This is a genomic window from Alcanivorax sediminis (assembly GCF_009601165.1).
In the GTDB taxonomy this organism is placed as follows: Bacteria; Pseudomonadota; Gammaproteobacteria; order Pseudomonadales; family Alcanivoracaceae; genus Alcanivorax; species Alcanivorax sediminis.
The window spans coordinates 173,015-288,357 of the sequence record NZ_WIRE01000002.1 but is presented as its reverse complement, the minus strand read 5'-3'; the positions used below and the strand labels follow the sequence as shown (position 1 = coordinate 288,357).

The 115,343-nt window shown below is 56.8% G+C and carries 99 protein-coding genes and 3 tRNA genes (2 of these 102 running past the window's edge); 29 read left to right on the top strand and 73 right to left on the bottom strand.

What is annotated here, in order from left to right:
- The 13 genes from GFN93_RS15625 to GFN93_RS15565 all read right to left on the bottom strand — a co-directional run.
- A protein-coding gene (locus GFN93_RS15625; RefSeq protein WP_153502242.1) for a patatin-like phospholipase family protein crosses the window boundary here: on the bottom strand, positions 1–972 show its 5' portion. It extends 282 nt beyond the left edge of the window; only the first 972 of its 1,254 coding nucleotides appear in the window; the start codon lies at positions 970–972; the stop codon falls past the left edge of the window.
- A gap of 11 nt (positions 973–983) precedes the next feature.
- On the bottom strand, positions 984–4,133 hold the full coding sequence (locus GFN93_RS15620; RefSeq protein ID WP_153502241.1) for a hypothetical protein: 3,150 nt from the start codon (positions 4,131–4,133) through the stop codon (positions 984–986).
- Positions 4,134–4,489: 356 nt separating this feature from the next.
- On the bottom strand, positions 4,490–4,891 hold the full coding sequence (locus GFN93_RS15615; protein WP_153502240.1) for a hypothetical protein: 402 nt from the start codon (positions 4,889–4,891) through the stop codon (positions 4,490–4,492).
- Positions 4,892–4,971: 80 nt separating this feature from the next.
- Positions 4,972–5,565, bottom strand: coding sequence for a glutathione S-transferase family protein (locus GFN93_RS15610; RefSeq protein WP_153502239.1), 594 nt, complete (start codon positions 5,563–5,565; stop codon positions 4,972–4,974).
- A 28-nt stretch (positions 5,566–5,593) separates the two neighbouring features.
- On the bottom strand, positions 5,594–5,902 hold the full coding sequence (locus GFN93_RS15605) for a putative quinol monooxygenase (RefSeq protein WP_153502238.1): 309 nt from the start codon (positions 5,900–5,902) through the stop codon (positions 5,594–5,596).
- A gap of 70 nt (positions 5,903–5,972) precedes the next feature.
- A complete protein-coding gene (locus tag GFN93_RS15600) occupies positions 5,973–6,257 on the bottom strand; it encodes a hypothetical protein (RefSeq protein WP_153502237.1) in 285 nt (94 codons plus the stop codon).
- Between the two features lie 26 nt (positions 6,258–6,283).
- Positions 6,284–6,709, bottom strand: a complete 426-nt coding sequence (locus GFN93_RS15595) for a hypothetical protein (RefSeq protein ID WP_153502236.1) — start codon at positions 6,707–6,709, stop codon at positions 6,284–6,286.
- Positions 6,710–6,809: 100 nt separating this feature from the next.
- Positions 6,810–7,340: a DUF4240 domain-containing protein gene (locus GFN93_RS15590; RefSeq protein WP_153502235.1), complete on the bottom strand. Its 531-nt coding sequence runs from the start codon at positions 7,338–7,340 to the stop codon at positions 6,810–6,812.
- A 68-nt stretch (positions 7,341–7,408) separates the two neighbouring features.
- Complete coding sequence (locus tag GFN93_RS15585; RefSeq protein ID WP_153502234.1) at positions 7,409–7,849, bottom strand: hypothetical protein; 441 nt, start codon at positions 7,847–7,849, stop codon at positions 7,409–7,411.
- A 125-nt stretch (positions 7,850–7,974) separates the two neighbouring features.
- The gene (locus tag GFN93_RS15580) at positions 7,975–8,286 is read right to left on the bottom strand and encodes a hypothetical protein (protein ID WP_153500839.1); all 312 of its coding nucleotides are present in this window, start codon (positions 8,284–8,286) and stop codon (positions 7,975–7,977) included.
- 79 nt (positions 8,287–8,365) lie between these two features.
- Complete coding sequence (locus GFN93_RS15575; protein WP_153502233.1) at positions 8,366–8,911, bottom strand: hypothetical protein; 546 nt, start codon at positions 8,909–8,911, stop codon at positions 8,366–8,368.
- Positions 8,912–8,957: 46 nt separating this feature from the next.
- Positions 8,958–9,266, bottom strand: a complete 309-nt coding sequence (locus tag GFN93_RS15570) for a DUF6980 family protein (protein WP_153502232.1) — start codon at positions 9,264–9,266, stop codon at positions 8,958–8,960.
- Between the two features lie 605 nt (positions 9,267–9,871).
- Positions 9,872–10,882 (bottom strand): DUF5924 family protein, encoded by a 1,011-nt coding sequence (locus GFN93_RS15565; protein ID WP_153502231.1) that lies wholly within the window; start codon positions 10,880–10,882, stop codon positions 9,872–9,874.
- 471 nt (positions 10,883–11,353) lie between these two features.
- On the opposite strand from GFN93_RS15565, the gene GFN93_RS15560 reads away from it, so the two are divergent.
- Complete coding sequence (locus GFN93_RS15560; RefSeq protein ID WP_153502230.1) at positions 11,354–12,793, top strand: site-specific integrase; 1,440 nt, start codon at positions 11,354–11,356, stop codon at positions 12,791–12,793.
- 363 nt (positions 12,794–13,156) lie between these two features.
- Positions 13,157–14,113: a hypothetical protein gene (locus GFN93_RS15555; protein ID WP_153502229.1), complete on the top strand. Its 957-nt coding sequence runs from the start codon at positions 13,157–13,159 to the stop codon at positions 14,111–14,113.
- A 915-nt stretch (positions 14,114–15,028) separates the two neighbouring features.
- On the opposite strand, the gene GFN93_RS15550 is transcribed toward GFN93_RS15555, so the two are convergent.
- From GFN93_RS15550 to GFN93_RS15490, 13 genes are all read right to left on the bottom strand, one after another.
- Complete coding sequence (locus tag GFN93_RS15550; protein WP_153502228.1) at positions 15,029–16,324, bottom strand: hypothetical protein; 1,296 nt, start codon at positions 16,322–16,324, stop codon at positions 15,029–15,031.
- A gap of 341 nt (positions 16,325–16,665) precedes the next feature.
- Positions 16,666–16,755: transfer RNA gene (locus GFN93_RS15545), tRNA-Ser, on the bottom strand.
- A 106-nt stretch (positions 16,756–16,861) separates the two neighbouring features.
- A complete protein-coding gene (gene csrA, locus GFN93_RS15540; protein ID WP_011589077.1) occupies positions 16,862–17,050 on the bottom strand; it encodes a carbon storage regulator CsrA in 189 nt (62 codons plus the stop codon).
- Between the two features lie 273 nt (positions 17,051–17,323).
- Positions 17,324–18,550: an aspartate kinase gene (locus GFN93_RS15535; protein WP_153502227.1), complete on the bottom strand. Its 1,227-nt coding sequence runs from the start codon at positions 18,548–18,550 to the stop codon at positions 17,324–17,326.
- 106 nt (positions 18,551–18,656) lie between these two features.
- Complete coding sequence (alaS, locus tag GFN93_RS15530; protein WP_153502226.1) at positions 18,657–21,254, bottom strand: alanine--tRNA ligase; 2,598 nt, start codon at positions 21,252–21,254, stop codon at positions 18,657–18,659.
- 234 nt (positions 21,255–21,488) lie between these two features.
- Positions 21,489–22,256, bottom strand: a complete 768-nt coding sequence (locus tag GFN93_RS15525; RefSeq protein ID WP_153502225.1) for a sulfite exporter TauE/SafE family protein — start codon at positions 22,254–22,256, stop codon at positions 21,489–21,491.
- Positions 22,257–22,407: 151 nt separating this feature from the next.
- Positions 22,408–23,457, bottom strand: coding sequence for a quinolinate synthase NadA (gene nadA, locus GFN93_RS15520; protein WP_194285832.1), 1,050 nt, complete (start codon positions 23,455–23,457; stop codon positions 22,408–22,410).
- 249 nt (positions 23,458–23,706) lie between these two features.
- Complete coding sequence (locus GFN93_RS15515) at positions 23,707–24,969, bottom strand: SAM-dependent methyltransferase (protein ID WP_153502224.1); 1,263 nt, start codon at positions 24,967–24,969, stop codon at positions 23,707–23,709.
- Positions 24,969–25,748 (bottom strand): DUF1365 domain-containing protein, encoded by a 780-nt coding sequence (locus GFN93_RS15510; RefSeq protein ID WP_153502223.1) that lies wholly within the window; start codon positions 25,746–25,748, stop codon positions 24,969–24,971. Before GFN93_RS15510 ends, GFN93_RS15515 begins: the two co-directional genes overlap by 1 nt.
- Entirely contained in the window at positions 25,745–27,001 is a 1,257-nt protein-coding gene (locus tag GFN93_RS15505) for an NAD(P)/FAD-dependent oxidoreductase (protein ID WP_153502222.1), read from the bottom strand. The genes GFN93_RS15510 and GFN93_RS15505 overlap by 4 nt, the downstream gene beginning before the upstream one ends.
- Positions 26,998–28,440, bottom strand: coding sequence for a cryptochrome/photolyase family protein (locus tag GFN93_RS15500; protein WP_328594776.1), 1,443 nt, complete (start codon positions 28,438–28,440; stop codon positions 26,998–27,000). The genes GFN93_RS15505 and GFN93_RS15500 overlap by 4 nt, the downstream gene beginning before the upstream one ends.
- Positions 28,437–29,315, bottom strand: a complete 879-nt coding sequence (locus tag GFN93_RS15495) for a MerR family transcriptional regulator (RefSeq protein WP_328594775.1) — start codon at positions 29,313–29,315, stop codon at positions 28,437–28,439. The genes GFN93_RS15500 and GFN93_RS15495 overlap by 4 nt, the downstream gene beginning before the upstream one ends.
- A complete protein-coding gene (locus tag GFN93_RS15490) occupies positions 29,312–30,265 on the bottom strand; it encodes a YbgA family protein (RefSeq protein ID WP_153502221.1) in 954 nt (317 codons plus the stop codon). The genes GFN93_RS15495 and GFN93_RS15490 overlap by 4 nt, the downstream gene beginning before the upstream one ends.
- A 189-nt stretch (positions 30,266–30,454) precedes the next feature.
- On the opposite strand from GFN93_RS15490, the gene GFN93_RS17400 reads away from it, so the two are divergent.
- The 3 genes from GFN93_RS17400 (at position 30,455) to GFN93_RS15480 (ending at position 31,272) form a co-directional block, all read left to right on the top strand.
- Positions 30,455–30,625 carry a DUF2493 domain-containing protein gene (locus GFN93_RS17400; protein WP_235902084.1) on the top strand — a complete coding sequence of 57 codons (171 nt, stop codon included), beginning with the start codon at positions 30,455–30,457 and terminating at the stop codon, positions 30,623–30,625.
- On the top strand, positions 30,583–30,846 hold the full coding sequence (locus GFN93_RS17395) for a hypothetical protein (protein WP_407921809.1): 264 nt from the start codon (positions 30,583–30,585) through the stop codon (positions 30,844–30,846). Before GFN93_RS17400 ends, GFN93_RS17395 begins: the two co-directional genes overlap by 43 nt.
- Before the next feature lie 126 nt (positions 30,847–30,972).
- Positions 30,973–31,272 (top strand): hypothetical protein, encoded by a 300-nt coding sequence (locus GFN93_RS15480; protein WP_153502220.1) that lies wholly within the window; start codon positions 30,973–30,975, stop codon positions 31,270–31,272.
- Between the two features lie 51 nt (positions 31,273–31,323).
- Here the strand turns inward: GFN93_RS15480 and GFN93_RS15475 are convergent.
- From GFN93_RS15475 to GFN93_RS15465, 3 genes are all read right to left on the bottom strand, one after another.
- Positions 31,324–31,399, bottom strand: a tRNA-Lys gene (locus GFN93_RS15475).
- Between the two features lie 154 nt (positions 31,400–31,553).
- Positions 31,554–33,362 (bottom strand): hypothetical protein, encoded by a 1,809-nt coding sequence (locus GFN93_RS15470; RefSeq protein ID WP_153502219.1) that lies wholly within the window; start codon positions 33,360–33,362, stop codon positions 31,554–31,556.
- Between the two features lie 393 nt (positions 33,363–33,755).
- Positions 33,756–36,038, bottom strand: coding sequence for a hypothetical protein (locus GFN93_RS15465; RefSeq protein WP_153502218.1), 2,283 nt, complete (start codon positions 36,036–36,038; stop codon positions 33,756–33,758).
- A gap of 864 nt (positions 36,039–36,902) precedes the next feature.
- On the opposite strand from GFN93_RS15465, the gene GFN93_RS15460 reads away from it, so the two are divergent.
- Positions 36,903–37,562, top strand: a complete 660-nt coding sequence (locus GFN93_RS15460; RefSeq protein ID WP_194285831.1) for a response regulator transcription factor — start codon at positions 36,903–36,905, stop codon at positions 37,560–37,562.
- An 82-nt stretch (positions 37,563–37,644) separates the two neighbouring features.
- On the opposite strand, the gene GFN93_RS15455 is transcribed toward GFN93_RS15460, so the two are convergent.
- From GFN93_RS15455 to aspS, 15 genes are all read right to left on the bottom strand, one after another.
- Positions 37,645–37,720 (bottom strand) — tRNA-Lys (locus GFN93_RS15455).
- Positions 37,721–37,793: 73 nt separating this feature from the next.
- Entirely contained in the window at positions 37,794–38,462 is a 669-nt protein-coding gene (gene queC, locus GFN93_RS15450) for a 7-cyano-7-deazaguanine synthase QueC (protein WP_153502216.1), read from the bottom strand.
- Between the two features lie 23 nt (positions 38,463–38,485).
- Positions 38,486–39,127 carry a 7-carboxy-7-deazaguanine synthase QueE gene (gene queE, locus GFN93_RS15445; protein ID WP_328594771.1) on the bottom strand — a complete coding sequence of 214 codons (642 nt, stop codon included), beginning with the start codon at positions 39,125–39,127 and terminating at the stop codon, positions 38,486–38,488.
- A 101-nt stretch (positions 39,128–39,228) separates the two neighbouring features.
- On the bottom strand, positions 39,229–39,990 hold the full coding sequence (ybgF, locus tag GFN93_RS15440) for a tol-pal system protein YbgF (RefSeq protein ID WP_235902082.1): 762 nt from the start codon (positions 39,988–39,990) through the stop codon (positions 39,229–39,231).
- Positions 39,991–40,005: 15 nt separating this feature from the next.
- Complete coding sequence (gene pal, locus GFN93_RS15435; RefSeq protein WP_153502214.1) at positions 40,006–40,575, bottom strand: peptidoglycan-associated lipoprotein Pal; 570 nt, start codon at positions 40,573–40,575, stop codon at positions 40,006–40,008.
- Between the two features lie 81 nt (positions 40,576–40,656).
- A complete protein-coding gene (gene tolB / locus GFN93_RS15430) occupies positions 40,657–41,907 on the bottom strand; it encodes a Tol-Pal system beta propeller repeat protein TolB (RefSeq protein WP_153502295.1) in 1,251 nt (416 codons plus the stop codon).
- Positions 41,908–41,930: 23 nt separating this feature from the next.
- A complete protein-coding gene (locus tag GFN93_RS15425) occupies positions 41,931–42,716 on the bottom strand; it encodes an energy transducer TonB (protein ID WP_153502213.1) in 786 nt (261 codons plus the stop codon).
- On the bottom strand, positions 42,709–43,146 hold the full coding sequence (gene tolR, locus GFN93_RS15420) for a protein TolR (protein WP_153502212.1): 438 nt from the start codon (positions 43,144–43,146) through the stop codon (positions 42,709–42,711). The genes GFN93_RS15425 and tolR overlap by 8 nt, the downstream gene beginning before the upstream one ends.
- A gap of 3 nt (positions 43,147–43,149) precedes the next feature.
- Complete coding sequence (gene tolQ / locus GFN93_RS15415) at positions 43,150–43,836, bottom strand: protein TolQ (protein WP_153502211.1); 687 nt, start codon at positions 43,834–43,836, stop codon at positions 43,150–43,152.
- Positions 43,829–44,272 carry a tol-pal system-associated acyl-CoA thioesterase gene (gene ybgC / locus GFN93_RS15410; RefSeq protein WP_153502210.1) on the bottom strand — a complete coding sequence of 148 codons (444 nt, stop codon included), beginning with the start codon at positions 44,270–44,272 and terminating at the stop codon, positions 43,829–43,831. The genes tolQ and ybgC overlap by 8 nt, the downstream gene beginning before the upstream one ends.
- Entirely contained in the window at positions 44,265–45,293 is a 1,029-nt protein-coding gene (gene ruvB / locus GFN93_RS15405; protein WP_153502209.1) for a Holliday junction branch migration DNA helicase RuvB, read from the bottom strand. Before ruvB ends, ybgC begins: the two co-directional genes overlap by 8 nt.
- A 145-nt stretch (positions 45,294–45,438) precedes the next feature.
- A complete protein-coding gene (ruvA, locus tag GFN93_RS15400) occupies positions 45,439–46,038 on the bottom strand; it encodes a Holliday junction branch migration protein RuvA (RefSeq protein WP_153502208.1) in 600 nt (199 codons plus the stop codon).
- A 36-nt stretch (positions 46,039–46,074) separates the two neighbouring features.
- Positions 46,075–46,593, bottom strand: coding sequence for a crossover junction endodeoxyribonuclease RuvC (gene ruvC, locus GFN93_RS15395; RefSeq protein ID WP_153502207.1), 519 nt, complete (start codon positions 46,591–46,593; stop codon positions 46,075–46,077).
- A gap of 350 nt (positions 46,594–46,943) precedes the next feature.
- Positions 46,944–47,681, bottom strand: a complete 738-nt coding sequence (locus GFN93_RS15390; protein ID WP_153502206.1) for a YebC/PmpR family DNA-binding transcriptional regulator — start codon at positions 47,679–47,681, stop codon at positions 46,944–46,946.
- Positions 47,682–47,770: 89 nt separating this feature from the next.
- A complete protein-coding gene (aspS, locus tag GFN93_RS15385; RefSeq protein WP_153502205.1) occupies positions 47,771–49,534 on the bottom strand; it encodes an aspartate--tRNA ligase in 1,764 nt (587 codons plus the stop codon).
- A gap of 365 nt (positions 49,535–49,899) precedes the next feature.
- Here aspS and GFN93_RS15380 point away from each other — a divergent pair, with 365 nt between their 5' ends.
- The 8 genes from GFN93_RS15380 to GFN93_RS15345 all read left to right on the top strand — a co-directional run bounded on the left by GFN93_RS15380 (position 49,900) and on the right by GFN93_RS15345 (position 60,098).
- Positions 49,900–50,277 (top strand): HU family DNA-binding protein, encoded by a 378-nt coding sequence (locus GFN93_RS15380; RefSeq protein ID WP_153502204.1) that lies wholly within the window; start codon positions 49,900–49,902, stop codon positions 50,275–50,277.
- A 170-nt stretch (positions 50,278–50,447) separates the two neighbouring features.
- Positions 50,448–50,747: a PA4642 family protein gene (locus GFN93_RS15375; protein ID WP_153502203.1), complete on the top strand. Its 300-nt coding sequence runs from the start codon at positions 50,448–50,450 to the stop codon at positions 50,745–50,747.
- 251 nt (positions 50,748–50,998) lie between these two features.
- On the top strand, positions 50,999–52,219 hold the full coding sequence (locus GFN93_RS15370) for a hypothetical protein (RefSeq protein WP_153502202.1): 1,221 nt from the start codon (positions 50,999–51,001) through the stop codon (positions 52,217–52,219).
- 2 nt (positions 52,220–52,221) lie between these two features.
- On the top strand, positions 52,222–52,839 hold the full coding sequence (locus GFN93_RS15365) for a class I SAM-dependent methyltransferase (protein ID WP_153502201.1): 618 nt from the start codon (positions 52,222–52,224) through the stop codon (positions 52,837–52,839).
- A 226-nt stretch (positions 52,840–53,065) separates the two neighbouring features.
- A complete protein-coding gene (locus GFN93_RS15360; protein ID WP_153502200.1) occupies positions 53,066–54,277 on the top strand; it encodes an ActS/PrrB/RegB family redox-sensitive histidine kinase in 1,212 nt (403 codons plus the stop codon).
- Positions 54,270–54,836, top strand: coding sequence for a response regulator transcription factor (locus GFN93_RS15355; protein WP_153502199.1), 567 nt, complete (start codon positions 54,270–54,272; stop codon positions 54,834–54,836). Before GFN93_RS15360 ends, GFN93_RS15355 begins: the two co-directional genes overlap by 8 nt.
- Positions 54,837–54,873: 37 nt before the next feature.
- Positions 54,874–56,631: an autotransporter assembly complex protein TamA gene (locus GFN93_RS15350; RefSeq protein WP_153502198.1), complete on the top strand. Its 1,758-nt coding sequence runs from the start codon at positions 54,874–54,876 to the stop codon at positions 56,629–56,631.
- A complete protein-coding gene (locus GFN93_RS15345; protein WP_153502197.1) occupies positions 56,595–60,098 on the top strand; it encodes a translocation/assembly module TamB domain-containing protein in 3,504 nt (1,167 codons plus the stop codon). Before GFN93_RS15350 ends, GFN93_RS15345 begins: the two co-directional genes overlap by 37 nt.
- A 180-nt stretch (positions 60,099–60,278) precedes the next feature.
- Here GFN93_RS15345 and GFN93_RS15340 read toward each other — a convergent pair whose 3' ends face one another.
- Positions 60,279–60,689: a PaaI family thioesterase gene (locus tag GFN93_RS15340; RefSeq protein WP_153502196.1), complete on the bottom strand. Its 411-nt coding sequence runs from the start codon at positions 60,687–60,689 to the stop codon at positions 60,279–60,281.
- A 141-nt stretch (positions 60,690–60,830) separates the two neighbouring features.
- Between GFN93_RS15340 and GFN93_RS15335 the strand changes: the two genes are divergently transcribed.
- Entirely contained in the window at positions 60,831–62,549 is a 1,719-nt protein-coding gene (locus GFN93_RS15335; protein ID WP_153502195.1) for a proline--tRNA ligase, read from the top strand.
- A gap of 148 nt (positions 62,550–62,697) precedes the next feature.
- Here the strand turns inward: GFN93_RS15335 and GFN93_RS15330 are convergent, their stop codons facing one another.
- Positions 62,698–63,729 (bottom strand): DUF4062 domain-containing protein, encoded by a 1,032-nt coding sequence (locus tag GFN93_RS15330; RefSeq protein ID WP_328594768.1) that lies wholly within the window; start codon positions 63,727–63,729, stop codon positions 62,698–62,700.
- Between the two features lie 291 nt (positions 63,730–64,020).
- On the opposite strand from GFN93_RS15330, the gene GFN93_RS15325 reads away from it, so the two are divergent.
- Positions 64,021–64,767 (top strand): ParA family protein, encoded by a 747-nt coding sequence (locus GFN93_RS15325; protein ID WP_153502194.1) that lies wholly within the window; start codon positions 64,021–64,023, stop codon positions 64,765–64,767.
- Positions 64,768–64,930: 163 nt separating this feature from the next.
- On the opposite strand, the gene GFN93_RS15320 is transcribed toward GFN93_RS15325, so the two are convergent.
- The 3 genes from GFN93_RS15320 to chrA form a co-directional block, all read right to left on the bottom strand.
- On the bottom strand, positions 64,931–66,625 hold the full coding sequence (locus GFN93_RS15320) for an acyl-CoA dehydrogenase family protein (protein ID WP_153502193.1): 1,695 nt from the start codon (positions 66,623–66,625) through the stop codon (positions 64,931–64,933).
- Positions 66,626–66,646: 21 nt separating this feature from the next.
- On the bottom strand, positions 66,647–67,315 hold the full coding sequence (locus GFN93_RS15315) for a TetR/AcrR family transcriptional regulator (RefSeq protein WP_153502192.1): 669 nt from the start codon (positions 67,313–67,315) through the stop codon (positions 66,647–66,649).
- A 364-nt stretch (positions 67,316–67,679) separates the two neighbouring features.
- Entirely contained in the window at positions 67,680–68,825 is a 1,146-nt protein-coding gene (chrA, locus tag GFN93_RS15310) for a chromate efflux transporter (protein ID WP_153502191.1), read from the bottom strand.
- Positions 68,826–68,921: 96 nt separating this feature from the next.
- On the opposite strand from chrA, the gene recQ reads away from it, so the two are divergent.
- The 3 genes from recQ to GFN93_RS15300 all read left to right on the top strand — a co-directional run bounded on the left by recQ (position 68,922) and on the right by GFN93_RS15300 (position 73,107).
- Positions 68,922–71,057 carry a DNA helicase RecQ gene (gene recQ / locus GFN93_RS15305; RefSeq protein ID WP_153502190.1) on the top strand — a complete coding sequence of 712 codons (2,136 nt, stop codon included), beginning with the start codon at positions 68,922–68,924 and terminating at the stop codon, positions 71,055–71,057.
- A gap of 427 nt (positions 71,058–71,484) precedes the next feature.
- Positions 71,485–71,619, top strand: a complete 135-nt coding sequence (locus GFN93_RS17495) for a hypothetical protein (RefSeq protein ID WP_268885578.1) — start codon at positions 71,485–71,487, stop codon at positions 71,617–71,619.
- A 90-nt stretch (positions 71,620–71,709) separates the two neighbouring features.
- Complete coding sequence (locus tag GFN93_RS15300; protein WP_153502189.1) at positions 71,710–73,107, top strand: DEAD/DEAH box helicase; 1,398 nt, start codon at positions 71,710–71,712, stop codon at positions 73,105–73,107.
- A 71-nt stretch (positions 73,108–73,178) separates the two neighbouring features.
- Here GFN93_RS15300 and GFN93_RS15295 read toward each other — a convergent pair whose 3' ends face one another.
- From GFN93_RS15295 to GFN93_RS15285, 3 genes are all read right to left on the bottom strand, one after another.
- A complete protein-coding gene (locus GFN93_RS15295) occupies positions 73,179–73,853 on the bottom strand; it encodes a hypothetical protein (protein ID WP_153502188.1) in 675 nt (224 codons plus the stop codon).
- A gap of 147 nt (positions 73,854–74,000) precedes the next feature.
- Positions 74,001–74,498, bottom strand: coding sequence for an activator protein (locus GFN93_RS15290; RefSeq protein ID WP_235902081.1), 498 nt, complete (start codon positions 74,496–74,498; stop codon positions 74,001–74,003).
- A gap of 151 nt (positions 74,499–74,649) precedes the next feature.
- Entirely contained in the window at positions 74,650–75,555 is a 906-nt protein-coding gene (locus GFN93_RS15285) for an aspartyl/asparaginyl beta-hydroxylase domain-containing protein (RefSeq protein WP_153502187.1), read from the bottom strand.
- A gap of 374 nt (positions 75,556–75,929) precedes the next feature.
- Here GFN93_RS15285 and GFN93_RS15280 point away from each other — a divergent pair, with 374 nt between their 5' ends.
- From GFN93_RS15280 to GFN93_RS15270, 3 genes are all read left to right on the top strand, one after another.
- Entirely contained in the window at positions 75,930–79,982 is a 4,053-nt protein-coding gene (locus GFN93_RS15280; protein WP_194285830.1) for a hypothetical protein, read from the top strand.
- Between the two features lie 115 nt (positions 79,983–80,097).
- Positions 80,098–81,837 (top strand): mechanosensitive ion channel family protein, encoded by a 1,740-nt coding sequence (locus GFN93_RS15275; RefSeq protein ID WP_194285829.1) that lies wholly within the window; start codon positions 80,098–80,100, stop codon positions 81,835–81,837.
- Complete coding sequence (locus GFN93_RS15270) at positions 81,834–83,162, top strand: LssY C-terminal domain-containing protein (RefSeq protein ID WP_153502184.1); 1,329 nt, start codon at positions 81,834–81,836, stop codon at positions 83,160–83,162. The genes GFN93_RS15275 and GFN93_RS15270 overlap by 4 nt, the downstream gene beginning before the upstream one ends.
- Before the next feature lie 159 nt (positions 83,163–83,321).
- Here the strand turns inward: GFN93_RS15270 and sat are convergent, their stop codons facing one another.
- The 7 genes from sat to GFN93_RS15235 form a co-directional block, all read right to left on the bottom strand.
- Positions 83,322–84,527: a sulfate adenylyltransferase gene (gene sat / locus GFN93_RS15265; RefSeq protein ID WP_153502183.1), complete on the bottom strand. Its 1,206-nt coding sequence runs from the start codon at positions 84,525–84,527 to the stop codon at positions 83,322–83,324.
- 215 nt (positions 84,528–84,742) lie between these two features.
- On the bottom strand, positions 84,743–85,801 hold the full coding sequence (locus GFN93_RS15260; RefSeq protein WP_153502182.1) for a succinylglutamate desuccinylase/aspartoacylase family protein: 1,059 nt from the start codon (positions 85,799–85,801) through the stop codon (positions 84,743–84,745).
- 101 nt (positions 85,802–85,902) lie between these two features.
- On the bottom strand, positions 85,903–86,811 hold the full coding sequence (rimK, locus tag GFN93_RS15255) for a 30S ribosomal protein S6--L-glutamate ligase (RefSeq protein WP_153502181.1): 909 nt from the start codon (positions 86,809–86,811) through the stop codon (positions 85,903–85,905).
- A 62-nt stretch (positions 86,812–86,873) separates the two neighbouring features.
- Entirely contained in the window at positions 86,874–87,308 is a 435-nt protein-coding gene (locus tag GFN93_RS15250; RefSeq protein WP_153502180.1) for an ATP-dependent zinc protease family protein, read from the bottom strand.
- The gene (gloA, locus tag GFN93_RS15245; RefSeq protein WP_153502179.1) at positions 87,308–87,691 is read right to left on the bottom strand and encodes a lactoylglutathione lyase; all 384 of its coding nucleotides are present in this window, start codon (positions 87,689–87,691) and stop codon (positions 87,308–87,310) included. The genes GFN93_RS15250 and gloA overlap by 1 nt, the downstream gene beginning before the upstream one ends.
- 168 nt (positions 87,692–87,859) lie before the next feature.
- Positions 87,860–89,257: a YncE family protein gene (locus GFN93_RS15240; RefSeq protein ID WP_153502178.1), complete on the bottom strand. Its 1,398-nt coding sequence runs from the start codon at positions 89,255–89,257 to the stop codon at positions 87,860–87,862.
- A gap of 220 nt (positions 89,258–89,477) precedes the next feature.
- Positions 89,478–90,701: an argininosuccinate synthase gene (locus tag GFN93_RS15235; protein ID WP_153502177.1), complete on the bottom strand. Its 1,224-nt coding sequence runs from the start codon at positions 90,699–90,701 to the stop codon at positions 89,478–89,480.
- A 184-nt stretch (positions 90,702–90,885) separates the two neighbouring features.
- Between GFN93_RS15235 and rnt the strand changes: the two genes are divergently transcribed.
- Positions 90,886–91,554 (top strand): ribonuclease T, encoded by a 669-nt coding sequence (gene rnt / locus GFN93_RS15230; protein WP_153502176.1) that lies wholly within the window; start codon positions 90,886–90,888, stop codon positions 91,552–91,554.
- Positions 91,555–91,686: 132 nt separating this feature from the next.
- Here rnt and GFN93_RS15225 read toward each other — a convergent pair whose 3' ends face one another.
- The 6 genes from GFN93_RS15225 to GFN93_RS15200 all read right to left on the bottom strand — a co-directional run bounded on the left by GFN93_RS15225 (position 91,687) and on the right by GFN93_RS15200 (position 97,007).
- Positions 91,687–92,289, bottom strand: a complete 603-nt coding sequence (locus GFN93_RS15225) for a peroxiredoxin (RefSeq protein ID WP_035231342.1) — start codon at positions 92,287–92,289, stop codon at positions 91,687–91,689.
- A 134-nt stretch (positions 92,290–92,423) separates the two neighbouring features.
- The gene (locus GFN93_RS15220) at positions 92,424–93,149 is read right to left on the bottom strand and encodes a PepSY domain-containing protein (RefSeq protein ID WP_194285828.1); all 726 of its coding nucleotides are present in this window, start codon (positions 93,147–93,149) and stop codon (positions 92,424–92,426) included.
- A gap of 22 nt (positions 93,150–93,171) precedes the next feature.
- A complete protein-coding gene (locus GFN93_RS15215) occupies positions 93,172–93,693 on the bottom strand; it encodes an FMN-binding protein (protein WP_235902095.1) in 522 nt (173 codons plus the stop codon).
- A 9-nt stretch (positions 93,694–93,702) separates the two neighbouring features.
- Positions 93,703–94,854: a porin gene (locus tag GFN93_RS15210; RefSeq protein ID WP_153502173.1), complete on the bottom strand. Its 1,152-nt coding sequence runs from the start codon at positions 94,852–94,854 to the stop codon at positions 93,703–93,705.
- 194 nt (positions 94,855–95,048) lie between these two features.
- Complete coding sequence (grxD, locus tag GFN93_RS15205) at positions 95,049–95,384, bottom strand: Grx4 family monothiol glutaredoxin (protein WP_153502172.1); 336 nt, start codon at positions 95,382–95,384, stop codon at positions 95,049–95,051.
- Between the two features lie 69 nt (positions 95,385–95,453).
- Positions 95,454–97,007 (bottom strand): hydantoinase B/oxoprolinase family protein, encoded by a 1,554-nt coding sequence (locus GFN93_RS15200; RefSeq protein ID WP_153502171.1) that lies wholly within the window; start codon positions 97,005–97,007, stop codon positions 95,454–95,456.
- A 235-nt stretch (positions 97,008–97,242) separates the two neighbouring features.
- Here GFN93_RS15200 and GFN93_RS15195 point away from each other — a divergent pair, with 235 nt between their 5' ends.
- From GFN93_RS15195 to GFN93_RS15185, 3 genes are all read left to right on the top strand, one after another.
- Positions 97,243–98,424: an aspartate aminotransferase family protein gene (locus tag GFN93_RS15195; protein WP_153502170.1), complete on the top strand. Its 1,182-nt coding sequence runs from the start codon at positions 97,243–97,245 to the stop codon at positions 98,422–98,424.
- A complete protein-coding gene (gene argF, locus GFN93_RS15190) occupies positions 98,421–99,329 on the top strand; it encodes an ornithine carbamoyltransferase (RefSeq protein ID WP_153502169.1) in 909 nt (302 codons plus the stop codon). Before GFN93_RS15195 ends, argF begins: the two co-directional genes overlap by 4 nt.
- 77 nt (positions 99,330–99,406) lie before the next feature.
- A complete protein-coding gene (locus tag GFN93_RS15185) occupies positions 99,407–100,462 on the top strand; it encodes an ABC transporter ATP-binding protein (protein WP_153502168.1) in 1,056 nt (351 codons plus the stop codon).
- A gap of 134 nt (positions 100,463–100,596) precedes the next feature.
- On the opposite strand, the gene GFN93_RS15180 is transcribed toward GFN93_RS15185, so the two are convergent.
- From GFN93_RS15180 to GFN93_RS15160, 5 genes are all read right to left on the bottom strand, one after another.
- A complete protein-coding gene (locus tag GFN93_RS15180; RefSeq protein WP_153502167.1) occupies positions 100,597–101,700 on the bottom strand; it encodes a GGDEF domain-containing protein in 1,104 nt (367 codons plus the stop codon).
- Positions 101,690–102,799, bottom strand: coding sequence for a GGDEF domain-containing protein (locus tag GFN93_RS15175; protein WP_153502166.1), 1,110 nt, complete (start codon positions 102,797–102,799; stop codon positions 101,690–101,692). The genes GFN93_RS15180 and GFN93_RS15175 overlap by 11 nt, the downstream gene beginning before the upstream one ends.
- 203 nt (positions 102,800–103,002) lie before the next feature.
- Positions 103,003–104,481, bottom strand: a complete 1,479-nt coding sequence (gene glpK / locus GFN93_RS15170) for a glycerol kinase GlpK (RefSeq protein ID WP_153502165.1) — start codon at positions 104,479–104,481, stop codon at positions 103,003–103,005.
- Positions 104,482–104,793: 312 nt separating this feature from the next.
- Complete coding sequence (locus GFN93_RS15165) at positions 104,794–106,410, bottom strand: ATP-binding protein (RefSeq protein WP_153502164.1); 1,617 nt, start codon at positions 106,408–106,410, stop codon at positions 104,794–104,796.
- A 31-nt stretch (positions 106,411–106,441) separates the two neighbouring features.
- Positions 106,442–107,164 (bottom strand): response regulator, encoded by a 723-nt coding sequence (locus tag GFN93_RS15160; RefSeq protein ID WP_035231354.1) that lies wholly within the window; start codon positions 107,162–107,164, stop codon positions 106,442–106,444.
- A gap of 631 nt (positions 107,165–107,795) precedes the next feature.
- On the opposite strand from GFN93_RS15160, the gene GFN93_RS15155 reads away from it, so the two are divergent.
- Together GFN93_RS15155 and GFN93_RS15150 are read left to right on the top strand one after the other, a co-directional pair.
- Positions 107,796–110,678 carry a ribonucleoside-diphosphate reductase subunit alpha gene (locus GFN93_RS15155; protein WP_153502163.1) on the top strand — a complete coding sequence of 961 codons (2,883 nt, stop codon included), beginning with the start codon at positions 107,796–107,798 and terminating at the stop codon, positions 110,676–110,678.
- Positions 110,679–110,801: 123 nt separating this feature from the next.
- Complete coding sequence (locus tag GFN93_RS15150) at positions 110,802–112,094, top strand: ribonucleotide-diphosphate reductase subunit beta (protein WP_153502162.1); 1,293 nt, start codon at positions 110,802–110,804, stop codon at positions 112,092–112,094.
- 236 nt (positions 112,095–112,330) lie between these two features.
- Here the strand turns inward: GFN93_RS15150 and GFN93_RS15145 are convergent, their stop codons facing one another.
- Complete coding sequence (locus GFN93_RS15145; RefSeq protein WP_153502161.1) at positions 112,331–113,047, bottom strand: hypothetical protein; 717 nt, start codon at positions 113,045–113,047, stop codon at positions 112,331–112,333.
- A gap of 24 nt (positions 113,048–113,071) precedes the next feature.
- A complete protein-coding gene (locus tag GFN93_RS15140; protein ID WP_153502160.1) occupies positions 113,072–113,746 on the bottom strand; it encodes a hypothetical protein in 675 nt (224 codons plus the stop codon).
- 664 nt (positions 113,747–114,410) lie between these two features.
- On the opposite strand from GFN93_RS15140, the gene GFN93_RS15135 reads away from it, so the two are divergent.
- Positions 114,411–114,893: a spore coat protein U domain-containing protein gene (locus tag GFN93_RS15135; protein WP_153502159.1), complete on the top strand. Its 483-nt coding sequence runs from the start codon at positions 114,411–114,413 to the stop codon at positions 114,891–114,893.
- A 268-nt stretch (positions 114,894–115,161) separates the two neighbouring features.
- Here GFN93_RS15135 and GFN93_RS15130 read toward each other — a convergent pair whose 3' ends face one another.
- Positions 115,162–115,343: the 3' end of an ELWxxDGT repeat protein gene (locus tag GFN93_RS15130; protein WP_235902080.1), read on the bottom strand. 1,237 nt of this gene lie beyond the right edge of the window; 182 of the gene's 1,419 nt are visible here — the last part of the coding sequence; its start codon lies off the right edge, out of view — the gene reads right to left on this strand; its stop codon occupies positions 115,162–115,164.

The following is a 115,343-nucleotide window of genomic DNA, read 5'->3' as shown; positions in this document are numbered from 1 at the left end:
CATGTTGGGGTTCAGGGGCCGCAACGCCGGGTACCGGGAAGACACCTGTGGCGACAGGTGATCGAACGCATGCAGTGGAAAATTATTGAGGATGCCACCGTCTACCCACAGGCCGTGATAGTCATCCGCATTCTGGTTGTACTGCCCGGTGGGAACATTGGCCTCTACCTTCACCGGCTTGAAGATGAGCGGCAGGTTCATGGAAATGCCCACCGCCTCGGCCACAGGAAAATCCGGCGTGTGACGTTTCGAGAACACCGCAGGACGATGGCGGGTGATATTGGCACCGGTAATGACCAGATCTACACCGGTGAGCTGGAAAAACTGGCGGAAGTTTAACGCACCGGCTCCAGAGACAATCACCCCTCCCGTGCTCTGAAGAATACGCTGGGACAGGTACCCCGCCACCGCTCCACTGAGGAAACGTCGTGGTGCAAAGCCTGGAAACAGGCCGCGGTCAAACACCAGATTATAGAGGTATCCCTGAGGATGCTGAGCGAGCTGGCGCACCATCGGATCGCTGGTAGGGCCAAAAGCGCCGCTACTCACCAGGGCACCAAACATTCCCGCCAGTTGCGACCACCCAGAAATGCTTTGCTGCCGGGCAGTGAGAAAGCTCGCCACCGATGCGCCTGCAGGCGCATCGGTTTTCATCTGTGGCTGATTTCGGCTGTCGATGGTGCGATAGAACCCTGGATTCGGGCCGTCAAAAAATCCTGTAAATGTGGACGCATTGCTGAGGATGCGTTGCAGCTCATTGGAATCGAGCCCCATCGCCAACATCAGGGCCGTAATAGCACCTGCCGAAGCACCACTGATACCCTTGATCTGGTTCTGACCCGGACGGTTGATGTCGATGGGGAGTACCCCCATGCTCTCCAGCGCACGGATGGCACCGAGGTAAGTCACCCCTTTGCCACCGCCACCTTCCAGCGCCAGGTACTCCACATCCTGTGGTCTGGAAATCTGCATGCCAGCCCCCGTTAGCCGTCAACCGGTAGCCAGTTTCCTTCCTCATCCTTTTCCCAGGCTGGCAAGCTGCCATCATCACGCAGACGCACCAGGCTTGTGGGAAACCGCACCTCCCAGGGCTCGCCTTCCGGAATCTCTTCCCCGGGGCGTCCCAAACGCTCGGCAATCTCCTCGGCAATGGGCAGATAAAGATCACTGGTCACCGCTGGCAGGGGCCCACCCATCCAGGGCTCACCAAAGTTCATGAAATGGTCCACCGCTCCTTCGAAGCCAGGACGCAACGGCACCACCACCCGGCAATAGCCCGCCTTCATGAACTGATTGAACAGCGGGTCCGCATCTTCCATGGCAATGCGATCACTCCACTGGGATTTACGACCCCAGAAGTAGGGGTAGGTCAGCCAGGTCATCTGCTCCCATTCAAATGCCTGCTCGAAAAAGCGTACATACGGGCCTTCCGCTTCGTTCTCCCACAAATTGACCTGGGGCATGCCATTGCTGCCCGCCTCAATCGCATTGAAAAGCTCGTAGTGCTGTTCTGTCATGATGCTGATGCAGGCTTTCTTCAGTTCATCCACCATGATTTCCTGATTCAACGCCGGGCTTTTACCTTCAATCACAATGCCCGCTTCAGCTTTCAGCGCTGCCAGCTTCTCTTCATATTCGGCAAGTCGAGCCAGGTAGGCGGTGGTGAGTTTTGCATGGGTTTCATGGCGCCACTTGGCCATGGCCCGGTCGGTACGCTGGCATTTCACCTCAATCGCAATCGCCAGATCAGAGTGATCAAAACTGTTGATGGCGATAGGGATCGCCAGCACCTCGTTATCCAGAGAGGTGTGCCAAACCCGAATACCCGCATTGGAAATACGGTTGCCACGCTGCCCTACCACAACATCCACATCGGCATTCTCAGACCAGGTATTGCCCACCACGCCTACCGTGGCGTAAATGGCACGGTAGCCTTCATCAATCTGAATCTGGCTGGAATGGTTGTAGTCAGTCTTGTCGTCGCCGCCACCAGCATTGTAGTCATGCGACTTGGTGATATACGGCTCCGGCGGGGGCGTCACGTCGGTGGCATGGTAGGCGGCCACCCAGGAGTGATAGTTGAACTCCGTGAGCTGATCCGGCCGGATGTTGAAAGGCATGGGCTTGACCAGCTCCGTCGCACTGACATGAGCACGACGCAGGGCCTCAAGCAAGAATGCGCCCGGCTCCGGCACCATGAAATCAAACATGGTACGCAGGCCATAGTTGAACATCTGCGCTTCATATACCTTCTCTATCCACTGGTAGATGCCCCGGACATGCCCATCGCCACCCGTGTTGTCGAGTGTATGCTTATTGGTTTCTTCCACTTCCGTGGTGATCTTGCGCGACTCGCGCTCAAGCACCCGTTCGGCAATTTTCTTTGAACTACGCTGCGTGACTTCCTTGGAAAAAGTGGATGCCGATTTGGTCACTTCCGTTTTGGAACGAGAGTAAGAGCCTTCCACACTGGCAGAAAACTCCACTGCTGGGCCGTACTTGGCCGTGATGCTCATCCCGGCTTTGAGCTTGGCATCCTCCTGGATTGTTTCACTACTTTCCCGGGCCATTTCAAAACGGTCCGTGGATTCCAGCTCGCGCTCTTCGCTGGTCGTGGTTTCCACTTCACGGAATGTCAGCTCTTCGGTTTGGTTGCGACGGCGGTGGGTACGCTCCTTCCCCTCCCCCTGCAGCACATTCTCGATATGCGCAATATCCCTGGCTTCATAACGCTTGAGGAACTGCTTGACCACAAGCAGATCCGCCACCCCCACCGGCTTCACATCACCGTGGCTACGCGGTACCCGAACGTCCAGTGGGAGCAGCTCGGGCAACGGAAACAAGATCCCGGGAGAGTAGCCCATACTGGTCATGACCCAGGGGGTCGCAATCGGAGAGTTAATCAGCACCATGGTGTTGCCAATGCGCTTGAAGGTACGGTGCACACCAGGATCCGCCAGCTGTTCCAGCTGTTGCCCCACCGCGGCCGCTTCCACACGCAACTGGCTGACCACTTCATCCACCGGCTGGGCCATGACGTCCAGGTTGCGCCCCTTGAGCGCTTCCTGAGTGCTTTTGCTGAGTTTTCGTCCGGCCTCCGGGGTCATCAGAAAAGACCGACTCTCCGGCTTGGTCGGCTCAAAGGCTGTTCGCCCCGCAAAGGTTGTGCGCGCCATCATTGGCGCCTTGTCCGCCATCACCAACGGGGTGGAGAAATCGATCTGAGCCACTCGGGCAAGCATCTCTGCGTTATCCGTACCCGCAACGGCACGACTCAGGTTCGGACTGACCCGGGAAGACGACGAGGCGATCGCGCTTTGCAGCGGCGACAGATATGGCGAGTACCCCTTGTCAAAGGCGGCCTTGAGAATACTTTGTGGCTGAAGCGCCTTGGGGGGCTGCAGTGCTTTGCTGGCCTTCACCGGAGACTGAACCAGTTTCTGTCCATCAATCCGTGTCAGTTCATCAATCGCGCCCAGTATGCCCTTGAAACGGGCCATGCCCTCGTCAAACGCCTTGCGGGTTTCATCCGGATCGGCGTCTTTCTTTTTCCGTGGCGAGCGCAGAATCGAGCCAAGCGAAAGCCCCTCGGGCATCAACAGGCTACGCTGGCGGTAGGTGCGAAGTCGCTCCGGCAGATCAACCTGATGCGCATCCTCTGCCAGCACCTCGAACAACATCATGTCGCGCAACGCCTGGGCAATATGATGCAGAGGACGGCGGTGCTCCTCAGGAAGAAACTTGATGGCAAGAATAGAATCCCGAAGCGCACTCAGTTCCTTCTGAAACTGTGCCATGGCGACCAGTTCCGCAGGAGACTTGCCAAACGCTTCCTGTACCGCTGCAACCAGATCATCGGGATCAAGCGACGACTCATCCTGCAAGGCATCAAACGCGGCCCCCACGCTACGCAACTGGGAGGCAAAAAGCAGATTCTCACGAGTCCCGATGAAGGCCTTGCTGGCAACAAATTTTCGGGCTTGTGCCTTGATCTTTTCCCGTGGGTCGTCGGAGTTAGCCGCCTCGCGCAGCTTCTCCTGAAAGCTGGTTTCGGCGGCCAGCGAAATAGGAGTGATGTCCTCTCTGGGCTCCACGGGTGGACGAATATGAATAAAATTAAAAAGCGTTTCCATGGCGATCCCTCGCTCTCTTCAAAGGTGTTGATGTGCGATCCGTGCACAATGAAGCCACCCTAGTAGAGGGCATAGCCATAAACTGAGAAAGCAATCACAAATAGAACACTATACGAAATGGCTTACACGCCACGCCTTTGACGGCACAACCCTTTATCCGTACCGCGGCAGTACTCCAGCCGGCCTGTATGGCCCTGGCCGCACTCATCGCCAGTTATGGAATCGGACGGACTATTGGGGCCAAGTGACGGAGGGATTGCTGACAATCAGCAGCCGTGTTCGCCCCGGTGGATGGGGTCTGCAGTCGCGCAGCCAGGCACCACCGTTTTTCTGCCGTCGTTGAGTCAGGAACGGTTTTAGTGTGGATGAGCGCCGCTACGGTGCCCCACCAAAAGCGGCATCAAGGCGAACAGCAAGAGCGACACCAGATAAGCCGGCCCGGATACCGGGTCACGACCCGCAACGTAATCCACCACCGGCTGGCCCATCGCCACGGTCAAGGTCAGCTCGGCCAGCACCATTATCGTCAAGGCGATAAAGCCTGCTCCGACACGTTGCCCCGCTGTCACCAGCACAAAACGCTCCACCAGCCAGCGGGCTGCGAGAAAACTCGCCAGCAGCATGAAAGGCAACTCCAGCAGCTCCGCCCACCGCTCACCCAGCCGGGGAACCAGAAAGGGTATGCGGATCAGGGCAAGGGCAAAGCCCACCGCAAAAACCAGAAAAAAGTAGGTGAGCGCCGCAATCAGTGTATGCATGGTGGCTCCTGTTGGCTGGCGAGCTACAAACAAGGATAAACAGGTATCATCAACAGATCCCTGCTCGGCACACAAGGGGATCACATTTCAGTGAAACCCGGTTGCGATGCCACTCGTCCCAACCAGGCCTGGATGCCAGGGTAAGTAGTCAGGTCAAAGCCCCCCTCGTGCGCCACGTGGGTATAAGCGTACAGAGCGAGGTCCGCCGTCGTAATGACGTCTCCCACTAGATAATCCGCGCCATGCAGCTGTCGCTCCATCACTTGCAAGGCCTTATGCCCGCCTTCCTGTTTGGCCGCATACTCATCAGCACGGCCCGGCGGCAGTCCCAGATATTTGTTGATAAAGCGGGCTACCGCAATAAAAGGCTCATGGCTGTACTGCTCAAAGAATTGCCACTGCTGGATTCTGGCCTGGGTCAGTGCGTCTGCGGGATAAAGCGCAGACCCTGCGGCCAGGTAGTTAATGATGGCATTGGATTCAGCCAGGTAACCGTCATCACCGAGATCCAACAGGGGGATCTTGCCGTTGGCGTTCCGGGACAAAAAATCCGGGGAGCGAGTCTCACCAGCCAGGATATCCACCTCTACCCATTCATACTCCCGTTCCAGCAAGTGGCAAACCAGCTTCACCTTGTAGCAATTCCCGGATTGGCTATCACCATAGATTCTCATGCAATGTCCTTTGCGAAAAAACGGGGAACTAGACCGGCCGAGCGCCCGCTATGTCATAGGCGGTAAACTGCCGCTCCAGCAACCCAAGCTCTTTTGCGGCCGCGCGCCAGGGCACAATATGCGGCGCCACCAGATGCGCATCCAGTGACGCATGATCCGGCCACAGCTCGGAAAAGCGAATCAACCCGGGCTCGGCCAGATCCTCAGCCACATCATAGGCAAGACAACCATCGTTGGCGCGGGTGGCCCGAACGAATTCCGCCAGAAAGGGGCGGACAGCAGGGATGGATGCCGGCGGGAAACGGAGAAATCCGAAAACAGCGACTTTTTCTTCCATGAATTGGGTCTCAGTGGTGTTGCTAATCTTATAGTCGTGGCCAGAGTCAGAAGATGGGCGCAATCGCTTGTTATATCGCCACCAAAAATTGAGCAGCAACAATCATTAATATAAATAACCCACCGCCAACCAGGAACAGCTTGAGGTCATCATTGCCAAGGCCAAAATAGGCGAATGGCCCGCTCCGTTTGGCCTCCTTTACCTCAGGATCCTTTCGCTCTACAAACCCACGGTAAGCAGCCATACCAACGGCCATTACAAGTACCACCGGGATCACTACCTTCTGCCATGGCTCAAACCCTGACCACAGCACGGAAAGAGCCTCAAATGCAGAAAACTCTACCTGCCTGCCCATGACCACCATTCCCTAAGATATAACGCCTAGCACAGCCGCCGAAGGTCGCCCTGCTGCTTTTTGTTAGGTTTTGCTCCCCAGAATACAATTCCACCGATGAGCCCCATACCCCCAAAGATAAGCAGCATAAGAACCACCTCATCTGCTTTATTTCGCCCCCAGGCCTCAACCGTAAACATCACACTCATTGGTATCGCACCAACAATGAAGCTTCCTACATAGACCGATAAACGATTTAGCCTTCCCAGGGCTTTCAAGATCATGTAGCCGGGCAAACCAAGCATGGCTGCATGCAAAGCCGAATATACAAAGACCACGATAAAAACCTTTCCCGTTCTTATCGCTATGTATTCATCTAATTCGTACCGCAGAAACTGATCTATCAAATATGGCACCGCCACCACTAACGTCGGCGCCAGAGCAGACAATACGAAAGCGATGATTAATCTCATAAAAACCTAACGCCCGGCTTACCGAGGAATTTTATTGGCGACTTTTTTGGAACAAAAAAGGTGACACTAGAATTTGTCCGGTGGAGCCGCTTGTTAACTCTTAATTTAGTGTCCTGACATTCTCTTCATCCCAGAATTGATCATATAGCTCCGGGAATTCTTGTTTTAGCTCGTTTTCCGAAGGCCAATCTTCTTCGATCAACGGGTCTTTTGGATAGACATATTCTTCTTCTAAATCCTCAATGTCTCCATCCCATGCTTCATCGCACACATACAACAAAGCCTCGCCTGTTACTTCTTCAACTGGATCTTGAACCTGTATATAACTTGCAATTTTGTCAGGGCTTTCAAGGGTTTCGTAAAACCGTTGCTTTCCGTTGAGAATTACCCAGTTTCGAAAATCTTCAAATGCGTCATCTGATATATAGCTGAGTATGATAAAGCTAGCTTTAAGCATCGGCCAAGTATAGGCCTTAGACAGCATCTCTCTGTGTATGTTGGCAAAGGACACCAGTTCTTCCTTTGACTTTCCCGAAAGCTGTTCGGTTATTCGTTCGCACTGCTCATCTGGAGAACATTTATCTGGAGAACCTGAAGACTCAACCAGCTTCCAAAATTCCTCTTCGTTCACGATATTCCCTCAGTGAGTTAACGCCCAGCACAGCCGCCGAAGGTCGGCCTGCTGCTTATTGTTACGTTTTACACAGATACGGCATGGATATTGAGCCGTGTCTTTGTGCGCAATTGAATGATGCTTCCTTTGCCCTCAAAATCAGTTCGTATTTCGAGGCCATCATGCTTTGGCAGTTTCATCCAAACGCTCTCGCTAGGCATCAGCTCAAAATTATCTAGCTCTGCGCATGTGATGGAGCTTTCCTCATACTCGCAACCAGCCGCAGACGAGAACAAGACCAACTTAGCAATACCTTCCGACGTGTTCCTAACTCGGACGGAGCGATCCCGCTCGATATCGTAAGAAAGCCTTCCTCTGGAAAATTGCGGCCAGATTGGCACAACGACACCAATCATTAATGATTTGCTCTTGAAGGGGCGCGAGCAAACCTCCAAGCCTTCAGTTTCATAGCAATCCAGTTGCTCGAAATCATAGTGCTTATATCCAGCGGGATCGGAAACAGCCATGTACTCATCCTTGGCTAGAACAGTACACCCGCACAACATGACAACCACCAAAAGCACCCAGATTCTCATGATCTAATCAACGTAACGCCCGCCTCAGCCACCGAAGGTCGGCCTGGAGGTACTTGTTAAGTGCCTGACAGACTCCAAAAGCCAAGCACACGGTAATCATTACTTCCCAACGCTTTAAGCCTCAAACCTATACCACCTGAAGCTCCGCACTCTACGAGTGAATGATGGGTGGCCTCTCCATCACCGATGGGGTATTCAGCATCGCCAATAACCACTTCAACTGAGCAGTTATCAGGCAGTGAATCAATCTTGGCTTGCAGACTGGGCCCAACATGTTCGATAACAGCGGCTTCCCCAGCCAACAAGCTTCTCACTGCACTCTCAATATCAGGCTCAGCAAATACAGAAGCTGAAGCAATGAGAAGCATAGTTATTGGTATCAGCCTCATAGCACTTAACGCTTAGCTCAGCCGGCGCGAAGCGGTCGGCTGCAGATTCTTGTTAAATCTATGCCTTTCCAGCAGAAACAATGGCGACTTCATTATGAAAAAAATCGGAAAGGCAATCATATTTCTCCAGGATAGCACCCTCTTCTGTCTGCACTTCAATTGCGTCAGCACGTATGAAGTACCCAGCATTATCAGAGGCTGTATAGCTTCGACCACCGAAATGAAAGAGATGTCTTCCTGACTTGTAAGGATTTCGCCAAAATTGATTCGCGGCCACAATATCAAGTGGCTGAAGGCCCGGATAAACAAGTGTGCCGAAAATGTCGAGGTCATAAATACTTAGACCGGCAAAGCTTGAGTAAATCTCTCTATACATAGAGGGAACTTCAAAATCAAAGCGGCCTAGGTGTGACGCCAACTCATCTTCAGATCTTCCGTCCCAGATAGTCATGGCGGAGTACATTGGGGCAACAGCTTTGTCATTTCCAAGCTTGAAATAATCCTTGCCAGTTTCAATTTCTCCCACACTCAACAAAGACCGCGCCACCTCAACAACGGATGTAGCGAAATCTGGCAACTCATTTAGTCGTGACTCGATATTCATAACGATTTAACGCCGCTGACACGCGCTTGTCGCGTGCTCAGCCTTGTTAAGTGTCCCTGTACCATGCGTCGCTTTTGAAAGCATCGGGTATCTCCTGCAGAGCTGGATCATCAAAACCCAGCCTCTCTAACTCATCAAACCACTGATCCCGCTTGGACTCAGGAAGTTTTCTTCCGCACCAGGGGCAGAATACTATTTCAATCGAAGAAGTCCCGCCGTCATGGATGATCAGGCCGTACTCATCAAACCTCGGAACATATGAGACCAAAACGTCCGGGCAATCGTAAGCGCTCTCATGGACATCGCAATCCATGCGCATTGAACGATCCATGTCGGCACAGCAATGCTTTGTCATATTTTCACTTAACAGCGTATTAAGACGAACCAATCGACTTAACTCAATTCGACATAATTATTTTCGCCACAACGCGGTTGTGTTTGGTTTTCACTTCAAAGACAACTCGTTACGTTGAAAATAAGAACGTATCCCAACTGACAAATCGCGAACGTTCGACATAATACCCGCACGATCGTGCTTACTCGCAATTTCATGCCATCCAGAAATTGACTCTATATCAACCGGTTAGCTTTTTCTGTAAGCCATATCCTACAAAGATTATGGGCCCGTCTGTTGAGCAGGGTCGATGGATATCATTCTGCCATTGCGCTTCGCGCCGTTTACTTCGCTCGGCCTGCGTACGTTACTGGGCTATGGGCACTGCTATAGAGAGGGTGTTTTTCCGGGCACTACGAGGGTGTATTGAAGCGGGGTAGCGAGTGCCTGTAATCGAGTTACGGCCATCCAGACCCTCGACTTGAAGGTGAGGGTTCCTGGTTTCCTGGTCTGGTCAGGCTCGCGTGCCATTCGCCGACCCCTTCGGGCCACAGTCAGTGCGTTAGCTCCGTTGCACTTCGGTTCCGACAGGGGGCTTCGTGGCAAGTTTGCGCTGGCGCCCGGCTTCAGACGCCTGGCGTAATATAAAACCGCATCACGCCGATGATCTGATTGTCTTCCGTGCGTACTTCCACGCGCCAGCTGCCTTCTGAGGGCAGCGGGATATGTTTCTTGTGGGACCAGGTCCGGAAACCGGAATCACGGCCGCCGTAGACCTTGAGCGGGATGCGATCCACCAGCTCGCCATTCTGGAACCAGTAATGGTAAACCTGCTGCCCCAGTCCCAGCGGGGCCTTGATCGCCGTGTAGGCATAGAGGCCTTCCTTCACTTCTGTGCTGGTGAAGACCTCACCGGTGACCAGTGGCCGCCGCTCAGTACGGCTGAACGACAGCGCCATGGCCCGATCCTGCAGGGACAAGGTCAGTGGCGGCACCAGCGGGGCCAGCCAGCGGGGGGACAGCGCGATCATGACTGACACCGCCACCAAGCCTGCCCAGCGAAACCATTTTCGTGGCCCGCCAAAGCGCCAGAAGCTGGGCAAGGCAAACAGGGCGGTTAGCCAACCCGCCCAGGTCAGCGCCGTGTCGGTTTCCCAATGGAAGATCAGCGGCAGCAACACCAGCAGAGCCACGAACAAGGCCCAGGCATGAAAGCCGAAATACAGGGCACGGTGACGGGCCAGCCAGAAGTAAATCGGATCAATGATGCTCATCAGAGCGGCGCTGATGACCAGGGTGGTGAAGAGAATGTATTCCGCGCCCCCGGACCATTGCAGCAGCACGAAAGGCAAACTGAAGAAGAAGGCTTCCTGATGCACGGCCTGCAGCATCAACTTGAGCAGACCCTGCGACATCCCTTCCATGGCCGTGCCGGCAAACCGCTGCTGCCACAACCCTTCTGTCAGCAACAGCAACCAGCTGAGTACCAGGAAGCCCGTGAGTACGGCCGCCAGCCACGATTGGCGCTCCACCAGAAAATAACTGCCCAGCCCCAACGCAAAACTGACTACCGCCCACAGGTGGCGGATGCGGTAAAGTCGGTCGGCTATCGCTTGCAGCGTCTGAGACAAAGCCATTCTCCGGTTTAAGGTAACGATTTGATGGCGATTGCCAATGCAGGTTCCAACGCTGGCCGGAATTTTAGGGAGATTTACAAACAGCGGCGACCACCGCCTGCGCTATCACCACCGCTCTTGGCGGGGGCGGACGAGTATGAACAACCCTCCCGCTCTTCCCGGCTTTCCTGTCGCCACCCTCACCAACTCTCGCAACCTTGCTGCCAGGCTTTCGCCTGCTTCGCCCAGGCAAGCTGGGCTGCTACAAAAAGCTGTGGAGAGATTTTGCGGGCGGCAGAAACAAAAACGCCCCGCAGTGCGGGGCGTTTTCAAAATATGGCGGAGAGGGCGGGACTCTCTATTTTAAGGGGTTAAGTTATTGTTTTTCTTTATTTTCAAGGAGTTAAAGGCAGGTTTGCTACAAATTCTTGCTACAAAATGAGTCTCTCCGCTGCTACAATTTTGCTAAATCAGGCTAAAAATTGAACAGCTATGGCAAGCGATAACCTCATCCTCCGGGGCGGTAGTTGGTATGTCCGTCTCTCCGTCCCTGCTGACGTTCGCCCGGTGTTAAACCGGAGGGAATACACTGCAAGTCTCAAGACTGGATCGAAGCAAGAAGCCCAACGGCTGAAATTGCCGTTTTTAAGCGCATGGCGGGACGCAATAGCTGAGGCAAGGGGTTTGACGCCTGACTTGGGAGAAAGTCAGCGAGAGGGGGCATATTTGGCCTCTCAGGCTATTGAGACGTACTTAAATGAATCGGTGCGGCTGTCAGCCCTTGGAAAGACGAAAGAAGCGAATGAGGCCAGTTTTGAGCTGGTGAAGGAGCTGGATTCATTCGGGCTGGACTATGAAGCAGTTTTGCCATTGGTGCAGAAATATCAGGGCAAAGCGATGGATATTGCAAACTGGGTACAGTTCCAAAAGGAATTGACTGAGTTACTGCAAGGGGAAGTTGTTACAGCCATCAACCCTGTAAATCAAAAGGAAGTTGGCCAGATTCTCAAAGACCCAAGCCATTACAGGGCAAAGTCTCCAATCACGATTACCCGGCTGGATTCTTTTGAAGAGTACCAACGTAAACGGGGGATAGTAGGCAAAACAGTAGATATGCAGTTAAGCAGACTCAAAAAGCTCAAAGTTTGGCTAGAAGAAAACCATCGAGACCTTAGCCACGAAAGCATTGAGGCATACCTAGACACGCTGGATTGCGCCAACAAAACCAAGAAACAGCATTTGTTTGCCGGGAATAGCTTCTGGAAGTGGGCGATTAAGAAAGACAAGACGTTCAAGCAACATCACCAAGAGCAAGCTAACCCGTTCGAGAATCACGACTTTGAAGAAATCAGGGGCGTTCGCAAGAAAGAGCGAAAAGCCTTTACTGTTGCTGATATTCAGAAACTTCACCAATCTGCCCAAGCCTTGCCGCGCCGCCAGGCGCTGGCGGATCTGATTGCTCTGGGGGCCTACACCGGGGCAAGGATTGAAGAGCTTTGCCAGTTGAAAGTCTCTGACTTGATCAATGATGACGGGGTTGATTGTCTGTATATAAGAGACGGGAAAACCAGCAATGCAGAAAGGATTGTTCCAGTACATCGTGTTTTAAAGCCTTTGATAAAGCGTCTGACGAAAGAGGCAGATGGTGATTTCCTTCTGCCAGCGTCCGGTAAAAACAAGTACGGCAAGCGATCTGATTCCCTAAGCAAACAGTTTGGAAGACTGAAAAAATCTCTGGGATATGGGGAAGAACACGTTTTTCACAGTCTGCGAAAATCTTTCATCACCTTACTGCAAAATAACGACATACCCGGCCTAACGATTGCTTCAATCGTAGGGCATGAGACCGGCACCATTACGTTTGACGTTTATTCGGCTGGGCCTAATGCCAAACAAAAGCTCAAAGCAATATCGACTCTAAAAATATTTTGAATCTCTACTAAAGCACTGCATTAGATGGCGTGCAATTTTCTTCTAAAGCAGAACATTAGAGAAAATTTGCAAGCAGTAGCAAATGAGCCATACTCAATTTGTGCAAGCAGTAGCAATTAGTCCACAAGTGGATAATTGCGCTTGCCGTCTCGCTTCGCTTGACATTTATTTAAGCCACACAAAACACGACCACTGCTTTAATTGATTTTGATTTTTTCTTTTCCGGGGATTCCAGAAGGGGCGAAGCCTCTTTGGCTCACTGCATAACAAGAGCGGAGCGGGTTATGCTTTAGTGAGTTAAATCTGGCTCTTGCGATCCAGTTGAAAAATGATAATTTTATTATCATAAAGAACTGGATAAGCATGAGTCAGAATAAAAAGAACTTCGTCGCAGTAAGAACACAATACTACAAGAGCGGTGCAGCACAGAAAGTGCTGGCACACGGCTACCGAAAGCACAGCAACTCACCCAACGTAGTAGAGAAATACACTCCTTATAACTTTGGAATGCGTTACCAGTCGCTAGACGACTGTATGGCGCAATACAAAGCCGTTTCAGGAAGAAAACCACAGGACAAGATGAATGTGCTTTTTGAGCACGTTGTCGTTTTCTCAGAAGATCAATTCAAAGAGAGAAAGCCCGGAAAGAAAGAGTTTGACGAATGTATGCAGCGCTATATTAAAGCGATACACGCAGATTTCGGCTTCCAGCCTTTAGGCTATGAGCTTCACCTCGATGAAGGTCATACAGACGAGAAAACGGGCGAATTCAAGCGAAATATACATGCTCACGTGCACTTCTTTAATTATGACTTTAAGAAGAAAAAAGCGCCTCTTAGAGACTTAATGAAGAAGGGGAAGGACGAAAACGGCAAGACTCTGCCGCTCAACCATAACTTTGTGAAAATGCAAGATATGGCCGCAGAGGCATTCAAACCCCTTGGTTTTCGTAGAGGTATCAGTAAAGGAGAGAGAAATAGAAAGCACTTAGATAAAGACACGTTTATTGTCAGCAAGAAGCTCAGCGAAATAATCAACAGATACGATAAAGTCAGGCGTTTGGTTCACAATCTTGATAAAGACATAACAGCAAAGAAACTCAATCTGAAAGAGCAAGAAGAAAGATTGTCTGAATATCAAGATTTAGAAGAATTGCACAACACAAAGATCCAGCCAATGCTTTTGGCTTTTGAAAAATTGGAAGAGGCATTCAAGGCAGGACAAGACTATGAAGAACAACTCAACAGTTTCAAGAAACTTCAGTCAGAGATAACAGAAAAAGATCTCAAGTCCGCAGGAAGAATAATAAAAAAACTCTAATCTTATTTAAAGCAGAAGGAAAACAACTCAATCACTGAGAAAGTGGCCGTCTCGACTTTTATTAAAACACTGCTCTGTGCGAGCAGTAGCAAAATGTGGTAAACCACTAATTTACAGTTAGAATATCACTTCGCTCTATTCTGATGTGGTAAAAAATGTGGCAAACAATAGTTGATATTTAAGAAGAAATAATTTGACAAAACAAAAAAATATGAAACTATTTTTTAATAGGAATAAAAAAGAGCCGCATTGAGCGACTCTTGGTATGGTGAGAAACGGTCTGCGGCAGGACTGACACCATACAGAAAAGATTATCACTCATTTTTTGTATTTCAAGTCCTGCCAAAACAAACCACTCAAAAAAATAATTTTTTCTCACTACACCCAAGAAACTTTTGGATTTTAACAGATGTTTTGGGGGTTTCTTATAGTTGTTTTATTCTCAGCAGTTACAAGGGGTTTTGTCGTAGCTGTGCATGGATAAGTTGGCTTAGATCTGGGTGTGGGAACCCAGAGAGCACATTGGAACGAGTATATTCAGATAGCGCTGCATACTAACGTCAATCACTGCAAAGAGGCTGTAGACAATCCGACAAGACAGTTTGCTGAACTGTTCAAGTGTCTGCCTGCGTATGCAAGGATGGGTTTAACCAGCCCATGAGGTCTTCCCGCCGTTGACCCATAGCTCGTCAAAATAGTGATGGAGTTATGGAAAGTTCTGCCCGCAAGGGCAGAAATGGTTACCCCCGCGAGCAAAGCGAGACGTTTAAACATTAGGGGTTATGGTCTTAACTCTAAACAACGTCTTACTGAACTAAGAGAAAGAGAGAAAAGAGAACATACACTATAATTTTGTCGAAATTTGGCAAAAAAAAAGCCCCTCAGGGGAGAGGGGCCAATAGGGGTAAGAGCTATTTAGTTCATTGCGTTAAGAATAGAGTCTGCAAGAGCTTCATTTTCAGTCATGAGCGAATACTGCTCTCCAAAACCAGCCTCTTCGGTAACGGCGATATACAACAGCGACAAATCACCACCAGAGACGAGTAGCAGGTATGCTTCATCGCCTACATTTCCGCCACGCAATACACCAAGCATTGGGTCTTCTACACTGCTAACTTCCTCATCATTAAAGAAGTCAGCTGCATCGACATTATTTTCCCATGTCGTATCGTAGTCGCCCGGTGCCGTTTGACCATTTTCACGGAAACCAATAGGTTCTTTCACAACACCAGATCCCTCATCATTGACGATCAGCAGATTCCAATCATCACCCGCCTCGGCAGAGAGATTGCCGAGATCATGCAAATCAGTTGGGCGGTTATCCATGTAAATCAAGGTTGTGGCTGATTCGGCAAAAACCAATACATCCCACTTTTCGCCATTTTCTTCGCCAACGCCCTCATAGACCAAGGTAAAGGTATCAGGGTTGTTTTCGAACTTCAGGCTTTTAGCTGTTGCGGTATACCCTTCCGTGGTGTTTTCTTCTGAAACATCAACAGGGTTATACCAACCACCCTCTTGGGCGTTTGTGAAGCTAATTGTCCCGTCATCATTAAAAGTGACGTTCCGAATACCGGGATCTTCACCAACCACATACAAGCGCCAAACCCCAGTGCCTGACAGAAGCAAATCCTCCATCTGACTATCAAGGTGCGCTTTCGCCTCAGCTTCTGTTACCAGTGCGTTATCAACTGCACCAGCAGTGTTCGGGTCGCTGACAAAATCTCCAACCGGTTGATCGAAATCAACATTAGCTGCCTTCTCAGCAGTCTCTTCCGTCTCATCAGGAATCTGGATGCCATTGCTGGCATCACCATCACTATCCAAGGATTGCAGAAGGATGGCGATATTCAGGCCAAGATCATCACTATCGGAGGTTGATACTTTATCAAAATCATTGATAGTAACTTTACCAGTGGCTGGCACAGGGGGTAGATCAACGCCCCGGACAGAGAAAGTCACCGTATCGCCACTTTCAAAATCGAAGAAACCGTTTTCATCCGTGAAACCGGTGGTTCCAGACGGAGAAGCTGTGTAAGCGATATTGGCCACAGCAGAATCCACGAACTGCCCTGAACGGGCCTCTCCACTTCCTCCCTCACCGCCATCGTTATTGCTTCCTCCACCAGAGGAGCTTCCGCCTCCTCCTCCGCAAGCATATAGAGCAGCCGTTCCACAAATCAGAGCTAAAGCTTTCAACTTAGTATTCATTTCAGTCCCTTAGTATTAGCAAAACCACAATCCCGCCACCTTCCGTGAACAGGCTCACACATTCTGCCGGGGCAGAGTCACATATTCAAATTGGATATACCGGGATTCTGAAACGTCATGGACGGATTAGAGATGCACAGGAAAGGCCTTTAAAGGCATGACAGGGGAGGTAAAGCGGAGACAACAAAAAGGGCACTACAGGCCATTCAGGAGGCTTTTCGGAGTTTTACCCCCCATCCTAGCCTATCAATCCTGCCATCACCGTTTTGCTACAAAACTTTGCTACAAATCTCAAATGAAAAAGCCCCGTAACTCATTGAATTACGGGGCTTTTCTTTATATGGCGGAGAGGGCGGGATTCGAACCCGCGATACGGTAACCCGTATGGTTCCTTAGCAGGGAACTGGTTTCAGCCACTCACCCACCTCTCCGGAATGCGGTACTGCTCAAGTCAGGAAAGTGAACGCTCTTGATTGGCGCTGTTTCCAAACTCGCCGCGCATGATAACGACTTTGCGGAGAAAATACAGCCCAAAAATCAGGCAGACTCACCGTCTGATGATTTTTCGTGCTGAATTCGCTGATAAATTTCTTCTCGATGCACTGCAACCTCTTTCGGCGCGTTCACACCGATGCGAACCTGGTTGCCTTTTACACCCAGAACGGTAACGGTGACTTCATCACCGACCATCAGGGTCTCTCCAACTCGACGCGTAAGAATAAGCATGATGATCCCTCCTGGGGTCCTTGTTGTCCGTGAGCGCAATCCGTACCCGGGGCTAACGGGCTCCGTCATTGACGGTTCCTTGGTCGGGACCACTTGCCCACCCCTTGCACGAGGGCGGCAGTATGCCTGAATGAGGTTCTGAAGTCTTGTCGGTGAAAGAGGCAAAACCTACCGGTCGTCGCCCCAATTCTACCGTGGAACCCCTGAAAAGCCTCCTTTTTACCAGACTGCAATGTCTTGTATACAGGTTGCTCCAGGAGTTCCCGTGAAGGATCAGCCGGCCGGCTGATCCAGTTCGAACGCGGAGTGCAGTGCACGCACCGCCAGCTCCAGATACTTCTCGGCGATCACCACAGAGACCTTGATCTCAGAGGTAGAGATCATCTCGATGTTCACCCCTTCCTTGGCCAGGGTTTCAAACATCTTGGCGGCCACACCAGCGTGGGAGCGCATGCCAACACCCACCAGGGACACCTTGGCAATCTTGTCGTCACCGATGATTTCCGGGTTACCCAGATCGTCGGAGGCGTTGCGCAGGGCTTCCTGGGCACGGGTGAAGTCGTTGCGATGTACGGTGAAGGTAAAGTCGGCGGCGCCGTCCTTGCCCACGTTCTGTACGATCATGTCGACTTCGATGTTTTCAGCACTTACCGGACCGAGGATTTTGTAGGCAATGCCCGGAGTATCCGGGGCGCCACGCACGATAATCTTGGCTTCATCACGGGTAAAGGCAATTCCGGAGATTACCGGCTTTTCCATATCAACCTCGTCGTCGACGGTAATAAGTGTTCCAGGACCATCCTGGAAGCTGGACAAAACACGCAGCGGCACATTGTATTTGCCGGCGAATTCCACGGAGCGGATCTGCAGGACCTTGGAGCCCTGGCTGGCCATTTCGAGCATTTCCTCAAAGGTAATGCTGTCGAGACGGCGGGCGGTATCCACCACACGGGGATCAGTGGTGTAAACGCCATCCACATCGGTATAAATCTGGCACTCGTCTGCCTTCAGGGCAGCGGCAAGCGCAACGGCGGTGGTATCGGAGCCGCCACGGCCAAGGGTGGTGATATTGCCGTGGGCATCGACACCCTGGAAACCGGCGACCACCACAATGCTGCCGCCATCCAGGTCGGCACGCATTTTCTTGTCGTCGATCTCTTCGATACGCGCCTTGGAGTGGGCGCTGTCGGTACGCAGGGGAATCTGGCTGCCGGTGTAGGAACGGGCATTGAGGCCCAGACGCTGGAGCGCCATGGACAGCAGGGCAATGGTGACCTGCTCACCGGTGGATACCAGCACGTCCATCTCACGAGGAGACGGGTTGTCGCTGACACCCTTGGCCAGGTCGATCAGGCGGTTGGTTTCACCGCTCATGGCGGACACCACCACAACTACCTGGTCACCCTGTTTATGGAAGCCTGCTACCTTTTCGGCAACGGCCTGGATGCGTTCGACAGTACCCACAGAGGTACCGCCGTATTTCTGCACGATAAGGGCCATAAAGTCGCTTTGTCTGCAAAAAATGAGCGCGTAACTCTATCAGAAACGCGCCCGGATTTCATGTTGCGGGTGTCCCGGCCATGTCTGGACCACGGTGAAAGCCGTGTCAGCCCTGTCCTGCTACCCAGTCCTTCACGCTTTCCAGCGCACCCGGCAGCGCCGCAGGATTGTTACCACCACCCTGAGCCATATCCGGTCGACCGCCGCCGCGACCGTCCACCTGCTCCGCCACGTGCTTGAGCAGATCGCCGGCCTTGAAACGGCTGGTCAGGTCTTTGGTGACACCGGCCACCAGGGCCACCTTGTCACCTTCCACCGCTGCCAGCAGGATGATCGCGGAGCCAAGCTTGTCTTTCAGCTTGTCCATGGTCACCCGCAGGGTCTTGCCATCGGCGCCGTCCACCGCGGTAGCCAGCACCTTCACACCATTCACCTCCTGAACCGCATCGGACAGGTCGCTGCCTGCCCCGCTGGCCAGTTTCTGCTTGAGGCGCTCAATCTCTTTTTCCAGCTCGCGCACTTTCTGCGCCTGGTTGCGCACGCGCTCGGCGGCGTTATCCGGGGTGCTCTTCACGGTGGCGGCGATGTCGCTGAGGGCACGCTCCTGCTTGCGCATGGCGGCCAGGGCATTCTCGCCGGTAACGGCTTCGATACGACGTACACCCGCCGCGGCGGAGGCTTCCAGAGTAATCCGGAACAAGCCGATATCGCCGGTGCGGCCCACATGGGTACCGCCACACAGTTCCTTGGAGAAACCATCACTGCCCATGGTCAGTACACGGACCTGATCATCGTATTTCTCACCAAACAGGGCCATGGCGCCGGCGTCACGGGCCGCATCAATATCCATCAGGTCGGTGGATACGGCCGTATTGGCCAGGATCTGGCGATTAACGATGGTTTCAATCTGCTCGCGCTGGGCTTCTGTGACGGCTTCGCCGTGGGAGAAGTCAAAGCGCAGGTAATCAGCGGCCACCAACGAACCTTTCTGCTGGACATGATCACCCAACACTTCACGCAAGGCAGCGTGCATCAGGTGCGTCGCGGAGTGGTTACGCATGATCGCCTTGCGACGCTCCACGTCCACATACGCCGCCACCTTGTCGCCTACCTTGAGGGCGCCGCTTTCCACTTTACCCATGTGAATGTGGGCAGACTGACGCTTGCGGGTATCGGCCACTGCAAAGCGGTTATCCCCTTTCACCAGGAAACCGGTGTCGCCCACCTGGCCACCGGATTCGGCATAGAACGGTGTGCTGGCCAGCACCACCATGCCCTCTTCCCCGGCGTTGAGGCTGTCCACGGCTTCGCCGTCACGATAAAGGCCAACAATCTCGTCTTCGTCCGCCAGCTTCTCGTAACCGGAGAAATCGGTGACAGATTCGATATTCAGGCGATCGCTGTAATCGTTGGCGAAGCTGCCCGCACCACGGGCACGCTCACGCTGGGCTTCCATGGCCTTTTCGAAACCGGCCATGTCCACATCCAGATCACGCTCACGGGCCACATCGGCGGTGAGGTCCGGCGGAAAGCCGTGGGTATCGTAGAGGGTAAAGAGCACATCGCCGGACAACACCTTGCCATCCATTTCTTCGATGGCGCCTTCCAGCACCTTCATGCCAGCGGCCAGAGTGCGGCCAAACTGCTCTTCTTCCGCCAGCAGCGCTTTCTCGATGCGGGCCTGCTCACGGGCCAGTTCCGGATAGGCCTCGCCCATCTGTTCTACCAGCGCACTCACCAGGGTGGAGAAGAACGGCTTGTCCTGCCCCAGCTTGTGACCATGGCGCAGGGCACGACGGATGATGCGGCGCAGCACATAGCCGCGGCCTTCGTTGGACGGGATCACCCCGTCGCAGATCAGGAAGCTGGAGGAGCGGATGTGGTCCGCGATCACCCGCAGGGACTTCTCTTCGAGATCATTGCAGCCAGTGGCCTTGGCGGCCGCCTTGAGCAACGCCTGGAACAGGTCGATCTCGTAGTTGGAGTGCACGCCCTGCAGCACCGCTGCAATACGCTCGAGCCCCATGCCGGTGTCCACGCTGGGCTTGGGCAGAGGGACCAGTTCGCCGCTTTCCTGACGGTCGTACTGCATGAACACCAGGTTCCAGATCTCGATGTAGCGATCCAGATCGTCGTTCTCGGAACCGGGAGGACCACCAGGCACATCCGCGCCGTGGTCATAGAAGATTTCAGAACAGGGACCACAGGGACCGGTGTCGCCCATCTGCCAGAAGTTGTCTTCATCCAGGCGGGAGAAACGCTCGGCGCTGACGCCCATTTCCTTGAGCCAGATATCAGCAGCTTCGTCGTCTGAAACATGCACCGTCACCCACAGGCGCTCTTCCGGCAGCCCCAGGGTGCCGGTGAGAAATTCCCAGGCGAACTTGATGGCTTCGCGCTTGAAGTAATCACCGAAGCTGAAGTTGCCCAGCATTTCGAAGAAGGTGTGGTGGCGCGCCGTATAGCCCACGTTTTCCAGATCGTTATGCTTGCCGCCGGCACGGACGCAGCGCTGGGAGCTGGTGGCACGGGTGTAATCCCGCGATTCACGGCCCAGGAACACGTCCTTGAACTGGTTCATCCCCGCGTTGGTAAACAGCAGGGTAGGATCATCGTGAGGTACCAACGAGGAGGACGGCACCTTGGTGTGTCCCTGGCTGGCAAAATAGTCCAGAAAGGCCTGGCGTAGTTCAGCACTGTTCATAGGAAAAACGGTATCTTGGCTGGCTATCGGAAAGCGCCGAGTATACCGCCCATGGGGCGCGGTTGCGATGGTTTACGAGGAGCGAGTGACGAGTTTCGAGTTACGACACGAGCCAGGTTAGAGCAAGCACTTGAACGCCCTGCCCGCGCACCAATGCCGAGAATCGCGGTGAACCACGCAGACCTTCAACACAGGCGTATCCCGCGTCGTAACTCGAAACTCGTTACTCGTTTCTCAGCCCTTGATCGCCGCCGCCAGACACACCGCCAGCACCATCACCAGCAGGATGCGCTTGAGGACTTTGGGCGAGACCCGATGAGCGAAGCCAACCCCCAGACGCACGCCGACCAGGGTGCCCGCAGCGACCAGCAAGCCGGGGAGCCAGGCCACCTGATCCCGCCACACAAAGATGCCCAGGGCGAGCACGGTGAAGCTGCCGGTGATGGCCAGCTTCAGAGCATTGCCGCGTAGCAGGTCATAGCGCATTTGCCCCACCAGCACGGCAATCAGCACAAAGCCGACCCCGGCCTGAACAAAGCCGCCATAAACACCGGCAAAGAACAGCCCGATCCAGGCTGGCAGGGAATCGTTGGGCACCAACGGTATCTCTTCCGGCCCCGGAGTCATCTGGTTGGGCTTGAGCACCATGATCAGGGCCACCACCACCAGGGTGGTGAGCAGCACCGGTTTGAGAATGGCTTCCGGCAGATACGCCGCAGCCAGCGCGCCCACCAGGGTACCCAGCAAACAGGGCACCAGAATGGCCGGCAACGGCGCGAACGGCATGGTGCCGCGCTTGTTGAACTGGCGCACCGCCTCAATGCTCTGGATCAACACCCCCACCCGCATGGTGCCATTGGCCAGCGCCGCACTCATGCCGGTGAGCATCAGCAACGGCAGAATCAGCAGCCCGCCGCCACCGGCGAGGGTGTTGATAAAACCGGCAAGAACGCCAGCGCCCAGCAAGGCGGCAGCGAGCCAGGGGTCAGAGAGGTATTCCATGGGGAGACTCAATTCAAAAGAAAGTATCGAGTTTCGAGTATCGAGTCGCGAAAGGCCAACCCGGGTTTTCGAAACTCGTTACTCATAACTCGCTTTGGGTTCACACTTGTGATGGCACAAGCTTCAGGCACCGAGAGCCTGACGACACCCTTTACCCTTTGAGGGACTTGCCGAAATCCAGCATGCGGTTGAGCGGCACCATGGCTTTTTCTGCCAGTGCCGGATCAACGAAGATTTCCTGGCCGTTGCCATTCTCGCTTTCCAGCACCTCGACCATGTTCTGCAGGCCGTTCATGGCCATCCACGGGCAGTGGGCGCAGCTGCGGCAAGTGGCGCCAGAGCCGGCGGTGGGTGCTTCAAGGAAGGTTTTCTCCGGGGCCAGCTGCTGCATCTTGTAGAAGATGCCCTTGTCGGTGGCCACGATGAAGGTGTCGTTGTCCATGTCGCAGGCGGCCTTGATCAGCTGCGATGTGGAACCCACGACGTCGGCAATCGCCACCACCGAAGCCGGGGATTCCGGGTGCACCAGTACGGCAGCTTCCGGGTAGGCTTTCTTGAGATCCAGCAGGCCCTGAGCCTTGAACTCTTCATGGACGATGCAGGCGCCGTCCCAGCACAGTACGTCGGCACCCGCCTTGTCGCGCACATAGCTACCCAGGTGCTTGTCCGGAGCCCAGAGAATTTTCTCCCCGTTGCGATCCAGGTGCTCAATCAGTTCCACCGCGATGGAGGACGTGACCACCCAATCGGCGCGGGCCTTTACCGCCGCAGAGGTATTGGCGTAGACCACCACGGTGCGGTCCGGGTGCTGGTCGCAGAAATCAGAGAACTCCTGCTCGGGGCAACCGATATCCAGTGAGCAGGTGGCTTCCAGGGTGGGCATGAACACCCGCTTCTCCGGGCTGAGAATCTTGGCCGTCTCGCCCATGAATTTCACGCCAGCCACGATCAGGGTGGAAGCAGGATGCTCCTTGCCAAAACGGGCCATTTCCAGCGAGTCCGATACACAGCCACCGGTCTCTTCTGCCAGCGACTGAATTTCGGGGTCGGTGTAGTAATGGGCCACCAGCACAGCGTCACGTTCGCGTAACAAAGACTTGATACGTTCACGGTAGGCCAGTCGCTGCTCGTCCGTCAGCGAATCATCCTGCACCACCTTTGCAAGGTGGGCCTGTACCAGAGCTTGTGCCTCTGCAGTCATTGCTATCACCGCCAGAAAAATATCAATTGATATCAATCACTTAAGGCCACCCAAAACATGGATGGCGAAAAATAAGGCGGGCATAATACCACAATGCTGCCCAATGAGTGCTGACACCAGGCCAGCGCGCCCGTCATACCTTAAAACTGCGCCTGAGAGCGGTAATTTTCAATGGTGGGAAACGCCAGAAAACAAGCACGGGCGCCAGACGCAATAGACATGGCGCTGGCGAACCCTGTGCAGAACGTTTTATCTAGCGTCAGATTCAGGACGCCACTGAGGCCCCGTGGCAACGATATGCACGGTACTGATCGCCCTTTCCAGAAACGCCCCTTCGCAATAGCACAGATAATAGTCCCACATGCGAATGAAGCGCTGGTCAAATCCCAGCTCGCGAATCTTCGGCAGGGTCGCCAGGAAACGCTCGCGCCAGTGATGCAGGGTACGGGCATAGTCGAGGCCGATGTCGTACAACTCCGTAGCCACCAGATCGGTATGGCGAGTGAAGTGCTCGGTCATCACCGACACGCTGGGCAGGAAACCGCCCGGGAAGATATAGCGCTTGATGAAATCCACTTGCTTGCGGGCGTAATCGTATCGCTGATCCGGCACGGTAATGGCCTGTAGCAACAACTTGCCCTCAGGCTTCAGCCTTTCGCCCAACACTTTGAAGTAACTGGGCAGGAACTCTGCCCCCACCGCTTCAATCATCTCGATGGACACCACGCGATCGTACTGCCCTTCCAGTTCACGATAATCCTGCTCAAGGATGGTAATGCGATCTTCAAGACCTGCAGCCTTCACCTGCTCACGGGCGTAACGAGCCTGCTCCCGAGAAATGGTGGTGGTGGTGACATTAACGCCATATTGTCTGGCCGCATGGATCGCCAGCCCACCCCAGCCGGTACCGATCTCCAGCACCTCCATCCCCGGCTGCAATTCCAGCCGCTGACAGACCAGATCCAGTTTGTGCTCTGCCGCTTCTTCCAGGCCAGCATCCGCTCGCGGATAAACCGCACTGGAGTACATCATGGAGCGATCGAGAAAGAGGGCGAAGAAATCATTGCCCAGATCATAGTGGGCAGCGATGTTGCGGCGGGAACCTTGCAGGGAGTTGCGATTGTGACGGTGCAGCAGTTTCAATGCCGGTTTAGACACTTTGGCCAAGCCACCTTCCAGTGCTCGCATGGCCTGGATGTTGGCTGCGAAATAGCGAATCACCGCCACCAGGTCCGGGCTGTCCCAGCCCCCTTCCATGTAGGCCTCTGCGGCACCAAGGGCACCACCGCTCATCATCATGGAGTAGGTGCGCCAGTCGCGCAGCTGAATCACGCCAGCCTCAGCACTGTCGCCCAGATTGACCACCGTGCCATCCGGCTCTTCGATACGCAGCGCGCCATGGGGCAATGCCTGCAATTGTTTCAGCACCAGTCGGCGCGCTACGCCGGCCAGGCCTGAGGCCTGATCGCGGGCAACAATGCTATTGTTGGATGCATTTTCACCAGACTGCATTACCCTCTCCTTTCACTTTCGTTTGGTCCGTGATCTTGTGGTTGCGGGTGGCGATGGAATCGCGCGCCCTTTCGCCACAGTTTGAATGCTTGCCAGTAGATGCCTTTCAGGGTCACAACCCCTCTGGCACCCATCGCCATAATGACATTACGCATGACGGAGCGATTCGGATGCATCAACGTCATGTTGATACCTGCAGCGAACACCACCTCATCGTCACTTTTATCCTTCAAAATTAAGCGAAAATCGGGAAAGGCAACGTGAAGACGCCAGTGGTATCGCAACGCCATGGGCAGGAACGGCGAGACATGGAACGTCTTGTCGTGGTCCACCACCAGCGCCCCTTCATCATCCATGGCCAGCGGCAAGGCATAGAAGTGCCTTTCCTTCCAGGGTGTGTTCTGGACTTCCGCCAACATGCTGTCCGGCTGATCAGAACCCTCGGGGAAATGCAGATACAGTACCAGCGGATTAAATAATGTACCGAAGGTACGCCACTGACCGAGCATGCATACCCTGCCCTGCTGCCAGTCGAGACCGGCATCCGCTGCCTGGCGGCGCACCTTGTCCAGTAACGGCGCATCACTGCCATCAACGAAATCCCGATCACGAAACACCACTGGCCGCCAGGCCCGCCCCCACCAGGGAGACGAAGCCAGCAGGTCGGGGATCTGTTCGAGATCACACCACACCAGCCACAGGGGATAATCAAAACGATGGGTGAAGGGCACATTCCGCTGGTGCCATACCCGCCCCCTGGCGACCGCCTGGCCTATCATGCGGCCACCCTGTTTTTACCCAGAGCGGTGACCACATTCAGCGCTGACACCACTCCGTCTTCATGGAAGCCATTGCGGCACCAGGCGCCGGCGTACCAGGTGCGGTTACTGCCGTTGGCTGACAGCAGGATTTCGCGCGCGGCTTCCGTTTCCGGTGTGAATAACGGGTGGGAAAAATGACGACGCTCCAGCACCTTGGCGGGATCAATGCGGTCGGTGGCGTTCAGGGTCACACAGAAGGTTTCGGGGGACTCGATGCCCTGCAAGATATTCATGTTGTAGGTCACCTGGATGCGATCAGTATCCTGCTTCATGAGCATCGCGTTCCAGCTGGACCAGACCCGCTCCCGCTTCGGCAGCAACCGGGTATCCGTATGTAGCACCACCTCGTTTTCCTGGTAGCCGAGCTGGGAAAGACAGGCGTTTTCCCGGGCGTCCGGGTCCTGCAGCATGGGCAATACCTGATCGCTGTGGCAGGCAAAGATGACTTGATCGAACTCCCTTGCCTCGCCATTGGCAACCACGGTCACGTGGCTGGCGTGACGGGTAACGGACTGCACCGGCGTGGCCACATGGAAAGTGGCCGGGCAACGCGCCACCAGCCTGGATACGTACTGGTTGGAACCACCCGGCACCACGAACCATTGCGGGCGATTGGTCAGCGACAGCAGGCCATGATGATCAAAGAAACGGATAAAGAATCGGGCTGGAAACGCCTCCATCTGAGCCAGCGAACAGGACCAGATGGCCCCGCCCATGGCGAGCACATAGTCACGACGGAAACGATCACTGTAACCGTGTCGTGTCAGGTACTCGCCTAACGGCATATCTCCTTCCGGATCGTCCAGCAGCGCGGTAGCCTCCTTGTTGAAACGCAGAATCTCTCGAACGAAACGCCAGTGGGCCGGACTGAACCAGTCACGCTTGCGTGCAAACACGCCGCCCAGACCATCGCCACAATATTCCAGGCCATTGCGTTGATCGCTCACCGCAAACCCCATGGAAGTAGGCTGCCCTGATAAGTCGAGGTCATCAAGCAGTTTCAGATAGTGGGGATAGGTGCGATCGTTGAAGACGATAAAGCCCATATCGATGGCGTAGCGACCATGGTCACGCTCCACCGACACCGTACAGGTATGTCCCCCGAGGTAATCGCCGGCTTCAAAGACTTCCACTTCATTCTGCTCAGCCAGATACCAGGCTGCTGTCAGGCCACTGATTCCTGCTCCGACGATGGCTATACGTTGCTTCATGCGTCTACCCCCTGTAATTGATCATAAGCCTGTTTAGCCCCCTTAAACGACTCCGTTACCCGCTCACGCACTCCCGCATGGGGCACGATAGGTGCTGGATAGTCCGGCACCAGTAAAGGCTGCTTCCAGGGTTCATGAATGGTCTTGTTGTCCAGCGCTTTCAGCTCCGGCACCCAATAGGCAATAAATTTACCCTCAGCATCAAAGCGCTGACTCTGGCGTACCGGATTGAAAACACGAAAATACGGCACCGCATCCGTGCCGGTGGAGGCACTCCACTGCCAGCCTCCATTGTTGGCGGCGAAGTCACCGTCGATCAGGTGCTGCATAAAAAAGTCTTCGCCCCGACGCCAGTCCTGCCAGAGGTGCTTGCTGAGGAACATGGCGGTCACCATGCGCAAGCGATTGTGCATCCAGCCTGTGGCCACCAGCTGGCGCATGGCGGCATCCACCAGCGGATAACCGGTGCGCCCTTCGCACCAGGCCTGGAACAGATCGTCGTCGTTATCCCACTCCAGCAGATCCGTTTCCGGGCGGAAGGCCCTGCCCCAACTCAATCGCGGGTACTGCGCCATGATCTGGCGATAGAAGTCCCGCCAGGCCAGCTCCCCGATCCAGCAGGCAGCGCCGTCGCGAGCGCCGGCATCGGACATGGCCTGCCGCGCAGCATGGAAGCAACTGGCCGGTGACAACGTGCCTGCAGACAACGCAGCAGAAAGACTGCTGGTGGCGGTCAGCGAGGGGAAATCCCGATGCTTGCGGTACTGGCCGAGATGACGGCCAACAAAGTACTCAAGCTGCTGGGCCGCCGCCTGTTCTCCCGGTGTCCACAGATCGGTCAGGGAAGCGGGCACGGATACCCGATCCAGAGCCTTGTCGACGACGGCCTTGCCGGCAAATTTTGCCGATTTGGCTGCCATGCTCCCGGGCAGGCCCGGGATAGAGAAATGCTGCTCCAGCCACACATCCCAGCGCTTTTTGTAGGCACTGAAAACCGTGTAGGGAGTGCCCTTGCCAGTGCGCAATGTAGTGGGCGGTACCAGCACGCTGTCATCGAAACCACGAATTGCGACACCTTGCTTGTCCATCTCCGCGGCCACGGCTTCATCGCGGCGCCGTTCGTTCAGCGGATATTCGCGGGTACAAAAGATGCGCTCAACGCCGTGTTCCCGAACGAGACTGGCCAGCTTTTGGGGGACCTGACTAAAGTCACCAGCGTCCACCACATGCAGCGTAATACCTCGCTGGGCGAGCTGCTCACCGAGTTCATTGAGGCTGTGCAAAACATACCAGCGACGCAATGGGGCAACACCATGGCTATCCCACTGATCTTCGCAAATGAAATACACAGCAGTGACTGGGCCCTCAGCCTGCAGGGCTTCCTGCAAGGCGCGGTGGGCATGTATGCGCAAGTCGTTGCGATACCAGACCAGGTTCACGATGACATCTCCAGATCATGATCGAGCAAGGCGTCAGCCACGTCGGTACGACTCCCCTCCAGCAGATGAACGCCGGGTAAATCGCCCGCCATCTGCTCAGCCAGAGGGCCCCAGATGCAGGCCGGGAATGTGGGTGTCTCACTGGGCAGCCAGCGGGCACGCTGCACCGCATTGGGCAAGGCATTGGCCACCCAGAGAACACCGAAATGAGGATGGGAAGCATGACGCTGTATGAGGGCGTCCACGTCCGCAGGTTGATCCAGGCACCACAGGGGAACGTTCATGACCATGGCCAACTCCAGTGCCGCCAGAGGATCACCCAGGGGCACCAGCACCCATCCCACTCTTTTGCGACCGGGGGCCAGTGACAGGGCCTTGCCGGACCACTTTTGAGTCAACAGGCTGTGCAGCATTGCCGCCTGCAAGGAAAGGGATGGCGACAGTGACAACTGCTCCCGCAGTGGGTCAGAAAATTCAGTAATTACCCGGGCATGGCCATAGTCTGCCAGCAGTCCGTTGAGCTGCTGCTCAAGACGTCTGAGATTCAGGCTTTCCAGTGCCTCAAGAGCACGCTCCCGGGCTTCCTGCCACACCGGCTCTGCCGTCAGTTCATTTGTCGCACTGGACGAATCCAGCAGTGCCTGCACCTGACGGATTGGCACGCCTTTCTCAAGCCACTGCACCACCGCCTGCACCCGCGCCAGTTGCTCCTCGGAATAACGCCGATGACCCTTGGCGGTGCGTGATGGCTTGAGTAAACCGTAGCGACGCTCCCAGGCTCGCAGCGTGACCGGGTTGATTCCACAGCGCTCACTGACCGCCTGAATGCTGTAGCCCCCATCGTCAGGGGTAACCGACACCACCGTCTCACTCACACCCGGTTCCTTAAACCCAGGGAATCCGGATAGGGATTGAGGTAGCGCTGTGCCTGCAGATAGGGCTGATCCACTTTCCGCAAGGCACCACGCAGCAAGGTCATCGGCACGATCAAAGGCACATCTTCGCGCAGATAGGCATCAATCTGTTCGTTGATCAACGTGCGGTCTTCCTGGCTCAGTCCCTCACGCAGGAACCCCGCCATATGCTGCAAGGTATTGACGTGGGCGCCACGGGAGACCTGCTTCTTCATGGCTTCCATGACCGCATGAATATAGTCGTTGGCAATCTCCTCCAGCGGGCGCGCCTTGAGATTGGCCAGCATGGGGCCCAGCTCACGATAGGTGCGCTGGCAGTGCGCCAGCAGCTGGAACTTGTGACGGCTATGGAAATCAATCAGTCGCTGCGGCGTCAGGCCACCGGCGACCAGCTGGCACCAGTCGTCGTAGAGGAAGACTCGCTCGATAAAATTCTCGCGGAGGCTGTCATCATTCAGCCGCCCCGCTTCCTCGATTGGCATCAGCGGGTAGGCTTGCTTGAGTCCGGCGGCGAACAGGCCCGCAGCATCCCGGTGCATCAGCTCACCGTCTTCCCGGTAGACCTTCACCCGCTCCATGCCGCAGCTGGGTGATTTGGCCATGAGGATGAAACCTCGCAAGCTATCCAGAGCGGGCAGAGTGCGATCGACAAAGTCCATCATCAAGTCGGTGTGATCACGCAGTCCGTCGGTCGTCACCATGCGCAGCTGGTCACCCTGCTCGATCAAGCGTAACGCCTTGCGGGGAGTGCTTAACCCCGATCCCATTTCCGGGCACAGGGAACGAAAGGAAAAGTGCTTGGCCAGCACACCGGTACAATAGCGGGAATGCTTGTGGCCGCCATCATGGCGAACCTCCATACCGAGCAAGCAGGCACTGATGCCAACGGGGATCTTTTCTGCTGTATCCATGACGACGCACACCTGTACAGAAAAATTGATTTGTACAAGTTTAGACTGCCTGCCTGTCAACGCACCGTGAAGCTGCTTGTGAAGGGTCTGAAGGGGCCTGTTATCAGGTTGCCACCATTCCATCACAGGGATGCAACACCGTGCGCATAGTCTTATACTTCTTCATAAACTGATCATATGGACAGTGTTATGAGAATTCTGGTGTGCGGCGGCAGGGACTATCGGGACAGCACCTGTGTTACCGACAGCATGGAGCGGCTGCGGCGGGCTGGATTAATCAGCCTGCTGATTCATGCGATGCCAGCGGCGCAGACCGGCTGGCCAGCCAGTGGGCCAGGGACGCCGGTATGGATCAGGTGAGCTATCCCGCCAACTGGAAAGCCCATGGGCGCGCCGCCGGCCCCATGCGCAACCGGCGCATGCTGCACCATGGGCGTCCCCAGGCACTGGTGGCCTTTCCCGGTGGCCGGGGAACCGAAGACATGGTGGGCCTGGCGCTACAGGCGGGGTTGCCAGTGTGGCAGCCAGAGCGGGAACAGGAGATACCGCGCTTTGAGCATGGCACCGTAACCAGTCGCTAGCTGCGTTCCGCCTGTCTGGCCACACCACTTTGGGCTAATTGTCAGGAACAGCCCCTTGTGTGAATATGATTCATTTCTCGCCAGCCACACGGCTGCGAGAATCAAGAGCGCGCCAAGGAGAGCCCCATGGAAAATGGCCAACTGATCCGCAACCTCGTACCTATTTACCCCACCAACGGCCACCGTGACACTCCCAGCCAATTTCTCGGCTACCTGCTCTACAGCAAGCAGAAGCATGCCTTTCTGGTCGCCTGCAAGAAGCTTAACCCTGGCCGGAAAAACAACTGGGTTGCCTACGCGGGTGCCGCCCACCGCTTTGATAACAAGGTGATGGCCCAGACTGCACAGAACCTGGTCAAGAAGGCCTCGGAAGTTATCGAGCTTTATGAGAAGGATGGGAAGCTGGTGACTCGCCAGACGACATGACAGGTCTCTGGCCACAAAAAAAGGCCGCCATGAAGGCAGCCTTTTCGAAGATGGTGGGTCGTGCTGGATTCGAACCAGCGACCAATTGGTTAAAAGCCAACTGCTCTACCAACTGAGCTAACGACCCGAGCGGCACATCTTAATGATTTTCCGGAAAAACACAATCAGTACCGTGATAACCGATCGTGATCCAGACCAGAGACCACTCCCGGCAGGCTTCACGCCAATAAAAAGGGGCAATGCTGCGCATTGCCCCTACTGTTTACCCTCCTGTCAGCGTATCAATCACTGTCTGAATTGAGGCCAGTGCTGCAGTCATTGTCGCCATCCACCACCCTCAGATCACAAGTGGTGCCCGGTGATGTAGCGGAACACTCAAACCCGCCGCTGACCTGCACACAACTTGTTTCACTTCCCTGTGGCGGGGCACTGTTAATCGGTGCCATGGCTGACGCTGTCACAGTATCCATGAACGGGCAGACATCACCGGTCGGGATTGTGCTCGGGTAGTAATACCCTTCATAACTCACGCAGTCGCCCACACCGAGCGTGTCATCCGGATCTTGATGCACATCACCAGGATCCAGGGTGATGTAATCTGCCATTGGAGAGTCGGTGAGAATCAACGCAGTCAGCGCCACTTCACCGTTATTGCACACCGTGCCGCCAAAGTTGATCTTGACCAGCAAATTACTGCCATTACTCTCCAGGTCGGCCTGACAGTTCTTGGTCACTGTGAGCTCGGTATCGAAGGTACGCAGTGGGCAGGTTGCTGTGGCAGAAGCCTCATCAATCGGCGCACCATCAGTGCCTTCAGCATCAACAAAGACTTCATCCTGGGCCCCATTCACCTCAGTGGTTTCCAGGAACTGGTAAACGAGAGCATCGCCTGCCTGCAAATTGTAGCTGGATGGGTCTCCCAGGGGCGCGCCGGTCTGAGTGGCCGTTTTCAACGCGATGGGATCTGCGCAGTCCGTGCTCGGATCAAAGCCCGCTGCCGGGATATACCAGCTGGGCATCGGATCATAGATTGCTCCACCACCAATAGCATTGGTCAGTGAGGTGACATTGATGGCACCACCACCATCGTTGATGGCACAACCACGCACGTTATAGGTAATAGCCATTGGCGCATCATCATCCTGGCTGTCATTGACGCAGGTTTTGCTGGCCGCGACAGAGCACACATCAAAGTCATCCAACACAAAGTCTTTTGCCGTTGAGGTAAATGAGGTGGATGCGCCTGAGGTTGCCATGAAGCTGGCAAAACACTTGTTCTCCCCGAAGATGTCAAAGATGTTGATTCCACCTTCAAAGAAAGCGGTAGGGGGGAACAATCCGGACGTGCCGGACTTGGGCTCATAGGGCCACGGGGATGGCTCTTCGCTGGTGGCATTGGAAATGGCGCAGGCCACATCACCGCCGCCCCCACCGCAGGTCGCAGGCCCCTCTTCAACAATCACTCGCAGATTGTCTGCCGCACAGCCACCCGCCGGGAAGGGTCCGTTGCCCGGGGGTTTTGTACAGGTGTCATCCCACTCAAACACGGCAATGTTGGCCTGGGTACCACCGTTGGAAAATTTCACTGCAACATACACATCACCATTGGCATGCTCTCCATCGAAAGAGCCGTTTTGTTGAGTGATCTTGTTCTGGAAAAACCAGAACGCCAACTCTGCATCACCATTGGTGGCCAGCAAGTCAGCACCAAAGTAGACCACCTGCTTGGTCGCCACGATGTAGTTGGCCGCATAGGCATGACTGATATTGTTCTTGTCGGGTGGCTCGGAAGGAGGCGCGGTCTTGTACTTCCAGTCAGAAATGAGATTTGGCGTTTTGGAACCTCCTCCCGTAAAGAAATCATCCTGCCCGTCTTCAGCAACACTGTCAGACACAATGCCGGTGAACGACGTTGCTGAATTGGGCGAGCCATCAAACAGTGTTTCCCAATCATCGGCGCTGCTCTCCACTGCATCGCCATCCAGTTCAAACGGTCCACCATCCACAGCCTGTGCCGGCAGCCACATACACAAGAGCAGCAACGTGGCGAACACGCTGCCTGCCCTCCTCCATATCCGCTTGGTTTCCATGACGTGATTCCTCCTGAATCCTTGTTAAATCCATTCCTGGATTTATTTCCCTTCCTGTTGCAACAACACGTTTCCTTTTGGCAAAGGGATACCCCTTCCTTTCACATTGCTGCAGGAATTCCTGATTCAATCTTGTGACAAAAACACCCTGTGCCTCGGGGGGCTCTATTCATTCTAGGCCTGTGCCGAAGGGCGACAATACACAGGAAGGAGTACGCGATTACCCCTTTTGGAGTACCCGGAGCCAACATTGACCGGTTCGTTCATCGACTCGAAAAGAAGACACGTCATTATGGAAGCAAGCGCCTTGGCCAAAACCCGAGGCAAAAAAAACCAGCCTGTGAACAGGCTGGTCAGGTAATGCTGATACATCAAGACGGATTGAAGTACGGGTTATTTCTTTCCCTTGCCTCCGCCCTTACTGCCCCCTCCCGAAGTCGTTGTGCTGGTATCGGTGGTGGAAACGATTTCACTGGGAACGGAAAGATTGCCCGCAGCATCGTAGGCTTCTACCTGATACTGATAGTCCATACCTTTCTGATAATCGAAGTCGCTGTAACTGTTGGTGCTGGTATCCGCAATCAGCATGCCGTTGCGCCATACCCGGTAACCTGCCACCGCCACATTATCGGAACTGGGCTGCCAGGACAGATCCGCTTTCCTGCGCCCCACATTGACTGCCAACGACAAAGGCTGGGTAGGCGCCTGCACATCGCTCTGCTGGGAAGGAGCCTCGATGACATAGGTCACCTGGCTGGCCGACAGTGTTCCGCTTTCGTGTTGGGCCTTCACATTAATATCGTAATAGCCAGCCGTTGAAGACGCTGCTGAAACAACCGTCAGTATCACCTCTTGCCGCTCCCCTGGCGCCAGCATTAATACCGGCTCGGCAAACACGGCATCCCAATCGGCAAGCGCCTCTGCAACAAGAGAAATATTGGCACCGGGGCACGCGGCGCCATCCTCATTTGTGACGGCGAAGCGGTAGTCCACTGCGGTGCCTGCGGTAACGGCTGCAGAGGTGGATGCAGACAGCACCTGTAAAGATGGCGTCGCGGACTGGCAAACGTTTGAATCACCATCGCCAAGATCCAGTTGTACCAGGGCCTGCCCCGCCGCACTTTGACTTACGGAAATCGTGATGCCCGAAACGGAATCGGTAAAACTGCTGCCAAATGCCAGCGCAAAATCGTCCATGTCGTATTTCTGACTATTGGGCGTCATGTCCAGCAGGCCACTGCTGTTGGGATCAGCATCTTCGCCAACATGAACCACGACACCACCACTGACCGTGGGCTCATAACGGCTACCCGCAAGAAAGCCATCTGCGCCAGTGCCATCGCGATATTCAACATAGAACCATTCTGTGTTGCCGGTAGCCGGATCGACTGAGCGAGGGAATCGGAGTGCCTTGGCGCCAGCATTCTGGCTGCTCAAGCTCTCAATGGTGTAAGTACCAGACACGGTTGGAGACAGCAGCTCCGCACTGGAAAACTCCCCCACCCACCCCAGGCGGCTCTTCTGGTAAGCATTGTAATGGCCGGCCGTGGCCGTCCCCATGCGATCCAGAACATCTCCGTATTCAAAGACGGTACAGCTTGAGTTCAGGACATCCGCACCACAATCCAGCGAATGGGCATGATACAGGCCCAGGTTATGCCCCAACTCATGGCTGACCACACCTGCGTTAGTGATCGTGCCATCAAACCACGCATAGGAAGGTGAGCCCCCCACGGTCGCTTCGCCGGAATAGGAGCAACCAGTGTCCGGGAAGGCAAACACGATCCTGGTGTAGGTGGAGAGATCAATCCCTGCTTCACTCGCCGCCTGCTTGCCCGCCACCGCAATATCACTGCTCGGGCAGCCCGCAGGATCCACGTTCAGGGTAAACCAGCCAAACACATCACCTTCCAGCCAGGTCTGGCCATAGGCATTTTCACGGATGAAGTCATTCGCCTGGAAAAAGACCGCCTCCTCGACCTGTTGCGCAGTCCACGGCACCTCCGGCTGACTAGTGAAGTTAACCATCAGTACCGCAACCTGTTGCGCCCCCATGGCTCCTGTCAGGCCGGAAGAGCCAGAAGCCGAACCGTCGGCCGTGCCGCCATAGGCCAAAACCTCAAGATCAGCCCCGGAAGAGATCGCCAGCAGGTTATCCAGCGAAGTGCCCACAGCATGCACTTGCATACCGGTTCGCAACCCCGGACGGGGATCAGTTAAAAGGATTTCCAGACGTTGATGTGATGTTTTCAGGTAATAGTGAAGCTGTGCCTTGCCGCTTTCCTCATCCCTGAACACCACTTCAAGCTCACCGGATTGCGAGAATGGGGCTTCCACACTTTCCGAGAATGACATGGGCAACCGATCTCGCAGGGCTGCGGGAAGCTGAAACTGCGCCACATCGGCCGGCGACTCGCGCATCAGCCGCTTGAGAGACTCACTGCGTGACAAAACAACCCGCTGGATGGCTGACAACGCGACCTCATTCCCCTCCGACGTGTCCTTCAGCAACGACTCCAGCTGCTGGGTAAGTTCAACCACCTGTGAGTGGCTACCGGAAGCCAGGGCAGCTTGCGGCAACAGGCAGCTAACGACAAACAGCCCTGCGAGGCAGGCACGGCCCAGACCAGAATCAGAGGACAACGTATGAGAGAGAACTTTAGTGAGAATATGCACAAACCACTCCGAATATCATTCCTTAGCGGCAAAAAGGCCGCAGCAGTACCTGTTCGCTCATGCAGCATGAGCAACGAGAGAAAATAGAATTAGTTTTCATCTAATGATTTTTAACTAGATAAAAATCGCACACATTCTGAGCAGTCACCAGCAACAAAACACCAGCCTGCGCTGCAGTTCACAGTGCCAGCCCGATCTGGTCCAAAACACCGACGAATGAAATGAAATTTTATTAACAACCGAAGGGATTATTAAAAACACACCACCCGATTTACCGAATGCCACACAGCAGCAAGATCCATCACCAAAGAAGAAAACTGAACAATAAAAGACTAGTTAATAGCGGCGGGAAATATATCATTCACTGTAAAACAATAAGACCATTCTCTACGCCAGGAACTCGCTGATAGCAAAACCTGAGAACACGCTCACAAGCTCACAACATAGGGTTATGAACATTCTATACCTGCGAGCCATACATCAATCGCAACAGGAATTGCCAGCGCTACTCTTTACACTCTATTAACCGCTATTTAGACACTCTTTACCGTTTCTAGTATTTCCATTCATTCGATCCTTACTTGCCCCCACCTGTCAAAATGACATTTCTGTTCGACTTAGATCACTGCGTTATTAAAATCTGACTTCCCCGTAATGAAGCACCACAAGCGAGACATTTCTCCGACCCTTATTCCTATTGAAAAATGCGACATAAAAAAATTTAAAAGAAATACCATTCAGCGCATCAGGGTATTTAATAACGCTCCCGATCAAGACACCCCAAAACAAATCCCCTACTATATTCATTGCTGTCATTGCGAATGGACATTGCATAAAGACAGACAAAGGGAACGGGACCAAACCATGGATGAGAGCCAGATTACCCCCATCAGGGTGCTGCTTATCTGCCTGAGTGGTGAGCAAAACGCAAGGAAGGGAAATCTTCACATCATTCGACAGGCACTCGACCATCATCCCCGCATCGAATTGATCGGGGTGACTACTCTTTGCCTGGCGGGCCGGTTACTGCATGACCCACAAATCCAGGTGGCGGTGGTGCACGAAGAAGATCCCCGCAGCCTTTCACTGGAACTGCTGATTGATCTGGTGAGCAGCACAACCGCCAAAGTCGCTCTGCACTCCCCGAGGATCGAGGACAACCTCGCCATCAACTCTCTGCGCATTGGCGTCCGGGGGTTTATCCCTCATGCAAGTACGGTGGAGACGATCGCTCAGGCAGTCATACAAATTGCGGCGGGCGAGATCTGGTCATCCCGGAAGCTGCTTTCCGACGCTTTTACCCGTGCCCTGCCCATGGCAGCCAAACCCGCATCTCATCAAACCGAACTGGAGGAGCTGACGCCCAGGGAGCAAGAGATCGTTGAGCACCTGTGCTCCGGGCTCAGCAACAAGGAAATTGCCCGGGAGCTCAACATCAGCGACAAGACGGTGAAAACCCATCTGCAGCGCATCTACAGGAAAAACCAGGTACATAGCCGCTTGCAGCTGGCAGTTTCCAGCTAACAATCTGGCAGGGAAAGCATGACGAAGGGAAGCGCACGCCGGAAACGAAAAAGGGCCGCCTGAAAGGCAGCCCTTTTGAATATGGTGGGTCGTGCTGGATTCGAACCAGCGACCAATTGGTTAAAAGCCAACTGCTCTACCAACTGAGCTAACGACCCGCTCCCGAAGGAGGCGCAAATAATACGGATTTATTTCCGCCTGACAAGGGGGGTAAATGATTTTTTTCCCGCTTTATTGATAGTTTGTTGGATCTTTGACCAACGCTTCCTCAAAACCCAGCCGCCGCAGGCGGCAGCTGTCGCACTTGCCACAGGCATTGCCACTGGCATCAGCCTGATAACAGGACACGGTCAGCCCATAGTCCAACCCCAGAGCAACACCCTGCTGGATGATGCTGGCCTTGCTGAGGGTCATGAGGGGTGTCTCTACCGTTATCGGCCGGCCCTCTACCCCCGCCTTGGTGGCCAGATTCGCCATGGTCTGGAAAGCCTCAATAAACTCGGGGCGACAGTCCGGGTAGCCGGAGTAATCTACCGCGTTCACACCAATGAAGATCGCCTCGGCGTCCAGCACTTCAGCGAGCCCCAGCGCCAGGGACAGAAAAACGGTGTTTCTGGCAGGCACATAGGTCACCGGAATACCGTCACCGCCATTCTCCGGCACATCGATGCTGTGATCAGTGAGAGCAGACCCACCAATGTTGCCCATACCCAGCTCTACCACCCGGTGGCTCAACGCGCCCAGTTCGCCGGAGACACGCTCTGCGGCAGCCAGTTCGGCACGGGTACGCTGACCATAATCAAAGGCGATGGTATGGCACTGATAGCCCCGATCACGAGCAATGGCCAGGCAGGTGGCAGAATCCAGCCCACCGGACAGCAGCACGACCGCTTTTTTCATTGGGAAGCTCCTCATTGCCGGGCTCAGCGGCCCCGGGCATCGTTCCAGAGTAATTTGTGCAGTTGCAGCTGAAAACGAACCGGCAGGCGGTCCGCGACAATCCAGTCTGCCAGGTCGCCGGGCGGAAGCTGGCCCTGCACCGGTGAAAACAGGACATCTTCCACCCGTTCAGCCAGTTGATGCTGATCCAGCATGAAACGCGCCCAGTCGTAATCCTTGCGGTCGGCGAGAACAAATTTGACCTGATGATGAGGCCGCAGGTGCGGGATGTTCTCCAGCCGGTTGTTGTGTTGCTCCGCCGAGCCTGGGGCCTTGAGATCCATGACCACGGAGACTCGCTCGTCCACCAGGCTGATGTCCATGGCGCCACCGGTCTCCAGGCTCACCTCGTAGCCCTGATCACACAGTGCGCTTAGCAACGGCAAACAGTTGGGCTGGGCCAGCGGCTCACCGCCGGTAACCGTGACGTAACCGGCATCGTACCTGGCCACTTCTTGAAGAATGGCATCCAGCGACCACTTCTCCCCCCCGGAAAACGCATACTCGGTATCACACCAGACACAGCGCTGGGGGCACCCTGTCAGACGCACGAATACCGTAGGGCGGCCCACAGTGCGAGCCTCTCCCTGAAGGGAATGAAAGATTTCGGTAAGACGCAGTTCCACAGCCTCTCCTGGATGCCAGGCCGTGGCAGACCACGGCCGGGGGCGGAAATGCGGCGGATTCTATCACCTTTGCCGGCGTCTGTGCCGCCGGTAGTCGGTAATCAGCTTTTGAGTTGGTCGAGAAGGGATTTCGCCTGGCCGACCTTGGCAGAATCCGGATATTGCTTGATCAGCTTGTGCAGGTTGATCTTCGCTTCCGAGACCTTGCCACTGCGAGCCTGCATCACGGCCAGCGTATAAAGGCTGGACGGTGCCTTGCTGTGATCCGGGTAATTATCGACAACCGCCTGGAACTGCTCCATGGCCTTGTCGTTCTGGGGCGTCTTCTGGTTGCTGTAAACCTGACCCAGCCAGAAATGCGCATGGCCACGGTATTGGCCATTGGGGAAGTCCTTGAGGTAACCCTCGAAGGCTTTAGCCGCCGCGTCGAAATCTCGGCCAACCAGATGATCCTTGGCCGCATTGTAGGCCTGCTTGTCCGCTTCCGGGTCAGCAGGGCCTGCAGCATCACTGCCCTCTGTCTGTTCGGCGACGCCTTGTTCAGCCAGAGTATTGATTCGGGTATCCAGATCCAGGTAACGCTCGCGCTCTGCGTCCTTCATTACCTGTAGTTCATGGCGCAGCTCTTCAATCTGCCCCTGGAGCATCTGGACCTGCTCCTCGAACTGTTGTTGCTGTTGCATCAACATCAGCAAGCCGTCTTCACTGATGCTGGAAGCCTTGGCTTCAGCAGGACCAGCGGCGGCCGATGCCATACTGCGAGCAGTACTGCGATCTTCAATGGCCAGCGGCCCAGTACCCTGCGCGTGTGCGCAGAGTACCAGGGAGCTGAGCAAGACGCCTGCGAGCAGGCGTTTTGTCATCACTACTGTCATCGCTTACGGACGGCCAGCAGTGTAGTTCAGTTCAACACGACGGTTCTTGGCCCAGTCCATTTCGCTGTGACCGAAAGCCGCCGGCTTCTCTTCACCGTAGGACACTACTTCGATCTGGGAAGCAGATACGCCCTGAACGCGCAGGAACTTCTCTACCGCCTTGGAACGACGCTCGGACAGAGCAACGTTGTACTCGCGAGTACCGCGCTCGTCAGCGTGACCTTCCAGACGCACTTTAGCGCCAGAGTTGTTCTTCAGGTAGGTAGCGTGAGCACGCAGGGTTTCGAAAGCAGCAGCCGGAACGGTGTTGCTGTCGAAGGCGAAGTAGATCACCTTGGTGTTGGTGGTGCCGTCGTAGTTGGACGGATGGTTGTAGAAGTTGTCAGCAGTCATCGGGATGCTGCTGGTGTCCGGCTTGGCCGGCGCAGTCGGTTCTACCGGGGTAACCGGAGCGACTTCAGTCGGCTCGGTGGTATCGGTAGCGGAAGTGTCTTCTTCAGTCGGCGTGCTGGAACAAGCGGCCAGCGCGGCAGCCAACATCAGGGCGAACAGCGGGTTGAGAAATGAACGCATGAAAAGCTCCTATTATTTCCTAAGTTTGGACTCCGAGAACCTGGCGAGTAATGAGTGACTCCTTGCCCACCCAATACTCTGTCAGAGGAACGGCGACCATGCCGGTTCTCTGACTTCCCCTTCCTTCGACGGCAGCTCAACTTTCACTCTGCCATCGATGGATACGGCTTCCAGAACCCCCGTTCCCCGGTCTTGCGTCCCGTAAATTACCATACTTCCATTGGGCGCAACACTGGGGGACTCATCCATGTCGGTGCGGGTCACAATATTGAACGTTCCCCGCTGGAGGTCCTGGACACCGACATTGAAATTTCCATTTCGTCGGTGCACATAAACAAGATAGCGACCGTCAGGCGTCACATCTGGGCGCGCATTATAAGCACCCTGGAATGAGACGCGCCGGACGGACTTATCATTTATGTTCAGTTTATAGATCTGTGGTCCACCTGAGCGGCTGGACGTGAACACCAGGTTCTCGCCATCCGGCAACCAGCGTGGTTCGGTATCGATACCATAGTGATTGGTGAGACGGGTCAGCGCCTTGGTATTGATATCCAGCATATAAATTTCGGGGTTGCCGTCACGAGACAGTGTCAGGGCCAGCTTCTGTCCGTCGGGTGACCAGTCCGGTGCACCATTGATGCCCTTGAAGCTGGACACCTTCTCGCGCTTGGTGGTCGCCAGTTCATGAATATAAATGGCGGGCATACCACGATCTTCGAACGACACATACGTTACCTTGCGGCCATCCGGCGACCAGGCCGGGCTCATGATCGGTTCACGGCTACGCAGGATTGTCGTCACGCGGTGACCATCGGCATCGGCATACTGCAGCTGAAACGGATTGGCCGTGCCGCGATTGTGGGTCACGTAAAGAATCTTGGTGGAGAACGCACCCGGAATCCCCGTGAGCTGCTCATAAATACGGTCACTGATGGCATGAGCCACATCGCGCAACTGGGAAACCGGCGGACGATAGGTCTCCTCCAGCAGCTTCACCTCACTGCTGACATCATAAAGCGCATAGCTAATCTCATAGCCTCCGCTCTCCAGCGGCTTCATGCTGCCGGCAACGATATATTCCATGCCCAGCACACGAAAATCCCGGTAAATCACTTCGCTTTGCTTTGAAGGACGACTGAGCATGTCTTCTGCCGGCATCGGCTTGAACTGGCCGCTGCGATGCAAGTCTGCAGCCACGATGGCAGACACATCTTCCGGGGCTCCCTGGGAACCGGCAAACGGCACCACCGCAATCGGCACGGCATCCACCCGGCCTTCGGTCACTTTGATGAGCAGTTCTGCTCTGGCGACGGCAGTACTGAGCAACATCACCAATAACAACGCAATACGACTCACTGAGACACTCCTGTTGGCTCAAACATCATCAAAAACGAGCGAAACTCTTTATCAAACAAGGCCCCGGAGGGCACCGGTAACGGGCTGGCCAGCTGCACCGCCTTGATCACCGACTCATCAAACTGCGGGTAGCCGCTGGACTCGACCACCGATACATCCAGTACATCACCGCCGGGGATGGTACGAATCCGCACGGTGGTTTTCAGATCATTGCGACCGCGGTAAGTGCCTGGTATGCGCCACCGCTGCTTGACTGCCGCACGGATGGCATCACTGTGACTGGCCACTTCCACATCGGACTGATCTGCATTACTTGCCGCATCCTCCGCCTCATCCGATGCAGGCTCAGGCTTGCGATCCATTTCAATTTCTTCGTCTGCCAGCATCTCTTCCAGGCTGGCTTCCTCGATCTCCGGCACAACCGGTTTTGGATCGGGCTTCGGTGCCGGTTTCGGCTCCGGTTTCGGTTTTGGCTTGGCCGCCGGTTTTGGTTTTTCCGCCGGCTTCGGCTTGGGTTTCTCCACCGGCTTTGGCTTTTCTGCCGGTTTCGGCTTCGGTTTTTCTACCGGCTTTGGCTTGGGTGCCGGTTTTTTCTCCGGCGTCGGCTTCGCCACCGGTGCCTTCTTCTGTTTCGATGTTTCCACCATGGTGGCTTTCACATGGGGCGGAATCACCGGGGCCTTGTGCAGGCTTGGGTCCGTGCTCCAGCTAAACAACAGCAATCCAAACACCACCAGGTGAATGAACAGGGTAAAGGCAATCGCAACCTGACGATCACTCATTGCTGCCTGCTGGCTCCGTCACCAGCCCCAGCTGGGTAATGCCTGCCTCCTGCAGGGCAGCCATCAGCGAAATCACGCTGGAATAGGCCACCTTGCTATCGCCCTCCACCAGAAACAGGGTCTCGGGCTTGTGCTTGTGAATACGCAGTACATGCCCCTTGACGGTTTCCAGGCTGGCTGATTTTTGGCTATCGCTGCCCACATTAATGTAGTAACTGCCATCCGCCTTCACTGACACGATCACCGGCTCGTTCTTGGTTGTATCGATGGGCGCGCTGTTGCTGTCTGGCAGGTCCACGTTGATGCCCTGTGTCATCATCGGCGCGGTGGCCATGAAGATGACCAGCAGCACCAGCATCACGTCGATGTAGGGCACCACGTTCATCTCGGCAACCAGCTTGCGAGGCACCCTTATCTTCACGCCACTCATGGATCAGGCTCCCCGCCCATGCGCCTGACGATGAAGGACGGAAGAGAATTCCTCAGCGAACATTTCGTTTTCGGTGAGCAGGGAGTCACTCTGGGCGGAGAAACGGTTGTAGGCCATGACCGCAGGAATGGCGGCAAACAAACCAATCGCAGTAGCAATCAGGGCTTCGGCGATACCCGGCGCCACCACACTCAAGGTGGCCTGCTTCACATTGGCCAACGCCATAAAGGAATTCATGATCCCCCATACCGTGCCGAACAAGCCCACATAAGGGCTGGTAGAACCAACGGTGGCCAGGAATGGGAGGTGCTTGGTCAGGCGCGTCTGCTCACGTTGCAACGCCACACGCATGGCGCGCTGGCTGCCATCCATAACGGCATCCGCACTGCGAGAGCTTTTCGACAGCCGCGCGAATTCCTGAAAGCCCGCACGAAAGATGGACTCGGTTCCAGAATCAGGGTGCGGGTTATCACGGCTTTTCTTGTAGAGGGAGGCAAGATCGTCGCTGGACCAGAAGGTTTCTTCAAACGCCCTTCCCGCCTTTTGTGCACGGCCCAACACCCGGAAGCGACTCACGATCATGTACCAGGACGTCAGCGACGCCAGAATCAACAGCGCCATCACCAGCTGCACCACAATGGTGGCATTGCTGATCAGACTGACAACCGACATGCTGGATGCCTCAACCATTGAGCCCTTCTCCTTCGCTGGCTGCGATAAATTTCTTGTATAAAGCCGCAGGTATGCCTGCCGGCCTGAGTGTATCCGCTGTCACGCAGGCCACTTTGATATCCGCCTGACACAGCACTGTATTTCCCCGAAGCACCTGCTGATCAAACAGCAGCGTAGCCTTACCCAGCTTTTTGAGGCGAGCCGTTACCTGCAGGGCGTCATCAATCCGTGCCGGTTGGCGATACTGCACGTTGGCCGAGTGAACTACAAACTGAAAATTGTCATCGGCCAGGGCGTAATGCTGATAGCCAAGGGTGCGCAGGTATTCCGTGCGCGCGCGCTCCATGAATTTCAGGTAGTTCACGTAATAAACGATGCCACCGGCGTCAGTGTCTTCGATGTAGACGCGAACCGGGAGGGTAAATTCCCCACTTTGCTGTTTTTTTTCAATCATTAAACAAATCGCCAGCCTGACGGGGTCTTTTCAGCCCAAAATGCCGCCAGGCATGGTTGGTAACCGTGCGACCACGGGGGGTGCGCTGGATAAATCCCTGCTGAATCAGATAAGGCTCCACCACTTCTTCCAGGGTGCCGGCATCTTCATTCAACGCTGCCGCCAGCGACTCCAGCCCCACAGGACCACCATCAAACTTGTGCATAATCATGTCCAGCAAGCGCCGGTCGGTGCTATCGAGACCACAACTATCGACCTCGAGCATATCCAGCGCACGCTGGGCCATGGCCTCAGTGATACACCCATCCCCTTTTACCTGAGCGTAATCACGCACACGGCGCAGCAGCCGATTTGCAATTCGTGGGGTTCCCCGCGAGCGGCGTGCCACTTCCAGCGCTCCGGCATCATCAATGGGAATGGCCAGAATGTCACAGGCTCTTTGCACAATCCCTGCCAGATCTTCCACAGAATAGAACTCTAACCGCTGCACAATGCCAAATCGGTCACGTAATGGCGCAGTCAACAGGCCGGCGCGGGTGGTAGCGCCGACCAGAGTGAAGGGCGGGAGATCAAGCTTGATGGATCGGGCGGCGGGGCCTTCGCCGATCATGATATCCAGCTGGTAGTCTTCCATGGCCGGATAAAGAATCTCTTCCACTACCGGTGAGAGGCGGTGGATTTCATCCACAAACAGCACATCTCCCTCTTCCAGGTTGGTCAGGATGGCGGCCAGATCACCCGCCTTTTCCAGCACCGGGCCGGAAGTGGATTTGAGGTCACAGCCCATTTCACGGGCAATGATATGTGCAAGGGTGGTTTTGCCCAGGCCGGGCGGGCCGAAGATGAGGGTATGGTCCAGCGCTTCGCGACGACCGCGCGCCGCATCGATAAAGATCTCCATGCGCTCGCGGACTTTTGGCTGGCCATGGTAGTCAGCCAGGCTGGATGGCCGAATGGCGCGATCCTGCTGTTCTTCCTGACTGCCTTCGACGGCAGCCGATATCAATCTTTCGTTATCCATGCTTGCGGCGATGCCGCCCCTGCCCGGTTGCTATTACTGTCTCGAGTGCGGCTAGCGTAACCCAGCTAACCACCTGACTGCCATTGCTGGTATCACAGTTACTACGAAGATTTGCCTAATCGCACCCGGAAAACGGGATCGGCGCTCATCGCGCCAGATTTTTCAGTGCCATTCGGATCAGCTGCTCGCTGCTGGCGCCGTCTTCTGCCACCTTGCCGACGGCCGCCACGGCATCCTTGCTGCGATAGCCCAGGGCCTCCAGCGCAGCAATGGCATCACTGCGCGCATCGTCTTCCGGGGTCAGGGCAACCCGGCCAGGCAAGCTGGCAGGCGCACCGTCAATCTTGTCCAGCCGGTCACTCATTTCGATCACCAGCCGTTCTGCGGTCTTCTTGCCGATACCCGGCACCTTCACCAGCGTGGAGGAATCCTGATCCTGGATACACTGCGCCAGCCGGTCCGCTTCGATGCCGGACAGAATCGCCAACCCCATTTTCGGCCCCACGCCATTCACCTTGATCAGCGCGCGAAACAGCTCTCGCTCATAGCGACTGGAAAAGCCGTACAGCAGCTGGGCATCCTCTCGCACCACGAAATGAGTATGCAGGGTGAGGGGCTGTCCGGTTTCCGGCAACTCGTAAAACACGGTCATGGGGGCTTCCACTTCGTAGCCCACTCCGTTCACATCCAGCAGCAGCACCGGGGGGCGCTTTTCCAGCAGGGTGCCACGCAGTTGTCCAATCATGCTGAGTCCTTAATGACGGCAAAGGTTAGCGTTGATCTATCGAATGCGGCGGTTGCGCACCGCCGTGGCGCCGGCCATGCGCGCCAAAGTAACACGCATGTGAGCGTGACAAAGGGCAATCGCCAGCGCATCGGCCGCATCTTCCTGGGGGCGTTTCTCCAGCCCCAGAAGATGGCGAACCATCTCCCCTACCTGGGCTTTCTCGGCACTGCCCTTGCCCACCACCGCCTGCTTCACTTGCCGGGCCGAGTACTCGAACACCGGAATAGACGCCTGCATCACTGCGGCAATCGCCGCACCACGAGCCTGGCCGAGTTTGAGAGCGGAATCAGCATTGCGGGCCATGAACACCTTCTCGATGCTCACTTCCGCCGGGCCATATTCCTTCACCACCTGATCAATACCGGCAAAGATTTCGCCCAACCGGGGTGGTATCTCCTTGTGGGAGGTAGAAATGGTGCCAAAGGCCACCGCTCGGGACCGGTTACCCACATGTTCGACCAGCCCAAAGCCGGTATGTCGCGAACCGGGATCGATACCGAGAATCAATGCCATAACTGTCTGACCACAAATAGAAAATCTGCGTCAGTTGTACCTAAATGCTGTCCAGATGTCCAGTTAGTTAAGGCGACACTTCACGCATCACGCTGCATGCAACACGCGGAAGGGTTCGGTCGAGAGCGGCAGGGATGGCAAGACCTTCGCTGTTGGCGAGGAGAAACAAGAGCGAAGGGTTGAGTGACGAGTTTCGAGGAGCGAGTTACGAAAGGCAAAAACCCCATCGCCGAATCTTGGCCGGGTTTTGATCTTCGCAACTCGAAACTCATCACTCGCAACTCCGATCAAAAACAAAAACCCCGGAAAAATCCGGGGTTTTGCTTTTCCTTGAAGCTCATAGCTCGTGGCTATTCTTCTTCCGTCGGCCAGCTGGCGTTGGTGTAGACGTTCTGCACGTCGTCCAGGTCTTCCAGCATGTCGATCATTTTCTGCACGGTTTCAGCCGTGTCTGCATCAATCTCAGCTTCAGTGGACGGATGCATGGTCACTTCCGCTTCGGCGAATTCCAGCCCGGCTTCACGCAGGCCATCCACCACTTCGCCAAACTGCTTGTCCGGGGAGGTAATGACCAGAAAGCCACCGCCATCCACTTCTTCCACGTCTTCCGCACCGGCTTCCAGCGCCACTTCCATCAAGCGATCTTCATCCACGCCAGGCTCAAAGTAGATCTCGCCACGCTTGCTGAACAGGAAGGCCACGGAACCGCTGGTGCCGAGGTTACCGGCAAACTTGCTGAAGGCATGACGCACCTCGGCCACGGTGCGGTTCACGTTGTCGGTCATGGTTTCGACCAATACCGCCACGCCACCCTTGCCGTAACCTTCGTAGGTGATCTCGTCCATGTTGCCGCCGTCATCACCGCCGGCACCCCGCTTGATGGCGCGATCAATGGTGTCGCGGGTCATGTTCTGGCCCAGCGCCTTGTCCACCGCCGCGCGCAGACGGGGATTATCGTTGATCTCACCACCGCCCATCTTGGCAGCCACGGTGAGCTCACGAATCAGTTTGGTAAAGATCTTGCCACGCTTGGCATCCTGGGCCGCCTTGCGGTGCTTGATGTTGGCCCACTTGCTATGTCCTGCCATTGAATTCTCCGCTTCATGCCTCACGCACTTCGCAACACGCTGCCGATTAAGGCGCGTCAGCGTGTTGCGTGAGGCGCATTGGCGTTATTTCAATTGTCTTCCTTGCGAACCTGAATACCCACTTCACGCAGCTGCTTGCTGTCTACGGGGGACGGGGCGTTGGTCATCATGCACGAGGCCGTCTGGGTTTTCGGGAAAGCAATCACGTCACGGATGGACTCACAACCGGTCATCAGCATGACCATGCGGTCCAGACCGAAGGCCAAACCACCATGTGGCGGCGCGCCGTACTTCAGGCCATCCAGCAGGAAGCCGAACTTTTCGTCCGCTTCTTCATCGGAGATGCCCAGCGCTTCGAACACGGCACGCTGCATGGACGGATTGTGGATACGGATGGAGCCGCCACCCAGCTCAGTGCCGTTAAGCACCATATCGTAGGCCCGAGACAGAGCACCTTCCGGGTTGCTCTTCAGCTCTTCCGGGCTGCAGCTCGGCATGGTGAAGGGGTGATGCAAGGCGTGGAACTGGCCTTCGTCCTCTTCGAACATGGGGAAGTCCACCACCCAAAGGGGAGCCCACTCGCCTTCCACCAGGTTCAGGTCATGCCCCACTTTGACGCGCAGTGCGCCGAGGGCTTCGTTGACGATCTTCGCCTTGTCGGCGCCGAAGAAGATCAGGTCCCCGGTCTGGGCTCCGGTGCGCTCCAGAATGCCCTGGATCGCCTCTTCGGTGAGGAACTTGAGGATCGGGGACTGCAGGCCTTCTGCGCCGGCAGCCAGATCATTGACCTTGATGTAGGCCAGCCCCTTGGCACCGTAGATGCTGACAAACTTGGTATAGCCATCAATGTCCTTGCGAGACAAGCTGCAGCCACCCGGGACCTTCATGGCGGCTACGCGTCCTTTAGGATCGTTGGCCGGACCTGAGAATACCTTGAAGTCCACACCGGCCAGCAGGTCAGCGATATCAATCAGCTCCAGCGGGATCCGCAGATCCGGCTTGTCAGAACCGAAACGGCTCATGGCTTCAGAGAACGGCATGCGAGGGAACTCGGGCAGCTCCACATCCAGCAGCTCCTTGAACAGCTTGCGCGCCATGTTCTCGGCAACACCCATGATGTCTTCTTCGTCGACGAAGGAAGCCTCGATATCGATCTGGGTAAATTCCGGCTGACGGTCGGCACGCAGGTCTTCGTCACGGAAGCACTTGGCGATCTGGTAGTAGCGATCAAAGCCCGCCACCATCAACAGCTGTTTGAACAGCTGCGGAGACTGCGGCAGCGCAAAGAAGCTACCCGGATGAGTACGGCTGGGCACCAGATAGTCTCGGGCACCTTCCGGGGTGGCACGGGTCAGGATCGGGGTTTCCACGTCCATGAAACCTTCGCCTTCCAGGAAGGCACGCACCGCGTGGGTCAGGCGGGAGCGGAACTGGAAGTTACGCAGCACATCGGGGCGACGCAGATCCATGAAGCGGTACTTCAGGCGCACTTCCTCGCCGGCACCACCATGCTCATCCAGTTCGAAAGGCGGTGTCGCCGCTTCGTTAAGGATGGTCAGTTCCTTGCCCAGCACTTCGATGTCACCGGTGGCCATCTTGCTGTTGCGCACCGCTTCGTCACGCATGCGCACACGGCCTTTTACCTGCACCACATATTCGCTGCGCACCTTATCGGCCAGCGCGAATGCGTCCACGGTGTCCGGGTCGAACACCACCTGGACCAAGCCATTACGGTCGCGCAGGTCGAGGAAAATCACCCCGCCATGGTCACGGCGGCGGTGTACCCAACCGCACAGCTCTACTGTTTCTCCATCATGGGAGGCTCGCAAATCACCGCAATATTGGCTACGCATCTCAATGTCCGCTCGTATTTCTGATGTCTCACAACCCGGCTGAGGGAGTCACTTGCTCCACCGAAAACCCGGGCCGTTGAAAAAGGCGCCACAGTATAGCGATTCCGCTGCTCGCGAGCCATGCCACATGGCAAACCAGTGCCAAACAGCATGCCGGGAAGCACTTTTTTCGGAATAACCCTGAAAAATAGTAGTTTGAGCGCTTGTGAACTTGATTTTCCTGCCTTATAAAAGATCCGAACCATGTCAGTGACCCTCTGAGTTATTGCAGTCCAGGGGCGAACCTGATCAGGGAAGCATCGCCGACGTCCAACCAGAAGACGTCATCACAAATCAGGAAGACACCAAAAAGGGGTAAGCAATCCATGGCTGCAAAGAAGAAAGCCGCTGCCAAAGCCGCAACCGCACCTGCTGCTGCACGCAAAGTTAAAACCATCACCGAACCGATGAACAAAACCCAGATCGTTAACCAGATCAGCGAAACCACCGGACTGGCGAAGAAAGACGTCAACGCCGTATTCGATGAGCTGGCCGTGATCATGGAAGGCCACCTGAAGAAGCGTGCCGCCGGCCAGTTCACTCTGCCCGGTCTGATGAAAGTCGTCACCCAGAAGAAGCCTGCCACCAAGGCTCGCAAGGGCATCAACCCTTTCACCGGCGAAGAAACCACCTTTGCTGCCAAGCCGGCACGCACCACGGTGAAGATCCGCCCGTTGAAGAAGCTCAAGGACATGGCCTCCTGATTCTGGCCCGGCCACCGGTCTATACCGGTGGCCAGTCTCCCCCCTCTTTCTCCCTCTGGCCTCCAGCCACCACAACCTTCTATAATGCGCGCCCTTGATTCAGGGCAGCGGTCATCCCACATGCAGACCGTCTCCACGCCCAGTAACCCGATGTGGAAGCAGGAGCCCCCATGGCTGAGCGCAAAGACAAGAAGAAGGTCATCGGCGAACCGATGACCGATGAGCAGATCCAAGTATTCCTGAACTTTTCCGGCGAAGAGGGTGTATCCACCGATTTTCACATCCTGGAAAAGGCCTACCGCGCCCTGCGCGCCGAGGATTTCGAGCGCTTTATTGTGTTTTTCAAGGAGCAGGGGCGCGACCTGAATGCTCAGGATCCCTCGGGCAGAACCCTGCTGTCCCACATTGAAGGCCACGCCAAATCCGATGATTACGCAGATGTCCTGCGTGACGCTGGCGGTCACGCCTGATCCAGCCGGCATCCGCCAGGCCGCCCCGGGCCTGGCCTCCCCTCCCCCGCTCTTGCCTGTTTACTCGCCCTGCTGCAACGCAACCCATACAAAACGCCAGATCAACACATACCGTGCGGAACTTGTTCACAATCTCATCACATGGCATTGTTAGGTATTGGGGCAAGCAACGCCTTTCCTGAGGGGGTCTCGTGTGTACCGCACGGCGGGCCACCCTTATCGAAACAACAACAAGAAAGAGCCGTTCAATCATGGCATCACATTCCAAATCACTTTGGCGCAGCCTGTTCCTGGTCGCGCTCTGTACCGTAAGCCTGCAAGCCCTCGCCGCCCGCGATGACGAAGCTGACGACGAGATGGATGAAGTCACACCGGAAGAACTGCAGATGCAGGAAATTCCGGTAGATGAGCGCATTTTTGTGGAAGCCTGGAATGAGGTGCCCTACAAGAAGAGCTACTTCACCTACAATGATCAGCAGATCCGCGACAAGTGGGATTACCTGATGCGGGGTCTGAAAGTACCCTATCCCTCTGCCGACTACATGAGCGTCCAGTTCGAGAAATACCCCTTCATGAAGGAAGGTATCGAAAACTGGGATGGCGACTACAAGGAGCTGGAAAAGCGCTTTGTCGCGGTTTGGCGGCTGTTCTTCGCCGGTGACTTCAAGAAAGCTCGCGAGGAAGGTCTGAAACTGGGTCCCATGGGAGAAATCCCGGCCCTGTTCTCACAGCTCATGTACGCCATCTATCTGGCTGAACGCCAGAGCATCAAGTACATGATGCTGCAGGATGTGGCTAACCGCGCGCAAGATTACTTTGACGTCATGAAAGAGGCGGAAGAAGACCCTGAGGTCGCGCCGATCGTGGCTAGCGTAAAGTTGGGCTACGCCTATGCCATCGCCCGTATTGCCGAGGAATCTCCAGTGCCTATCGTGGTCGCTCGCCGTTATATCGGCAAGATCAAGAACAGCGCTGAAGAAGTGGTCGCCATCATGCCAGATCAGCCGCTGGCGCACGCTTTCCGTGCCGGGGTCGATGCCGGCATCATGCGCCGCGTAGGCAAGTTCACCGGCCGTATGACCTACGGCGCGCGAACCACTACCGTGGAAGAATCTTTTGACGACGCCCTGAAACTGGCCCCGGATATCCCGATCGTCAACTACGAATACGCCAACGCCCTCATCTACATGAACCGCAAGCGGGACCTGAATGAGGCGATCAGCTATCTGGAAACGGCCATGAAGATTCGTCCCGAATTCTCCATGGACGCACTGGATGTGATGTATTCCTACAAGCGCCTTCAGGAAGTGCGGCTTTATGCGCTCAACTTCCGCAGTTTCCGCAAGTTTGAAAAGCTGCGCCGCAAGTTCAGCAAGAAGACCGACCGCAACCTGACCAGTGTTCTGTCAGATCCGTTGAGCATGGACATGCTCAACAATCCGGAAAACTATGTGTTGCCTGAGCGGAAGTAAGCATGTCGCTCTACGAAGACCGTGTTTTTCCCGTACTGCTGGACTGGGCTACCCGCCCGGTCTGGCGGGATCGTGAAAACCTGTTGCAGAAAGCCCATGGCAAGGTGCTGGAGCTGGGCGTAGGTACCGGCGCCAATTTCCCGCTCTACACGGACAAAGCCACCGAAATTCATGGTATTGAGCCCGGCGAGGCGCTGCTGGATCTGGCTCGCGAATCAGCCCGGCACTGCCCTGACCCGGAGCGCTTCCACCTGCGAACCGGCGATGCCCAGGCGCTGCCCTATGCCGATGAAAGCTTTGATACCGTGGTCGCCTGCCTGGTGTTCTGTACCATTCCCGACCCACAAGCCGCTGCCAGGGAAGCGTTTCGGGTGCTCAAGCCCGGCGGGACCCTGCTGGCACTGGAGCATGTGGCTAGCGAAAAACGCTGGGTACGGCACGTTCAGACTGGCCTCAACCCGGCCTGGAAACACCTTGCCTGCGGCTGCCAGCTGACCCGCGACACCGCCAGCACCTTCCGTGAAGCCGGTTTCCGGCTCAACAAGGCCACCCATCGCAAACATCCCAAGTTACCCGCATTTGCGGCGGAGCTGTTGGACGGGGCGTTACTGAAACCCTGAAGAGCAGCTGCAAGCTGCAACGCGAAGCGATCATTGCGAGACACGTAAAGCGCAAAGCTTCGCGCTGCCGGGGCGTCATTCTCAGAAGATGCTAAGACCAGGCAGCCCGGAGTCCCTTACCTTTCTGCGCACAGGAAGGCCTTGCCTCGTGTTGTAGCTTGAAGCTTGTAACCACCGAGGCAATTTGCCACACCCTCCCCACCCCGTTTCCCTCTACAATAGCGCCATGGACAACCGCCTTTCCCTGAGAAGCTGGCGCCTGCGACTGATCTGGTTACGCAGCCTGCTGGTATTGCTGTTCACCCTGGCCCTCATGCTACTGCAGAGCCTGGGGCACACCGGCTATCATCTGGGCCAACTCAGCTGGCTGGGCGCGATGCTGTTGCCCAGCCTGATTACGTTACTCAGCCACCGCTCCCGCAAACACCAAAGCCAGCTACTGACTCTGGAGCTGGGACTGGATACGGTGCTGTTCATCCTGCTCCTGCAGTCGTTTGGCGGCGCCGGCAACCCACTGTCATTTTACTTGCTGGTCCCCGCGTTACTGGCCTCTCTTACCTTGCCCCTTTTCAACAGTCTGCTGGTGGCAGGGCTGGCCTTGAGCGGCTATCTGATCACGTTCAACTGGTATCACCGCCCCGCGGATGACACACCACTGCATGCGCTGAGTCATGAACTGAGCGGCTTGCACAGCGTCGGTATGGCGGTCGTGTTTGTGGCCCTGATGTTGATGCTGACGTTACTGGGCCAGGTCATCCAGCGACTGATGCGCCAACAACAGCGCCAGCAGGAGCAGGCCATGGACCTGGCCGGCCGCCGGGAGCACATGTACCAGATTGCCGCCACCCTGGCGGATCAGGCCCATGAGTTGAATACCCCCTTGGGAACGCTGGTGATGCTGGCTGACAACCTTCAACACGCGCAGGACCTGCCTGAAAGTTTGCGCGGTGAAGTCAGTCAGATTGACCAACTGGCCAGAACCGTCTCGCAACGGCTGAAGAAAAACACCGCCGACAATCTGGCTGGACCTCAACAACTCAGCACCCTGATTGACCAGTTGTCACAACAACTTCGTCATCTGGCACCCACTTTGAATGTGCAGCGTGATCTGACCGTTGACCCGGTGCTGGCAGATGGCGGCAGCTGGTTCCGCATTCTCAGCAATCTGGGCTACAACGCCATGGATGCCGGAGCCACTCGCTGGGTTATCTCCAGCGATCAGGACGAACAGGGGTTTGCCCTGCAAGCCAGTGATGACGGCCCTGCCCATGCCGACTCCGAACGTCAGGGACTGGGCATGGGATTGATTCTGGTGAATACAGCGCTGGAACAAATGGGCGCTACCATGGAGATCGAGTTCGGACATCAGTGGACCCAGGTACGCATTCGCCATCAGGTCGCTGAGCTGCCCACCGGCGGGAGGAGGCAGCATGTCTGAGAACCTGGCACTGCTGCTGGTGGAAGATGATGAAATGCTGGCCGCGCAGACCGCCCGTGCGTTGGGCCGAAGCGCCGCACAGATCGACATCGCCCACGATGCGGACAGCGCCAGAGCCCTGATCCAGCAGCTTCAGCGCCTGGATGCCGCGATCCTTGACCAGAATCTGGGACAGGATAATGGCCTGGACCTGATCGCCCCGATCCTCGCCCGCTTCCCACGCTGCAAGGTGCTGCTGCTGACCGGTTACGGCAGCATTGCCGCCGCAGTAGCCGCAACCCACCGCGGCGCTCACAACTACCTGACCAAACCCGCCAGCGCCAGTGAAATCCTGGAAGCGATCAACGCAGATCCTGCCAGTCTGGGCAACACCCTCCCCGCTACGCCGCCATCGCTGCAACGGCTGGAGTGGGAGCATATCCAGCGCACGCTGGAGGCTCATGATGGCAACATCTCCCGGGCCGCCGATGCGCTTGGCATCCACCGTCGCACCTTGCAGCGGCGCCTGAAAAAGCGCCCCAGCGCGAGCCAGTACCAGCGGGAAAAAGGCAGCGACTGATTTCTTGTCCGGTCCGGCTTGGCTTACACTGGCTGCAATGACTGACAAGGACCAGGGCTTGATTCCAAAGCTGCCAACAGCATGGATTATCGTACTGCTGTTACTGTTACCCCTCCCGGTACTTGCCCGGGACGAACCGGAGCTGTTCATCACAGGCGACGCCAGCGAAATCGTCACCGAAAATATCCGTGCCCTGATCAATCTTCAGGGCTATCCCTGCCACCCGCCCAAGGCGCAGTACGGCCTGATTCGTCGCCAGATTCTCAAGCATGCCACTGAAGGGCTGCAGGCCATGGGCTATTACGAAAGCCAGCTGACCCTGTCAGCGAACACCGGCGGCGCCTGTGCCACGGTTAGCCTTGATGTACGCACCGGCCCTGCGGTGATCCTCGCCCGCGCGGACATTCGTTTACAGGGAGACGCGGCGAATGATCCGGTATTCCAGGCACTGGTGGATGAAGATTCGCTGCACATTGGCGAGCGCCTGCAACATGATCGCTACACCCGTCTGAAACGAAACCTCCAGCAGAGCCTGATCAATCGCGGCTACATGGAAGGCAGCCTCAAACGCCATGAACTGAATGTGGATACCCGCACGCGCAAAGCGACCATCGTGTTGCATGTGGACAGCGGCCCACGCTACCGGTTTGGCAAGGTCGAGGTGTCAGGCAGTGAACTGGATCCGGCACTCATTGATGCCTATGTGCAGTTCAGGGAAGGCCAGCCCTTTGACAGCAAGCGAGTGCTGGAAACCCAGCAAGCCTATCTGGGCGCGGGCTATTTCAGTGCTGCCCGCATCCAGAAAGGCGCTGCCGACCCGAATACCCGAGTGATCCCGATCAGTATCACCCTGAGCGACAATCATCGTTGGTCGCTGCTCACAGGGGTGGGTTTCAGCACCGATACCGGGCCGCGGATCCGCCTCGGTATCGAAAACCGCAGGGTCAATCGGCAGGGGCATCGCTTCCGGGCGGAAACCCAGCTCTCCGAAGTGGAGCAAGGCGCCGGGGCCAGCTATCAGATTCCGCTCTCGGATCCGCTGCATGAGCGTCTGGACTTGCATACCAGTTACGTCAACGAAGACACGGACAGCAATACCAATGAACGCTGGATGACCGGTGCGGACTACATCGTCGAACTCAACAACCGGTGGGTGAGCACAGTATCGCTGGAGTACCTGCGGGAAACCTGGCAAATCGCCGATGAGGTGGATCAGGCCGAACTGATCATGCCGGGCTACCAGCTCAGTCGTATCAAGGCCAACGACCCGGTCTACCCCACCTTTGGCTGGCGTCTCAGCGGCAAGATCCGTTTTGCCCATCAGGGCCTGTCATCCACCTCTTCATTCGTACAGTTCACTCCCAGTGGCAAGATCGTGTTTCCTGTTATCGGTGGTCGAATTCTGGCGCGCATGGATCTGGGTTACACCGAAATCAATGACGTCACCGAGCTGCCTGCCTCATTGCGCTTCTTTGCCGGTGGCGACTCCAGCATTCGCGGCTTCGGTTATGAGTCACTCGGGCCGGAAGATGCCAATGGCGAGGTGATCGGTGGCCGCCATATGGCCACGGGCTCGCTCGAGTTCGATCATCCCATCACCGAGAAGTGGCACTTCGCGGTATTCTCCGACGCCGGCAATGCCTTTAACGATATCGAGGATTATGAGCTGCGCCACAGTGCCGGCGCGGGGATTCGCTGGCGCTCACCACTGGGCCCCATTCGTCTGGACGCGGCCCGAGCCATCGACGAAAACCGGCAATGGCGGATTCACCTCAGCATGGGGCCGGACCTGTGATTCGCCGCGCAGTCATTGGGCTGTTCGCCGTGGTGGCGTTGCTACTGTTATTGGCCTGCCTGCTCGTCTATGGCCTGGTGGGGACATCCCCCGGGAATCGCTGGCTGCTCACCCAGGTCAGCAATATCATCCCCGGAGAACTGCAGGTCGATGACTGGCAGGGTAACCTGCTTGGCTCGCTGTCACTGTCGGGGATCCGCTATCGCAACGAGACCGTCAACCTGGAGCTGGACCAGCTCAATGCCAGCCTGAAGCCAACAACACTGCCCCGGGGCTGGCTCACCTTTGAGTTCCTGAGCCTGGGCAACCTGCGTATCCACACTGGCGCCATCGCTCAGTCGGAGACAACCGGCAATCCCCTGCCCGACAGCCTTAGCCTGCCGATTGGCATTCGCATCGAGCAACTGGCGGTTGAATCCGTGCAGTTGAATGGTACGCGATGGATACGGAATCTGGAGGGAGAGAGCCTCTCCGCCTGGCGGCGGTTCCAGGTTGCCCGTCTGGACGCGCTGCTGATGGATGATCTGCAATTGAATGTCAGCGGTCATGGGCAACTGTCTTCACCCTATCCGATCGACAGCCGTATCCGCTGGCAGCAATCACTGCCCGAGAATGAACAAATCAATGCACAGCTCGCCAGCGGTGAACTCACCGCCCAAGGCCCTCTGACCGCACTGCGGCTGAACCATGATCTGCTCCAGCCACTGCGCATCCATTCCCGTGGTGATCTGCAATACCGCGATGCGCAGTGGCAGGTAGCGCTGCTGCACGAGTGGCAGGCGCAACCATTGCCGCTGAAAAATGACGATGGCCTGACGCTTGATGACGGCAAGTTGCTGACCCATGGTCCCCTCGCGGCCTTGCAGATACAAGGCCAGACCGCCCTGCGGCGGCAGTCACCGAATCAGGAACCGCAAAAGCTGGAGATCAAATTAGACAGCATACTTGGCGATCAAACCCTCAATATTGCCGAACTGACACTGCGTCAATCCAGGCAACGCCTGACCGGCAAGGGCAGCGTCCAGCTGAAGCCGTTGAAATGGGATCTGGCCCTGAGCGGCTCAATCAACACCGGTATTTTCTCCCCGCAGCTGGAAGGCCAGCTGGATATCGATGGCCATAGCCAGGGCCAACTGGAGGGCAAACACTGGCAGTTGGAGCCAGGCACCATTACCGCCACGGGCACCCTGCGTCAGCAACCCTTGCGCCTGAAAGCCCAGACCAAAGGCAACGCCGACAACTTACACATCGACAGCACTCTTCAGTGGGGTGACAACCGCTTGCAGCTGACGGGCAAAGCCTGGCCGCAGTGGCAGCTCAATGGCCAACTGACATTGAACTCACTTGCCCAGTTGGATAACCGATTGCAAGGCAGTATCTCCGGCAACCTCAAGATTCAGGGTAAACCGCAGTCCCCCCGTTTCAGCGGACAGCTGACGGGTAGTGAGTTGAGTCAGTCATCCATGACACTGGCGACAATCAACGCGGTGTTCAAGGATCTCGGTATCGGTCCGCAGCCACAACAGCTGAACATCACTCTCAGTGATCTTACGCTGGCAGGGCAGCCTGCACTCGACACCGCCAATCTGGACTTGCAAGGCACGATTGCTGATCACCAACTCTTGCTGGATCTTCAACAAGGCGACACCTCCCTGCATAGCCAACTGGATGGCGCGCTGTCCCTGGCTGGCGGTCGCCCCCCAGCGTGGCGAGGCGCCCTGAGTAACACTCGGCTTGCCCAGGACGATTTGGGGGAGTGGCTTCAGGTTGCCGCAACTGACGTTTCGCTGACCGCCAGCAAACAGACGCTGGGTGAACTATGCCTGCGACAGCAGGACAGCCAGCTGTGCGCCGATGGCACGCGTCAGGGCAATCATCAGCTTGCTCTCAACGCCCGGATCGACGCTCTCCCCCTGGCGTTGTTTTCTTTCCTGCTGGGTCAGGATTACAGCCTTGAAGGGACCCTTCACGGCCAGGCCCATCTCGAGGGCTCTCTGGATACTCCCCGTGGTGAAATCAACCTGCGGACCGAGCAGGCAAAGCTCAACGTCAATGTGCAGGATGGCCCTCCGCCCTGGCAGCTGGACACACTGGCACTGGACACGCAGCTGGATGGCAAGCAGGCACACACCCGTCTCACGCTGGTGTCGGCGCTGGGGCAGGTAAACGCAGAGCTGACCCATGGATTCAGCGCGGACGCGGTCATGGCCGGACAGGCATCCTTTCAGGTGGAGCGCCTGTCGATCGTTGAAATGCTGACCGCAGATTTGCGGGATGTCAGCGGCAAATTGAATGGCGATGTTCAACTGGGCGGCACGCTTAGGGCACCGGTCATTGAAGGCACCGTAGCATTGCGCGACGGCTATGCCCTGGTGCCCGCGCTGGGTACCGCCGTGAGCAAGATCGACTTGTCATTGCAGGGTTCACCACAGGGACGCCTGAGCGTCGCCGGGCAGGCGCTGATGGGCAGTGGCACGCTCAAAGTTGATGGTTATCTGGATCCCGCTCGCTGGCCACTGGCGCTAAACCTTCATTTCACCGGCCAGCGACTGCTGGTAGCCGATCGTCCGGATGCGCAGGTGAGGGTATCACCGGACCTGTACCTGAAAGGCGACCTTGGGGGAATGATGCTCAGTGGCCAGGTCATCATTCCGGAGGCAGCCATTCATCCGGAGCAACTGCCAGAGGGCGCCATCACGGTCAGCGACGATCAGATCCTGGTCCACCAGGAGGGCGACGCCAGCCAGCGGTTTCCTCTCGGTATGGACGTCACCGTCACGCTCGGCGACAAGGTCAGCTTTAACGGATTCGGCCTTAACGCCACCCTTGGCGGCAACCTGCAGATTCTCCAGGAACCCCAGCAGCCTCCCCAGCTCAATGGTGAACTGGTGGTCGTGGAAGGACGCTACCGGGCCTATGGCCAGAACCTGGCCATCAGTGATGGCCAGCTGATTTTCCAGGGCCAGCCCGACAACCCCGGCCTGGACATCCGCGCCTACCGCAAGATTCCGAGCGAGGCGATTACCGTGGGCGTGCAGCTCGGCGGCACCCTGCAAAGTCCCGAGGCTACGCTGTACTCCGACCCCGGCATGGAGCCCAGCCAGATCATGTCCTACCTGCTGACCGGCCGGCCGCTGGAAGGGGGCACCCAGAACGATGCGAACCGCATTGCTCAGGCGCTGGCCGTGTACGGACTGGAGAAAGGCAGTGGGGTGACAGAAAAAATCGGCGACCGGCTGGGCGTGGATGAGATTACCGTGGGCAGCGACTGGGAAACGGAAGACGCAGCACTGATGCTTGGCAAGCAACTTTCCGACCGTCTCTACCTGACCTACGCCATCGGTCTGTTTGATGCCGTCTCCACCGTCATGCTGCGTTACACCCTCACACGCAGCCTGCACCTGGAAGCCCGCTCCAGCTCGGAGGCCAACAGCCTGGATCTGATCTGGGAGAAGGAATTGCGATAAGGCATGCAACAAGCTTCTCGCTTCATTCAACACGCGAAAGCGCCGACAAAACGTTAGCGGCATGCGCTCCAGGCGATCATCGGGGGTTGCGAGTAACGAGTTTCGAGCAACGAAAATCCAAAACCTGTTGGTACCAGATGGTTTTGCCTTTCGAAACTCGCAACTCGTGACTCGCTCCTGTCAGCTAACCGGCAACGCATAGGTCCCGGTCACATGGGCGACCATGTCATCACTGCCCTCGCTGAACAGCTGGACTTCCAGCACCGCTGATCGACGCCCCAGCCGCAGTATCACTGCCTCGGCGATCAGATCCTTCTGCCCCGGACGGGCCAGAAAGTTGATGTTCAGGTTCTGGGTCACCGCCATCTCAACCCGCCCCAGTGCACCCAGCACCGCCGCATACATGGCCGCATCCGCCAGCCCCATCATGGTTGGCCCGGAGATAGAGCCCCCCGGTCGCAACGTGGAAGGCCGGAAAGGACTACGCACACGGGCACGATGATCGCAAATGGATTCCACCACCAACCCCTCTTCGGACGCCGCCGGCAGACCTTCGTAAATCACCTGTTGAACCTGTTGCGCATCCAACATGACGCTCTCCACTGGAAAAAGGACAAGACTAGCCAACTCCGGATACTAAACCCACCCCGGATTACGACACACAGCTGGTGGGAACTGCCCTTCTCTCATAGAATGGTGCGCTCTTGAAACAACCTGGCTCAGACATCTCCTATGCGCACTTCCCAGTACCTGCTTGCCACTGTCAAAGAAACCCCGGCGGACGCCGTTGTCATCAGCCACCAGCTCATGCTGCGTGCCGGTCTGGTTCGCAAGCTGGCATCGGGCCTCTATACCTGGCTGCCCACTGGTCTGCGTGTCCTGCGCAAGGTGGAGAATGTGATCCGCGAGGAAATGGACAAGGCCGGTGCCCAAGAAGTGCTGATGCCAGTGGTGCAGCCCATGGAGTTGTGGGAAGAGTCCGGTCGTGCGCCGGCCTACGGCCCGGAGCTGTTGCGCATCACCGATCGTCATGACAACCCCTTCTGCCTGGGCCCCACCCATGAGGAAGTCATTACTGACATGGTCCGCAACGAGATCCACAGCTACAAGCAGTTGCCGGCCAACTTCTACCAGATTCAGACCAAGTTCCGCGATGAGATCCGTCCGCGCTTCGGCATCATGCGCTCGCGGGAGTTCATCATGAAGGATGCTTATTCCTTCCATACCGATACCGACTCCCTGGCGGAGACCTACGCGATCATGCATCGCGCTTATTGCGCGATCTTCGATCGTCTGGGTCTCGACTACCGCCCGGTGGAAGCGGACACCGGCGCCATCGGTGGTGCCGCCAGCCATGAGTTTCACGTGCTGGCCGACTCTGGCGAAGATGACATCGCCTTCTCTGACAGCTCTGACTACGCCGCCAATGTGGAGCTGGCCGAAGCCCTGGCTCCGGCCACCGAGCGCGCGACTCCGAGCGCCGTCATGGAGAAAATCGACACCCCGAACGCCAAGACCATTGAAGAGCTGGTGCAACAGTTTGATCTGGCCATCGAAAAGACCATCAAAACGCTGGTGGTGAAAGGGGCCGAGGAAGGCACGCTGGTGGCCTTGCTGGTCCGTGGCGACCATGAGTTGAACGACATCAAGGCTGAAAAACTGGATTCCGTGGCCTCCCCCATGGAATTCGCCAGCGAAGACGAAATCCGCAAGGCCATTGGCGCCGGTCCTGGCTCCCTCGGCCCGGTGAATCTGCCCATCAAGATGATTGCCGACCGCAGTGTGGCGGTGATGAGCGACTTCGGCGCAGGCGCCAACGAAGACGGCAAGCACTTCTTCAACATCAACTGGGAACGCGATGTGGCGCTGCCAGAGGTGGCCGACCTGCGCAATGTGGTGGAAGGCGATCCGAGCCCTGACGGCAACGGCACCCTGACCATCAAGCGCGGTATCGAAGTGGGTCACATCTTCCAGCTGGGCACCAAGTACTCTGAAGCACTGGGTGCCAAGGTACTGGATGAAAACGGCAAATCCGTGATCATGCCCATGGGGTGTTACGGCATCGGCGTTACCCGCGTGGTCGCCGCTGCTATCGAGCAGAACCATGACGACCGTGGCATTCTGTGGCCGGAAGCTATTGCCCCGTTCACCGTGGCGCTGGTACCCGTGAACATCAAGAAGAGCCCGCGCGAGCGTGAGCTGGCGGAAAAACTCTACGCAGAACTCACCGCTGCGGGCATCGAAGTGCTGTTTGACGACCGCGAAAAAGAGCGCCTGGGCGTGAAGCTGGCCGACAGCGAACTGATCGGCATTCCCCACCGCATCGTCATCGCCGAGCGCGGCATGGACAACGGGGTCCTGGAATATAAGGGACGTGGGGATGCGGAAAATACCGATGTGCCAGTGGATGAAGTTGTGGCGTTCATCAAGAGCAAGTTGGAAAGCAATTAATAGTTAATAATGAATAATGAATAGCTGGCGCGAGCTAGCTTTTGAGCGCCTTAAACGCAAGAGGCCGCGTCCAGACACTGGACGCGGCCTCTTTGTTTTCAGAGCCTAAAAGATCAGGCCCGCGACGCTATTCATTATTAACTATTAATTAAAGCTTCACCGTTCTTTTCACTGCCATCACCTGACTCATGGTGTTATCGCCGTGGGCGGTGAGTTGCCAAAGAGGTAAGCCACGGCTGTCCATTTCCTGGGACTTGGTGATCAGACCAAGAGCGCGCAGGTGAATCTTCAGCTGGTTGAAAGAGTGGGCGGCCAACACCACGTTGCGCACCGCGTGGGCGCGGGGGAAATCTTTCTGCACGTCAGTCAGGGCATGGCGCACGATAAAGTCTTCCAGTGCCTTCTGCATCACCGGCTCGGAGGCCGGATTCAGCATCAGCGGTGCCACACAGGAAAAAGCCTGATCCCAGCTGATACGGGTGGTGACCATGGCCAGCTTGCAGTCACCGCCTTCATAGACGTTACAGGAGTAATCCAGCGCCACCTGATCGGCACCACGGGAGAGTGTCTTCAACGCCGGACGGGATTGACTAAGGGCCTCTTCGCGCTCTTTTTCCAGCTCCTGAATTCTGGCCTTGAGAGCGGAGGTATCCGCACCACCGCCCGTGGCTGCCTGGTCTGCGCGAACCCAGCCCGGCGCACGATGCTCTCGCATCAGGTTCGGCAGTACCTTTCGCGCCACCTCTGTGAGGCCAATCTCTGTGCTCCAGCGGAAGCACGGTACCTTTTCTTCCAGCAAGCGCACGAAATCGTCACGGCGAACCTGTCCGTCACGGGTGGCTTCCTGCTGCTCTGGCTTGAGCAGCGTCGGGTTGTCGTGGATAAAGGCCACCACTGGCTTGCGCTTGGTGGCGGCATAAATGTATTCACGATGGATTTCGCTGAGGCCCATGGGCGAAAGGTGGCCGTAACGACCTCCAACAATCAGGATGAAATAATCGCTGGTTTCGATGAGTTTCTGGATCACCGGCAACAGGGTATTCCCGTCAGCCGCAGCACTGTCGAGCCCAGTGGGAATCATGCCGTTTTCGATCATGGGCAACATCAACGCCTGCCGGGCCCCCTGCATATCGGGATAGGTTGCGCTGATAAAGACCTGATAGCGTTTTGAAGCTGTCACCCTGATTACCTGTTCCTATGGCTTATTACCCTCTGGGGGGTATTGGCTGGTGGGCTATTAAAACGCCTGACGGCCAGCATCACAAGAGAGCCCCCAAACTGACGCCGCCGGGACAGGCAGGCAAAATGGGACATCGGCTTCGATCATGCTAGCCTGAGATTAACAATAAAGGTAGCAGTGAACCGCATTCTTCACCGTATGAAGCCTCCGCATTCACGGCTATAGTACCGGGCAGGGACGGGTATGGACCCCGCCAACGCCGCTTTCGACTTGCTGACAGGATAGATCGCCATGCAAACCATTGCCTTTTATAACCTGAAAGGAGGTGTCGGCAAGACCGCCTCAGCGGTGAATATCGCCTGGCATGCCGCCCGCTGGAAGCATCGCACCCTGCTCTGGGATCTGGACCCCCAAGGCGCAGCCAGTTTCTATCTTGGGGTAGACGACGGAGACGGCTATAAAGCGGGCAACCTGCTCAAGGGCAAGCAACCCATCGGGCGACTCAAGCGGGAAACTCGCTGGGCCAACCTGGATGCCATTCCTGCCGATATCTCCATGCGCAATGCGGACATCAAGCTGATGGAGGGCGGTGGCGCCAAGAACAAGCTGAAGCAGCTGATTGCCCCGCTTGGCGAATCCTACGAACTGGTGATTCTCGACTGCCCGCCCACGCTCAGCCCGGTTGCAGAAAGCATTTTCGCCGCAGTGGATTACCTGTTTGTACCTGTCATTCCGACCCACCTGTCCGTGCGTGCCTTCCAGCAAGTGCTGGACTGGATCGACAGCAAGAACTACAAGAATCTCACTGTAGTGCCTTTTTTCAATATGGTAGACCGTCACCGCGACCTGCACGTGGAAATGCTGGTGAAACGACCCAAGGTAATGAAAGGGGGTCTGAAAACCTGGATCCCCTACTCCACCCATGTGGAACAGATGGGCGACCACAAGGCTCCCGTCGGCGAATTCGCCCCCTACACCCCCAGCGCGCAGGCGTTCCGCGCCATGTGGTTCGAGATTGCGGGCAAGCTGAAACTTTAATTAATAGTGAATAATGAATAATTAATAGCTGGCGCGAGCCAGCTCCTAAGCACCTTAAACGCAAGAGGCCGCGTCCAGACTCTGGACGCGGCCTCTTGGCTTTCAACCACGGGAAATGCCTAGTTCGCGACGTTATTAATTATTGATTATTCATTATTAACTATTAACTGCTCATCCACGGGTTCGCCCGCGCCAGGATCGTCTCCAGGTCCAGTCCCCTCGGCAAAGTGCCATAGTTACGATCCCCGTGCTCACCCAGTCGAGATGCAATAAAGGCCTCTGCCACGGAAGCATTACCCGCTTCCACCAGCTGACTGGCCTGCATGGTCAGCGACAACCGATCAACGATGTCACGGGCGCGATACTCAGCGTCGTTCATGTCAGCGAACTCGTGTTTGAGTGCGTTCACGGCCTTGTCGAGGCGGGCATCGCTGCCGGCCGTCTTGCCAAGTTCAGCAAACCAGGTCTCCAGTACTGCCGGGGTCTTGGCCAAAGCGCGCAGCATGTCCAGTGCCTGCACATTGCCCGAGCCTTCCCAGATGGCATTGATTGGCGCCTCGCGATACAACCGCGCCATGATGAAATCTTCGGTGACACCGTTTCCGCCCAGACACTCCATGGCCTCGTAGGCGTGGAAGGGACTACGCTTGCATATCCAGTATTTTCCGGCTGGCAGGCCCAGTCGTAGCAACAGCTTTTCGTGTTCGTTTTTCGGATCCAGAGTGGATTGGTCCAGAGCCTCCCCCATGCGCATGGCGATGGCGAGGGAGCCCTCCACTTCCAGCTGCAGGTCAGCCAGTACATTGCGCATCAGAGGCTGATCCAGCAGGGTCTTGCCGAACGCAGCCCGACCGGCAGCATGATTTACCGCCTGGGCCACCGCCTGGCGCTGCCCTGCGGCAGAACCGATCATGCAATCAAAGCGGGTCATGGCCACCATCTCAATGATGGCCGGCACGCCACGCCCTTCTTCACCAACCATCCAGCCCAGCGCACCGCGCAGTTCGATTTCGGAAGAGGCATTGGACACGTTGCCCATCTTGTTCTTCAGACGCTGCACCTGGATCGGATTCTTGCTGCCATCCGGACGCCAGCGCGGCACCAGAAAACAGCTCAGCCCATTCTCGGTCTGGGCCAGCACCAGGAAGGCATCGCACATGGGCGCGGAAGTGAACCACTTGTGTCCTACCAGCTCATAGGGCTCACCAGGGCCTTCGGCGCCGACAGCCCAGGCACGGGTCGTGTTGGCGCGTACATCAGAGCCGCCCTGTTTCTCAGTCATGCCCATGCCGATGGTCAGCGCCTCTTTCTCATAGTGGGGCACGTTGCGCGGGTCGTAGGCGTTATTGAGAATTTTCGGCAGCCATTCTTTCGCCAGCGAGGGCGTGAGACTGATGGAGGGCACCGCCGCAAAGGTCATGGTCAGCGGGCAGCCATGACCGGCTTCCACCTGTGCCTGCAGATAGCTTTTTGCGGCGCGGGCCACATGGGCGCCCGGTTTCGGATCAGTCCACGGGGCGGAGTGAATACCGGACTCCAATCCCAGTGCCATCAAGCGATGGTAGGACTCGTGATACTTCACATAATCCACCCGGTAACCCTGACGATCATGGGAGAAGAACTGTGGCTTGTGCTCATTGGCCAGGAAACCCCACTCGATGATCTCTGCGGTCCCGGTTTTAGCCCCATGCGCAGACAGGGCGGGCTCCGCCCAACCCGCGCCATGGCGGCGAACCGCTTCCCGCAATGCGGTATCGGTGTCATAGGCGTTGTAGCCTTCCAGCGCCCGGGCCTGATTGAAGACGTCATGGGTCTGGGCCAGAGGGTCCGGCTTGAGGTGTTCGTGCTTGGCATTCATGGGGGATCTCCCGTGATCTGGTTACGCCGTCTTGTGCAGTGATTGAGGTTGCCTGGACGAATCCGCCGATGCCGTTTCACAACGGGCTCCGATGGCGCGCAGACAAAATTGCGTCAGCGATTCAGCCAGCCCGGACTTGGGCAAGGGCTCTGACAAGGGGCCGACCAACGCTTCCGCAATCGCCCCCACCATGGCGGCGGCCGTGACGGCCGTATCCTGCTCCGGCAGCTCGCCGAGCCTGACTCCTTCGGCAAGGAATTGCTCGTACAGCTCCGCATAGCGTTGTCGATAAATGAGACGTTCCGCATCCACCGCCGGATCCACCGGCTCGGCGATCAGCGACCAGGCCAGTTTTGGCGCCACCTGAGCACGACGGACAAAGGTTTCCAGCACATGGGTGAGGCGGCGGGCAAAGTTGCCATGCAGGGTCATGGCATCCGCCACCGCCGCAACCTCACGCTCCGTGGCGACACGAAACACTTCCGCCGCCAGCACCGGCTTGTTCTCGAAATAACGATAGAGGGTGCCCACCCCCACCCCCGCCTGGCTGGCCAGGGTCTGCATGGTCAGATTGGCAAAGCCCCCCTGCCGGACCAGCTGCTCGGCACTGTGCAGCAGGTGATCGCGCTGGGCCGCCTTGCGAGCGCGAACATTGTCGGTCTCACGGTACGCCATAATCGGAATCCACATTCATCTCTTCACAAGAAGTGAACCACGGTTCCGGTTTTCAGGCAAGTCCGGTGGTCGAGCCTGGGATGAGGCAAACGTTGAAAGTTCAAAGTTGAAAAGCGCGGTGCAGTTGATCAGGCTCTGACAAGCCCTGACTGCGCCATCAGGACGGCAGCTTCCCTCAGCGTGAGTCGAGGAACGAAGTCGGGGTCAGAAGGAGGTCGCGTTACCCGCTTGGGCTTCTTCGTCGAGAACACACACGCGACATCGTGCGCGGACATATCAGCAGGAGCCATATCACCGAGGGTGGAAACCACAACCACTGTGCGATTCGCACCCCAAGTGGAGCTCCGACCCGGAGAGTTCGGGGTAACGTGGAGCGCGCCTATAGCACCTCAGCCACCACCCCTAGCCCCGCCATCCCCAGCACCATCCCCCACAATGGCAGCTTGCCACTGCGCAACAGCCAAAAGCCGCCGAGCACGACTACCCAGTCCCAGAATCCGTTTACGGCAGAAACGAACACAGGTTGGTAAAGCGCCGCCAGCAGCAGCCCCACCACAGCAGCATTGATACCTGCCACCGCCCCAGCCAATGCCGGTCGCGAGGACAGCCACTGCCATCCTTCCATTACTCCCAAAACAAGCAGAAAACCGGGTAGAAAGATCGCCAGCGTTGCCGTCAGAGCACCCAGCCACGGGCTGGCAGGCAGCAGTGCCGCGCCGAGATAGGCCGCGAGGGAAAACATCGGGCCAGGCACGGCCTGGGCTGCGGCATATCCCGTCAGAAACTGGTCAGGCTCCAACTGGCTTCCAACCAGCTCCTGCAACAGGGGCAACACCACATGCCCACCACCAAAGACCAGCGAACCGGCCGCGAAAAAATCACCCCACAGCGCCCAGACGCTGCCACCCAGCACCATCGGCACCAGCGCCAGAGTCGCAAACAGCAACAGCGGTTTCCACCGCCAGACGGCAGCCCCCTCTGTTGCGGTAGCAGGTTGATCATCCGCCGGCCGCAACGCCTTCCACCCCAACGCTGCGGCGGCGAGTAACGCCAGCACCTGCCCGGACAGGGTCGGCCAAAAGAGCAACAGGGCTGCCACCATCACCGCCAACGCCCGCGTCAGAGGTAAAGCACAGAAGCGCTTTCCCATGTTCCACACCGCATCCGCCACCACCATCACCGCCAGCCATTTCAGCCCGGTGATCGCCCCACCCTGAAGCCACTCCGGCAGAGATGAGGCATAGATGGCCAGCAGCGCCATCATCAGAAAGGACGGCAAGGTAAACCCGACAAAGGCGGCAAACGCCCCCGGCACGCCACCTCGCACCCGGCCAATAGCAAAACCCAGCTGACTGGAAGCTGGCCCCGGCAGAAACTGGGTCAGCGCCATCAAACGGGCAAACTCGGCCTCATCCAGCCACTTCAGCTGCTCCACAAACCGGCGATGGAAATACCCCACATGGGCGGCCGGACCGCCAAAGCTGACCAGGCCCAACACCAGAAACTGACGAAAGATATCCTGCATGGCTGACTCAAGAATTGGTGAATATCGCACTGCAACCTAGCACACTCGACGGTCAGATGGATGTCAGTCGGGGGACGCTACCGGTATACTCCGCCCATGCAATCTGACGCCCACTCCGTTCTCCAGCATGTCTTCGGCTATCACCAGTTCCGTGGTGAACAGCAAGCCATTATCGACACGTTAGTAAAAGGCGATGACGCCCTGGTGCTGATGCCCACCGGTGGTGGTAAATCCCTTTGCTACCAGATTCCCGCGCTGGTGCGCAGCGGCATCGGCGTCGTCATCAGCCCACTGATTGCTCTCATGCAAGATCAAGTGGATGCGCTCAAGGCCCTGGGGGTGCGCGCGGCCTTCCTGAACTCCACCCTGGATTTTGAACAGGTGCGGCGGCTGGAAGATGATCTCCTCAGGGGCGAGCTGGATATGCTCTACATCGCCCCGGAGAGACTGATTCAGCCACGCACCCTGTCATTGCTCAAACAGGTCGACATTGCCCTGTTCGCCATTGATGAGGCCCACTGTGTTTCCCAGTGGGGCCATGACTTCCGCAATGATTACCTGCAACTGTCCCTGCTCCACCGTGAATTTCCCACGGTGCCACGCATCGCGCTGACCGCCACCGCCGATCAACGTACCCGCACAGAAATTGCGGAACGCCTGGACCTGACTCAGGCGCGCCACTTTGTCTCCAGCTTCGACCGCCCCAATATCCAGTACCGCATTGAACGCAAGGACGGCGCCCGTAACCAGCTGCTTCGCTTCATCCGCAGCGAACATGATGGCGATGCCGGTGTGGTCTATTGCCTGTCGCGCAACAAGGTGGAGACCGTCGCTGAGTGGTTGTGCCAGCAGGGCATTAACGCACTGCCCTATCACGCCGGCCTTGCCGCCAATGTGCGTGAGAAGCATCAGCAGCGCTTTTTACGTGAGGACGGCATTGTCATGGTCGCCACCATTGCCTTCGGCATGGGTATCGACAAGCCGGATGTGCGCTTTGTCGCCCATCTGGATCTCCCCAAGAGCGTCGAATCCTACTATCAGGAAACCGGTCGTGCGGGTCGGGATGGCGAACCGGCCACTGCCTGGATGGCCTATGGGCTGGAAGACGCCATCAAACTCAAACAGATGCTCGCCCAAAGCAACGGCAGCGATCAGCACAAGCGCAATGAAAACCAGCGCCTGGAAGCCATGCTCGGTCTGTGCGAGGTCACCCACTGCCGCCGCCAGGCCTTGCTGCATTACTTTGATGAAACACTGGAACAGCCTTGCGGCAACTGCGACACCTGCCTGAACCCGCCGGAAACCTTCGACGCCAGTGTCGCCGCTCAGAAGGCGTTGAGCTGCGTCTACCGCACCGGCCAGCGTTACGGTGCCGGCCACCTGATCGATGTGCTGATTGGTAATCGCAGTGACAAGATCGCCAGTGCCGGCCATGACCATGTCTCCACCTGGAACATTGGAGGGGAGTTCAGTGCCGACCAGTGGAAAAGTATCTATCGCCAGCTGGTGGCCCGGGGGCTGCTGAGTGTGGACATGAACGGCTACGGAGCCCTCAAACTCACCGACGCCTGTCGCCCTTACCTCCGTGGCGAACAGCCGCTGCATCTGCGCAAGGAAATCGCCAAAGCCAGAAAAGCCGCTACCCGCAAGAGCCACGCCAATATTGCCGATACCGACCGTACCCTGTGGGAAGCGCTGCGCGCCTGCCGCAAGCGGCTGGCGGAAGAAGAAGGCGTGCCACCTTACGTGGTCTTTCATGACGCCACGCTCATGGACATGCTCGCCATCCGGCCGCGCAACCGTCGCGAAATGGCGGCAGTCAGCGGGGTCGGTGATCGCAAGCTGGAACGATACGGGGAGGAATTCCTCGCCGTGCTCAATGGCGACGATGCCCCCCCTGGCGTGGCCGAATCTCAGGGCCCGGACCGCAACGACATTCTTGCCCTTGCCCAGGCCAACATGGCTCCGGCAGCGATTGCCCGCCAGCACAACCTGAACGAGCAGACCGTGTACCGGGAGCTGGGGCAACTGATCGCCGCTGGCCAGCTCGGACTGGAACAGGCGCTTGGCCTCAGCGACGTGGAAATCGGCATCATTCAGGACGCCCTTCTCAGCCAACCGAATCTGGCCGAGGACACCTTCAGCTATCGCCAGATAAAGGAGTACCTGGCCGATGACTGGCCCACTGGCGTGCTGCACTGTGTGCGTCAGGCGATCCTTGCCCAGTGCTGATTCCTGCCCTCGCCACGAAGCCGCTGCAGGAACGTAGCGTAGCGGAGTAACGCACGGAGTTCGGCCCCGAAGGGGTGAGCGAAGCGAATAACTTCCCTGCAGGCGATCCGGGCCTGAGCGAGGAAATCAGAAGCGAGTTTCGAAAGGCTAAACCCCAAGCCTGTTGTATGGCCGTCGGTTTTTGATTTTCGAAACTCGCTTGTGGAATCCCTACCTCGCCTTGACTCGGATCGCCTGCAGGCAGGCTCCTGCGACAGTTCTATCGCAACACCCAAGACACCAAATGCAGTTACATGCACTGCACATCAGCAACACGCCTCACACTCTGTAAGAAAAAGCTTACAACGGCGCAACAGTTTCCTTCGCCCTCCCCGCCTAGAGTATGTACATCAGTTCATGACTCATCCCAACCCACAAGGGGCGCACCATGGAAAACGAAGAAATGCTGGATCTGGAATGGATGCCAAACGACCTGGATGCCATTTTTGAAGATGCCCATGCCGATACCCATGGCCGCTGGGAATCCGTGCAAAACCAGAGCCAGGACACCCAGGCGGCCTGATGCCGCCGGTCTCCCCGCCGCAAATACCCCTCGTGCCAAAGGGCCGAATCAGGTAGGCTTGCCGCCCATTTCGCGCTGGCTTGACCCCTGATGCACTTTTCCGAACTTGGGCTTTGCGAAGCCCTGCAAAACGCTGTTGCCGACAAGGGCTACGATACTCCCTCCCCCATTCAGGCCCAGGCCATTCCGGCAGTGCTGGAAGGCAGGGACGTGATGGCAGCAGCCCAGACCGGTACCGGCAAGACCGCAGGCTTTACCCTGCCGTTGCTGGAGCTTCTGCGTTCCGGCCAACCTGCGGGCCACAATCAGGTGCGCGCCCTGGTGCTGACCCCGACCCGGGAACTGGCTGCCCAGGTGGCCGAAAGCGTGGCCACCTACGGCAAGCACCTGCCGTTGAAGTCCTCGGTGGTGTTTGGCGGGGTCAAGATCAACCCTCAGATGCAGCGCCTTCGCGGTGGTGTCGACATTCTGGTGGCCACGCCCGGCCGCCTGCTGGACCTTTACCAGCAAAACGCGGTGAAGTTCGACAAGCTGGAAGTGCTGGTTCTGGATGAAGCAGACCGCATGCTCGACATGGGCTTTATCCATGACATCCGCAAGATCCTCAGCAAACTCCCGCCGAAGCGACAGAACCTGATGTTCTCGGCCACCTTTTCACCGGATATCCGTGCTCTGGCCAAAGGCCTGGTAAACAACCCGGTGGAGATTGATGTGAGCCCGCGCAACACCACCACCGAGCTGGTTTCCCAATGGGTAGCCCCGGTGGACAAGAAGCGCAAGCCTGCGCTGCTTACGCACCTGATCCAGGAACATAACTGGTACCAGGTGCTGGTATTCAGCCGCACCAAGCACGGCGCCAACAAGCTGGCCAAACAGCTGGAAGCCAGCGGCATTGAAGCGGCAGCGATTCATGGCAACAAGAGCCAGAATGCCCGTACTCGTGCCCTGGCCGACTTCAAGGGAGGCAAGATCCGCGCCTTGGTCGCCACCGATATCGCCGCCCGCGGGCTCGATATCGAGCAATTACCGCAGGTGGTCAACGTGGACCTGCCCAACGTGCCAGAAGATTACGTACACCGTATCGGCCGTACCGGTCGCGCCGGTGCCACCGGCCAGGCCATCTCTCTGGTCAGTGCGGACGAGTTCCAGCAACTTACCGATATTGAGCGGCTGACTCAGCAGCATCTGGAACGTCGCCCCGTGGCTGGCTTTGAGCCCGGCGATGCGCTGCCCCAGGCGCGTCCACTCCAGGCCCCGAAGCGCAAGCGCCCCAAAAAGCCCAAGCAGCCCGGTGAAGGCCAGAGCCAGTCTCAACGGCAATCGCAACCTCAGGGCCAGCCTCGCAAACAGGGAGGCCAGCAAGAGGCACGCCCGGCAGGCAACCGCCCTGCCCGCGCCAACGGCAACAAACCCGGCGGGGGCAACGGCCAGCAACGCCGGCGTCGTCGCCCCAGCGGGAGCCGCCCGCAGGCGAAGGCCGGGGCCTAACGCACGGGCACAAAAAAAGCCCGCCTGGAATAGGCGGGCTTTTTTATTGCGCGATGCAAATTACGATACAGTTATCGTTGCATCAGCAGTGATGCATAGTGCCCCATATAGTTCTTCAGCTCTTCATCGCTGAGATCCTTGAGCACCTTGTTGTTCACGGAGTGCACCGCCTTCCGGCTACCATCCACGCCCACATTCAGGGCTTTCTGGGTCACGAAGCCGACCTTCACATTCTTGGTGTTCACGACAAACACCTCATCAATGATCTTGTCTGCCAGGTCGCCCATCACCCGGGTGACCAGCGCCAGATCTTCTGTGCCGCGGCCTTCCGCACACAGTGCTGACGCCTTGCTGAAATCGGCGGCAAAGGCATCATCTACCGGGAACGCGATGTATGGGTGATCGCCATTCTCTTCACCGGCTTGCCAGTACATGTCCTTCACATTGGCCACCACCGGCGCAAACTCGGTGTTGGTGACCTTCTTGAAAATCTGTCGAGTCAGCATGCTGGAGGCTTTGCCCGCAGTAGACACGGCAAAGTCGATGACCTTTTTCTGGCCACCAGACAGGTTTGCCATGTTGGCAGGTTCCACCAGGAACAGACTGATCACCCGGTCAGTCAGGTGATCCACCATGTGTATGAACTTCTCGGCGCAATCCTTGCGGTCGTGCTCTATGGCATGAAGAAAATCTTCGGTGCTGTTGACCAGCGCCGGGTTCGCGGGAATCGCCACCACGTTCTGCATGTGTGTCATCCTTACCTGTTGATATCTGACCGGGTATAACCCGTTAAACCGTCGATTTTACGGTGCAGGCCGCAACAGGGAAACAGCCGCAGGGACTGAATTACAAAGCGCATACGTCAATACTGCAGAGTGCGTACATCCCGGCACTCAACCTGCCTCAGGGGAGTGCTGACTTGGCCGAATCTGAACCGGTGGCGTCGTGATCATGGTGCCATCCATGGCGCAGTCGGGTCCCAACGTCACGGCATCAAAGGTGGCCCCGGCATTGTCGTTGGTCCAGGCCAGGGTTACCGGCCCTGGGCCACATACCCCGCCCAACAGCGGCACCCTCACCTTGACCTGCATATCTTCCACCGTGAGCTGGCCCGGATGATCTACCTGCCCTTGCCACGGCAGGCCCAGCGCCTTGATGCTCTTGCAAAGGGGGTTGAAACCACCGAAATGGACAGCCGTGACAGTGATATGGCCACTGCTACCGACTTCACCATCAAACGTGGTCTTGCAGCTCACAGGGATACTGCCTTTCTTGAGGGAGAGATCGCCGCTGGCCGAAAAGCCACCGGCGGGTAACACGCTAACGGGAGTAGAGGCCACTGCCGATGCGGCTTCCAGCATCAATGCGGCGGCTATGACATTCCTTATCATTATTCTTATCCTGCCAATTTCATGCATAGGCATGGTGGCATGGAGCCGCGTCAAAGCCAAGGCAGCCAGACGGGTAAAAACGCGGGAATATGAGACCTGTTACGCAGGAAGAGCACGTGCCGACCATAACAGCCGGCACCAAAACATCCGCTCAGACGAACTGGGAACCGATGGCGTAGAGGACACCCAGAATCACCACCCACTTGGCCACCACGTAGAAGGTCTTGTTGCGACGCTTCACGGACTTGAGGAAGTGCTTGTACGCCAGCACACCCTTGCCGAGCTTGTTGCCGAACCCGGTGTGCTCGGGGTTCAGGTTGTCAATAAAGAACAGGCGGTTGAAGAACCAGCCGAAGCTCCAGTAGATCTTCTCCACAAACTTCAGTTTCATGGGGCGATCCACATCCGTCATCAGGATGATGCGGGGCTTGTCCGTGTTGTTCCAGGCAGAGTGGATATAGGTTTCATCGAATACCACGCTGTCGCCATCGCGCCAGATGTAATCATCCTCGTTGATGGTCAGGCCACAACCCTCGTCATTGGGCGTGCTCAGGCCCATGGAATAACGCAGGGTGTAGGCAAAGGGGTCATGGTGACGGTTCAGCTTCTTGCCCGGCATCAATACCGCGAACAGGGCGATGTTCATGGTCGGAATCTGATCCAGCAGGGCCATGGTCTTCGGCGCCAGCTCGTAGGCCGAAGGCAGCTTGTTGTCGTACACCTTGAGGTAAAAGCTGGTCCAGCGGCCGTCCTTGTAGAAGCTGCTGGCAGGCAGGTCATCCTTGGCGGTGATATTACCACCGGTATAAAGCGCCAGCGCCTCGTCACGGATGGTTTCCCAGTTATCCTCGATCAGCTGCAGCTCGGGAAAGTGCTTCTTGTCCACCTGCGGAGTGGTGGGCACCTTCGACAGCAGATAGGCCGGGATGTTGAACGGCACCATAAAGGTCGAAAAGTCCGTCAGCTGGCGCTTGAGCCCGAACGGCTCCGCATTGCGGATACGGATAAAGACAATACACCCCACATAGATCAACAGGGCGCTGATAATCACTGCCATGGAGAACCTCTTAATGACGTACAACCCAAGGGTCATTCTGGACACTGGGCGGGCATTCTAAAGCAAAATGCGCCCCGAATCCGGCACTATATCCACCGAACAGACCACTCGACGGCCAGGAAGGCCCGCCCGGAACGCCTGCCGGGGCCGGAACGGGTTTCTGTGATGCGAAAGAAACCGGCAACACCAAAGCCGGCACGCTTCATGCCCTGATTCAGGTAGCCTCCCGCCAATCCGCAAGCCTATACAAAACACCCTAACCAATTTGGGGGATGTGCAGCACACAACCCAGCCCTACTCTTCCCTTAATGAGGAAATATCGTTACCGGTGCGTCCGCGCCAGGCGATGTCTGAACATAAAACAAGGGGGAATTATGATGGGGTCATCCAGGGCGACGCCGGACCGTTATCGCATCAACCGGTTCTGCAATCGCGCGAATCTTGCCATTGGATTCAGCGCTCTGCTCATGCTGGGCTCACAACAGGCACTGGCCGGCGCCGGCGAGCTGGACACCAGCTTCGGCACAAACGGCTGGGTGGAAACCGAAGTACTTGAAAACACCCTGCCGCCGGAGGACCAGGCCAGTGCGGTTATCGAGCAACCTGACGGCAAACTGGTGATCGCCGGGCATACCCAGATCGATGGCAAACTGAACGGTCTGCTCACCCGTTATAACGTTGATGGCACCCCTGACAGCAGCTTTGGCAACAGTGGCATGGTAACCCTGGCTATCGGCACGGATACCAACGTCATCACTGCCATGGTTCGACAGCCCGATGGCAAGCTGGTGGTTGCCGGCAGAACACAGGGCAACAACCGCCGTTATGATTTCTTTATCGCCCGCTTTCTTGAAGACGGCACCCCGGACATCAGCTTTGGCAGTAATGGCATTACCGTTACCTCCATCAATGCCGCCAATGACATTGCCAATGCGCTGGCACTGCAAGCGGATGGCAAGCTGATCGCGGCCGGCTATGCCAGTGGCGCAGAAGGCATTGATTTCGCGCTGGTGCGTTATAACAGCGACGGTTCTGTGGATACCGGCTTTGCCGACAATGGCATCGCCGTGCACAACCTGGCCGGGGGCACAGGCGCCGATATCGCAACCGGGCTGGCCATCCAGAGCGATGGCAAAATCGTGGCTGCAGGCCGGGCAGACACCGGCAGCGATTTCGACTTTGCCGTGACCCGATTTAATACAGACGGTTCACTGGATGCCGGTTTTGGCGCTGCAGGCATGGTACTCACCGACATGGGTGGCAGCTTCGATTACGGTCGTGCCGTGATCATACAGCCAGACGGCAAACTGGTGGTGAGCGGCGAGGCCCGTGACACGGACAACAAAATCAAGATGGCCGTTGCGCGCTATAACAGTGACGGCAGTCTTGACGCCGGCTTTGGCGTGGCCGGGAAACAAAAGATCCTGGCCGGCGCCACCATAACCAGAGGCTACGACATCATCCTGCTGCCCGATGGCAAACTGGCCGCCGCCGCACAAAGCTACACCGATGGCATCAGCCACTATGATTTCACCCTGATACGCCTCAACAGCGATGGCAGCCTGGATACCGGTTTCGATGGGGACGGTCACGCCGTCGCCCCACTGCCAATTCATAATTTGCCCCAACGCCTGCTGCGCCAGGCCGATGGCAAGCTGGTGATGGTCGGCTTGACCAACAATCTACAGAGTACCACCGGTAACGACCTGACCGTGGTGCGCTTCAATGACGATGGCAGCCTGGATACCGGCTTCAACAGCAGCGGCAGCCTGGTTGCCAACCTGGGCACCTGGTCCAGCAGGGCCACTCTCAGAGGCCTGGCACTTCAGGCTGACGGCAAGTTTCTGGCAGCCGGTAATGCTTTCGGCGGACAGGACGAAGATGCCGTCATCGTGCGCTACAACAGTGATGGCTCTCTCGATACGAGTTTTGCCGATAACGGCATCAGCCACACCGATCTGGGAAACACCGAGTACCTGAACGACCTGCTGGTGCAAGCGGATGGCAAGGTGGTGGCGACTGGCCAGCTGAGCGGCTCTGTTACCAGCCTGCTGTTGCGCCTGAACAGCAACGGCTCTGCAGACGCGAGCTTTGGTACCGCCGGCGCCGTGCAGACCAATGTGTCCAGCAACGCTTATGAAATCCCCAATGCCGTCTTGCAGCAAACCGACGGCAAGCTGGTCTCGGTGGGTTACAGTTTTAACGCAAGTCAGGCACGGCCCGAATCCATGATCCTGCGCCACAATATCGATGGCACCCAAGACACCAGCTTCGACAGCGATGGCATCGTGACCACCGACATTGGCGGCGACTACAACTATTATGTCGCCGTGGCCCAACAGAGTGACAACAAGCTGGTCGCCCTGGGATACACCGGTACCACCGAACGGCAACTCACCCTGGCTCGTTACCAGACAGACGGCTCCCTGGACCCCAGCTTCGGCACTGCCGGCATCGCCATCGACAATGCCGGTGCGGCAAACACCCAGGGCGTTGATCTGGTCATCCTGGCCAGCGGCAAGATTCTGGTTGCAGCCAACACGATCGATGCTAACGGCAACCAGGATTTCGCCCTGCTCCGCTACAACGCCGACGGCAGCCCTGACACCGGCTTTGCCAACAACGGCAGCATCACCACCGACTTTGCCGGCGGCAATGACATTGTTCGCGATCTGCTGGTACAACCGGATGGCCAGATCCTGCTGGCAGGTTCAGCCACCAATGCCAACAACGCCCCCGGTATCCTGCTGGCACGTTTCAATCCGGACGGCAGCCTGGACAGCTACTTTGGTCAGGGCGGTAAAAGCTTTATCGACATCTCCACCAGCGCGGCCCGGATCGCACTCCAGGCCGACGGCAACATTCTGGTGGGCGCCAATGCCAGCTCGCCGGCCAGATTTCTGGTGGCAAGAGTTCTCGGCACTTCGGTGGATAGCGATGGGGACGGGGTGCCGGACGACTATGATGCCTTCCCGGACAATGCCGCCGCGGCCCAGGATGACGACAACGACAGCATGCCGGATGCCTGGAATGCCGGCTGTGACAGCACCTGCCAGGCCAATTCCGGGCTGACGCTGGATCTGTTGCCCGGCGACAGCGACAACGATAACGTGCCCAACGACAACGACGACTTCCCCAACGACCCCACCGAAACTACGGATACCGACGGTGATGGCGTGGGCGACAACAGCGATGCGTTCATCAACAACAGTGACGCTTCCGTGGATGACGATGGCGACGGCCTCCCGGACGCCTGGAATCCGTCCTGCGACAGTAGCTGCCAGGGCAACTCCACGCTGACACTGGACGCCTATCCTGGCGACGAAGATAACGATGGCATCCCCGATGAATCCGATGACACCTTCGGCGACAACAACCCGCCTGAGGTAATCGCCCCTATGGACATCAGCTTGATCGCCACCGGGGAATTGACAGAAGTGGAACTGGGCAGCGCCTATGCCAGCGATGCGAAGGACGGTCTCCTGACGGCCTTGCCGGATACCACTGACAACGCGACCACCGTTGAACTGCCTCCGGGGCGTCATGTCATCACCTGGACCGCCACCGATAATGCAAACAACGCCAGCAGCGATACCCAGATCATCGAAATTACGCCGCTGGCTCGCTTCAGCAGTAGCGCCCAAATGGTCGGCGAAGGCAGCCTCGTCACCCTCACGGTCACCCTGAATGGCGATGCTGCCAGCTATCCAGTGATCCTTCCCGTAGAACTGGCCGCTGAATCCACCGCCACCCAGGATGACCATGACGGTGCGTCGCACACCCTGGTGATTGAAGAGGATGCCGAGCCAGCCAACACAGCCACCTACCAGTTCACCGTCATCGACGACGGCCTGACTGGCGAAGCGGATGAAATCGTGTTGTTCAATCTGGTCCAGAATAACGGGCTCGACGCACTGGAACATGCCGCCCTGGGTGATGCAGGCAAACAGCACAGCGTCACCATCACCGAGCTCAATGTGGCTCCCGTGATCAGCAACGTGACCCTTGCCATCATTGGCGGTGACGGCAGCAAAGATGTGGTGTTCACCGGTAGCGAGATTGAGCCGCAGAAAGTGGTCCGCCGTAATCAGGACTACCTCCTGAGCGCCGCGCTCACCGACGGCAATCCGGAGGACAGCCACACCTACAGCTGGATGATCAACGATGTGCTGCAGGCCGAAACCGGCGCCACCCTCACCCTGAACCCCATGGATTTTGAAGCGGGTGAATACACCATCAGCGTGCAGGCACTGGATGACGCCAACCCGCCGGAGTACAGCAACACCCTGGCGGCCAGCCTGACGCTGGAGAACCCGGCACCGCAAGCCAGCCAACAGGGCGGCGGTTCTGGTGGCGGTGGTGGTGCATTGCACTGGTTCTGGCTGTTTGCCGGCCTGCTACTCATACGGCGACAGCGCCATTGCTAGTGCCTGAAACAACAGCCCCGTTATTACGGGGCTGTTTGTTTCTATCGGTCGGATAATTGGCTCGCCGATGGGGACAGGGTACATTTCTCGCTACGCGACAAAACCGAGACTCTCCATGCTCCGATTACCTGCCCTGCTACTCGCCCTGCTCTGCAGCCTCATCCCCATGCTTGCTACCGCCCAAGGCGGCACGCCGACGATCAAGGATGTGCTCGAAACAGACCAGAAAGCCGGCGAGGTGATTGCCCAGGTGCAAGAAGACGACCGCCTGCGCCCCGGAGACACCCCGCTGACCACCTTGCTGGCGATCATGGAAGCCGGGAATCAGGGAGACTGGCAGGCCGCTGGCGCTTATCTGGATATGCGTTATCTGCCCGCCGACATGACCGGTGCAGATCCCGCGATCCTGATTGAGCAACTCAGTATTGTCTGGGGGCAACAACGGATTCTTGACCTGACTCGCCTGTCCAACCAGCCGGAAGGTCATCTCGATGACGGCCTGCCCAGCTACCGCGACAAGCTCGGCACCCTGACACTGCCCGACAGCAGCCAACCACTCTACCTGCAACGGGTACCGGAAAATGGCCGTCGCGTCTGGAAGATTTCCAATGCCACCGTGCAGGAGATTCCGCATCTTTGGGAGGTCTTTGGCTACAACCCGGCGATAACCCGGCTGGCCAACTACCTGCCCGACTTTACTATCCTGTACATGAAAAACTGGCAGATCGCCGGTTTCCTGATCATGGTGATCGGCGCCTGGTTGGCAGCGGCCTTGTTACGCAGACTGCTGCTCTCAGCACTGGAGCATTCCGAGCGCTACAAGGACACCCTGCATCGCTTCTTTTCAGTACCCTTGCGCTGGTTCATTTTTTTCAAGCTGCTGCAAATTGGTGTGGGCGAACTGGGCTTATCCATCAAGGCCCGGGTTTACCTGAATGAATCGGCACTGGGCTACCTGGCCACGGTGTTTCTGGCGCTCGGTATCATTGAACTGCTCACCGCCCTGTTCCTCAGCAATGCCACCAACAAGAAATACTGGTCCGGCATCATTCGTCCAGTGCGTACCATCCTCAAGATCGTCGCCATCGTGGTGATCTTCCTGCTCTGGCTGAGTGATTCCGGCTACGACATTACCACCGTGCTGGCAGGTCTTGGCATCGGCTCCATTGCCGTGGCCCTGGCGGCCCAGAAGACTCTGGAAAATGTCATCGGCGCCTTCACCCTGTACATTGCCAAACCCGTACAACCAGGTCAGTTCTGCGTGGTCGGTAGTATCGCCGGCATCGTTGAGGAAATCGGCCTGCGATCCACCCGCATTCGTCGCATGGACCGCAGCGTGGTCTATGTGCCCAACTCGGTACTGTCCAGCGCCAGTATCGAAAATATCAGCGAGTCAGACTTCCGCCGCTTCCAGCGTGATCTGCACATTCGGCTGGGTGCGACCCCCGACCAACTGCGCAATCTGCTCGCGGACCTGCGGCGCCTGATCTACAGCCACCCTCGCCTTACCGACCGGGCCGCACGGGTACGGTTTGTGGAGATCCTTCGCGATAGCTACCGCATCCAGATCAACTGCTATGTGGACAGCAAGGAGTGGAGCGAATTTCTGGCAGTGAGCGAAGACCTTAACCTGCGCATTCTCGGTTTGCTGGATCAGCATGGGTTGCACCTTGCCGTGCCCGTGCAGCAATGGGTGCGTGGAGATGCCCCCGCTCAACCCGACGCCAGCGACGTGCCCAGCGATACCCTGATGGCCTTCCCCGACTTCAACAAGGAAGAAAAAACGGCCATGAAAGGCAATCTTCCCTACCCGGAGAAGGGCCGCGCCGCCGACCGTGAGGACGATACACCATGAGCCAGCCAATGCCGCGCCCTGCCCTCATTCTGGCAGGCCTTGCACTGCTGTCACTCCTGCTCAACGGCTGCAGCTTCCACCCCGGTACCGTGCAGCCCGAACAGCTCCGTGAAGGCGCGCAACAGCACGAGGAAGAGGCGCTGACCGTCACTGCCAATGTGATCAGTGACCGCGAGGCCAGGGAAATCTTTGGCGTCGCCCTGGGAGTTCACGGTATTCAGGCAGTGTGGATCGAGGTGGATAACCACACATCTCATCAACTCTACTACCTGCCTGTCACGACCGATCAGGAATATTTCTCACCACTGGAAGTGGCCTGGAAGGTAAAAGGCAAGTTCGACAGGGACGACGAACAAGCGGTGGACCGCATGTTTATCGAGCGGGCGATGCCGGTAAACCTCCCTGCAGGAGAGCGCACCAGCGGCTTTGTCTTTACTAACCGCGATCTTGGGATGAAAGTGGTCAACGTAACCTTGCTTGGCGGCGGCAGAAGCTGGCAGACCTCGTTCATGGTGGATGTCCCCGGCATCAAGCTGGATGTGGAAAAGGTCAACATCGAGGAACTGTACGAGCAGCATGAATATGTGGACATGAGCCGCGAGGAACTGCGCCAATGGCTCGCCAGGCAGCCCTGCTGCACTACCAACGAAGACAGCAGCGGCAGCGGGGATCCCCTCAACTTCGCGCTGGTGGGCGATAGCCAGTTGCTGCTCAGTGCCATGGTGCAACGCGGCTGGGATCTGACAGAGCGCATTCATGGCGGCTCCATCTGGAAAACCACCAAGTCCTTTCTGATCGGTTCCAGTTACCGTTACTCCCCGGTGAGTTCACTGTATGCCCTCGACCGGCCCCAGGATCTGGCCCTGCAAAAAGCCCGCGGCAATATCCACCAGCGTAATCATCTGCGCCTGTGGCGGGCCCCAGTTATGTGCGAAGGTGAAGCCGTCTGGTTGGGTCAGATCAGTCGCGATATTGGGGTACGGTTCACGTTCAAATCTCCCACCCTCACCACCCACAAGATTGATCCCGATGTGGATGAGGCAAGGGATTACCTGCTGCAGGACATGATCTTCTCGCAACGGCTGTCTGAGTTTGGCTACGTCAGAGCCATGGATGCCCGAAGCATTGCCGAACCGGGCCACAATCTGACAGGCGACCCCTTCATTACCGATGGACTGAGACTGGTGATGTTTTTCCACCAGCCGATGACGCCCATGCATCAAGTCAAAGACCTGGATTGGGAACACCCCAACCGTGATCGGCGAGCCTGGTTAAATCAACAACGCGCCCCAGCTTCTTCAACGCCGGAGTCTCCCACCCCGTAAACTGTTCACCGCGGAATCAAACTTGCCGGCCGGCTTGCTTGCGCACGCTCATGGCAAGCGGGGTCATTTTTTTCACGACACACTCATTTTCAAAAAAAAAGCCTCTTCTCAGAGGCTTTTCTTGTCGCTGCTTACGAGAGCAGGTATGCCAAGCGTGGATTACTTGCCTGCATCCAGCGCCTGGTAGTAATCCATCAGGATCTGCGCCACTTCCGGGCGGGAGAATTCCGGCGGCGGGGCAATGCCCTGACCCAGCATCTCACGCACCTTGGTGCCGGACAGCAGAACAAAATCGTCCTTGGTGTGATCCGGTACATCACGCATCATCACCACACGATCGAGCTTTTTGGAGTAAGCCGTGTGATCGGCTTCGAAGATCTTGATCTCCAGTGCGCCCGCCGGAACTTTGTCCTGGAAGATGGTCTGGGCATCGAAAGCACCGTAGTAATCGCCCACACCCGCATGGTCACGGCCAACGATCAGGTGGCTGCAACCACAGTTCTGACGGAACACGGCATGCAGTACCGCTTCACGGGGACCGGCATACAGCATGTCAAAGCCGTAACCGGTGATCATCACGGTGTTGGGCGGGAAGTACACTTCCACCATCTTGCGAATGGAGGCATCCCGCACGTCAGCCGGAATATCACCTTCTTTGAGCTTGCCCAGCAACATATGAATCAGGATGCCGTCAGCGTTCAGGGCTTCCTGAGCCATGCGGCACAGTTCTTCGTGGGCGCGGTGCATCGGGTTACGGGTCTGGAAGGCCACCACGTTGTTCCAGCCACGCTCAACGAACTCGTTGCGGATGGATACTGCAGTGCGGAAGGTATCCGGGAAGTCATCGGCGAAGTAGGAGTAGCTCAATACCTGAATATCGCCGGAAACAATGAAGTTACCTGCCGCCAGGAAGTTGGCCACACCCGGGTGCTGTTTGTCGTTGGTGGCAAATACCTGCTCAGCTACGGCTTCCAGTTCTGCGTCGGTGGCTTCCTCAATGGCGGCCACGTCCATCACCGCAATCACCGGCTGGCCATCCACGTTCGGGTCACGCAGGGCAATGCGCTTTGCGCCTTGAATAGCGCTGACATCCTTCAGCATGTTGACGATCGGCACCGGCCAGAACAGGCCACTGGCGGTGGTCATGTTGTCGGCCACAGAGAGCATGTCCGCCTTGTTCATATAGCCGGTCAGCGGGGTGAAATAGCCAGCCCCCATCATCACCGCGTTGGCGGCAGCGGCAGAACTGATCACCACCGAAGGCAGGGATTCCGCTTCGTGCTGCAGAGCAACGCGTGCGGCTTCATCGGCAACGTACAGAGGGGTTAATGCGTCCGCACCATGCGGCTTGACCAAAGCGACCATCTATTCACTCCAAATGCTAAATCAACGGGGTGTCCATGTAGCGGCGGAGTATAGCAAAGGATAAGCGGCAGGTCGGCCCGGCAATGAGGCATAAGGGAAGCACAAACAGGCATAAGGGCCCAACGTGCCACAGAAAGTCAATTTAATGGCTCGCAACACCCGGCCGGCATCCCACAGGAAGCCACCACTGAAGAAGGCCTCTGCCTGCGAGGCCTTTAAACAATCGGTGGCTCACCCGCCAGCGTCGGGCCTTTTTCGATATCCGAAGTGAACACTTCCAGGGACTGCGCCACCTCGCTGACTTCCTCAAAGCGGGCAATGTGGTAAAGGGCTTCGCCTTCGTTAACCAGCGGCAGGTTGTTACGGCCGACCAGAATGCCGGCGGCGGGGGCGTAGATGTTCACATCATCGCCACCGAAGGGGCTGGAGATGCGACCAATCAGATCGCCTTTCTTGATCCAGGCGCCGAGGGCAACCAGCGACAGGAAGACACCATCACGCTCGGCACGCACCCAGCTGGAAGAACGGGCAATGTAGGGCTCACGAGGAGCCTTGGAACGGCGGGAGCCGGTCATGCCGAGATGCTGCATCACATTGAGCACCCCCTTTACGCCAGCCCGGATGCAGGACTCCTCGAAGCGCAGCGCTTCACCGGCTTCATAGGTAACAACCGGAATCCCCTGAGCCTCTGCCACTTCTCGCAGGGTACCCTCGCCCAGTACCGAATTGATGACCACGGGTACACCAAAGGCATTGGCCATGGCGGCAGTGTCATCATTGGAAAGATCCGCACGAATCTGTGGCAGGTTGGCGCGGTGTATGGCCCCGGTATGCAGATCCACCGCGTGGGTAGCGCGATCGAGCACCTGGGTCTTGAACTGCCAGGCCATGCGCGCACCCAGGCTACCGGTTTCGGAACCGGGGAAGCAGCGGTTCAGGTCACGACGATCCGGCAGGTAGCGGGTCTTGTGAATGAAACCAAACACATTCACCACCGGTACCGCCAGCAGAGTGCCGTTAATGCTCTTCAGAGCAGAATGACGCAGCAGACGCCGAATGATCTCCACCCCATTGAGCTCGTCACCATGAATGGCCGCGCTGACCATCAATACCGGGCCTGGCTTGCGCCCATGTATGACGTGGATGGGTACGTTCAGCGGCGTCTGGGTGTATAGCTGGGCGAGCGGCAATTCCACCTTGGCCCGGCTGCCGGGCTGCACGGTAATGCCGTCAATTTCAAAAGGCGTGTTTTTCGATTCTTTTGGATTTTTCATTCTTCACCCAAGACCACAAACTCGTGACTACCGCTGGTCAGCACAGCCGACTTTCACGCAAAGCGGGTTTTCGCTATTAACTGTTAATTATTAACTGCCTTTCAGCCCTTGGAGCCCTTAGTCTGTGTCCGGTAGGGACGCGCGTCCTTTTCGATGAACTTGATCACCATGCCGGCCACATCCTTGCCGGTCGCCTGCTCAATCCCTTCGAGCCCCGGAGACGAGTTCACTTCCATTACCACCGGACCATGGTTGGAGCGCAGAATATCGACCCCCGCCACGTTCAGCCCCATGATGCGTGCAGCCCGCACGGCAGTGGCACGCTCTTCCGGGGTGATACGAATCAGGCTGGCGCTGCCGCCCCGGTGCAAGTTGGAGCGGAACTCGCCGGGTGCGGCCTGGCGTTTCATGGCCGCAATCACCTTGCCACCCACCACGAAGCAGCGGATGTCTGCGCCGCCCGCCTCCTTGATGTATTCCTGCACCATCACGGAAACGTTCAGGCCCATGAAGGCTTCAATCACCGATTCAGCTGCCTTACGGGTTTCCGCCAGCACCACACCAATGCCCTGGGTACCTTCCAGCATCTTGATCACCAGCGGCGCACCGCGAACCATGTTGATCAAATCGGGAATGTCATCCGGGGAGTGGGCAAAACCGGTAATCGGCAGGCCAACCCCTTTTCGTGACAACAATTGCAAGGAACGCAGCTTGTCCCTTGAACGTGAAATGGCCACGGATTCATTGACCGAAAAGACTCCCATCATTTCAAACTGACGGACCACGGCGGTGCCGTACTGGGTAATGGAAGCGCCGATACGCGGGATCACCGCATCAAAACCTTCCAGTACTTCACCCTTGAAGTGAATTTCGGGTTTGTGCGCCACCATGCTCATGTAGCAACGCAGCGTATCGATCACATGCATTTCATGGCCGGCGGCCTCACCGGCTTCCACCAAACGGCGGGTGGAATAGAGTCGCTTGTTTCTCGATAGAATGGCAATTTTCATGGCAGCACTGTCTGTTTTGGTTAACTGGCTAATAGCGTTATAAGGCGTTGTGGGCATGTCGGTCACGGGTTGTCCCGATCTCCTCCCAACAAGAATGAGGCTGTCGGCTCGACCATGATTTCTGTCATGGCGGTGCGGCCCAGCAGCATTCTGAATTTCATGTTTTCACGATCGGTCAGGGTGATTTCGATAGGCCACTGGCGGCCGCCCAGATCAATCGTGGTCAGGATCACGGGGCGCTCTTCCTTGTGACCACCGGAGTCCGTCACCACGCGACGATCAAGCACCGGAGTTTCGCATACGGTCACTTGCGGCTGATCCTGAATGGGGTGCAGGGAAAAACGCACCCACTCGACCCCTTCGCGCTCGAAAGCTTCCACTTCGAAGGCATGAAGTGCGGAGGTGCGCGCTCCGGTATCCACTTTCATCTTGATGGCATCGATGCCCAGTTCCGGCAAGCTGGCCCACTCGCGCCAACCCACTACCACTTTTCCCATCAGTCGCGTCCCAGCAATTCAATCTTGTAACCATCCGGATCTTCCACAAACGCCAGCACCGTGGTGCCGTGCTTCATGGGTCCGGGCTCACGGGTCACCTTGCCGCCCCGCTCACGAATACGCTCACAAGCAGCGTACACGTCATCCACAGCAAGTGCGACATGGCCATAGCCAGTACCCAGATCGTAGGAGGACTGGTCCCAGTTCCAGGTCAGCTCCAGAACCGCCCCCTCAGACTCGGGCTGATAACCCACAAACACGTTGGTAAAGCGGCCTTCCGGGTATTCCTTGCGACGCAACTCGGTCATGCCGAGCACATCGGTATAGAAGGCGACCGAGTTTTCGAGATTGCCCACACGCAGCATGGTATGAAGGATTCGCATGATTCGCTGGCTCCTGAATTCGTAGACCGGGTCTCAGGGGCGAATAGTGGTGGTAGAGGCAGGAATTGACAACAAAAAAAGCCGAAAGCCTGACGCCCCTTACCCATTAGCCTGAAAAGCGATGGGATTTTGTTCGTCAGGCTTCCGGCCTCAAGCGCTTGGCATGCTTCAGGGCAAGAACAGGGAGCCCTGATCTTCTACCCAGGCTTCCGGCACGCGGCCCTCGCGGATACGCTGCGGGTGATCCCCCACATCAACCCGTGCCACCTCCTGGCCTGAGGCGTAATTGAAGACGGACATCTGGTCGGTACCACTCCAGGACACATAACAATGCTCACCGTCCTTGCTGGTGGTCACCCAGTAGGGCTTTTCACCAATACCCTGCTTGAGGCTATAGGCAAAGGTTTCACGATCCACCATCGCCACATAATCGCTCATGGTGCCAGCCACACAGAGCGTCTTGTTGTCTGCACTGAGTGCAATGCCATGATGGGCCGAGTCGTTCACATACAGCTCGCGGGGCAGGCCGTTGGTCAGGTCTGGCAGCTCCGCCAGGCGCAGAACTTTTTCCTCTTCCATGTCGTACTCAATAAAGCCATGCAGGAAGGAAAGCTGGAAGTAGAAATAACGGTCGTCGGTGGTATGCGCCATGGGCCGCACCGCCGTGCTGAGGTTGCCATATCCCGCCTCTTCCAGATCACCAGCCAGATCCAGCTTCTTGATGATCTCCATGCTGTCGGCATCCACCACCTGGAAAATCCGCTCACCCTTGGTGGCATCCAGCAGATTTTGACCTAGCAGAGCATCAGTGACATCACCGATCAACTGACTATCCAACGGGGTATATACCGTGCCGATACTCGCGTGGTAGATACGCTTGCCGTCTTTGGAATAGATATTTTCATGGGGGGAATCCCCGGACGGAAACCGCTTGAGCTCAGCCCCGGTTTCCACGTCCAGGATGTGCACCACGTTACCGGTGGAGGCAGAGACGGCCACCTGGGTGCCATCTGGAGAAACGGCCATGTGGTCAGACCGATACCCATCCACCTCAAAACGCCATTCAATCTCGCCGGTAGCGATATCAATGCCCACCACATCCGCGTAACTGGGACGAGACACAATCAGCAGGCGACCATCGTTGCTGCTATACATGTCATCCACATACTGGTGGTTGCCTTCACCAATCAGCAAGCGAATACCCTGGAAAAACAGCAGGTCTTCCGGGTTGCTGGCGATGGCGGCCTCCCGTTCAGTCTGGTCCGGAATGCCATTGATGCGCCCCAGGCGGGTGTAGGTATCCCTATCCACCACATCGACCATGCCTTCCCAGTTATTGCCCACAAAAATCACATCACGAGCCCTCGCAGCGGGCTCCGGCAGGATCGGCGTCTGAGCCTCTTCCGACACATTGGGTACCGGCGCCTGCGCGGCACTGGATGAAGCCTCAGCCGGCGCGCTGGAACTCCCTCCCCCTCCACAGGCGGCTAAAGACAATGTCAGGGCAGCGGCCAGCAGGGTGCGACGGGCCAGTAAAGGCAATGCAGTAGACGGATGCGGGGTCATGGTCGATATCCTCCCAACAGGAATTTCTATTGTTCTTCTGAGTCGACCAGCTTAATTGTGACGATGGTACAAATTAAATGGGAATTCGTTTTCGATGTGTAACGGGGGGGCGCAAAGCGCCAATTCCCTGACACCAGACACGCAAAACCGCCGCAGCCTTTCAGCATACGGCGGTTTTTGTGTGAGCGTCAGGTGTCGGGCATCAAACGCCCGGCGTTCATCAGCTCAGCTTGCGGCCGGTCTTTGCAGCGATACGCAGGCGCAAGGCGTTCAGCTTGATGAAGCCTTCGGCATCCTTCTGGTTGTAGGCGCCGGCATCGTCTTCAAACGTGGCGATGGAAGCATCGAAGAGGCTGTCATTCTCGGAGCGACGACCCACCACGGTAGCGTTGCCCTTGTACAGTTTCATGCGCACTTCGCCGTTCACATGCTCCTGGGTCGCATCGATAAGCTTCTGCAGCGCCAGACGCTCCGGGCTCCACCAATAACCGTTGTAGACCAGTTCAGCGTACTTGGGCATGACGGAATCCTTGAGGTGCGCGGACTCACGATCCAGAGTCAGGGACTCGATGGCGCGATGCGCCGGCAGCATGATGGTGCCACCGGGGGTTTCATAACAGCCACGGGACTTCATGCCCACGTAACGGTTTTCCACCAGGTCCAGACGGCCGATACCGTTGTCGCCACCCAGCTTGTTCAGCTTGGTCAGCACTTCGGCGGGGCTCAGTCGCTCACCGTCGATGGAGACGATGTCACCCTTCTCGAAGCCCAGAGTGATGTAGGTGGGCTGATCCGGAGCCGCTTCCGGGCTCACGCTCCAGCGCCACATGTCGTCTTCCGCTTCCCACCACGGATCTTCCAGGTTGCCGCCTTCATAGGAGATGTGCAGCAGGTTGGCATCCATGGAGTACGGGGATTTCTTCTTCTTGCTGGAGAAATCCACCGGGATATTGCGCTCTTCACAATAGGCCATCAGCTTTTCGCGGGAGTTCAGGTCCCACTCACGCCACGGCGCGATGACCTGAATACCGGGGGCCAGTGCATAGGCGCCCAGTTCGAAACGCACCTGGTCGTTACCCTTGCCGGTGGCACCGTGGGAGATGGCGTCAGCGCCGGTTTCCTCAGCGATTTCCACCAGACGCTTGGCGATCAGAGGGCGCGCGATGGAAGTGCCCAGCAGGTACTCACCTTCATAGATGGTGTTGGCGCGGAACATCGGGAAAACGTAGTCACGGACAAATTCTTCGCGCAGGTCTTCAATGTAGATTTCCTTCACACCCATGGCTTGTGCCTTGGCGCGGGCCGGCTCCACTTCTTCGCCCTGGCCGATATCAGCGGTAAAGGTCACCACCTCACAGTCATAGGTATCCTGCAGCCATTTAACGATTACCGAAGTATCGAGACCGCCGGAATAGGCCAGCACTACCTTGTTGATCTTGGACATTGAAAGACTCCGCAATTGAGCGACCTGCAGCGCGTGTTCAGGCCACCCGGTGAATCGAGGGGGCGTATTGTACCCGTCACTCAGTGGCGTCGTCACCTGTCACGACCGGCGGGATTCCGGTAGCATAGCCGTTTCCCGGCGCCCCGGAGGGGGTGACCGGGGTATTTTGTCTGTTGGAGTCATCATGAGCGATATGCACCCCAGCCTGGCGCTGCGGTTTCGTGGCTTTCTGCCGGTTGTCATCGATGTGGAAACCGGGGGATTCAATGCCAGTACCGATGCCTTGCTGGAAATCGCCGCAGTTCTGATTGATATGGACGCCCAGGGCTATCTTCGCCCTTCCACCCGTATCCAGTTCCACGTCGACCCTTTTCCTGGCGCCAACATTGAGCAGGCGGCTCTGGATTTTACCGGTATCGACCCCCACAACCCGCTACGCGGTGCGGTGACGGAAGACACCGCCCTTAAAGGGGTATTCGAGCCGGTTCGCAAGGCCATCAAGAAGCACGGCTGCAACCGGGCCGTACTGGTGGGCCATAACAGCTTCTTCGATCTGGGCTTTCTCAACGCAGCCGCAGAGCGTAATGAGGTGAAGCGCAACCCGTTCCACCCGTTCTCCAGTTTTGATACTGCCGCACTGGCAGGGCTGGTGTACGGTCAGACCGTGCTGGCCAAGGCATGCGAAGCCGCCGGTATCCGCTTCAGTCAGCGCGAAGCCCACTCCGCCCTCTACGATGCCACCCGCACCGCTGAGCTTTTCTGCTCCATGGTGAACCGCTTCCGCGATCTGGGCGGCTGGCCACCTCCGCCGCCCGGCGAGATGCCGCCAACGCTGGCGAAAGCACTGGATTGAAAAAACGCCTGACGCCTGACGCTGCGCAGTGAGTTGACTCGATTTCCGCGTCAAGCGTCCGGCACCAGGCGTCCAGCGAGCAGGCAAAAAAAAGGCCGCTAAAGAGCGGCCCTTTTTTTGTGCTTGCGCTTTTTACAGCTTGTCTGCGTTACCAGACAGGTACTCGGCAACACCTTCCGGAGAAGCGTTCATGCCGGAATCGCCTTTCTGCCAGCCTGCCGGGCATACTTCGCCGTGCTCTTCGTGGAACTGCAGAGCGTCAACCAGACGAATCAGCTCTTCCATGTTACGACCCAGCGGCAGGTCGTTAACGATCTGGCTGCGCACCACGCCGTTCTGGTCGATCAGGAAAACGCCACGGAAAGCCATGCCGCCTTCGGACTCAACGTCGTAGGACTGGGCAATGGTGTGGTTCATGTCAGCGGCCAGGGTGTATTTAACCGGACCGATACCACCTTCGTTGATAGGCGTGTTACGCCATGCATTGTGGGTAAAGTGGCTGTCGATGGACACACCGATCACTTCCACGCCACGCTCCTTGAAAGCGTCCATGCGGTGATCCAGAGCGATCAACTCGGACGGGCAGACGAAGGTGAAGTCCAGCGGATAGAAGAATACCAGGCCGTACTTGCCCTTGATGGCTTCGGACAGGGTGAATGAGTCAACGATGCTGCCATCGCCCAGTACAGCAGGAACGGTGAAATCCGGTGCGGGCTTACCAACCAGAACGGCCATGTTTTTCTCCTTGAGAGTAGGTTGAACCGGGCGACAACACGCCCCCCGAAAACTGAGCTATATCATGAGGATTACTGGGCGCCATGCAACCGGCTTTGCCACAATTTCCAACCAAGCGGTCATTTTGTAGCCAGCTAGCGCCGAGTTCTGCCCCAGATGACCGTGCCGGTCACCGCCAGAACAATGAGAATCAGCGCTGCCAGATCCATGATCAGCTGCCCCGCCAGCCCGGCGATGCGTCCGGCATGCAGATCCAGCAGGAAGCGCTGCCAGTTCAATGAGGGCGGAACGCTCTGGTTGATCAGTGCCTGCTTCAGCTGGTCTGGCAATGCCACGGCTTCACTGGCTTGCCACGGCCCCTGATGAGGTGACGTAACCAGCTGATCCACATCGAAATTCAGCAGACCCTCTCCTGTATCGAGGACGAGGCTTTTACCATCACCCCCCATGCGAGTGAACGCGGGCAACCCATAGGCCGCACCAATCCGCTCGACCAGCTGCCCATTACCATCCAGCAACAGCATCTCCTGGCCACATCCCACCACCAGCATCCCGTTATGGTCCACCACCCCTTGCAGGGGAGGCGGACAATGCAGGGTATCCTCGCCATCGATATATAGCCGTTCGTTCAGCTGCGCATACCAGCGGTCATTCAGGGAGAAACCGGTGACATCGGAGGGGACCGGAGCGCCATACCAGCGGGCCAGCCACGGCGACATGGGCTGATTGGACCAGCCCAGGGATTCAATGTGATTGAGCAGTACGCCTGTGACGGACAGGACCAGCACCGGCACTGCCACCACCAGACCAAGCCAGCGGTGCCACCGACGCCACTGGCGGGTAGGTTTTCTTACAGCCATCCAGCCCCCTGAATACGGAGAGTTATTCTTGTGGCAGCTGGCTGTCCAGCCACAGTGCCAGCCTGGCGGCACGCTGCAGGGCATTCACCGAAAGCGTTGCACCGGTGATGTTATCGATACCCCGGTCCAGCTTGCCGTTATCCATTGCGGCCTGATCAAACTGGCGGGTAAAGAAGGGGTGTCGCACTTCCCAACCCCGGGATTCCCGATAGATCAGCACTCGCAAGGCGGCAATTCTACCGTCTTTGACGCTGATACCAAGGGTAATGGGATGATCCCGGCCAATCACATTGATCACCCAGGACGATTTCTGGTCAGACAACCAATAGCGCTGACGAAAACCGGGGTCTTCGCCAGACACCGATTCGGCGTCTTTTCGCTGTGCTTCGTCCAGCCACAACATGGCAGGCTTGGGCACAGTCTCATACTGTTCGGACAGGAAATCAGGTACGGAAAGATAAACATCTTCCGCCTGCGCAGAAACAGAAGCGCAGAACAGCAGGGTGAGCAAAGCCCACCCTGCTGCCTTGGCGAACACTCGCATCAACAAGGCTTAGAAGCTCCAGCCGATACCAATGCTGACATTGTCGTCGGCATCGTTGTCTTTGCCATCGGTGTCATAGTGCACATCAGTGTAGTCCGCCTTCAGCGCCACACGGGGAACGATCCAGTAGTTCACACCCGCAGTGCTGTCGGTACGCTCGGTATTTTCAAGATCCGCACCGCCGTCGTTCCAGTCCAGCTCGGTATGACGGGCAAACACACCAAACTTTTCGGTGAGCTTGTAGGAAACTTCCGCCATCAGGCCGCTCTGCTCTTCAGCCGCTTCGACACCGATTTCCTCATCAAACTCCCACTCCGCGTGCTGAATGGTGAAGGTGGCACCGGCAATGCTGTAACGGGCATGGGCTTCAACCAGAACACCGGAAACGGTGTCGAAACCCTGGGCAGCCTGGAATACATCCTGCTGGTACTGAACACTGGCAGCCATATCCAGCCCCGGGATACCGGCATAACGCACACGACCGGTCATGGCGCCCTTGTTACCGTTAGCCTCCGCGACCTTCTGACGACCGCTGCGGATCTTGTTGGGAGTACCACCCGCCTTGAACATGTTCAGGCCAGAGTGACCAGCGATGTCGTAGGTCAGACCGCCACCCAGATCCTGGCTGAACATGGCACCGGCTTCCCACCAGGTCGCGGGCACAATCTTGCTTTCCAGGTTATTACGCTCCACACCGTAGAAAGTATCCGGCTCGTGGGTTTCGTTGAGGATGCCCACCGGCACCAGGAACTGACCCAGTCTCAGCTTGGTATTCGCTGTAGTGTCGATTTCGATGTACGCCTGCTCCAGCTCCACCTCACCCGGCTTGCCCTCACCGGCAAGGCTGTGCTCCAGCTCGAATTCGGAGAAGAAACGCACTTTGTCGTTGTAGTCATAGCCGAAGTACAGCACGTAGCGGTGAGCATCGATCTGGTCGTTGTTGTCGCGCTCGGTGTAGTTGTTGTAGTGAATCTCGCCATAACCACCGATGCTGAGCTTGTCCAGAACATTGCTGGAACCGGAAGTGCCATTTTCTTTCAGGGACTCGATTTCCTGAGCCAGGATATCGATCTGCTTTTGCAGGTCTTCGGCGGACTGCTCAGCCTGAGCAGCAAAAGGTACAGCGGAAATGGCCATGGCCAGAACGGTGCGCTTGAACATGTGTCTTCCTTCCCAAAGTTTGACGATGAACAAATTCAATGGCGCGCACTGTACTGTAAAAACGAATGCAATTGAAACTAATTCTTAATACGGAAAAGGCACACAAACAACAAAAAAGCCCGACATATGCCGGGCTTTTTAGTGTGAATCCAATTCGAGCGAAATTTGTAAAAAAGCTGCGAACTTGATTCAAGTCAAGAAGTGGACTCGTCAGCGTCCTCGGAAGCCTCTTCGACGAGGGTTTTCAGCTGACCGGCCCGGTACATATCCATGATGATATCGCAGCCCCCCACGAGCTCACCCTTCACCCACAACTGCGGATAGGTCGGCCAGTTGGCATACTCTTTCAGGGTCTGGCGAATTTCCGGCGCTTCCAGAATATTCACATACGCGAACGGCTTACCAACGGCGGTCATGGCTTCCACCACCTGGGCGGAGAAACCGCACTGAGGGAACTGGGGCGTACCCTTCATGTAAAGAATTACCGGGTTCTTGCCGATCTGGTCTTTGATGACCTCTAAAACATCCATTACTTCACCTGTATCACGTTAAATGCCGTTGCGTGTGGCTCACAGGCCATCGCGCGATGGCGCATTGTATCATTCATTGGCACCATAACCGCCACCTCCGGGTGAAGCGATTGTCAGGCGATCACCGATTCTGGCCTGCCCCTCATATTTGGGGGGCAGCAGCAGATTGTTCAAGCGGTTTTCCCCCGGCGCCCCCGCCTCGCCGCCCTGCAAGCCCCATGGCCGGTGGCCGCGACGCTCGGTCAGCAGGGTAAAACTGGCCGGCCCAAGGAACTCCAGCTCCCTGACGATGCCGTCACCGCCGCGGTGAAGCCCTGCCCCGCCACTGGCACGCCGAATGCCGTACCGCAGGACGCGCAGAGGGTAATGCGACTCCAGACTCTCAATAGGCGTATTCAGCGTGTTCGTCATGTGGGTATGCACGGCAGACAGCCCCGCTCCGCCCGCATGAGCGCCCGCACCGCCGGCCATGGTTTCGTAATAATCCCAGCCCTGCTCTCCGACCGCCCCCATGGCCACATTATTCATGGTGCCCTGGCTGGCAGCCGGTATCGCCCCGGGAGCGGCCTGTGCCAGTGCCCCGAGTACCACATCCACCACTCTGGAGCTGGTCTCCACGTTACCCGCCGCCACCGCCGCCGGGCGACGCGCATTGAGCAACGACCCCTCCGGCGCGAACAGGCTGATGGGGCGGAAAAGACCGGCACAAGCAGGGACATCATCGTCCATCAGGCAGCGAAAACAGTAGTAGGCCGCTGCCGCGGCCACCGATAACGGACAATTGATGTTGCCCGCCACCTGCGCTGCCGTGCCGGTAAAGTCCAGCGAGGCACTATCGCCCTTAATACGCAGAGTCAGGGCGATGACAATATCCCGCTGTCCCTGACCATCATCATCCATTACGTCCTGGAAGTGATATTCACCATCCGGCAAGGCCGCAATGCGAGCCCGTGCGCGCCTTTCTCCGTAGGCGTTGAGCGCATCAAAAGCCTGCTTCAGCCCCTCCCGACCTGCCGCCAGCTCCCCCAGGCGACGGGCGCCCGCCTCACAGGCACTGGCCTGGGCAGCAAAATCCCCGAACCGGACATTTTCGACCGGGAGAACATTCTCGCCCTGCCCCGTTTGCAACCCGGCCAGGCGGCGGCAGAAAGGGATCTGCCATTGCCCTGCCTGCTTAATCAGGGTGGGCGAAATCACCAGGCCTTCCTGTTCAAGATGGGTGGAGACAGGCATGGAGCCGGGGCTATGGGCACCAATATTGGCATGGTGGGCACGGGTGACCGCGAAGCCGATCAGCTCATCGCCGCAAAATACCGGCGCAACCACGGTCACATCGGGTAGATGGGTCCCTCCCAGGTAGGGATCGTTTACCACCAGCAAATCGCCTTGCGCCCAGCGGCGCCCACTGACCAGGTCGGCCATGGCGTAGGCCATGGAGCCAAGGTGGACGGGAATGTGTGCCGCCTGGGCACAAAGACGCCCCGCTGCATCAAAAATGGCACAGGAGAAATCCAGCCGGTCCTTGATATTGGGTGACAGGGCACTGAGCCGCAGCACCGCCCCCATCTCATCACAGATACCGGAAAGGCGGTTGGCGAAAATACTGAGCTGGACGGGATTCATAAGGCCAATGAATAATTAATAGTGAATAGTTAATAGCTAAAACCATCGACACGGGGCAGTCTGCCGCTGTTCTTCCGGGGCATCAACTATTAACTATTGGCCGGAAACTGCGCTATTATCGGTGATTCCGGCAGCCTTGGGCTGCCGTTTTTTGTTTGAGGCGGATGCTGAACCTTCTGAAAAACCGTTCTGTTCCGTTATTAATCATGCTTTATTAACTATTAATTAGCCTGCTATGTCGCAATATTTGATTCCCACCTACGCTCGTCAGCCAGTGGCGTTTGTGCGCGGTGAAGGGGTGTGGCTGTTCGACGAGAACGGCGACAAGTACATGGATGCCATTTCCGGCATCGCGGTCTGCAACCTGGGACACTGCCATCCGGCGGTGAGCCGAACCCTGGCCGAACAGGCCGGGCAGCTGGTGCATACCTCCAACCTGTACCGAATCCCTGCCCAGGAAGCCCTGGCAGAGCGACTGTGCGAAATCAGCGGCATGCAGGGCGCCTTCTTCTCCAATTCCGGCGCCGAGGCCAACGAAGCCGCCATCAAGATTGCGCGCCTTTACGGCAACCGCAAAGGGATTGCCAAACCTACGGTGATCGTCATGGAGGGCAGCTTCCATGGCCGGACCATGGCCACCCTGTCGGCCACCGGCAACAGCAAGGTTCAGGAAGGCTTTACACCACTGGTGGAAGGCTTTGTCCGTGTGCCGTTCAATGATGTGGCTGCGGTTGAAGCGCTGGCAACCAGCAACGAGATTGTTGCGGTGCTGGTGGAGCCGGTGCAAGGCGAAGGCGGTATCAATATTCCTGATGCGGGTTACCTGCAGGCGCTGCGCCAGCTGTGCGACCAGCAGGACTGGCTATTGATGCTGGATGAAATCCAGTCTGGTAATGGCCGTACCGGCCACTACTTTGCCTGCATGGGCGATGGCGTTCTTCCTGACGTGTTGACCACCGCGAAAGGCCTCGGTAATGGCTTCCCCATTGGGGCCTGCCTGGTCGCCGGCAAGGCCGCCGACGTGTTGAGCCCCGGCACCCATGGCAGTACCTACGGGGGCAACCCTCTTGGCTGTGCCACTGCCCTGACCGTGGTCAACACCCTGACCAATGAGGTAATTGGTGATGTGGCCACCAAAGGAGCGCAACTCAAGGCCGCATTCCAGGCCGCGCTTGCCGACGTCGCCCTGGTGACCGAAATTCGCCAGAAAGGCCTGATGCTCGGCATCCAGCTGGATCGCCCCTGTGGCGAGCTGGTAGCCAGTGCACGGGAGGCCGGCCTGCTGATCAATGTTACCGCTGGTTCGGTGATTCGGTTGCTGCCGCCACTGGTGATCAATGATGCCGAAATGCAAACGCTGGTAGACGGCTTGTCTGCCATCATTCATTCCTTTGCCAACGCACAGGAGGTCGCATGAGCAGGCATTTCCTGACTCTCAATGACCTGACCCCCGACGAGCTGGGCTACCTGGTCCAGCGCGCCATTGAACTGAAGACCATGCTGCGCAATGGCCAGAGCCACGAGCCGCTTAAGGGCAAGACGCTGGGCATGATCTTCGAAAAGTCCTCCACCCGTACCCGGGTGTCTTTTGAAGTGGCCATGACCCAGTTTGGCGGCGCCAGCATTTTCCTGTCGCCCCGCGACACCCAGCTGGGCCGCGGTGAGCCCATCGAAGATTCCGCCCGGGTACTCTCACGCATGGTGGATGCGGTCATGATCCGCACTTTCGATCACGCTACCGTGGAAACCTTTGCTGCACATTCGGCCGTACCCGTGATCAATGCGCTGACCGATGACTTCCACCCCTGTCAGCTCCTGGCCGACATGCAGACGTTTGTCGAGCACCGCGGCAACATTCAGGGCAAGAAAGTGGTCTGGGTAGGCGATGGCAACAACATGTGTGCCAGCTACATGAACGCAGCCCGCCAGTTTGATTTTGAGCTGGTGATCAGCTGCCCCAGCGGCTTCACACCGGATGACGATCTGCTGGCGCGCTGCACTGATCGCGTGACGCTGCAACCCGACGTCCGCGAAGCCGTCAAGGGTGCCCACCTGGTGGTCACCGATGTATGGGCCTCCATGGGCCAGGAAGACGAGCAACAGGCGCGCATGAGTGCTTTCGAGGGTTATCAGGTCACTCCTGAGCTGATGGATCTGGCCGATCCGGAAGCCCTGTTCATGCACTGCCTGCCCGCCCATCGCGGTGAAGAAGTCAGCCATGAAATGATGGAAGATCCCCGCGCGGTGGTCTGGGACGAAGCAGAGAACCGTCTGCATGCCCAGAAAGCCTTGCTGGAATTCCTGCTCACGGGTCAGCACTGAACAACGCCTGCACGCACCACGCGATGCGCAACATGGAAAGCCTGTCGCGTGCCGCGTGAAGCTGGAGCGTACTGCCAATGAAAGACTCGCTACTCAGCATCGAGAACCTGACTTGCGGCTATCATCAGCAAGCGGTGGTAAAAAGCCTCAGCCTGACGCTGGCAGCCGGAGAAATTGCCTGCCTGCTTGGCCCCAGCGGCTGCGGCAAGACCACCACCCTGCGAGCTATAGCCGGTCTGGAGCCGGTTACCGGCGGCAGTATCCGCATCCAGGGCAAGCTGGTGTCGTCAGACAGCCTGCAACTCCCCCCCGAACAACGTGGTCTAGGCATGGTGTTCCAGGAGCATGCCCTGTTTCCACACCTGACTGTCGCAGACAACGTGGCTTTCGGTTTGCGCAAACTGTCTGCGGATGAAAAGCGTCGACGTGTCAGTGAGTGTCTTGGGCGAGTGCGCCTGCAAGGCATGGAGCAACGTTACCCACACGAGCTATCCGGTGGTCAGCAGCAGCGGGTAGCACTGGCCCGGGCCCTGGCGCCTCGCCCTGCCCTGTTGCTACTGGACGAGCCCTTTGCCAGCCTGGATCTGGATCTTCGCCGTCAACTGGCCCGCGAGCTAGGCGATATTCTCCGGGAAGAAAATGTGACCGCCCTGATGGTCACCCATGACCAGGAAGAAGCCTTCGCACTGGCTGACCGGGTCGGCGTGATGCAAAGCGGCCAGCTCGAGCAGTGGGATACCCCCTACAATATTTATCATGCCCCGGCGAATCGCTTCGTGGCGGAGTTTGCCGGCTATGGCGCATTCTTGCGTGGTGAAGTCACCGATCAGCATAGCGTCAGAACCAGCCTCGGCGAGCTCACTGGCCGACATCAGGACAATCTGGCCCCGGGCACGACTGTCGACGTTCTGTTGCGCCCGGAAGACATCGTCGCCGACGAAACCGCCACCCTGGCCCTTCCTGTTACCCGCCGCCAGTTCACTGGCGCCAGCATTCTCTACCACCTGCGCGTCAGCGCCTCAGAAACCCTGCTTTGCCAGACTGACAGCCACACCAACGTGCTGGAAGGCGATACCTTGCATGTACGGCTGGGGACGAAGCACCTGGTTTCCTTTGCAATTAACAATGAATAACCCGCGCTGAACAGGACACATCTATAAACGCAAAAGGCCGCGCCCAGACTCTGGATGCGGCCTTTTGCGATCATGTAACCCACTACCGTCGATCGCGAGCTATCAATTATTCACTGTTCACCATTGATAGCTTTCTACGCCACCTGGCTCTGATTGCGCCCTGAGGTCTTGGCCTTGTAAAGGCCCTTGTCCGCCCGATTCAGTACGTCTTCAATGGATTCATTGTCACGGTATCCCGCCACTCCCACCGAGAGGCTCACCGTGGCCGGACCACCTTCCTGGGCGAAGGCTTCCTGGCTCCAACGCTTGCGTAAACGTTCCGCCACCTGCAGCGCGCCCTGTTCGGTGCTCTGGGGAAGAATCAACAGAAACTCTTCGCCGCCCAGGCGACCAAAATAATCGCCATCGCGCATGTCGGCCAATACCACCTGGGAGAAGCGGCGCAATACGCGATCACCCCATTCATGGCCAAAATGATCATTAATCAGTTTGAAGTGATCCAGATCCACGTAACAGAGTGAAAACGGTACGCGTTTACGATCCGCCAACGCCTTCTGCCGATCCAGTATCTCCAGCAAATGACGGCGGTTGAAGAGCCCGGTAAGGTCATCGCGAATAGCCATTTCCCGAACCTGCTCGAGCCCCTTTGCCAGTTCCCGGTTCTTTTCAGCCAGGTCTTTTTTCAATCGGTTAATGCCGCCGCCGGTAATCGCAAAGCTGACGCCAATCATGCTGAAAACCAGCCACTGCAATGCTTCCACGGAAAAACTTAACTGCACCCAGCGATCATCCAGCGCCAGCCACAGCATAATGGCATAGGCGGCACTGGAGAGAATTGCCACCCCCACCATGACCTTGCCGCTGAGCTGAAACGAGACCAGCAACAGAATGGCAAAAAACAGCGTCACCACGCTGAGCCGAAACTCATCCACGTAGTACCCCGAAACGGCAAACACGACGATGCAGTAAAGAATCAACGGCAGGGACAGAGAGGGATCCTTGAAACGCAGGGTCAGGCCACTGGCCAGCAGCAAAAGATAAGCCAGCATGGAGACCCATACACCAGCCAGCAGAAACAGGCCGGTTTCCGCTGAAACCAGGAAGGCCCCCATGCGGTAGTAAACCAGGCACAATAAGGTATGCATGGCCATGATCGCCAACACTGAACGACCATGGCGTTTGAGCAGCCGCCTTTCATTGAGGGTCAGATTCTCTGCCTGACGCAGCTCACTGTTCATTACGGGACCCCACCACCAATTTATCCCGGCCGCTTTCCTTGGCGCGATACAACGCCTCATCCGCTCTGCGGATAACCTGGGCAGGCGTTTCACCCTGCGCCAACATGGCCAACCCGGCAGACAGGGTAACATTGAGCTCCGGCGCTTCCGCGAAACGCTGGCTACGCATGCCCATCAGGATACCCTCCACCAAATGGCAGGCTTCCTGTTGATCACTGACCGGCAGCACCAGCATAAACTCTTCTCCTCCAAGCCGGGCAGCGAAATCCTGACCGCCAAGATGACGCGACACGACCTCGGCAAAACGCTGCAATACGAGGTCACCCACACCGTGACCATAACCATCATTGATGCGCTTGAAGAAATCCAGATCTGCATACACTACAGCGAGCGAGAAGGCACCGCGGGACGCCTGGCCACAGGCCTTGGACAGTAGTTCCATGGCATGTCTGCGACGATAAAAGCCGGTCAGCTCGTCTTTCACCGCCATATCATGGATGCGCTCTACCACTTCGGCCAGCTGGCTGTTTCGTTTACTCAACAGGCTGCGGATAGTAGAGATTTCGGCGGCCAGCAGCGCCACCGCCATGACCATGACGGCAAACAGACCCCACTGGATCCATTCTCCCTGCACGTCAACCGCTTCTGGCCAGTACAGCCAGACGATTCCCAACACGATGGCGTAACCCACCACGCAGTAAATCGCCAGGAAAATGAACTGACGCAATGAGGCCTGCAATACACCCAGTTGAACAATGGCAAAGAAGATCAGCATGACACACAGGCGGGCCTGATCCACGACCGCTGCCGTCACAAGCAGGCCGGTGGTCGACCAGATCATCAACGGCAGGATCATGGCGGGCTCAGCCAGACGGCGATTGAGCCCCAGCAACATGAAGGTCACAAACAGGGCGTGGCCCGCCCAGATGATGGCAAACAGGGAAATAAACAGGGAGTCCCCACCCCGGAAAAAGTCCAGCTGCAGCGCAATCCAGCAAAGCAGGGTATGGGCACTGCCTCCCATAATGATCGCAAACAGCACGCGGCGGACGCGTTGTGACTGCAGGGTTGCCGGATGCAAGGATAAAGACTGGTCCATTCGGGTACCTGATGTTGCACAGCCGGCCCACCCTCTTAATGGCTGCGCATGGTGACTATTTAGTATTATTCTTTCCAAGAATTTAATACTAAATGGCTACTCCGTCACAGTTTCACTGTCGAGCCAAACAGACCGCCCATCGCTTAATGGATGGCATAACACCGGCAAGCTTATGATTTTCTGATCAAATTCCGCTCAGCCCTCTACTCCTTGCAGACCCTTGCTACCGCATCGCGCCACCCAGCGTAACGACGCTGACGCTCCTCTTCTTCCAGATCCGGGGTGAACTCCCGCTCACAACGCCACTGCCCTGCAATCGCTTCCAGCGATGAATATAGCCCACAGCCAAGACCTGCCAGGTAGGCCGCACCCAGTGCCGTTGTCTCCGTCACTACCGGGCGATCCACACAGACACCCAGCACATCCGACAGTGTCTGGCTGAGCCAATTGTTCACCACCATCCCACCATCCACACGCAGGGTGGTCGGGCGTGTACCGCAATCGGCGGCCATGGCATCAAGAAGGTCTCGAGACTGATAGCACACGGCCTCAAGCCCTGCGGTCACCACCTCGGCAATACCCGTATCACGGGTGAGCCCCAGCAGGGCGCCGCGGGCATGGGGGTCCCACCAGGGAGCGCCGAGACCGGTGAACGCAGGCACCAGGTAAACGCCACCAGCCGAGCCCACCCGGCGCGCCAGCGCTTCGGTTTCACTGGCATCAGAGATCAGATTCAGGCCATCACGAAGCCACTGAATTGCCGCACCGGCGACAAAGATGGAGCCTTCCAGCGCATAGGTCGTCTTGCCATTGAGCCGGTATCCCACTGTGGTCAGCAGACGATTCTGCGAGGTCACCGCTTCCCCGGTATTCATCACCATGAAGCAGCCCGTACCGTAAGTGCTCTTGACCATGCCAGGAGAGAAACAGGCCTGGCCCACCAGCGCCGCCTGCTGATCTCCGGCAATGCCCGACACAGGAACCGCAGCGCCCAGCAGCTCCGGGCAGGTCATCCCGAAATCTCCCGCACTATCACGCACATCCGGCAAGACACTGGCAGGCACATTGAACAGCGCCAGCAACTCATCATCCCAGCACTGTTCATGGATATTGAACATCAGGGTCCGCGAGGCGTTGGTGGCATCAGTGGCATGCACCTTGCCGCGGGTCAGCTGCCACAGCAGCCAGCTATCAATGGTGCCGAACGCCAGCTCACCGGCCTCGGCCCGCTGACGGGCACCGGGCACATTGTCCAGCAACCAAGCCAGCTTGGTGGCTGAAAAATAAGGATCCAGCAGCAAGCCCGTTTTGGCTCGCACAGCCTCTTCGTGCCCTGCTTCGCGAAGGGTCTGGCAGGTGGCGGCGGTTCGGCGATCCTGCCAAACGATGGCCTTCGCGAGAGGATCACCGGTTTCCCGATCCCACAACACAGTGGTCTCTCGCTGGTTGGTGATTCCGATAGCCGAGAGCTCCTGCGCTTCAATGTGGGCATTGCGCAATGCTTCCCGGCACAGGCTCAGGGTATCGTTCCAGATTTCCTTCGCATCGTGTTCCACCCAGCCATCCTTGGGGAAATGCTGGCGAAATTCTTTCTGGGCCTGCCCGATTGCACGGCCCTGATCATCAAACACAATCGCACGGGAACTGGTCGTACCCTGATCAATGGAAAGAATATATGACATGGCTCAGCTAACCCTGTTATCAGTATTGGAGGCTGGATCAGACAGACGTACCAGCGACATCGGGGGCGCGTATTTTATCCGAACGCCCCGGCACAGATTGCACCATAACGGACAATGTTATGGACAAAGCGGGACGCCCAACGCCAGGAATGCGTTGAAAGTTCAAAGTTGAAAGTTGAAACGCGGATCAGGTCGCCGGGGTTTGCTTTTCTTTGCCCGCGATTAACGGCAAGTGCGCGGGCACGGCCTCTCAAAACCGAACGCATTGGTCGTGCTCTTCAACTTTGAACTTTCAACTCAAAACTCGCAGCTTCAATTTACCCGCCCCAGCACGTGCTGGCCCTGCTGAGTGGCTGGCAGGGTGACGGTGAACCGGGCCCCGCCTTCCGGACTCTCTTCCACCCGAATTTCACCACCATGCCAGTCCACAATACGTTTCACGATGGAAAGCCCCAGCCCGTATCCTCCGCTGGCGCGGTGGCGGCTTTTATCCAGTCGCGCAAACGGCTTGAAAACCCGTTCGCGCTCATGCTCCGGAATGCCCGGGCCGTTATCGTCCACATGAATAATGACCCGGCCGTCCGCTTCATGAACCCGCATGACAATATTGGAGCCCGCATAGCGGAGGGCATTGGTCACCAGGTTTTGCAGCACACGGTGCAGGTAGCGTTCTTCCGCTTCCACCTCCAGAGCTGGCACATCACTTTCCACCCTGATCGTGGTCTCACCACGAATGGTTTCCAGCTCGTCTCTCAGCTGCTCACACAGCTCGACCACATGCACAGGCCTGAACTCGATGTTGGGTGTGCCCTGCTCCAGGCGTGCGTAGGTCAGGATTTCATCGATCAACTGATCAAGCTGCTCAATGTCATGATCCAGCGCATTGAGCTTTTCCCGGCGCAGCTCTGCCGATTCGATATCGGCCAGCATCTCAAGACCAAAACGCAAGCGCGCCACCGGCGTTCGCAGTTCATGGCTCACTGCCCGTGTCATCTCCCGCTGGGATTCAATCAACCGACGAATGTGCGCCGTCATGCCATTGAACGTCGCCGCCACCTGACCGATGGCATCGGAGCCCTCGATATTGGCGTAGGCACCAAGATCACCGGAACCCAATTGGCTTACTGCACGGTCCAGCTGTTTAAGACGGCGCTGCAACGGGCTCACTTGCAGGTAGGTTGCCATGGCCACGGCCAACAGACTCAGCACGCCAGCCACCAGCAACAACTCGATGGGGAATTGATCAAACAGTGTGAGTGGTCCAATCACCAACAGCTTGCCGGTTTCAGCCACTGGGGCATAAATACGGATACTGGAATCACTACGGGTGCTGTCATCAAGGGCAATAACCACTTCGCGGCGATTCAGCCGCTGCTCCTGCTCCGCGTCCAGCTCCTGGGCGGCACGATCCACCATGGCCAGATCATAGCCAAAGTGCTGTTGCAGGACGGCAAGCGCGTCTTCCCACTGCTCCTCAGGGAAGTGCGAGAGATGATTCAGGATCAGCACTGCGGTGGCCCGCGCCTGCTGTTCTGACACCTTGGTCATGCGGGTAACGATATACGCATCTTCACCGGGCAACTGGAACAGGATGTCGGCAAAACCTTCTGACTCGTTCAGCCGCATCACCACCAGGCCTTCGCTCAGGTGAAGTTCCTCGCGGTAACCAAGATTGAGCGTCTCGGAATCCTTGAGACTGATCGGCGCACCGAACAGCTGGGATAGCACCTTGCTCCAGCGGTCCCGCTCTTCAGACTCATAGCGCTGGTATCCCTCTGCCATCAGATAGAAGGTACCCCGCGCCATCTCTTCGCGGTAAATATCGGAACGATATTGGTTGACCAGCTGCACGGAGGCATAGGTGATGGCGCCGATGAAACACAGCGCCAGCAACAGCCCTCCATAGAGCCGCAGAAAAATACTATTCAAAGGTCACCCAGCGTCACGACGCGGCAGGGTGTCAGGCCGCGCCGATTTCCTTGACGAACAAATAGCCCTTGGAGCGTACCGTCTTGATACGCTTCGGGTTTTCCGGATCATCGCCCACCTTGGGACGAATACGGGAAATCCGCACGTCGATGGAGCGATCCTGTCCATCGTACTGAATGCCGCGCAATTTCTCGAAAATGGTTTCTCGCGACAGCACAGTGCCGGCATTGGAGGCCAGCAGCCAGAGCAGATCATATTCAGCACTGGTCAGGTCCACCGACTCACCCGCCAGGGTCACTTCCCGGGCAGAGTTGTCAATCACCAGAGCACCGAACTCCAGACGAGCCGGAGAGTTGTCTCGCTCGTTATCGGTTTCTACCCTGCGCAGCAGGGCACGAATCCGGGCCAGCAACACACGTGGCTTTACCGGTTTGGCGACATAATCGTCTGCCCCCATCTCCAGCCCCAGCACCTGGTCCATGTCATCCGTTCGCGCGGTGAGCATCAGGATAGGATTCTTGTAGGCACTACGTACTTCGCGGCATACCGTCAGGCCATCAGCGCCCGGCAGCATGAGATCCAGCACCACCAGGTCCGGCTGTTCAGCCCGGATGCGACGAATCGCCTCTTCACCGTCGCTGACGACAGTGACATCCAGACCGTTGGCTTGAAGATATTCACAGGTTAGATCGGCAAGACGTTCGTCATCTTCCACGATCATGATGGCTGGCGGGTTATCCTGCACCGTTGTCATCCCGTCCTTATCCTTGTTGATTTGTATCGTTATTGTCGTTTCCTGTCAGGACCAACCCGGTCACTGTCAAAAACGTATCCCTATCGCACGTTTATACGCATACGCACTGCCCACGGCAACCATGTAAACGTCGCATCTCTGTTCGAACATAGTTCACATACACTTTTTTACGTTGACAAACACAATATCTAGTAACGGCTCGCACCGCAGCGGTGCCTGAAAAATGCACCCACATTGCTCCACAAGTTATCCACAAAATTTCCCCAGCCGAAGTGCTTGCAAATCCGGGGGAGCAACTATAACTTGTACTGAACTTGAGCGGCGACCCCAACATATTGGGTTTCCATCACACCGCCGCCTCCCGATCGTCAGACAAACCAAGATGGGGAAAAGTGCCGGCTGATCAGCGATTTAGCTGCAAGTCAGCACTGAAGGAGCGAGGTGACGTCATGGAAAAGACACAAGATATAGTGGTTCACCTCCTGAACCCCGCAAAACGACCGAACAGGGATACCGTTTCTTGCGCCATGGCTTCCAGCCATGGCGTTTTGCGTGGTTGATGCAGCCGCGCACGCACCACCGCCATACACAAGACAAACAGACAGAACAGCACCACAACGGAGAGGGCACCATGCAAACGGATATGAGTCAGAACCCACAGAACCCCACCGGGAACGCTGGCGACGACGCTGGCCACGATCAGGGCATCGCCAACACAGCACCGGGTCAGCTGCGCGTGATCAAGCGCAACGGCAAAGTGGTAAGCTATGACGATGACAAGATCACCGTCGCCATCAGCAAGGCGTTTCTGGCAGTAGAAGGTGGCACCGCGGCCGCCTCCTCTCGTATCCATGAAACCGTGGCTCGCCTGACCGAACAGGTCAGCGCCACTTTCAAGCGCCGTATGCCCTCCGGCGGCACCATTCATATCGAAGAAATTCAGGACCAGGTAGAACTGGCCCTGATGCGTAACGGCGAGCACAAGGTGGCTCGTGACTACGTGCTCTACCGTGATCGCCAGGCACAGAAACGCGCCGAGCAGGCCAGCCAGTTCCCGGAACCGACCCACAAAGTGGAAATGTCCGTCACCATGGAAGACGGCAGCAAGGCACCGCTGGACATGGGGCGCCTTGAGCACCTGATCCGTGCTGCCTGTGAAGGCCTCGACGATGTGAATGCGGACAAGATCATCACCGAAACGGTGAAGAACCTGTACGACGGCGTATCCATCAATGACGTGAACACCTCCATGGTGATCACCGCCCGTACCCTGATTGAAGTAGAGCCCAACTACTCCCAGGTCACTGCCCGCCTGCTGATGGACAAGATCCGCGCAGAAGCGCTGCAGCGCCTGGGTGTGGCCGAGCGTGCCAACCAGGAAGAGATGAGCGCCCTCTATGGACAGGCCCTGCAGGCCTACATTACCCAGGGTATCGAGCTGGAGCTGCTGAGCCCGGCATTGGGCGAATACGATCTGGCCCGTCTGGGTGCCGCCATCCAGGGCGATCGCGACCTGCAGTTCTCCTACCTGGGCCTGCAGACCCTGTACGACCGTTACTTCATTCACCACAACGACATCCGCATCGAGCTGCCGCAGTGCTTCTTCATGCGTGTGGCCATGGGCCTGGCCATCGAAGAAGAGAACAAGGAAGAACGCGCCATCGAGTTCTACAACCTGCTCTCCAGCTTCGACTACATGAGCTCCACCCCGACCCTGTTCAACGCTGGCACCCTGCGTCCGCAGCTGTCCAGCTGCTACCTGACCACCGTGCCTGACGACCTGCACGGCATCTACGGTGCCATCCAAGACAACGCCATGCTGTCCAAGTTTGCCGGCGGTCTGGGTAACGACTGGACGCCGGTGCGTGCACTGGGTTCCTACATCAAAGGCACTAACGGCAAATCACAGGGTGTGGTTCCCTTCCTGAAAGTGGTTAACGACACCGCCGTCGCCGTGAACCAGGGTGGCAAGCGCAAGGGCGCCGTGTGTGCCTACCTGGAAACCTGGCACATGGACATCGAGGAATTCCTCGAGCTGCGCAAGAACACCGGTGATGACCGTCGTCGTACCCACGACATGAACAGCGCCAACTGGATTCCTGATCTGTTCATGAAGCGTGTGCTGAATGAAGAAGACTGGACCCTGTTCAGCCCCAATGACACCCCGGATCTGCATGACCTGTACGGTGAAGCCTTCGAAAAAGCCTACGTGGCCTATGAAGAGAAAACCCGCTCCGGCGAACTGAAGCTGTTCAAGCGTATTCCCGCCACGTCCCTGTGGCGCAAGATGCTGTCCATGCTGTTCGAAACAGGCCACCCGTGGTTCACCTTCAAGGATCCGTGCAACCTGCGCAGCCCGCAGCAGCACGTGGGTGTAGTGCATTCTTCCAACCTGTGCACCGAGATCACCCTGAACACCAACAAGGATGAAATCGCGGTCTGTAACCTGGGCTCCGTCAACCTTGCCCAGCACGTGACCGAAAACGGTCTCGATGTCGAGAAGTTGCAGCGCACCATCAACACTGCTGTGCGCATGCTCGATAACGTTATCGACATCAACTACTACAGCGTGCCCCAGGCAGAAAACTCCAACATGAAGCACCGCCCGGTGGGTCTGGGCATCATGGGCTTCCAGGATGCACTGTATAAGCAAGGTATCAGCTACGCCTCTGCGGATGCGGTGTCTTTTGCCGACACCTCCATGGAAGCGGTGAGCTACTACGCCATTCAGGCCTCTGCCAAGCTGGCCGAAGAGCGTGGAGCCTACCAGACGTTCGAAGGCTCCCTGTGGAGCCAGGGTGTACTGCCCATCGATTCCATCGACATCCTGGTCAAGCAGCGCGGCGAAGAGTACTGCAAGGTAGATCGTAGCCAGACCCTGGACTGGGACAGCGTACGTGAGATGGCCAAGAAGGGGATGCGCAACTCCAACGTGATGGCGATTGCGCCCACGGCAACCATTGCCAACATCACCGGGGTTTCACAGTCCATTGAGCCGACTTATCAGAACCTGTACGTGAAATCGAATCTGTCTGGTGAGTTCACCGTGGTCAATCCATACCTGGTACACGCGCTGAAAGAGCGTGGCCTGTGGGATAACGTGATGGTTAACGACCTGAAGTACTACGACGGTTCCGTGCAGCCCATCGAACGTATTCCTGCCGACCTGAAAGAGCAGTTCCGTACCGCTTTTGAAGTGGAGCCGCGCTGGATGGTGGAAGCAGCAAGCCGCCGCCAGAAGTGGATCGATCAGGCGCAGTCCCTGAACCTGTACATTGCTGACGCCAACGGCAAGAAACTGGATGTCACCTACAAGATGGCTTGGCTGGTGGGTCTGAAGACCACCTACTACCTGCGTGCTATCGGTGCCACCCAGACCGAAAAATCCACTATCAACGATGGCAAGCTGAACCGCGTCTCTTCCAAAGTGGAAGAACCCGCCGAGTTCACTCAGGCTGCAGAAGTACCCCAGGCCTGTTCCATCGACAACCCGGATTGCGAAGCCTGCCAATAAGCGCTTCGCGTTCGCTGCATGCCTACGCAACAAGCAACACGCGCAGGCATGCAGCCACAACAAAATGATTACGCAAGCGGTGACCCTGAGACACCAAACTTGTCAGAAGGAATGGAGAGAAACATGCTGAGCTGGGACGAATTCAATGCGCAAGAGACGCCTGCCGCCAAGCCGCAACCCCAACCCGCAACGCCGCCGCAATCTGAGACGCTATCTCAGCAAGCGGCACCTGCACCTCAAGCACCGGCACCGGGAAGTGCAGCGGATGCTGGAGAATCAGGAAATGATGACCTGCGAGGACGAACTGACAACGCCGTAACCGACGCTGTCGAACGTGCCCAGGCTGCCGTTGCCAGAATGGACGTGGCCGAAGGTGTCGCCGAACTGGAAGGCACCGCCGGCCGTGTGGAAGTTGACGACAAGCGCATGATCAACTGCCGCGCTGACCTCAACCAGCTGGTACCGTTCAAGTACGACTGGGCCTGGCAGAAATACCTGGATGGTTGCGCCAACCACTGGATGCCCCAGGAAGTAAACATGAACGCCGACCTGGCGTTGTGGAAAAAACCTGACGGGCTCACCGAAGACGAGCGCCGTATCGTCAAGCGTAACCTGGGCTTCTTCTCCACCGCCGATTCCCTGGTCGCCAACAACCTCGTGCTGGCTATCTACCGCCTGATCACCAACCCCGAGTGCCGTCAGTACATCCTGCGTCAGTCGTTTGAAGAAGCCATCCACACCCATGCCTACCAGTACTGCATCGAGTCACTGGGCATGGACGAAGGTGAAATCTTCAACATGTACCGCGAGATTCCGGCTGTTGCCAAGAAGGCCCAGTGGGGCATCCAGTACACCCGCGACCTGTCTGATCCGGAATTCAAGACCGGTACCGTGGAAACCGACAAGGCACTGCTGGAAAACCTCATCGCGTTCTACTGCGTACTGGAAGGCATCTTCTTCTACTGCGGTTTCACCCAGATCCTCTCCATGGGGCGTCGCAACAAGATGACCGGTGTGGCCGAGCAGTTCCAGTACATCCTGCGTGACGAATCCATGCACGTGAATTTCGGTGTGGACGTGATCAACCAGATCAAACTGGAAAACCCGCACCTGTGGGATCAGCAGATGCGCGACAAGGCCACCCAGATGATCCTGGAAGGCACCGAGCTGGAAATCCAATACGCCCGCGACACCATGCCGCGCGGTGTACTGGGCATGAACGCTGCCATGATGGAAGAATACCTTCAGTTCATCGCCAACCGCCGTCTCGCCCAGCTGGGCCTGCCAGAGCAGTTCAAGGGCGTGAACAACCCCTTCCCGTGGATGAGCGAGATCATGGACCTGCGTAAAGAGAAGAACTTCTTCGAAACCCGGGTCACCGAATACCAGGTTGGCGGTGCGCTGAGCTGGGATTAAGCAAGAAATAAATGTGAGTTGCCATTAGAGAGAGCACTTTGGCCATTAAAGGATCGCTCGCTCTCTTTATGGGTCAACAACTTACAGTTTCTTTGCCATCAAGCGAGCACAAAAAAGGCCACTCAAACGTGGCCTTTTCTTTTTTCTCTTAACTGCTGCCTCTTGCGAATAAGATTCTCGCCACTCAACCTTTGATATTTCGAGTATTCCGTGACCTCTATATTCCGAAACCCTTACTAACCCTCCAAGTAACAAACCTGAACTGATACCGCCTTGTTTTTTCTTATTGCAACTTCATTAACAGTTACAACGCCTATAGAATTAACCAGATACGAGTAATAACTGCCATTATAATAAAAGAGATCAACAGCCCTCCTTAGAGCCCCCCTCAATTCAAAATCATCCTCCCGCTCCCCCCTAAAGACTGGAAAAGCTCTACCCTCAACCACTTTAATTTCGGCGTAATTGGATTGTGTACAATCTTGAAATTCAAACTTATAGACTTTTAATTTCTGTCCTTTGAAATTCATTTCCGCCATCAAAACTCTCGAACCATCATTGGCTCCAGATTCAAACTGAGACACTAGATAGTTAGATTCCGACTCGCCTTTGGATGGAGAACCAGATGGAAGAAGATCCTTAGCCAATTCTTTACTTCGCTCCTCATCGACCAAAACCCAGTCCAAAATCTTAAGTTGATCCCCCTCTACAACTGGAAGTCCGCACACTGGTTCCTCTGAGGATGAAAGTCGGGACATAACCCTTACCAGCTCTTCACAAACAGCATATCCGCCTGAGTTTTTGAGGTTATAGTTCCAGCCCTTTTTGATTTCGTACTGCTTTGCGTAAGCTCCGAGCGGATGAACCGATGACACAGCGACGACAAAGAATAACAACAATCGAAGCCCAAACCCTCTGACCAAAAATGCGACACCACAGCTCATCTCACCCATTAAACGACCCACCTAAAACAATACTTATTTTTGCAAGTTACAAACCTGAACATCCAAAAATTTATCTCGACTCACAACAATCGATTTAACGATCACACGATTACTACCAATTGTATATGTGTAGTAATCATTGCCGTATTTAAAAAAATCAATCGCCCTTCCTGAAAAACTTTCAAAATCATATGGCTCCAATCCAGAAATCCTATAGGCGGGATAAACCCTTCCCCCTCCGTCCCTAGCTTTTATATAATTTCCAGGTTTACAATCTCGAAAACTGTACTTATATAGCTTAACAGGATCAGACTCCCCTTCTATTTCGATATCAACTGATACGATATTCGCCCCGCCAGAGACCCCTTTCTTAAATTCCTTTACCAATAAGTCAGAGTCTCCCTGAGATGGCTTCATATTATTCTTGAGAAGAAGCCCCATCCAAAAACCTTCATCATCGGAAAAATCAACGGCCTGCCACTCCAAATTCTGAATTTCATTTCCTTCATCAGGAAGAGAGCATAACGGGTCTAACCCAGGTGGAAGTTTCTCCAAAGCGCGAACAACAGCCTCGCAGACCTCATACCCATCAGGATGAAAAAGATTAAAATTATGCCCTCGCATTATTTTGTAGCTTTCGGCATACGACCAAGATGAAACGCTCAGACAAGCCAGCAGCAACATTAGGTTTTTACAAAAGCCGACCATACCCCTCTCCAAAGCTCGCCCATCAAAACAAAGCAGCCGCTAAAAAATGTGACGTTATCATCGAGCAATTTCGAAAGTTAATCACATATAATCACAAGGTTACCTAATCCTTGCTTTTTCTTGTGGCAAAAAGTGCGATTCACGCGTGGCAATAGTTGTCTAACCTATTGATTTCCTTAGAGGGGACATGACGCCACTAATGGCACCCCACAATAAAAAATGGGCGCTTCGGCGCCCTTTTTTATGTATCACTTTACGCAACAGGCTTGGACGCCAGACCAAGGGGTACCCTACCCCAAGCCTGACAAATTTTTATGAAATAACGGGGACACCCGCTTGAGATAAATACAACAGGCCCCGCCCTCCTGCCTTTTACCCAGTTTTACAACTTCAAATCCGCACTGACTGAAAAAACGGGTGAACGCACCTCACCCATTCACCCTACCTTGCTGAATGCACTTCCCCTTGCAAACAAGCGTTTATCAGCAGGCACCGCCCCAGACTAACCCATCGTAAGTACTACCGCTTATTTCATGTACGAATTAGGCGCGATGTTGTGAACGCCAGCGAGAAACTACCCTTCCAGCAGGTAGCAGACGATAGACATTCATCAGGACAGAGTTCCTCCCCTGAGCGTCATACCAGAGACACCCAAGGATGGGTAATGATGAAAGCGACTCGTACCACTTTTCTGCTGACCGCATTGATCATGTTGCCAGCCAGCGGCCAGGCAGAAACAGCAAAGAACCATTTCCTGGTTCACCTCTCCGTTTTACCCAGTTGCTATATTGACAGTACAGAGTTTATAGCGGCAGGCATTCCTGTGGTAAACCCGTCAGCATCACAAGGCAAACTGGACGTTGCCTGTTCAAACGGCGTTAGTTACGAAGTCGGGCTCAGCGGCCCCAACAACATCCGAACAATACGCTCAGCCCATGGCTCAACATCACAATTTGAGATTGAGCTCAAAAAGCGCAGCAGTCTTGACTGGCATACCAACCGGGTTCTTGGCAGCACAGGCGCCGGGCTAACCGTCAGCCACCAGGTCATCACCCCCGCATCAACTAACCCTACCGCTTCCACACTCCCTGACAATGCAGAAGGTATCTTGCCAACGGGTGAAATCACAATCACCCTCACTTTCTGATGCGTCTCTCTTGCAGCGCAAGCGATCCCTCAAATAATTAGTGCCTGACACACCAGTCCAACCACTTTGGAGCCGACTTCACCGAGTTCCAATCAGTCGACGCTGTGTCCAACCATCCATTTCCTCAAACGGCTGAGGGCGCGGCTGATCCGTCATCAGACGGCAGGAAATCCATAAAAAACGCCCAACTCCAGAGAGTTGGGCGCCTTGTATCAGGATCACGAAGGTGTCAAACCTGCGTGCAGATTCGACCACAGGTATCTGAAGCTCAGAACCCATCCCCCATACCAGGATTAATATCCTTGATCAGCCTGGTGCCCGCAGCCGTGCCATTGGTTCTCCACAGTTCAGAACCGATATCAGAGCGGTATGCAATGATCAGCGAAACGCCGGGAGACACTTCCACTACCGGGACAGCATCGTTCTCATGAAAATAGTCTTCTCCGAGCG

Excerpts from the sequence above, each read along its gene's own strand:
- GFN93_RS15570 (WP_153502232.1), bottom strand. The coding sequence starts at position 9,266 with ATGACAAAGCATTGCTGTGCCGACATGGATCGTTCAATGCGCATGGAT.
- GFN93_RS15355 (WP_153502199.1), top strand. The coding sequence starts at position 54,270 with ATGTCTGAGAACCTGGCACTGCTGCTGGTGGAAGATGATGAAATGCTG.
- GFN93_RS15480 (WP_153502220.1), top strand. The coding sequence starts at position 30,973 with ATGGAAAATGGCCAACTGATCCGCAACCTCGTACCTATTTACCCCACC.
- GFN93_RS15620 (WP_153502241.1), bottom strand. The coding sequence starts at position 4,133 with ATGGAAACGCTTTTTAATTTTATTCATATTCGTCCACCCGTGGAGCCC.
- GFN93_RS15525 (WP_153502225.1), bottom strand. The coding sequence starts at position 22,256 with ATGGAATACCTCTCTGACCCCTGGCTCGCTGCCGCCTTGCTGGGCGCT.
- GFN93_RS15460 (WP_194285831.1), top strand. The coding sequence starts at position 36,903 with ATGGATGAGAGCCAGATTACCCCCATCAGGGTGCTGCTTATCTGCCTG.
- GFN93_RS15380 (WP_153502204.1), top strand. The coding sequence starts at position 49,900 with ATGGCTGCAAAGAAGAAAGCCGCTGCCAAAGCCGCAACCGCACCTGCT.
- argF (WP_153502169.1), top strand. The coding sequence starts at position 98,421 with ATGAGCAGGCATTTCCTGACTCTCAATGACCTGACCCCCGACGAGCTG.
- aspS (WP_153502205.1), bottom strand. The coding sequence starts at position 49,534 with ATGCGTAGCCAATATTGCGGTGATTTGCGAGCCTCCCATGATGGAGAA.
- GFN93_RS15515 (WP_153502224.1), bottom strand. The coding sequence starts at position 24,969 with ATGCAGTCTGGTGAAAATGCATCCAACAATAGCATTGTTGCCCGCGAT.
- tolQ (WP_153502211.1), bottom strand. The coding sequence starts at position 43,836 with ATGGTTGAGGCATCCAGCATGTCGGTTGTCAGTCTGATCAGCAATGCC.
- GFN93_RS15615 (WP_153502240.1), bottom strand. The coding sequence starts at position 4,891 with ATGCATACACTGATTGCGGCGCTCACCTACTTTTTTCTGGTTTTTGCG.
- alaS (WP_153502226.1), bottom strand. The coding sequence starts at position 21,254 with ATGAACAGTGCTGAACTACGCCAGGCCTTTCTGGACTATTTTGCCAGC.
- GFN93_RS15565 (WP_153502231.1), bottom strand. The coding sequence starts at position 10,882 with ATGGCTTTGTCTCAGACGCTGCAAGCGATAGCCGACCGACTTTACCGC.
- GFN93_RS15345 (WP_153502197.1), top strand. The coding sequence starts at position 56,595 with ATGGCGGATTCACCTCAGCATGGGGCCGGACCTGTGATTCGCCGCGCA.
- glpK (WP_153502165.1), bottom strand. The coding sequence starts at position 104,481 with ATGTCATATATTCTTTCCATTGATCAGGGTACGACCAGTTCCCGTGCG.
- gloA (WP_153502179.1), bottom strand. The coding sequence starts at position 87,691 with ATGCGAATCCTTCATACCATGCTGCGTGTGGGCAATCTCGAAAACTCG.
- GFN93_RS15535 (WP_153502227.1), bottom strand. The coding sequence starts at position 18,550 with ATGGCCCTTATCGTGCAGAAATACGGCGGTACCTCTGTGGGTACTGTC.
- GFN93_RS17400 (WP_235902084.1), top strand. The coding sequence starts at position 30,455 with ATGAGAATTCTGGTGTGCGGCGGCAGGGACTATCGGGACAGCACCTGT.
- GFN93_RS15195 (WP_153502170.1), top strand. The coding sequence starts at position 97,243 with ATGTCGCAATATTTGATTCCCACCTACGCTCGTCAGCCAGTGGCGTTT.
- GFN93_RS15140 (WP_153502160.1), bottom strand. The coding sequence starts at position 113,746 with ATGGTCGGCTTTTGTAAAAACCTAATGTTGCTGCTGGCTTGTCTGAGC.
- GFN93_RS15150 (WP_153502162.1), top strand. The coding sequence starts at position 110,802 with ATGCTGAGCTGGGACGAATTCAATGCGCAAGAGACGCCTGCCGCCAAG.
- GFN93_RS15185 (WP_153502168.1), top strand. The coding sequence starts at position 99,407 with ATGAAAGACTCGCTACTCAGCATCGAGAACCTGACTTGCGGCTATCAT.
- ybgC (WP_153502210.1), bottom strand. The coding sequence starts at position 44,272 with ATGATTGAAAAAAAACAGCAAAGTGGGGAATTTACCCTCCCGGTTCGC.
- ruvB (WP_153502209.1), bottom strand. The coding sequence starts at position 45,293 with ATGGATAACGAAAGATTGATATCGGCTGCCGTCGAAGGCAGTCAGGAA.
- GFN93_RS15285 (WP_153502187.1), bottom strand. The coding sequence starts at position 75,555 with ATGGCAGTGATTATCAGCGCCCTGTTGATCTATGTGGGGTGTATTGTC.
- csrA (WP_011589077.1), bottom strand. The coding sequence starts at position 17,050 with ATGCTTATTCTTACGCGTCGAGTTGGAGAGACCCTGATGGTCGGTGAT.
- chrA (WP_153502191.1), bottom strand. The coding sequence starts at position 68,825 with ATGCAGGATATCTTTCGTCAGTTTCTGGTGTTGGGCCTGGTCAGCTTT.
- GFN93_RS15555 (WP_153502229.1), top strand. The coding sequence starts at position 13,157 with ATGAGTCAGAATAAAAAGAACTTCGTCGCAGTAAGAACACAATACTAC.
- GFN93_RS17495 (WP_268885578.1), top strand. The coding sequence starts at position 71,485 with ATGGAAAACGAAGAAATGCTGGATCTGGAATGGATGCCAAACGACCTG.
- GFN93_RS15200 (WP_153502171.1), bottom strand. The coding sequence starts at position 97,007 with ATGAATCCCGTCCAGCTCAGTATTTTCGCCAACCGCCTTTCCGGTATC.
- GFN93_RS15175 (WP_153502166.1), bottom strand. The coding sequence starts at position 102,799 with ATGGACCAGTCTTTATCCTTGCATCCGGCAACCCTGCAGTCACAACGC.
- tolR (WP_153502212.1), bottom strand. The coding sequence starts at position 43,146 with ATGAGTGGCGTGAAGATAAGGGTGCCTCGCAAGCTGGTTGCCGAGATG.
- queC (WP_153502216.1), bottom strand. The coding sequence starts at position 38,462 with ATGAAAAAAGCGGTCGTGCTGCTGTCCGGTGGGCTGGATTCTGCCACC.
- GFN93_RS15365 (WP_153502201.1), top strand. The coding sequence starts at position 52,222 with ATGTCGCTCTACGAAGACCGTGTTTTTCCCGTACTGCTGGACTGGGCT.
- ruvC (WP_153502207.1), bottom strand. The coding sequence starts at position 46,593 with ATGGCATTGATTCTCGGTATCGATCCCGGTTCGCGACATACCGGCTTT.
- GFN93_RS15180 (WP_153502167.1), bottom strand. The coding sequence starts at position 101,700 with ATGAACAGTGAGCTGCGTCAGGCAGAGAATCTGACCCTCAATGAAAGG.
- GFN93_RS15275 (WP_194285829.1), top strand. The coding sequence starts at position 80,098 with ATGCTCCGATTACCTGCCCTGCTACTCGCCCTGCTCTGCAGCCTCATC.
- rnt (WP_153502176.1), top strand. The coding sequence starts at position 90,886 with ATGAGCGATATGCACCCCAGCCTGGCGCTGCGGTTTCGTGGCTTTCTG.
- GFN93_RS15350 (WP_153502198.1), top strand. The coding sequence starts at position 54,874 with ATGACTGACAAGGACCAGGGCTTGATTCCAAAGCTGCCAACAGCATGG.
- pal (WP_153502214.1), bottom strand. The coding sequence starts at position 40,575 with ATGCGTTCATTTCTCAACCCGCTGTTCGCCCTGATGTTGGCTGCCGCG.
- GFN93_RS15505 (WP_153502222.1), bottom strand. The coding sequence starts at position 27,001 with ATGAAGCAACGTATAGCCATCGTCGGAGCAGGAATCAGTGGCCTGACA.
- GFN93_RS15135 (WP_153502159.1), top strand. The coding sequence starts at position 114,411 with ATGATGAAAGCGACTCGTACCACTTTTCTGCTGACCGCATTGATCATG.
- GFN93_RS15295 (WP_153502188.1), bottom strand. The coding sequence starts at position 73,853 with ATGCAGAACGTGGTGGCGATTCCCGCGAACCCGGCGCTGGTCAACAGC.
- tolB (WP_153502295.1), bottom strand. The coding sequence starts at position 41,907 with ATGTTGCTCAGTACTGCCGTCGCCAGAGCAGAACTGCTCATCAAAGTG.
- GFN93_RS15370 (WP_153502202.1), top strand. The coding sequence starts at position 50,999 with ATGGCATCACATTCCAAATCACTTTGGCGCAGCCTGTTCCTGGTCGCG.
- GFN93_RS15610 (WP_153502239.1), bottom strand. The coding sequence starts at position 5,565 with ATGAGAATCTATGGTGATAGCCAATCCGGGAATTGCTACAAGGTGAAG.
- GFN93_RS15560 (WP_153502230.1), top strand. The coding sequence starts at position 11,354 with ATGGCAAGCGATAACCTCATCCTCCGGGGCGGTAGTTGGTATGTCCGT.
- rimK (WP_153502181.1), bottom strand. The coding sequence starts at position 86,811 with ATGAAAATTGCCATTCTATCGAGAAACAAGCGACTCTATTCCACCCGC.
- GFN93_RS15550 (WP_153502228.1), bottom strand. The coding sequence starts at position 16,324 with ATGAATACTAAGTTGAAAGCTTTAGCTCTGATTTGTGGAACGGCTGCT.
- GFN93_RS15290 (WP_235902081.1), bottom strand. The coding sequence starts at position 74,498 with ATGATAAGGAATGTCATAGCCGCCGCATTGATGCTGGAAGCCGCATCG.
- GFN93_RS15225 (WP_035231342.1), bottom strand. The coding sequence starts at position 92,289 with ATGGCCGTTCTGGTTGGTAAGCCCGCACCGGATTTCACCGTTCCTGCT.
- GFN93_RS15160 (WP_035231354.1), bottom strand. The coding sequence starts at position 107,164 with ATGACAACGGTGCAGGATAACCCGCCAGCCATCATGATCGTGGAAGAT.
- sat (WP_153502183.1), bottom strand. The coding sequence starts at position 84,527 with ATGGTCGCTTTGGTCAAGCCGCATGGTGCGGACGCATTAACCCCTCTG.
- GFN93_RS15600 (WP_153502237.1), bottom strand. The coding sequence starts at position 6,257 with ATGGGCAGGCAGGTAGAGTTTTCTGCATTTGAGGCTCTTTCCGTGCTG.
- GFN93_RS15605 (WP_153502238.1), bottom strand. The coding sequence starts at position 5,902 with ATGGAAGAAAAAGTCGCTGTTTTCGGATTTCTCCGTTTCCCGCCGGCA.
- GFN93_RS15145 (WP_153502161.1), bottom strand. The coding sequence starts at position 113,047 with ATGGGTGAGATGAGCTGTGGTGTCGCATTTTTGGTCAGAGGGTTTGGG.
- GFN93_RS15340 (WP_153502196.1), bottom strand. The coding sequence starts at position 60,689 with ATGTTGGATGCGCAACAGGTTCAACAGGTGATTTACGAAGGTCTGCCG.
- GFN93_RS15260 (WP_153502182.1), bottom strand. The coding sequence starts at position 85,801 with ATGAAAAATCCAAAAGAATCGAAAAACACGCCTTTTGAAATTGACGGC.
- GFN93_RS15325 (WP_153502194.1), top strand. The coding sequence starts at position 64,021 with ATGCAAACCATTGCCTTTTATAACCTGAAAGGAGGTGTCGGCAAGACC.
- GFN93_RS15470 (WP_153502219.1), bottom strand. The coding sequence starts at position 33,362 with ATGGAAACCAAGCGGATATGGAGGAGGGCAGGCAGCGTGTTCGCCACG.
- recQ (WP_153502190.1), top strand. The coding sequence starts at position 68,922 with ATGCAATCTGACGCCCACTCCGTTCTCCAGCATGTCTTCGGCTATCAC.
- GFN93_RS15375 (WP_153502203.1), top strand. The coding sequence starts at position 50,448 with ATGGCTGAGCGCAAAGACAAGAAGAAGGTCATCGGCGAACCGATGACC.
- GFN93_RS15580 (WP_153500839.1), bottom strand. The coding sequence starts at position 8,286 with ATGCTTCTCATTGCTTCAGCTTCTGTATTTGCTGAGCCTGATATTGAG.
- GFN93_RS15320 (WP_153502193.1), bottom strand. The coding sequence starts at position 66,625 with ATGAATGCCAAGCACGAACACCTCAAGCCGGACCCTCTGGCCCAGACC.
- GFN93_RS15210 (WP_153502173.1), bottom strand. The coding sequence starts at position 94,854 with ATGTTCAAGCGCACCGTTCTGGCCATGGCCATTTCCGCTGTACCTTTT.
- GFN93_RS15575 (WP_153502233.1), bottom strand. The coding sequence starts at position 8,911 with ATGAATATCGAGTCACGACTAAATGAGTTGCCAGATTTCGCTACATCC.
- GFN93_RS15390 (WP_153502206.1), bottom strand. The coding sequence starts at position 47,681 with ATGGCAGGACATAGCAAGTGGGCCAACATCAAGCACCGCAAGGCGGCC.
- GFN93_RS15490 (WP_153502221.1), bottom strand. The coding sequence starts at position 30,265 with ATGGATACAGCAGAAAAGATCCCCGTTGGCATCAGTGCCTGCTTGCTC.
- ruvA (WP_153502208.1), bottom strand. The coding sequence starts at position 46,038 with ATGATTGGACAACTGCGTGGCACCCTGCTGGAAAAGCGCCCCCCGGTG.
- ybgF (WP_235902082.1), bottom strand. The coding sequence starts at position 39,990 with ATGACAAAACGCCTGCTCGCAGGCGTCTTGCTCAGCTCCCTGGTACTC.
- GFN93_RS15335 (WP_153502195.1), top strand. The coding sequence starts at position 60,831 with ATGCGCACTTCCCAGTACCTGCTTGCCACTGTCAAAGAAACCCCGGCG.
- nadA (WP_194285832.1), bottom strand. The coding sequence starts at position 23,457 with ATGACTGCAGAGGCACAAGCTCTGGTACAGGCCCACCTTGCAAAGGTG.
- GFN93_RS15270 (WP_153502184.1), top strand. The coding sequence starts at position 81,834 with ATGAGCCAGCCAATGCCGCGCCCTGCCCTCATTCTGGCAGGCCTTGCA.
- GFN93_RS15315 (WP_153502192.1), bottom strand. The coding sequence starts at position 67,315 with ATGTGGATTCCGATTATGGCGTACCGTGAGACCGACAATGTTCGCGCT.
- GFN93_RS15250 (WP_153502180.1), bottom strand. The coding sequence starts at position 87,308 with ATGGGAAAAGTGGTAGTGGGTTGGCGCGAGTGGGCCAGCTTGCCGGAA.
- GFN93_RS15595 (WP_153502236.1), bottom strand. The coding sequence starts at position 6,709 with ATGAGATTAATCATCGCTTTCGTATTGTCTGCTCTGGCGCCGACGTTA.
- GFN93_RS15235 (WP_153502177.1), bottom strand. The coding sequence starts at position 90,701 with ATGTCCAAGATCAACAAGGTAGTGCTGGCCTATTCCGGCGGTCTCGAT.
- GFN93_RS15425 (WP_153502213.1), bottom strand. The coding sequence starts at position 42,716 with ATGAGTGATCGTCAGGTTGCGATTGCCTTTACCCTGTTCATTCACCTG.
- GFN93_RS15220 (WP_194285828.1), bottom strand. The coding sequence starts at position 93,149 with ATGGCTGTAAGAAAACCTACCCGCCAGTGGCGTCGGTGGCACCGCTGG.
- GFN93_RS15585 (WP_153502234.1), bottom strand. The coding sequence starts at position 7,849 with ATGGCTGTTTCCGATCCCGCTGGATATAAGCACTATGATTTCGAGCAA.
- grxD (WP_153502172.1), bottom strand. The coding sequence starts at position 95,384 with ATGGATGTTTTAGAGGTCATCAAAGACCAGATCGGCAAGAACCCGGTA.
- GFN93_RS15280 (WP_194285830.1), top strand. The coding sequence starts at position 75,930 with ATGATGGGGTCATCCAGGGCGACGCCGGACCGTTATCGCATCAACCGG.
- GFN93_RS15360 (WP_153502200.1), top strand. The coding sequence starts at position 53,066 with ATGGACAACCGCCTTTCCCTGAGAAGCTGGCGCCTGCGACTGATCTGG.
- GFN93_RS15155 (WP_153502163.1), top strand. The coding sequence starts at position 107,796 with ATGCAAACGGATATGAGTCAGAACCCACAGAACCCCACCGGGAACGCT.
- GFN93_RS15240 (WP_153502178.1), bottom strand. The coding sequence starts at position 89,257 with ATGACCCCGCATCCGTCTACTGCATTGCCTTTACTGGCCCGTCGCACC.
- GFN93_RS15300 (WP_153502189.1), top strand. The coding sequence starts at position 71,710 with ATGCACTTTTCCGAACTTGGGCTTTGCGAAGCCCTGCAAAACGCTGTT.
- GFN93_RS15215 (WP_235902095.1), bottom strand. The coding sequence starts at position 93,693 with ATGCGAGTGTTCGCCAAGGCAGCAGGGTGGGCTTTGCTCACCCTGCTG.
- GFN93_RS15510 (WP_153502223.1), bottom strand. The coding sequence starts at position 25,748 with ATGATAGGCCAGGCGGTCGCCAGGGGGCGGGTATGGCACCAGCGGAAT.